We start from the raw sequence: 88,279 nt of genomic DNA, 5'->3' as shown, positions 1-88,279 counted from the left end.
ATAACAATAATGCGATCTTTAGTTAATTTTAGTAACTTTAGTAGTGGTAAAATTACCTCAATTGACAAGGTAATAGCTTGATTATCTATTGATTATCAAATACACTTGGCAATGTATTTGTTGTGTTAAACGTAAATTAAATTATGAAAACCATGCTATATAGAAATAGTGTTATAGAATCACTACAATTATTAGAGAACGTGAGAAATCAAGTTTTCACGCAAATTGTTAATATTGCAGCAAATGGGGAAATGAAAGAAGTGTTAGATGTTTTTGAAGAAGGAGATTATTACACTTTTGATATAGATCAATTTGAAGACAGTACAGATGTTAATATTCAAAAATTACTTCATCTATGTAAGAATATTGAAGGGATATACGATAGCCTTTTAAATGTTAATGCTGTAGGTGATGAAGAATTAATTCCTTGAAATAAATAAAGCCTCAATCACTTATCTAGAATAGAGGCTTTAATTTATATTAGCTGATAAACCCTTTTACATACTGTTGTGTGATCTCATTTTTAGGATTTAATAGTACATCCTCCGTTTTTCCAAACTCTACTATCTCGCCGTTGTATACAAATATGATGTAATCCGAAACCCGTCTTGCTTGACGCAAAATATGGGTTACGAGTACTATCGTATAATCTTTTTTTAGTTCTACCAATAGATTTTCTATTGTTTGTGTAGATATTGGGTCTAATGCTGATGTGCTCTCGTCGCCTAAGATAATTTCGGGCTGTACAGCCAGTCCTCGTGCGAGGCACAGTCGCTGCTGTTGCCCAATGGATAAACTTGTAGCTGAACTATCTAAACGATCTTTTACCTCTTCCCAAAGACCCACATTTTTCAATTGTTTTTCGACAATCTCTGTCAATACCTTTTTATTGCGTTGACCGTGGATACGTGGGCCATATGCTATATTGTCGTAGATAGACATTGGTAGTGGGAATGGTCGCTGGGACAATAGTCCCATTTTCTTGCGTATATGTGTTACTTCAGCATCCTTGGCATATATATCCTCTCCATTCACCAGTACAGAGCCGTTTATCTCTACACCTTTACTGTCATCCATCAGACGGTTGAGTGTTTTTAATAAAGTAGTTTTACCACAGCCAGACGGGCCTATTATTGACGTAATAGAATTGTTTGGGATAGATAAATTTATATTCTTTAATATATGTTTTCCATCGATATGAACATTCAGGTCCTTGATCTGAATATGTGGTGTAGAAGATGATGCTATATCTTGTGTTTCTTTTGTTTCGATGCTAGGATGTGCGTACATATAACTATAATTAAAATTATGAATGTTAAAACTAAAGCCGACGCATAGGCGCGACCTTGAACTTCAGGGATAGGGCTACTCAATTGGAAAAATATGGCCAAAGGCAAAGTCGCGGCAGGCTCATCAAGGTATTTTGGCAAATTATCGCTAAATCCTGTCGTTAGTAATACGCCTGCTACATCACCTATGGCTCTACCAAATGCGAGCAAGATCGCTGTAAATACTCCAGGTTTGATGTACTTCAATAATACTTGCGCTATTTCCCATCGTGTGGCTCCTAAGGCCTTAGTTACGTTTTTTAAATCTATAGGTATCGTTTTTACCAATTCATCAATTGTACGTACAACGATAGGGATAGTCAACAAAGTAATCGTAATGATCCCTCCAAGTAAGGATGCTCTTATGCCCAGCCAAACCATCATGCTAAAGGCTATAGCACCATATACGATAGAGGGGATACCATATAATACATCAAATAGTAGTTTGGATGCTTTTGCGATTAATGATCCAGATTTGATATATAGATTTAAATATATAGATATAGGTATACCTATTATAGTCGCTAGTATGGTCGCTGCTGTTGCTAGATAAAGCGATCCTAATATAGCGTTTAATATTCCACCTGATTTACCAATATAAAAGCCTCCCTGTGGCGTCTGACTGACCATCTCCCAAGAGAGATAGGGTAGTCCTTTGTATAGGATGATACCTATTATAAGGAACAATGATCCAGTAATACTAATACCTGATAGTTGCATTAGTATTTTAGCGATTTTCTCCTGTCGTAATCGTGATTTAATGCTAGACATTATGCTTCTTCCTCCAATCTGTTTAGTATAATTCTGGAAATTAAATTGAATCCAAAGATGATTACAAATAGCAATAGTGCCGCAAACATCAGGGCTGAATCATAAAGTGGTATAGACATCATTTCACCAAAATTGTTGGCTATTAGTGCAGGGATTGGGTAACCTGCATCAAAAATTGATTGGGGTACTCTGGGGATATTTCCACAAACCATCAGTACGGCGATAGTTTCTCCAAATGCACGTGATATTGCTAATACAACAGCTGCGATAATTCCTGGTTTTGCTTTTTTTAAGATAACTTTTTTTATTGTTTCCCATTTTGTTGCTCCCAAGGATAAGGATGCAGCTTTTAATTCTTGAGGGATTGTTTTCAATACTTCTACAATGATAGAAACCATGATCGGAAATATCATCACCGCTAATACGATACCTCCTGATAAAACCGAATATCCGGAAGCATTGACCCCAAAAATCGGTGCTATCCATTGCCCTACCATTGGTACCACAAATAATACCCCCCAAACACCATAAAGTACTGGTGGGATGGCCGCTAAAACATTCATCAGTGGTAATACGGAATTGCGTAATCTGTCTGTTGCATATTCAACGAGATAAACGGATGAAAGAATACACAGGGGAACAGCGATAATTAAGGAGATTAATGTCACCCATATTGTCCCCATTATAAAGGGAAGGAAACCAAAATTTCCTTTCAATGGCGACCATATGCTTTGTGTTAGTATTTCCCACAGATTTTGATTCTCTAAAAGTGGAATTGATTTAGCACTTAGTCCTATTATAATCAAAAGGACGACACATACTGATATCAATAATAGTGATGCGGATATTCTTTTAAATAATAAATCTTTAATTAATCTAATATTCATTGTTTTAGTTTTTAACCTTTTCTAATTCTTGCGTTTGTTGTTCCGTATTCAAAGGGACATATCCATTCTCTAATAAATAGCCTTGTTGTTCTTTTGCTAACACAAAGCGTATAAATTCGTTTAATAGTTTACTATTGTTACCTTTTTTGATGACAAACATCAATTCTCGAGCTGGTGGAGAGGGGTATTTATCTGTAGCCACCGCATCTGTTAAATCATTTAGCGTAGCATAAAATTTTTCCTCATCATCTATCTTCCCATTCTCATTGATGTCAATAGGGATGACAGCGAGTTTATCTGTAGTTTTTAGTGTTTTGAGGTCGTATACGTAGTTTATGTTATTAAAGCCAATAGCGTATCTGTTGTCTTTGATTGCTTGTGCTAAGCCAGGGTCTCCAAATATTCCCACTCCTTTGAGGTCTTCTTGTCTTTGGTCAAAATATTTGGCCCATGTCTCTGCAGCGCCTGCAGCATCCGAACGTACATATACACTGATTGGGTCGGCTGTAAATCTAGGGTCTATATCTTTCCATGTTTTGTATTTCTTCTCAACAAATAGGGCAGCTAATTCTTTTTGCGTTAATCCTCTTTCTTGTATAAGGTCAAAATTAGGATTCGTGGCATTAAATGTACCCAGTACAGCATCTTTGGCGACATAGATAGGAAATGCTCCTTTTTCTATTTCTTTGGGGTGTAGATCTCGAGAGACGAGACCTATATCTACCATATTCATCAGTACATCGGTTATGCCTTTGCCTGCTCCTCCAGCTGAGATGTTAAAGCGCACATTAGGATTTTCCTTTTTAAAATCTTCGGCCCATAATACCACTATCGGATAGAGTGCAAAAGCTCCTGATATCGATATATTGCCAATATATCCGTTCTCTTTATCGTAACCTTCTTTTACTTTTGGTGCGCAGCTATTAAATAAATTTGTTATTAATAAGCTTATAACAAGCGTTTTCTTCCAAGTCATTAATAAGTCTATTCTTAGTGTTTTTAGAAATATGCACAAATATATAGTAATTTGGTAGATTATATAGTTTTTATTAGGTTTTATTTTATACATTTGTATCGTTTTGTATTAGTTATTGAACTTTTCAGAATAATTTAGAGAGATAAGTAGAATATTAGTAATAAACCTTAAAGGAAGAAATGCAGAGTTTTCGTACTGAATTAGAAAATCCCGTTGTAGAACAAGAAATTATTGAGCTAGAGAGAAAGATAAAATCTTTTCAAGAAGGAAATATTCCTGATGAAAAGTTTAGATCGCTCCGTCTGGCACGCGGTATATATGGGCAACGTCAACCAGGTGTACAGATGATACGTATTAAGCTGCCATTTGGAAAAGTTACTTTTAAGCAGTTGCTAAAAATAGCAGATATATCAGATGAGTATGCGAGTAAAAACTTGCACCTAACAACTCGTCAGGATATACAGATTCATTACGTTAGTTTGGATAAAACACCTGAGTTGTGGGCCAAATTGGCAGAAGATGATATCACACTGCGTGAAGCTTGTGGTAATACTGTTCGTAATGTGACGGCATCGGCGACGGCAGGTATTGATAAGGATGAGCCATTTGATGTGTCTCCTTATGCACACAAGACCTTTGAATATTTCTTGCGCAATCCTATTTGTGCAGAGATGGGACGTAAAATAAAGATTTCTTTTTCTTCTTCAGATAGAGATACCGCATTCTCCTATATTCATGATTTTGGTTTTATCCCTAAGGTAAAACTTGTAGATGGCGTGGAGAAAAGAGGCTTTAAAGTATTATTAGGTGGTGGCCTCGGGGCTCAGCCGATTTTGGCCAATGAAATATTTGACTTCCTTCCAGAAGAAGAAATTATTCCTTATATGGAAGCTACATTGCGTGTATTCGATCGTCATGGCGAGCGTAATAATCGTAATAAAGCACGTTTTAAGTATTTAGTTCAAAAGCTAGGCTTAGAAGAGGTATTAAGCCTTATTGAACAAGAGAAAAAAGCTATTAAAAACCATGTTGTATGGGTTGATCGTGATGCCGTTGCGCAACCAGATGCTCCAACAGCAGTAGTTAGCGCAGTAACACCGGTGGATATCGCTGCATTTGATGTATGGAAACAAACTAATGTGTTTGAGCAAAAGCAAACAGGTTTTTTTGGGGTATTTGTGAAGGTGTTGACTGGGGATATTCCTACAGACAAAGCTCGTAGATTAGTAGCCGGTATTCGTGAACATATCGCCGATGATATACGTATTACGCAAAATCAAAATCTATTGTTCAAATACGTTCGTGAAGAATCATTGCCACATATATTTAATGTGTTGACAGCATTAGGCTATGCTAGACCAGGGTTTGATAGTACATCAGATATCACCACTTGTCCTGGTACGGATACCTGTAACTTGGGTATTTCCAATTCTACGGAAATGGCTCGTGTATTAGAGAATTATATCCACGAATTTCATGAAGATTTTATCTTCGAGCAGGATTTAAAGATAAAAATATCAGGTTGTATGAACTCTTGTGGTCAACATGGATTGGCACATATCGGTTTTCACGGCTCTTCTGTCAAAGCAGAAGGTAAAGTAGTGCCCGCTGCGCAGGTGATGTTAGGTGGTGGTACACTTGGTGATGGTAAAGGTCGTGTTGCTGAGCGAGTTATAAAAGTTCCTACAAAACGTGTTACGCATGTTGTTGATTTAACATTGGTAGATTTTAAAACCAATCGTTTGCCAGGGGAAAAATTTCATGACTACTACGAAAGACAAGGGAAAGATTATTTCTACCGCTTATATAAGCCTTTAGCGGACTTAACTACGTTGACGGCTGATGAATTTATCGATTGGGGACATCAGGAGACTTTTGCTACGGCTATCGGTGTAGGTGAATGTGCTGGTGTTGTTATAGATTTAGTAGCTACCTTATTGTTCGAAGCTGAAGAAAAAGTAGAATGGGCAAAAGAAGCGCTCGCAAAAGAGCAATATGCAGATGCGATCTATCATGCGTACTCCGCATTTGTATGGACAGCAAAAGCGCTGTTATTAGATAAAGGTGTCAATGTGAGTACACAAACTGCTGTAATCAATGAATTTGATGCACGTTATGTTGCTGAAGGTATTTTTACGTTCCCAACTACCTTTGCGGAGCGTGTATTACAAATAAATAAATACGAACCTTCGCGTGAATTTGCTGAAGCATACCTGACGCAATCTACAGCATTTTATATCGATGCTGCACAGCGCCGTGAAGAGTTACGTGCAGTTTAAGTTTTAATATCGGAGGGAGAAATGAAGAAAATTGAACCATTTGTTACATTAGTAGGTGCTGGACCTGGTGATCCTGACCTGATTACACTAAAAGGTATTAAAGCGATTAAGGATGCAGATGTAATATTATATGATGCTTTGGTAAATGAAGAGATCTTGAATTATGCCAAAGCAACATGTACCAAAATATATGTAGGTAAACGTGCAGAGCAATTATCTACCAGTCAAGATCAAATCAACCAATTGTTGGTAGACTATGCCTTGACACATGGGCATGTAGTACGTCTGAAAGGTGGGGATCCTTTTGTTTTTGGTCGTGGAGGTGAGGAGTTGGATCATGTTCGTCAATTTGATATTCCTACAGCTGTTATTCCGGGGATATCTTCATCGGTAGGCTTGACAGGACTACAGCAGATACCTTTGACTTATAGAGGGATTTCAGAAAGCTTTTGGGTGATCACAGGCTCTACTTCTGATGGCCGCTTGTCAGATGATTTGTACACAGCGGTAAAGACTAATGCTACGGTAGTGGTATTGATGGGTTATTCAAAGCTACAGCAGATTGTTGCCTTATACCAAGAATATGGTCGTGGTAATTTACCTATCGCTTTGATACAAAATGGATCTCTCGTGAATGAGCGTATCGCATTAGGTACTATAGATACCATCTTGCATGAAGTACAAAAGAATCTAGTTGGTGTGCCTGCTATTATTGTTTTAGGTGAAGTGGTAGCCAAGCATTTAGATTTTGAAAATATACGTCAAGAGATAAAGTCATTAGCAAACTAGATGAATACTTTATTTCCTATATATGTCAAAATGGACCAGATACATACCTTATTGGTAGGTGCTGGCCCCGTTGGATTGGAAAAATTGGAAGCTGTTTATCGCAATTCTCCCCAAGCTAAAGTATGTGTTGTAGCCGAAGAGATCAGTGAGGATGTAATTTCTTTTGTTTCTGAAAAGCCACAAATAGAATTGCATCATCGTTCTTTTGTCGAAAGCGATTTAGAAGGGAAGGAGCTTGTTATATTGGCGACCAACAATGCAGCTTTGAATGATAGGATCAGGATGCTCAGCAGACAGCGGAATATATTGCTAAATGTAGCTGATAAACCCGCATTGTGCGACTTCTACTTGGGATCGGTTGTTCAAAAAGGAAATTTAAAGATAGGTATTTCTACCAATGGTAAGTCGCCAACAATGGCAAAGCGATTGAAAGAATTCTTAAACGATTTGTTGCCAGAGGAAATTGATGACACCTTGGAGCTTATGCAGCAGATGAGGGATCAGCTAAAGGGGGACTTTCAAGAAAAAATACGCGTATTGAATGCGCATACAGAAGAGTTGATTACGAATAAAAAAATATGATAGAGCGTTTAAAAAAAGATTTGCAAGGATTTGATGCGCAACAGATTATTCAATATATAAGTAGTGAATATGGTCAAAAGGCTGTTTTCTCTACTTCCTTTGGGATTGAGGATCAGGTGATAACACATCTATTGGGAACCATTAATTCTGATGTATCTGTTTTTACCTTAGAAACAGGGCGTTTGTTCCCGGAAACATACTATGTATGGAATCGTACTTTAGAACGTTATAAATTACCTATAAAAGCTTATTTCCCGCTAGCGGAGGATGTACAGGCTTTAGTAACAGAAAAAGGGCCTTCAAGTTTTTATGAATCTGTAGAAAATCGCAAAGAGTGCTGTTTTGTTCGTAAGATCGAGCCTTTGAAAAGAGCCATAAAAGGTTATGATGTATGGATCACGGGCATTCGTGCTGATCAATCTGCCAATAGAGAAGATATGGATTTTATAGAATGGGATGACCTGAATAAAATCGTTAAAATACACCCTTTATTTCAGTGGTCATTAGCTGATGTAGAGCAGTTTTTGAAAGAATATAATGTGCCATACAATCCATTGCATGATAAAGGATTCCCTAGTATAGGTTGTCAACCTTGTACTCGTGCCATACAGCCAGGTGATTATTTTCGTGCCGGTCGTTGGTGGTGGGAAGATAAAAGTAAGAAAGAGTGTGGTTTACATGCTGTAAAATAAAGTTTAACATTAATCTTAGCTTTGGCTAAGGCTTTGATAATTATAATATTTAGATAGGGAAATGGATTATTTAGATCATTTAGAAGCAGAAGCCATATATATATTGCGTGAAGTGGCTGGCCAATTCGAAAATCCAGCATTACTTTTTTCTGGGGGAAAAGATAGTATTACTTTAGTTCATTTGGCTATGAAAGCCTTTAGACCGGGTAAATTTCCTTTTCCTTTAGTGCATATTGATACGGGACACAATTTTCCCGAAACAATAGCATACCGTGATTGGTTGGTCCAACAAACGGGTGAGAAACTGATCGTAGGCTTGGTTCAAGATAGTATAGACCAAGGTAAAGTAGTAGAGCAAAAAGGTAAAAATGCCAGTCGCAATGCCTTGCAAACGGTTACGTTATTAGATACCATAGAAAAGAATGGCTTTGACGCTTGTATAGGTGGTGCTCGTCGTGATGAGGAAAAAGCAAGAGCAAAAGAACGCATCTTCTCTGTGCGTGATGAATTTGGTCAATGGGACCCTAAACGTCAGCGTCCAGAGCTGTGGAATATTTTTAATGGCAAAATAAATAAAGGTGAAAATGTACGTGTTTTTCCTATTTCAAACTGGACAGAATTAGACGTTTGGAATTATATAAAGCGTGAAAATATCGCATTGCCATCTATCTATTTTAGTCATCAAAGAGATGTGGTGTGGCGCAATAATCAGTGGATGGCTGCTGCCCCTTGCCTCAATATTGATAAAGATGATGTCGTAGAGCATAAGTCTGTTCGTTTTAGGACAGTAGGTGATATGACCTGTACTGCAGCTGTAGGTTCTGTAGCTACAGAATTGGATGATATTATTGCGGAGATAAAAGCTTCGACGGTGAGTGAACGTGGTGCGCGTATGGATGATAAAGTATCTGAAGCAGCAATGGAGGAACGTAAGAAGCAGGGTTATTTTTAGTCATAGAGTGTAGCTGATAAGAAGGAGGTATGTATTACCTATTTGTTGTCGCTCATTTCGCAAATCTCAAAACAATGAACATACTTAAATTTATAACGGCGGGTTCGGTAGATGATGGTAAAAGTACCTTGATCGGACGTTTATTATATGATACAAATTCTATTTTGGATGACCAACTAGAGGCTATCCAAAAAGCAAACCGTAAAAATGATGATGGCACAGTAGATCTAGCCATCCTTACAGACGGTTTAAAAGCTGAGCGTGAGCAAGGTATTACCATAGATGTAGCTTACAAATATTTCCAAACCGAAAAACGTAAGTTTATTATCGCTGATGCACCAGGGCATATTCAATATACGCGTAATATGATCACCGGAGCTTCCAACTCTGATTTGATTATTATTCTTATTGATGCCCGCAAGGGAGTGATTGAACAAACGAAAAGACATTCTTTTATTGCTAAATTACTATCCTTAAAAAAGGTTTTAGTTTGTGTTAATAAAATGGATATGGTGGATTATGATCTAGCTGTATATGAAAATATAAAAACAGATTATTTAAAGCTTGCTGCTAATTTAAAATTAAATAATATTGACTTTTTACCTGTTTCGGCTTTAAAAGGTGATAATATCGTCAATCCTTCTGAACGTATCTCTTGGTACGATGGACCTACATTGTTGGAATATTTGGAGCAAGTAGAGTTTGAAGTAGATAATACCGATACCTGGCGTTTTCCTGTACAATGGGTTGTGAGGCCTCAATCGGACGATCTACCTGATTATAGAGGTTATGCTGGTCGAGTGATAGGCAATGGTTTGAAAGTAGGTGAGGAGATATTGGTGCTTCCTTCGGGCGTAAAAAGTACTGTGAAGGCGATAGAACTAGATCAAAAGCATTTGTCCCATGCTGAAGATGGACAATCGGTAATTGTACATTTGACAGATGATGTAGATATTTCTAGAGGTGACTTTATCGTTAGTGCTGTTAAGCCTGCTTCTGCGGAGCGTACATTTGAGGCTAATGTATCTTGGTTTGAAAACAAGCCTTTAGATACTAATCAAGTGTATTTATTGCAGAATCAAACCAAAACAACGAAGATAAAAATCCCTGAAGTGCACTATAAATTTGATGTAAATACGCAAGAGCGTATTTATGATGAAGAGATCCGTCTTAATGATATAGGGCGCATCACGATCAAGGCTGCTGAAGAGATTGTTTTTGATTTAAATAAAGACTTCTCACAAAATGCACGAGCAATTATTATTGACCCAAGAAATAATTTGACTGTCGGTGCATTGACAATTGAAGAGTTAGTATAGAATCTGTGTTTAGTTAGGAAAGACATGCTATAGCTATTATAGCTCTAGCTGTCTTTTTTTATTTATTTATCTTCCAAAAAAGCATTCATCTCTTTGTTGAAGGCGAGTACATTTTCTAAATTAGGTAGGTGACCAGCATTAGGAATTTCTACGTATCGCGATCCCTTGATTCCAGCATTTAATTCTAGCATTACTTCTTTAGAAGTAATCTTATCTTCTTCGCCCCTGATGAGTAATGTGGGTACTTCTATTTGTGCTAGTAAAGCAGTACTATCTGTGCGTGAAGCTAGAGCGAGCTGCGTTGCACATATTGCATTGATCGAATTGCGTCTGATACTACTTTTTATCAATTCTACCACTTTATGGTTTTTACTAATAGTTTTTGATGACAATACATTTTCAATAAAACCAAAGGCAAATGCACGCTTTCCATGGGTCAATAAAGCTTGTATGCTATCAAATCTCTTTTGCTTCCCTTTATTGTCGTCAGCGAGATGATGGGTATCTGATAATATCAAACCTACAATACGCTGCGGAAATAGCTCGTAGTAACGAAGGGAAATATATCCTCCCATAGATACGCCACACAGAACTACATTGTTTAAGTCTAGCTTTTCAATAAATTTATGAAGATCTTGCGCAAATACGTCGATACTGAAATAACCATGACCAGCAGCAGATAGGCCGTGTCCACGTACATCAATAGCGATAGCAGTGATGTTATCTTCAACAGAATCTACTTGTGGACGCCATGTATTCTTATTAAATGGAAAGCCATGAATAAAAATGATTACTTTTTCTTCTTTTTCCGTCGCCTTCTTGATGTAATAAGATATACTGATATCGTCTATCTTTATTTTACTAATCTTAATTATTTTTTTTGTCATAAAACATGAAAATATAATGCTATAATAATCAATAGTATAGCTTAATTGTTATTTTATTTGTTGCAAAATAGCTAAAATAACTTGCAATTAATCAAAAATGTTCTCATATTTGCATCACCAAAACGGAAGAGCAGTAGCTCTGAAAGTAACGGTAAATGCATTCCTAGCTCAATTGGATAGAGCGTCTGACTACGGATCAGAAGGTTAGGGGTTCGACTCCCTTGGAGTGCACAAGTTAAAGCTTCTCATACGAGAAGCTTTTTTTGTTTTAACGAAATAGGGGATCATGGGATCATGCACAAAAGTTGGATCATATGGATCATATTCAAAATCTGTGGACTAGGCAAATAATTTAGTTAATCTGAAAAGGAAAAAATTGATATCAGCTACCCCTCTAAACTGACTTCTGAATGCTTTTATTTTAGCATTGAAGGACGTATCATGCGCAAATGTTGTGGAGATGGGCATCCGGCATAATCAAGTAGAAACCGCTGGAGTCATCTTCATTTAGCGCCTAGCAATGTCTATTTTAGTAAATGATCCTATAATGCTACATCACGTCGATGAGGATCTTTCATAAAAAATAACAGCCTTCAGAAGTTTATTTGGTCGTGTTAGAGGATAATACTTTTTTCGTATACAGCGTGCTGAAATTGTATGCTTACTAATCTTTATCCTTCAAAATCTAAGTATGTTCCAATTTATCCTTACAATACATAATCATAACGGTAAGGAAGCAGAAAAATCCCCGTCATTTTTTTGATGACGGGGGTTCTTGTTTTTGGACTTTTTTAGAAAGCCCATTTGTATATATAAGGATATAAACTCAAATTATTCAAAAACCAATTCGCCAAAAAATTGAGGTAAGTGAAAGTTAGGTGAAGGGTGATCTATGTTATTCCATGCTATAAAATGAGGATTAGGCAAGCCGTCACCACATTTATAAAAATTGCCATGAAATACTTTCCCAGTGAAATCATTAACAGAAAATAAGCCTTTTGGAATAATTAAATAGATTTCCCATTCTTTTGTGCCATCACGCTTTACTACTTGTGTAATAGTATCAATAGTATCAATTTTTTCTGCTGACAATCTATTTCTTTCGGACTTCACCGATGATCCATAGCCAATCAAACCTGTACCTAATACATTAAATTCAAAATTGTAATACGTCTTCTTATTGTCAAAGGAGACAAAGAATTCAACACAACTATCTTCCCATACATTTTCATTAGAACGAATAGCCTGTGCTTTTACAAATTCTTCTGCGATAACATAATTTATCCCGATATACGTATCAGAATGAACTATTTTGAAAGTTGCATTTGGCGCATATGGAAATTTATCTTCCCAAGGACATTGATCGATGTTGTTGACATCGACATCCTTGAATGTATTTTTCAATACATCATATTCAAGAGATAAATCTTGATTAGCTACCTTTTGTATTACTAGTGTTTTGGCCATTAGTATTTAATTTTAAGCAACTAAAGCATTGTCTAATATTGATAATAACTCTTCTTCCGCATACTCTAGTTCCTGCACTAATTTGATCTGTGTCTTTGTTCTCACTAGATTATGATCAGGATAGTGTATTTTGTAATACAAATCACCATCAATATAATCTGTTAGAAAACGAACAGCCTGCATATAAGGCAATAATAAGACGCCACACCACAATGATTCAATTTCTTTTTCTGTTAAGAAATCTTTGGCTTCACTTAAATAACCTTCCGCATATGCTTTAAACAAAGGTGTATTTAACACTACTTTATCTAAATCTTTTTCATCTTCTGCAGCAGCATTTATGATTGTACGGATAGCGTCGCCAAAATCATATGCAATGAAGCCTGGCATCACTGTGTCCAAATCTATCACACATTGCACATTGTCTTCATGGTCCAACAATACATTGTTAAACTTCGTGTCATTATGTGTGATGCGCAAAGGAAGCTCGTTGCGTTGCGCCATTTTAATAATCCTGCGCATACGTTCTTCACGCTCAACGATAAAGTCTATTATATCTTGAACTTCAGCGATTCTATTTGCTTTATTTTCTGCTATAGCTTTTTTAAGATTGCTTAATCTAAAATCTATATTATGAAAATTTGGTAATATTTCAACTAGCTTATTAGCATCTAAACTCGCTAATTGCTTTTGAAATTTACCAAAAGCTTGACCGCCAGAATAAGACTGCTTTGGTGTCTCTACAATATCATAGCTTTTAGTGCCTTCTAATAAGGTGAAAACACGCCAATAATTACCTTTTTCATCCGTGCTATATAATGCACCGGATTTTGTTGGAATAATTGTTAAGGTGTGCTTATTAGCATCCAAACCTTCTTGTACAAAAATTGACTTTAGGTGAGTAGTTACCAAATCAATATTGTTCATTAATCCTTCAACATTAGGAAATATATTGTGATTTATCTTCTGTAACAAATATGAACCTTTTGCTTCATCATCCAAAACCAACTTAAATGTATCGTTAATGTGGCCTGACCCAAATCTACTGATATCTACTATATTCCCATTGATATTAAAAATATCCGCTACTCGCTTTACCTCTTCAAAAACTAAGGATGACATGAATTAGATTTATATTTAATTATGTAATTGACTTCTATAACTATCGCAATATCCGCAATAATTAAGATTATTTAAAAATTATTTTCACATCAAACGTTTGCACAGTTATATGGGTAATTAAATAGAGAATATCCTAAATAAAGTATATTTTAACAAAGTGATTTGCTATATTCGTGAAATATACATTTAAAATTTATGATTACTGAGATAATTGTCATATTGACATTAATAGTTCTCAATGGAATACTTTCCGCATCCGAAATAGCTATAGTTTCTAGTCGCAAAGGAAGATTGCAGGCGGAAGCACCTAAGAACAAAGGTGCAAAACAAGCGCTAAAGCTCAAAGAAAGTCCGAATCAATTTCTTTCTACTGTACAGATTGGTATTACGCTAATAGGTATTATGACTGGTTATTTCTCGGGAGGAAATATTTCACTTTATTTGCAAGAATTCTTGAAAAATTTCCCTGTTATAGCGCCCTATAGCAACTTTATATCTACAGGGTTAGTAGTATTGATTATCACATTTTTGTCCTTGGTTATAGGGGAACTAGTACCTAAAAGGATAGGTATGGCGATTCCTGAAAGATATGCATCACTCATAGCTATTCCTATGAGCTTCATTAGCACTCTTGTAAAGCCTTTTGTATGGATTCTTTCCAGCTCAACGGATTTTATAGTGAAGCTTTTAAATATCAAAGCATCTAAGAATACCGTCACCGAAGAAGAGATAAAAGCATTAGTAGATGAAGGTGTAGATAGTGGTGTGATAGAAGGGTTTGAACATGATATGGTAGATCGCTTACTTGAGGTTGGTGATAAGCGTGCTATTAATTTAATGGTTCATCGTTCTAATATTTTTTATTTAGACTTACAAGATTCTCCTGAAGAGATTATTGCAAATATTAGTAAATATAATCATAACGAATACCCTGTTTGTGATGGAAATTTTGACCAAATAAAAGGTATAATAAGTGCAAAGACATTGTTGAAAAATATGATTGACAATAAAGGATTTGATTTGTTATCATTGATTCAACCTATCCCATTCGTCAACGAAAATAGTAATGCATATACCGTATTAGAAATATTAAGAAATAGTAAGCATCTACAAGCTGTCGTCGTAGATGAGTATGGTAGTCCACAAGGTATAATAACAGCTAAAGAGATTATATCAGCTCTTATTGGTGGTTTTGAAGAAAGTGAAAGTTCCTCAAAATCTAAAACTTTCCGCCAACGTGAAGATGGTTCATTTATTCTTGAAGGTAGATATCAACTGGATGATTTCTTCGATAAATTTGAAATAGGATTAACCGAAGAAGATGAAGAGGAGCTTAGTAATGTGACCACTCTTGGAGGATTAGTATTTTTACTTTTAGATCATATTCCTAGTGAAGGAGAATTTGTAATCTATAAAGGCTTTCGGTTAGAAGTAATCGATATGGACGGCAATAGAATCGATAAAATTGCGCTAGAAGTAATCAACAGATAATAAACGAGGTCTGTATAAACTTGTTAGCGTTTCTATAGTACAAAAAGAGTTAAGTTATCTAATAGCTTAACTCTTTTTTGTGCTGTAAAAGTGGTCTTTCAATCAATATAAATGACTTTTAATAGAATCTATAATAAGTGAATAATGTCCAAACATAATTGGGGTATGATTCTGAAAAATTTTAAACTCAATTAAGCCTATAATTAGTGCTATTTATAGAGTTTTACAACGTACTGATTCAGTTTATATGGAGAGCGAGGGATTGGTTTAGCCACACAAACCCCAGCACATCCCTAAACCTTCATGAATCGAACCCACCCAACCCTTCTGGCTCGAATCTTATTGTGATTTCTAGAAAAAAGTATAGTGCTAAATAGGCAGGAAATGCATATAAAACAAAAAAGCTTAATCTTGCGATTAAGCTTTTTTAGCGGAGAGCGAGGGATTGGTTTAGCCACACAAACCCCCAGCACATCCCTAAACCTTCATGAATCGAACCCACCCAACCCTTCTGGCTCGAATCTTATTGTGATTTCTATAAAAAAGTATAGTGCTAAATAGGCAGGAAATGCATATAAAACAAAAAAGCTTAATCTTGCGATTAAGCTTTTTTTGGCGGAGAGCGAGGGATTCGAACCCCCGAACCTGTGACAGTTAACAGTTTTCAAGACTGCCGCATTCGACCACTCTGCCAGCTCTCCGCCACAAAAGTAGAAATTCAGACCTTATTTCCAAAATTTATTTGCCTTTTCTATTAAATAAAAGTACTCTATAGCATTTTAGCACACATTGACCCGCTCAATTCAGATTCGTCATAGACGTCGAATTACATGTAAAACTAAGACATACAGTTTGTTAGAATAAAAGGAAAGTCTACAAAGATATTTTATTATAAAATATTATTGTTCTAATAAAACACGCTAAATACTATAGTCTAAACTAAAATTTCAATTTTTTGGACGCCATACTATTTGTATTTACACAAATAAGAGGTTGCTCTGTTAGCTTTTATTTTGAATGATTGATTGGCACCTATTTCAAATTTTTCGCCCGCTTTAAAATGTAACCAATCCTCATTGCCAGGTAGTAAGGCGGATAACTCACCTTCTATAATAACCATTATCTCTGGAGTACCTGTTCCAAATTCGTATTCACCGGTTTCTATAACCCCTACAGTAGATTTACCCCCATTTTCATAAGCCAAGGATTTAACGGCTCCATCAAAGTATTCATTTAAGTTTATCATATCCCTAAAATAGTAAGATCGTCGGAATAATACTACAAATAGGATAAAAAAACTAGAAGTCAATAGCTATCTTTAAAAGGAATAGTGTTTAAGAGGGTGTAAATATCTGATTATCTTTAAATTGTGGCTTTCTATTTGATATAAATAGAATAAATATAGCTCCAATACGGGAATAATTATATTCTTTATAACCCTCGTTTTTATGTGTTAAATCTATAATGATTCAAATTAGTTATTATAAAAGGATAAATAATTTGAAACAAAAGACTACTAGTTCTGTAGAGATTAGCGAATAAGTGTTACATTTGCGATAAATTAAATAATTGAGATACGATAAATTACTACATTTTACTTCTTCGATGGTTAAGAATAGGCAACTAGGTTAGGCTATAGGCGTAACGAGATAGTTGTAGTTTTATCAATTTACGTATGTATTTCCCTTATTTAATAGTAGCAATTAATATATGATAACACTTAAAAACATATCTAAGACCTTTCGTCTGAAAAACAATAGCCTCAAGGCTCTTGATGATGTTAGTTTGGAAATAGAACGCGGCGATATCGTCGGTGTCATAGGTTTTTCGGGGGCGGGGAAGAGTACATTAATACGTACGGTTAATCTATTGGAAAAACCAGATACGGGTCAAGTTATCCTAAATGGTAAAGATCTTACAAGATTAGGTAGTAAAGAGTTAGCGCAAGAGCGTAAGAAGATAGGAATGATTTTTCAGCATTTCAACCTTCTATCTTCGAGGACAGTATTTGATAATGTAGCTTTACCTTTGGAGTTGGATCATGTCGGAAAACAGGAAATAGCTCGTAAAGTGAATGAGTTATTGAAGATCGTTGGTTTAGCGGAAAAAGCACTAGATTATCCCAAAAACTTATCTGGAGGGCAAAAGCAACGTGTGGCGATTGCGCGTGCATTGGCCAATGATCCTTATTTGTTGTTGTGCGACGAGGCCACTAGTGCGTTAGATCCAGCAACAACACAATCTATTTTGGAGCTCCTACAGGATATAAATACACGACTAGGCATCACTATTCTATTGATAACGCATGAAATGGATGTTATTAAAGCTATTTGTAATCATGTTGCTGTGATCGATAAAGGTAAACTAATTGCCAAAGGAACTTTAAAAGATATTATCTCGGACAAAGTACATCCTATAATCAAGCAGTTTACAACTACGCGCAAGATGCGTATTCCACAGTCTTTGAGCCATATTCTACAGCAGGATCCTGGAGAGGGATTATTTCCACTCATTGAGGTAGAAATGAAGGGAGAGATGGCTCTTGATAGTTTATTATCTACTATTTCCACCAAATTAGGAACACCATACAAGGTGTTGACAGCTGATATAGAATATGTTGATACCGCAAATTTTGGGAAATTGCTCCTTCATTTACAAGGTACAGCTGAAGAGAACGCTACTGTTCTCGCGTACTTAAATATCATAAACATTCAAAATACAGTAAAAGGATATGCTTAACGATACGACCATCACTCTATTGTGGAATGGACTTTTAGAAACTATTTTCATGACTTTGGCCTCTGGTCTTTTTGGCTTTATAATTGGTTTACCTGTCGGAATTGTTTTATTCTTAACACGAGAAAATCAATTATTGGAAAATGCTTTATACAACCGAATTTTATCCCTTATCGTTAATATATTTCGTTCTATTCCATTTATCATTCTTATCGTTTGGTTGATCCCTTTTACGAGAGCTTTAATAGGGACTTCTATTGGGGTATATGCGGCACTTGTACCTTTGAGCATAGGTGCAGCACCTTTTATCGCACGCCTGGTAGAAAATAGTTTGTTGGAAGTGCCTAGTGGATTGATTGAAACAGCGCGTGCGCTAGGCGCTAGTCCAATGCAAATAATTTGTAAGGTATTGCTTCCTGAAGCGTTACCGTCGCTAATAAATAATGCTACAATCACACTCATCACATTAGTCGGTTATTCGGCCATGGGTGGGGCCGTAGGGGCTGGTGGATTAGGGCAGATAGGTTATCAATATGGGTATGTTGGTTATAATCTTATGATTATGAATATAGTACTCGTGTTATTGATTGCCTTAGTATTTGGCATCCAATTCGTTGGAGATAGGTTTTCAAAATTCTTTAATCACAGATAATTCATAACATCATGAGAAAAATAAAATTACTAAGTTCAGTTTTTGCAGCTATTATTCTGCTTAACGCATGTGGAAATGCTAAGAAAAGTGACCCTAATTATATCAAGGTGGGTATTGCAGCAGGGTTGGAGCAGGATATTGCGGAAGCAGCAAAGAAGGAAGCTAAAGAAAAATATAACCTGGAGGTAGAATTGGTGGCTTTTAACGATTATGTTATCCCCAATGAAGCACTCAATAATGGTGAAATCGATGCCAATGCTTTTCAGCATGTGCCTTATCTTGAGGAACAATCCAAGCAAAGGGGCTATAAATTGGCGGTCGTTGGTAAAACATTTGTATACCCGATTGTCGCATACTCCAAAAAAATTAAAGATATTGCGCAGCTCGAAAATGGTAGTACGATCGCTATTCCCAATGATCCTACAAATGGAGGACGTGCATTGCTATTATTACAGAAAAATGGTCTTTTAAAATTGAAAGATGGAACTGGTTTGTTACCCAAAGTAACGGATATAGCAGAGAATCCTAGGGCTTTGAAAATATTTGAATTGGAAGCCCCGCAGTTGGTTGGTGTTTTGGATGATAAACAAGTGGTAATCGCTATTATCAACAATAATTTTGCTGCACAGGGTGGATTGACCTTTGAAGAGCAAGGTCTTTTTAGAGAGGACTCAGATTCTCCATATATGAATGTTATTGCTTCACGTGAAGACAATAAAGAGGCTCAAAATGTAAAAAATTTTGTAAAAGCTTATCAATCGGAAGCTGTAGCAAAGGCTGCAGAAAAAGCATTTAAAGACGGCGCGATTAAAGGCTGGTAAAAAAGATATATTATGTTAAAAAAAATATTGAATAATATGATTTTCCGCCTTCTAGTAGGTATTCTACTGGGGCTTGCAATTGGTAGTCATTTGAAAGAGGATGGCATTCAGATTGTTATTTCACTAAAACATATTGTAGGACAAGTTATTTATTTTCTTATTCCGTTGATTGTTGTCGGTTTTGTGGCTGCATCAATCACCAAATTGTCTGAAAACTCTTCTAAGGTTTTCAGTTTTTCTTTGTTATTAGCATATTTTGCAAGCTTAGCGGCGGAATTTTTCTCTTTATTTTTGGGATATCAAATTATTCCTCGTTTAAGTATATCCAATGAGATAGAAAATTTGAAAGAGCTACCTGTACAGATTTTTAAACTAGATATTCCAGCGGTTTTTTCAGTGATGACAGCCTTATTTTTAGCATTTCTGCTCGGCTTAGGTATATTATGGTCGAAATCTCACAAATTGGAGCATGCATTAGATGAATTTAAAAATGTGGTCACTGTCCTTATTAAAAAGATTTTAATCCCAGTTATTCCCTTATTTGTAGCACTTAATTTCACAGTTTTGAGTTATGAAGGATCTATTCAGAAACACTTACCCATATTTCTGAAGGTTGTACTTATTGTTATTATAGCGCATATTGTTTGGCTGGTAATTTTATATACGATTGCAGCTATTGTCAGCAAAAGAAATCCTTGGCCATTGATAAAGAATTATATTCCTGCTTATTTTACAGCAATGGGAACGATGTCCTCCATGGCTTCTTTGGGAGTAGCAATAGAGGGCGTACGAAAAAGCAATATGCTCAAGCCTGAGTTAAGTAATTTTAGTATTCCTTTTTTTGCGAGTATTCACTTGTGCGGTTCGGTGATCACCATTGTATTTTTTACAATGAGTGTATCGCAAGTTTTATACGGTTTTATTCCAGATCTTGGAACTATGGTTTTATTCTTATTTTTATTGGCAATATTTGCCGTATCGGCGCCAGGTGTACCAGGGGGAACGGTGATAGCTTCATTAGGTTTAATTACTTCTGTATTGGGTTTTGACGAAGCAGGAATTGCTTTATTACTTTCTATCTTCGCCTTGCAAGATAGCTTTGGAACGGCAGCGAATATTACAAGTGATGGTGCATTAGCACTAATAACAGAAAAATATTACGATACCAGAAATGCAAAGATAGAATCATCAGTTGAAGCATAAGTTTTTTACTGATTTAGCCTATAAAATGATAGGGGGTGAGTCGGAATGTCTTATTTCCTAATTTAAAATTTTAGGCCCCGTGTTTTTAAAGGTAATAAATAAATAGATAGCTCTAGTGTAATTGAGCTATCTATTTCGTTTTAAGGATGTAATGTAAATTATTTTCTTTTTACCAAAGGGTGATTTAGAGCGCCCACTTCGTTCCTAATAACGTCGTATTCCTCTAATTTTTCAAATAGTTTAGATAAGGAAGGGATACTGTACGTTCGGGTGTCAAAGCTCGGGTCTATCTTTCTAATATTCGCACCTACTGTAGAAATATAGGCGATTTCATTTTCATCCATAGAGATATCAAATGCCCTTGATATGGTATCACTATCTTTATTGTTTAATAAGCTATTCTTTTTTGGGGTGACTTTTTTAACGTTCTTTTCTACTTTATTTTGTGTCGCTTTAGGCTTATTACTTGCCTTTTGCTCTGCTTCTTTTATTTCTGTTACTTTTGGTGTAATATTCTCAGTATAGGTAAATATATCGCAAGATTGCACAAATGATTCGGGTGTTTTTTTTTCACCAATCCCCATTACAAATAGTCCTTCTTCACGAATACGTTTGGCTAATCCAGTATAATCACTATCACTAGAAACAATACAGAATCCTTCGACATTTTTACCGTGTAGGATGTCCATAGCATCTATAATGAGGGCTCCGTCGGTTGAATTTTTACCCGATGTATAGGAAAATTTTTGAATGGGATTTATAGAATGTTGGTTGATTAGATTTTTCCACGAATTCATAGCTTGAGAAGTCCAATCGCCATAAATTCTACGGATGGTAGCTTTACCATATTTTGAAACTTCTTCAATTGTTTCCTTCAATAATTTTGGCTGGGCATTATCACCGTCTATTAAGATGGCAATATTGAATTTTTTTTCACTCATTATATTTTGATTGACTTTGCTATAGCTAATATTTTTGGACTTGTTGGCCGTAATGCTATATTATTACAGCGATTATTTTATTAAATCCAATTATTGATTAAATCTAATAAAAATATAATGCTATTTATATGCTAAATGGCATTCAATAGCTTTTTTATTTATTTGACAGAATTAATGTAGTCTTCTATTTATTTCCTTTACCAATATGTATTGGGGGAGTTATTCATATTATTTGTGAATTCCTTGAAAGGTATCTTATCAATATCCTTAAGAAAAGAATTCTACCGCTCAAATTCATATAGTCATGTATAATCGTCGTTTTCATAATGGCACAAGTTTACGTTAACGACACAGATAAATATAATTAATTATTAAGTACTATGAAGAATAAATGAGCTAAATTATCAATATAACAACCTCGGCCAATCTTTTATTAAATTGCCGCGGTTGTTATATTAGTTATCAGGTAAATCATGTGGAGCTGATTTGCACTGATTTAATTTAACCTTATCATTACGTATAGCTACGTCAGATGGATAATGTAAACATTAGTATTATTAAAAGGCGTAGGAGATATGCGTCATGACTTTACTATTCAATTCAACGCGATTTGAAGCTATATTTTGTGCTATAGGATGTTGCATATTTATACCTATTGCGATTTTATTAAATGAAGCTTCAATACCATAACTCCCTTGTACTATATTTCCTCCAGTTTGATCAACACGGTATCCAATAGTTGTATTCTGCTGTTGATGCTCATACAGAAGACCTATATTAGGCATGATTCTCCCTTTGGTACCGATATCAAATTTGCGGTAAATAGCCATATTTGCCGTTAGTTTGTTCCCGTATTTATAGTCATCCTTATTATTAGTATTTATTTTATAGTTTACTGTTGTATTCATGCCCCAAGCATCGATGTTGATATCATATATAACCTGTGTCATGAAATCGGTACTTCCTGTTCCAAGTTGGAAAATGTTGGATGTATTATTTACCATCTCAGGATTGTTGTATTCTCCTGATGGTAATTTTACCCCTGCACCGACCCATATAGATTGGTTTACATTATTTTGAGAAGATTGAAATAGGTTGTAGTATCCTGTTAAAGTAATATCACTTATACCTTGTTTTTTGCTGGTTTGATCAGTTCCAAGAGTATATTTTTCGATAAAACTATAAGGAACAACTGCCATGACACGCCATTTGGTGCCTATATTCCAAGCCCCCCAAAGATCTATAGTTTGGTATTTTTCCTTGTTACTCAATGGCGTCTTGTTTCCTTGTACATCAAGATTGGTATATAGCTGATTGTACTGATAGCGGAGACCGATTAATTTTTTGTTAAATTGAGGGAGTAGCCCGACATAATAAGACCCTGCTCCACCGCCACATATATCACAGGAAAAAGCGATTGTTGTGCTTAGTAGCATTATAACTGTAGATAATATTATTTTCTTCATTTTATTGTTCTTGGAAATGTTTATCATTTACAAATGATTCATCGTTTAGTGTATTTAGAAAGGCTGTCAATGATGCAACATCTTCTTCAGACAAATCAATTCTTCCCTTTTCTTTCAGAATAGGGTCTAGGTTTTGGGTATCTCTTATTTGGAACCTATAATGATTGATCACAGATTCTAGCGTATAGAATTTACCGTCATGCATATATGGTGCTGTATATTTTAGATTACGTAAGCTCGGAACCTTAAATTTCAATTTGTCTTCTTCTAGATTTGTGATATCATACCTTCCATAATCGTTGAATACATTGAGTGCTTGTCCATTATTTCTATAACTATAATCGGTAAATAGGGGCTCCTTATGACAGGTATTACATTGCGTTTTAAATATGTTATATCCAGTTAATTCTTGTGTTGTAAAGGTGGCCTTACCTGCTATGACTTGATCGTATTTTGAATTTGCGGATACCAACATAGCCATAAACTGTCCTAATGATTTTAATAAAGTGATGCTAGTAACTACACTAGAGCCATATGCTTTTTTAAATAAAGCAGGATAATCTTTGTTGGCGTTGAGCTTCGCAATGACGTTGCTGAGTTTTTCGTCCATCTCTACAGGATTTTCAATAGGAGCAGCAGGTGTGAGGTCTAAGTGTAGAACTCCACCATCCCAGAAAAAGCTATTTCCCCAAGCTAAATTCATAATGGGCATCGTATTGCGTGTACCCAATTGATCATCTATACCGTGGCTCAGATCATGTCCGTGATGTGTAAATGCATTCTGACTGATATGACAGCTTCCACAAGAGATTGTATTATTGCGTGATAATATAGGGTCATAAAATAATTTACGCCCCAAATCAAACTGCGCTTTTGAAATACTGTTGTATGCTAATTTATAGATGGGTTCAGGAAAATGTGCCGGTTTTATGAAGGTCATTTCATAGTCTATATCTTCCAAATTGTCCGCTTTATTACAAGCGACTATTAAAAAAATAATAGTCGCTAATACATTCCATTTACTTATTTTCATTCATCCAATTTTTGATAATTGTGCGTATGATCATGTGTAAACATAGTTGCATAGTTGTTTGCAATTTCTTGGTTTGGACCTGTTACCATCACCGTAGGGTTTGCAGCAAGGCTAATCTTGGTAGTACCATTGAATAAAGTCCCTACATCTGTAATTAAATGGATATCGGCACTTAGATTTTGCTGTACCTTTGCCGTACCTGCTGCATTGAGGTCTAGTTTGATAATTTTGTTATTATTTACCGTAGGGCTATTCATGCCGCCAAATAAGCCGATATGATATCTGAATTTTTTATCTTGACTGCTAGATGCTTCGGATGAACCTTCCATCTTAAAGAAAATATAACCACTATTCCAAGACCAGTACATATCGTTGTTGGCAATATCTAATACGCCAAGGCGGCCTTCCAATGGTTGTACATTGGTATTGCTATCGATCCCTAGATTAAACTCTAATGCGATGTATTCCCCTTCTGGCGCATCAAAGGTAGGTTGTAAAGATTCAATCTTGGATTCGTCAACCAAAAAGTAGCTATCATTTTGGGGTACTTCATATATGTCACCATTGGTCTTTGTTAGTTTTATATTACTGATATAATACTTAAGCATAGATATGCTGTATGTTTCATTTGAATTGTTGGTGTACAATTCGGTATCTAATACTAGGTTTTTACCGTGTGCAATATGGTCAAACTTGATTTTAACTTTACCCGTAGTGGCTGTATCGAAAGTAGTTTCTTTGCTACAGGACGCCAATAACGTTGCAAAAGCAGCCGCTATGAAAATAATTTTTTTCATTTGTAATTTTAAATTATAAGCAAATAGAATATTGACACTACTTTACAAAGTAGTGCAATGGTTGTTTTCTTGATTTTTGGTGAATCAACCTACAAGGGGCGGTCTGAAAACTGCTTGATTATAATCTGTGGGTGTCATATCCGATCGATATAATGGATATGCTGCTTTATCATAATAGAAAGTCGCAATAGCAGGAATCTCCATGCTATTGACAGCTACAAAATTTGCCTCGTAAAGATAAATTTTGAAATTCTTTTGTTCATTTTCCTGTTTGTCCTTTATCTTTTTCATCAAATAACATTGTCCATGACACGTGTTGTTTACCATATCACGTTGGATACAAAGGTATTTCTCGATATAGTTTTGATTGTAGTAGAAAGAGGTAGCAATGACGATGGTCATGTTACTTTGCAGTAACATGATAGGTATCATAAGATATAATAGCCATTTAGTCATGGGCACAAATGTAATAAGTACTTTCTTAATAATGAAGTAATGCCTGTAAATTATAATCTACATGTAAGGAATTACACTCAGTATTTTCGAATGTTCACATTAACGAGTATCTTTATGGCATGGAATTAAAATTGATTAGACCACTCGCTTTTTTCGATTTAGAGACGACAGGTGTAAATATAGCGGCAGATAAAATTGTAGAGATTGCAATTTTAAAAGTAATGCCTAATGGAGAAGAGCAGGTTTATCAGAAACGCGTTAATCCAGGTATGCCCATACCTTTGGCTTCATCGATGTTTCACGGCATCTACGATGATGATGTTAAAGACTTACCTATCTTTAAAGAATTGGCACCTGAAATAGCTGCTTTTATTGGTGATGCTGATTTAGCAGGATATAATTCTAATAAATTTGACATCCCAATGTTGATGGAAGAGTTTCTTGCCGCTGGCGTGGATTTTTCATTGGAAGGGCGTTCATTTGTGGATGTACAAAATATATTCCATCAAATGGAGCAACGTACATTAAAGGCTGCTTACAGATTCTATTGTAATGAAAATCTTGATAATGCACATACTGCTGAAGCTGATGTTAGAGCTACCTATGAAGTATTGAAAGCACAATTGTCGAAATATGAAAATGTAGCTTTCGAGAGTAAACATGGAGATGTTTCTTATCCAGTGGTAAATGATGTTACAGCATTGCATAATTTTACTAACCTTAGTAAGCCTGTAGATTTTGCAGGTCGATTGGTATATGATGAGGATGGAAATGTACTTATAAACTTTGGCAAGCATAAAGGAAAGAAAGTAACAGAAGTCTTTGATATCGAGCCTTCTTATTATGCTTGGATGCAAAATGGTGATTTCCCTTTATATACAAAGAAGGTGCTAGAAAATTTGTGGAATAAATATAAGGAAGAGCGTAAAGCACAGAAAGCAACCGCTCCTCAAGCAGTACCAGCAACTAGCAAAGCTAATACTACAGTTAAGAAGGAACCCGCAAAACCTATTACAACGGATATGCTTGCGGATTTGAAAGGTAAATTTGGAAAATAATAACTCAATATAAAAGGCTAAATAAATATGCAACAAGAAATAGAACACATACACTGTTTAATTATTGGTTCTGGTCCTGCAGGATATACTGCAGCGATATATGCCGCTCGTGCTGATATGAAACCTGTTGTGTATACAGGAATTGTTCCTGGTGGTCAGTTGACGCAAACAACGGAGGTTGATAACTTCCCCGGATATCCTCAAGGGATTACAGGACCTGTGATGATGGAAGATCTGCGTGTACAAGCGGAGAGATTCGGTACGCAAGTACGTTTTGGATATGCTACAAAAGTAGACTTCTCTACAGATGGTGGTATTCATACCGTAGAAATTGATGGTAATAAAACAGTTACTGCAGATACGGTAATTATTGCCACTGGTGCAACTGCCAAATGGTTAGGATTACCTTCTGAGGAGAAATATAATGGTTTTGGTGTTTCGGCATGTGCGGTATGTGACGGTTTCTTTTTCAAAGGCCAAGATGTCGCTATCGTCGGTGCTGGAGATACAGCAGCTGAAGAAGCTACTTACTTAGCTAAATTATGTAATAAGGTACATATGTTGGTACGTCGTGATGAATTTAGAGCCTCAAAAGCAATGGTTCACCGCGTATTAAATACCCCAAATATTGAAGTACATTACAACTCAGAGACCGAAGAGATTGTGGGTGATGGCCAAGTAGTGACTGGAGTGAAGGTTAAAAATAATGAAACTAATGAATCCAAAGTATTGGATGTAACAGGTTTCTTTGTTGCAATTGGTCATAAGCCTAATACGGAATTATTCAATGGGATATTGGATATGGATGAAACAGGTTATTTGATTACTAAACCTAATGCTACTGCAACGAATATACCAGGTGTATTTGCATGTGGTGATGTACAAGATAATATATACCGCCAAGCGATTACGGCAGCAGGTACAGGCTGTATGGCCGCATTGGAAGCGGAGCGTTACTTAGCTTCAAAAATTTAATAATTGGTTGATAGTTAGTTAACTATAAAATAGTGCTTGACGTAAAAGTTTAGCACTATTTTTTCTTAACAGAAATTCTATAGACATTCATTGATTATATTGATTATAATAGGGCATGCTGTTAGATTTATAATCGCCTATAGATTTTGACGCTACTTAAAAGCTCATATATTCTATTGTATAGCCTTAAAAAGCTGATACGATAGAAAGATATTTCAAGAAAATGCATATTCTTAACAAGCTATAACCGCATAGTTAAAGCCTTACAATTCCCCTAAATCCACGCGCTGCATAATAGGATTCCGCTCCATTGTGATAAACAAAAATATGATCATAGCGACGGTCGCCAAATATAGCTCCTTTTTTTGCACGTATAGCCTCGGGCGTCAGCAGCCAAGAAGATGTTTTGAGGTCAAACTCTTCTATGCTTTGTAGTTTACGGTATATTTCTTCATTTAGCAGTTCTATACCCATTTCTTTAGTCATATCTACGACATTGCCAATAGGTTTATTTTCTTTACGGCTATCCCAAGCCGCTTTATCATAGCATAGCGAACGTCTTCCTATTGGGGACTCTCTACTACAGTCACAATACGCTAAATGGTCGTGGTCGAGGATAATAACATCTGGTTCTCCGCCCGTATTTTCCATTTTGTAGATGGACAATATCTTTTGTGCTGATGCTAATAGGATAGAAGAGACGACAGACCAATCCACTGAAGGATGACGATGCATATGCTGATCAAATCTATTCTTTAAAACCTCCAACAGGTGGTTTTGTTCTATTTGGGTTAAGAGGGTGTTAGACATTGTATTATAATGTTAAATGAGGACTAACACCTAAGTTAATACTAATATCTATTATTTGAAAATAGCTAAAATCTCTTCCAAGGATACTTTACCAAAATAGTCCGTGATATTGTTGTCTTGTAAAATGGTACGTATCGCGTTCTCTTCGTGTTTGGCACCGATCAGTTTTTGCTCCAATTCTTCAATAGGTTTGGAGGCGAAGAAGTCGCCGAAGATTTTGATATGTGCTATATGACCTTTATGTACATCGAGATGGATTTCAATAAATCCTGCAGGTACTTTATTTGCTTTTTTGAAGTTGTATGCCGGTGAGAAGCCAAAATTCCAATCCCAGGTTTCGTATTTCTCTTCCACCAATTTGTTGATTTCGGCGATATCTTGATCACTCAAATTATACACTTTAGCCTCATCATTTTGGGTTTTTATTTCCGCTATAAATAACTTCTTAAATGTATCGGTAGTGGTATTTTTAGGTAAATAGTTTATTAATTTCGTGACACGTGATCTATTGGATTTTACAGCTTTATCGATAAATTTTAAAGGATTAACCTTCAAAGCATCGGCTAATATTTCCATTTCAGAATTGATTAAGATAGTACCATGCTGAATCATCTTGCCGGACTTTACTAATTTAGCATTTCCACTGAATTTTTTACCTTCTACCAATAGGTCATTTCTTCCTTCCAGCTTGGCGGGGACATCGAGCTTATTTAGCAAACTAACAACAGGTTCTGTAAATGTAGCAAAGTCTGTGAAATCTTTGTCGCCAAGTAAAGTATGAAAAGAGAAATTCAAATTGCCTAGGTCATGGTATACGGCACCACCGCCAGACATTCTGCGTACTACTTTAATACCTTTAGTATTGACATAGTCTAAATTGATTTCTGCTAAGGTATTTTGGAATTTACCGATGATAATAGAAGGAGCATTCACATAGAATAACAATATATCTTCTTGGGGAAATTTAGTCAATAAAAATTCTTCCGTAGCAATATTGAAGTACGCGTTATTTGATGGAGAGTCGATGATGATCATAATGCTTTTATTTACTACAAAAATACGTAGATTTTAAACGATTATTTAATTAATGCTTAAATATTTATAGGCTCTTTGTCATCATATTTATATTTAAAGATTTCAATTTTGTGCATTATTTTATCTCGCGAAAGTACTAGTTTGAATAAAATATAAGCATAAAAAAAAGGGACTTCTCATATACCTGAAAAGTCCCTTTAATATAATAGAAAGGCTTATTACTATAAAGCAGCAATAGCGCTATTTAATGTCGCCGAAGGACGTAATGCTTGAGTTGCTAACTCATCATTAGGGAAGTAGTATCCACCAATATTTTGAGCAGCACCTTGTGCAGCGATCAATTCTTCGTTGATCTTAGCTTCGTTAGCCGTTAATGTTTCTGCTAGAGTAGCAAAAGCAGCAGCTAATTCAGCATCTTTCGTTTGTTTAGCCAACTCTTGTGCCCAGTATAATGTTAAGTAGAAGTGAGAACCGCGGTTGTCAATTTGACCTACTTTACGTGCTGGAGACTTATCATTTGCTAAGAATAAAGCGTTAGCCTCATCCAATGCATCCGCCAATACTTGTGCTTTAGCGTTATTTTGTGTTTGTGCTAAGTGCTCGAAAGAAGCTTGTAAAGCCAAGAACTCACCTAATGAATCCCAACGTAAGTAACCTTCTTCTAAGAATTGCTCTACGTGCTTAGGAGCAGAACCACCAGCACCTGTTTCGAACAAGCCACCACCGTTCATTAATGGAACGATAGATAACATTTTCGCTGAAGTACCTACTTCTAAGATAGGGAACAAATCTGTTAAGTAGTCACGCAATACGTTACCTGTAACAGAGATTGTATCTTCACCTTCACGGATACGGTCTAAAGAGAATTTTGTAGCTTCGATTGGTGACATCACGAAGATATCTAAACCATTCGTATCGTAGTCAGCTAAATATTTCTCTACTTTCTTGATGATCTCTCTATCGTGAGCACGAGCTTCATCCAACCAGAATACTGCAGGTGTAGCAGACAAACGAGCGCGGTTTACAGCCAACTTAACCCAGTCTTGGATAGGCGCATCTTTTGTTTGACACATACGGAAGATATCACCAGCTTCAACAGCTTGATCCATCAATATTGTACCATTAGCATCTACTACTTGAATACTACCTTTTGCGGTAGCTTGGAATGTTTTGTCGTGAGAACCGTATTCCTCTGCTTTTTGTGCCATCAAACCTACGTTTGGAACAGAACCCATCGTTTGTGGATCCAAAGCACCATTTTCTTTACAGTCTTCGATTACAGCTTCATATACACCAGCGTAAGAACGGTCAGGGATCATAGCGATAGTATCACGCTCAGCACCTGTTTTGTCCCACATCTTTCCGCCAATACGAATCATAGCAGGCATAGAAGCATCTACGATGACGTCTGAAGGTACGTGTAAGTTAGTGATACCTTTGTCTGAGTTAACCATTGCTAAATCAGGACCATTAGCGATAGCAGCCTCAATTGCAGCTTTAACTTCAGCTTCTTTTTCGTTACCCGCTATTTTAGCGAATATCTCACCTAAGCCGTTGTTTTTGTTGATATCTAAAGAATCGAATAATTCGCCGTATTTTGCAAATACATCTTTGAAATATACTTCTACGATAGCACCGAAGATGATAGGGTCAGATACTTTCATCATCGTAGCTTTTAAGTGAGCAGACAATAAAATACCTTCAGCCTTAGCTTCAGCGATAGTAGCAGCAACAAATTCTTTTAATTTAGCTACGTTTAATACCGAAGAATCGATTACTTCACCTGCTTTTAAAGCAGCTAAGCCTTTCAATTCTTTTACAGAACCATCTTCAGCAACGAAATTGATTTTATATTGAGAGTCGTTCTCTATAGTTACTGATTGCTCTGTAGCGTAGAAATCACCTTCAGTCATGGAAGCTACTTTAGTTTTGCTGTCTGCAGCCCAAGCGCCCATACGGTGAGGGTTAGCTTTAGCGTAGTTTTTAACCGCTTTTGGCGCACGACGATCAGAGTTACCTTCACGTAATACTGGGTTTACTGCAGAGCCTAAAATTTTAGCATATGTAGCTTTTATTTTCTCTTCTTCAGGAGTTGTTGCAGGATCTGGATAAGTAGGAACTGCGTAACCTGCTTTTTGTAATTCAGCAATTGCTCCTTTCAATTGAGGGATAGAAGCCGAAATGTTTGGTAATTTGATGATGTTAGCATCTGGAGTAGTTGCTAATTGACCTAATTCAGCTAAAGCATCCGCCGTCTGTTGCTCAGGCGTCAAATATTCGTTGAAATTAGCAAGGATACGTCCTGCTAATGAAATATCTCTTAATTCTACATCGATATCCGCTGTCTTCGCGAAAGCTTGTACAATTGGTAAAAACGAATAAGTCGCCAATAATGGCGCTTCGTCCGTTTTAGTGTAAATGATTTTAGATGACATAGTTTCTATTGAAATTATATTAATTTTTTTTACTAGAAATTTAAAGAATGACATCGGAAATGCCTGATTCTCTAATTTCGCTTAAAGATAAGAAAATGAAAATTAAATAACTACATCGACTTTAAATATGACTGAAATAGGAAGTTGAGTGGCATGAATTGATTATTTCTGCCTAATTATGATCGCCCCATACCTTGCATTTGTACCATATATGGCCGTTGCTGCAGCAGGGTGTAATGTCGTAACCTCAAATGTATCCTTATCAAGTGCCAGCGCATGATATTGTCTAGGGGTGATACGCTTATCTTTTAATAGTATCATTGGATGATAGCTTAGGTCTTTTATCATATTATTTTGTTTCCAATAGAAGTTGTTATTGTAACAATATTCTCCATCAGGAAGATTTTTCATAAATACCTTATGGAGGTCATGAGGTACCACTGGATTCCAGCGTGCATAGAAAGCATCTATCAGTTCTCGTTGGGCAGTATCGGTAGTCAAGAGGATAGTTTTTATTTTTTTACTGCTTCCATTTTTTGTGCGGTAACTGATCTCAAATGGCCTGCAATCTATACAATAGTTGGTATTGGGTTGTATAGATAATATCTTAGATTGTAAAACTGCCGCTATGAATGATGTAGCCATAGCGGTAGGCATCTCAAAAATAGAATCTATTCTTTTAGTTTTGTAGGAATTGTCTTCGTACACGACTTGGTCAATATAATCAGCTACATATAGATTTCCATCTTTGTACGTGTAAGCCCCAAAATATAGCTCCGATATAGAATCATTTGTTATAACAAGCGAAGCTGAGGCTACACTTATTTTCATCAGTACTAGAAACACGAACAATAGTACTTTGGACATAATTATATTCTTGAAAAATACGTAATCTTATTGATTTAAATCTATTGGTAGCATTAATACTCAATATAGAAAGTAGTAATCGTAGTTAGGTGTGGCTACAATATTTTATCAATTCTTAGATTGCTAATATAAAATTTGGCCGTAGTATCATCGGAATTAACAGCTACATAAAAATATTTCTTCGTCATGGGGTCAACCATTTCGGTATCTAATATTTTATAATCATTGATATAGGTGCACATCTTTTCTCCAGTCACCATAATCTTTACTTTCATTATATCATTCACAAAATAGGACATATTAGCCTTTACTTCACTCCGTTTCGCGGGCTGCACCTCTTTACTCGCAAATTCGAATACGTTAAATCGGTAGGAAGCTTTTATATTAATTGGATTTTGATAAGCTAAGTAATGATGTTTGGAAACACCTTTTTCATAATCAAAACCAAAATTAACTTCAAATTCATGCTTCGTATCTGAGGTACTCAATAGGTCAAATTCTAAGGTGAAATTCTCAGGTATGCGTACCAATTCCTTTATCTTATAGGTGTTTGCATTAAATAGCTCTAACCAATGGCCATCGGCAATATCAACCGTATTTACAGCACCTCTGCCATTACTTGTCCATCTTTTGGCCATTTCACCTGTATTATCCTGAGCGAAGTCATCAATAAAGATAGTTTCGCTACCACGTGTATAATCATATTCCATCTTGTTCAGTTCTTTGAAAGGACTTCTTTGAGAACTATTGCTGGTGGAAGTAGGTGTGCTGCGTTGTTTTTGTGTTGTAGAGCTTGTTGTGGTTTCAACGGTTTTATCTAGAATTGTTTCGGCTTTTTGTTCTATTTTTTTGCCTATATTTTTTAAAATTTGAGCTTGCGAATTAGATGATATTGCTATTAATATCGGAATAGCAAGGAAAGTCAAACAGGTTCTTTTCATAGCGATAATAGTAGTGGTGTTATTGGTATTGTATAACAATAATACGAAGAAATGATTATAATCGCTACAGCATATTTTTGGAAAATGAGTAATATCTTGACGGATGATTGAAGTTATTACTAAAAAATGCCGACTATATAGTGTGATTTATAGTCGGCATTTGTCTTTATTATTTAACGATCAGTTAGTCTTCTTCTTCTTCATAAGACCATGTTTTAAGTCTTTCTTGCAGTACGCGTGATATTTTATTGAAGTACCGCTTTTGTTTGTAACCCATTACCCATTGAATACCTTGTATAGCATTAGTACAGAATATTTCATCTGCTTTTTTCATGATCGCTGGGTTTATTTGTGCTTCGACAACAGGGATGCCTTCGGCTTCAGCGATATCCATCACTACACGACGCATTACGCCATTGATACATCCTTGATTTAGTGCGGGAGTATATAGTGTTTTCTCATAATAAACGAAAACATTAGAACTTAATCCTTCACAAAGGTAGCCTTCTTGATTGATGATTAGTACGTCATCAAAATCAAACTTTTGCTTGTACAGTCCTGCCATCACATAGATCAATGCATTGTTTGATTTTATATCTGAAAGGTCACTATATGATTTTTTGTACTCTTCATATAATCCAACGATTAACCCTATTTTCTTGTCCTTAAGAGAGGTGATAATTCGATCCACTTGTATTATGAAACCTGCTTTGTTAGAAATAGGAGCATATAAACCCCCACCATCTCTATAGACAATAAGACGTACGCGAACACGTTGACCGATCATGTTATTTTTGCGGATTAATTCGTCTGTTGCTATTTTAATGAAATATTCATCAAATTTTTGCGGATTATCAAAATGTAACCTTTCCATACTCGATTGCAACCGCTCGACATGAAAAGGAAGGAAACGTATCTCGCCATTTTGATACAACATCGTTTCAAACAAACCGTCCCCATAACGAAATGCACGACTGTCTGCTGTTATAATATTTGTTTCTTGAGGTACTAGCGTACCGTTGTGATTAATATAATGAACCGGCATAAATAAATTAAGGATTGACTAATTTTTCGGCTACATAGGCACGCCATTTATCTAGTGCTAACGTAAAATCTTTTGGTAAAGGCATTTCAAATTCTACTCTTTCTTTAGAAATAGGATGGATGAAGCCTAAGTTTTTGGCATGTAGCGCTTGTCTAGGTAATAACTGAAAGCAATTGTCTACAAATTGTTTATACTTACTGAATACCGTTCCTTTGACAATTCTGTCACCACCATAGGAGGCATCGTTAAATAAAGGATGGCCAATAGATTTCATATGCGTACGAATCTGATGTGTTCTTCCAGTCTCCAATTCACACTCTATCAAAGTTACAAATCCCAAACGTTCCAATACTTTGTAATGTGTAACGGACCATTTTCCTTTGGTATCGTCTTCGTGCATACTCATCACACGTCTATCTTTAGGGTCACGTCCGATAAAGCCTGTGACTGTACCATCTTCTTGCAAATCTCCCCATACTAGCGCTACGTATTTACGGGTGATGCTGTGTTCAAAGAATTGCTTTGCTAGGAATGTCATTGCCCATTCACTTTTGGCAATAACTAATAGGCCTGAAGTATCTTTGTCGATACGGTGAACTAATCCCGGTCTTCCTGTATTACCAGGTAAGGTAGGTAATTGATTAAGGTGAAAAGTCAAAGCATTGACTAATGTTCCCGTAAAATTATTAAACCCTGGGTGAACAACCATTCCTGGCATTTTGTTGACGATAAGTAAATCATCATCTTCATAAATAATATCTAATGGTATATCTTCAGGGTAGACTTCAGTATCTCTAGGAGGGTCAGGTAACACAATCGTAACGACATCCAAAGGCTTTACTTTATAGCTTGCCTTAACTATATTGTCGTTAACACGAACGTTACCTGCATCGATAGCATTTTGAATACGATTACGCGATGTATTCTCTACTCTATTCATTAAGAATTTATCCAAACGAATCATCGTAAGGCCTTTTTCAACCTCTATGCGTAGGTGCTCAAATAATTCTTTCTCTTCTTGTTCTTGTAAATCTATATCTTGATGCATATTACAAAAATAAGGGAATTCATGTAAAAACTGTTAACTTTGAAGGAATAGAATGAAATATATCTTTCAGATAACTATTTATAAGGTATTAAATGCAAATTAACAGCCCTGAACTCGTCTTAAATCATCCGTTATATTCTCAAAAGCAAGTAACTGTTCATATTAAAAGAGATGATATGATTCACCCGTTTATATCGGGTAATAAATGGCGAAAATTGAAATATAACCTTGTTGAAGCCGAAAATCAAGGTAAAAAGAAATTGTTAACTTTTGGTGGCGCTTGGTCTAATCATTTATTGGCTACCGCTTGTACAGGAGCTATATACGGCTATAAAACCAAAGCATTTGTTCGTGGCGAAGAAGTTGTCAACCCTGTACTTACCATGTGTCAAATGTTTGGAATGATTATTCAATTTGTTGATCGAGATAGTTATCGTGATAAAAAGGCCTTGTTTGAAAGCCTTGAAAGTAATGAAGATTATTATTTTATAGATGAAGGGGGATCCGGAATCGAAGCTACCCGTGGATGCGCTGAGTTAATCGAAGAGCTAACTAATGAGTATGAAGCTATATTTTGTGCCGCAGGAACGGGCGCGACGGCTGCAGGCTTAGCCATTGGCATTGACAAAATTGGCTTAAATACGAACTTACATGTGGTTCCTGTTTTGAAAGGAGGTACCTTTATATATGATGAAATGAAAGCATTGGGGGCATCTTTAGATAAAACAATATTACATACAGATTACCACTTTGGTGGCTACGCCAAAACGAAACCTGAGCTCATCCAGTTTGTTAAAGAATTTGTTGCACAGACAGGAGTAATGATAGAACCTACTTATACGGGAAAAGCGCTATTTGCTTTGCATGATTTAATTGCTAAGGATCATTTTGAAATAGATAGTAAAATTCTATTTGTACATACAGGTGGCCTAACGGGATTGTTAGGAATGCTAGATAAATTTAGTTTTTAGGTTAATAGCTTTACAGAAAAAGGGAAAACGTTGTCGTTTTCCCTTTTTTTACACCTCTTAATTTTGATGTTTTATAAATTTAATCCTGCAGCTTCAGCTATTTTTTTAGGAATATCTGTATTGTCCATTTTGTGGTTAAATGACTCAGCGCCAGCTCCGATAGCATAAACGGGGATATAGGCTGCCGAATGGCTTCCTGAAGCCCACGATACACTCGATAGCTTATTCAAAATACCGACAGCCAAGGAAGCTATTTTATCATCATTGGCATATAAGCTTTTACTCGTTTCATTTTGATGATCTATAAAGCTTTTTTTGTACGCATCTTTTAATAAAGATTCCTCTTTTTCATTAATTTTTATTGCCGTCCAAAGACCCAGATTTTCAGCCAATAGTCCTTTTACATCGTCCCAAGAAGCATTTGGTTTATCTGTTCTCAATTTGCCTATTTTTTTGGATAGGATTTCTTGTGATGATTTTTGACTACTTAGGTTACGTGTTTTTAAGGTTGAGCTACCATTGCCTAATATCAAACCGCCCGTTTCGTGGTCTGCTGTTACTACGATTAGTGTTTCTTTAGGGTGTTTTTTATAGAAATCGTACGCTAGCTGCACCGATTTATTGAAATCTAATACTTCTTTTACTGTTGTGGCAGCATCATTTGCATGGGATGACCAGTCTATTTTACCGCCTTCCACCATTAAGAAAAAACCTGCTTTAGAGCTGCTTAATGATTCAATAGCAGATTGGGTGATGTCAGCAAGATTCATGTCATTAGGCTCTTGGTCAATAGCATATTTTAAGGAGCCTGAATTCGTAACATCATCATTAATAAGAATTATTTTTTTGTTTTTATCTTTTTCATTATTGTAGCCTTTACGTCCTTTTACGATGGTATACCCTGCATTTGTTAATACACCTTCAATAGCTGGCGCATCCTTTTTGTCATAGGTTTTAGTAGGATTTATAAATCCTGAGCCCCCAAAGAAATCAAAGTTTGATTTAGTGATGTCATTCGCTATTTCGTAATATTTATTACGATTAGATTGGTTTGAATAGAAGGAAGCAGGAGTAGCGTGGTCGATACTTACTGAGGTAGTAACACCGACTTTCATTCCTTTTTCTTTCGCTGCATAAGCAATACTTTTGTAAGGGATTGTACCAGTGCTATCCATACTGATGACACCATTTTTAGTTTTTTTACCTACTGCAAGGGCACTTCCGCCAGCAGCTGAATCCGTAACGCCGTTGGATTGAGAGTGCGAAGTAGCAAATGTCGCAAAGGGGAATTGTGAAAATATTAATGCTGTATTTCCAATTTCATTTTTAAGATCTGATTGATATACTTCAGATAGGTTTACATGATTTAATCCCATACCATCACCAATAAAATAAAATATGTATTTAGGTTGTTGGGCGAATGATGGCAGTGCAAATAGTACCGCCAATGATAAGGATAGAAAAGTTTTTTTATTCATGAGTAATTTTCAAATTTGAGTAAAAATAGGAGATGTAGTTTAAGTATATGTTAAGTTACGGTAAAACATTATAAAAAAAGGTATATGTATCAATTTTTTTATAATTGTAATGCTGGTTTATAGTGTTGGATACATGTTTTATTGTTAAAAATAATAAACTCCTGAGTTTGGGGATCTCAGGAGTTTTACTAAACCAATTATTAACCTAAATTATGAAATTATAGTACTATAACGGTCTAATACAATGTTCAGTATTTGTTTTTGGATGATTTAACATTTATTTAACAAAAAAAGGAATAGATTCTATTCATATCTATTCCTTTTTCTGTGGTGATAACTAATTTTATTATTGTAATTTATCTTGCTTTTTACTTAATGCTGATAAATATAAATACCCCAATAATCCTGCTAATAAAGAAGCCACTAGAACTGATAATTTAGCCTCTTCAATATGTAATGGATCACTAAAGGAAAGCATAGCGACAAATATCGACATGGTAAATCCGATTCCACCTAACATACCTACACCCAGCATGTGTTTCCAACTAGCGCCTTCTGGTAAGTTGGCAATTTTACTTTTAACACATACCCAACACGTAAATAGAATACCTAACGATTTTCCTACAACAAGACCTAGAATAATTCCTAGTCCCATTGATGACGTTAATCCTCCGATCATCTCACTATGCAAGATGATAGCGGTATTGACGAAAGCAAATATCGGAATGATGATAAAGTTTACGGGCTTTACTAATAAATGTTCTAATTTTTCTAATGGTGACTCTTTGTCATCCACAGTAGTCGGTAACGTCATGGCTGTTAATACACCCGCTATCGTTGCGTGGATACCCGAATGGTGAATAAAGTACCACATAAATATTCCTGGAATAAGGTAATATAGTAGGTTTTTGAAGCCTAATCTATTAAAAGCGATTTGTAGTAGAAATAAACCAAAAGCATACAATAGATAAGTATATTGTAGTTCTCCGGAATAAAATATGGCTATTACTAATATAGCGAGCAAATCATCTACAATAGCTAATGCTGCCAGAAATATTTTTAGACTAGCAGGAACTTTAGAGCCTAGCATAGATATAACCGCCAAGGCAAAAGCGATGTCTGTAGCCATTGGAATACCCCAGCCGTGGTGAGTATCTTGATTGTGGTTGAATATGACGTAGATTAAAGCAGGAACAATTGCGCCACCAACTGCAGCAAAAATCGGTAAGGCTGCTTTTTTGGGAGAAGCTAATTCACCTTCTACGAGCTCTCTTTTTATTTCTAATCCTACAAGAAGGAAAAAGATAGCCATTAGACCATCATCTATCCATTGTTTAATGGAATAATTAAGGTGTATATTGTTATTTTCAAAGCCAACTTTACTATCTAAAAATGATAGAAGAGAGGGCCCTAAAGGAGAGTTTGCTATTATTAAAGCTAATATTACACATATGAATAATAAAATACCTCCCCCCGTACTCGAAGCAAAAAATTCTTTAAAGGATTTTAAATTGATAAGTTTTGTCATTGTTATTATTTTGTAAGCATCTATATTAATAAGGAAGTCAAATATACATTAACTTTTATAATTAAACCATTTAATCAGCTCTTTCAAGGTGGCTTTCTTGCCATACATGAGTATGCCAACTCTATATATACGTGCCGCTACCCATGTTGTTAAAATAAAACCAACAACTAGTAAACTAGCTGACACTACAATCTGCCAGGTCGGCACTCCAAATGGTATCCGGACAAGCATGGCGATAGGTGAGGTCAATGGGATAAAACTTAGCCAGGTCGCCACAGCACCATGTGGGTCGTTGATAAGCACGCCAAAGGAAAGTGCGTATGTCAATAGTAATGGCATAGTGATAGGCATGGTAAATTGGGAAGCTTCAGTTTCGCTATCAATAGCAGAGCCAACAGCTGCAAATAGAGCACTATAAATCAAATAACCTCCTAAGAAAAATATAAAAAAGCAAACTATAATTTCAGTAATATTTACGGTTTGTAAAATATTAAGAATCTCAGATTGTGGTAATTCCATGGTAGAGTCGGCGGAAGCCGCGTCGGTTAATACTGTATTTTGAGCAGAACCATTTAATAGTTGATTGCTTAATTCATCTTTACTAACCAAAAATGTGGAGGCTACTCCTGCGAGGACTAAAGTGAGTAAAAACCACAAGAAAAATTGTGTTAATCCCACTAAACCTATACCTATTATTTTACCCATCATCAATTGAAAAGGTTTTACAGAAGAGATTATAACTTCTATTATGCGTGAGCTTTTCTCTTCTACTATGCCACGCATTACTTGTGAACCATACAAGAATAAAGATAGGTAGATTAGCACGGATAATGCGATAGCGATAAGCATAGCCACCTCGGTATTACTCTCTTTTGTATCGCCATCGATACCAATTTCCTTTGCTGAAATAGCAACTTCCGAATTTATAGCATCAATATGACTAATATTTATTCCTAAAGCTTCCAATTGATGATTTCTTAAGATGTCTGAAAGGTCATTTTGAATTTCTTTTTGGGTAGAGATATTCAATTTGCCGGAAGACAGGAATTCTGCTTTTTTTGTATCATAGAAATTTTTCGGTATCAATAGGATACTTGTGTTTTTGTCCTCACTATCCAACCGTGCTAGTTGTGTTTGTAAGTCTTTATTTTCTTGTATATAGGTGATATTTTTATTCGATTTTAATTGTGTAGCAACAGATCCTTCATCATCGATGATATATACCAAACCATGTGTATCATCAAAGCTTTTTTTAGTTAGATATATGATACCTACGTACAATCCTATGAAGAATAGAGGTACTAGAAATGTAGTTAATAAAAAGGATCTTTTGCGAACTCGAGTTAGATATTCACGTTGTATGATAAGTAATATTTTATTCATGTTCGCTTAGATTAGTAGTGACTTTTTCGATAAAAATATCATGTATTGAAGGGATTATTTCTTGAATTTGTAATATATCTAGTTTATCTAGCATATAACTAATCGCTTGGTTTAGGGTAACTCCATCGTTAAGTTTGATTTTTAATTGAGACTCTGCATCTACACCTTGTTTGTTGTCTAGAATATGAAATAAATTATTGTCCGCTATACTGGAGTAGGTTTTGTAATCCACGGTATACGTATGTGTCGTATATTGCTTTTTAATGTCTTTGACCGAACCGTCTAATATTTTTTTGGACTTATTAATTAAAGCTATATTATCACACAATTCTTCCACAGTTTCCATGCGATGGGTTGAATATATAATAGTAGCCCCATTTTTATTAAGTTCAAGAATTTCATCTTGGATGATTTGGGCATTGACAGGGTCAAATCCGGAAAATGGCTCGTCTAGAATAATAAGCTTGGGGTCATGAAGAACGGTAGCTACAAATTGTACTTTCTGTTGCATGCCCTTGCTTAAATCTTCAACTTTTTTGTCCCACCAATTTGTTATATCTAGTTTTTCAAACCAATAGCTCAATCGTTTTTTAGATTCTTGTTTACTTAATCCTTTTAATTGGGCTAAGTATATCATTTGTTCGCCAACTTTCATTTTTTTATAAAGACCACGTTCCTCGGGCAAATAACCAATTTGTTCTATGTGTTGAGGAGTTAAAATTTCATTATTGAAATAAATGACGCCAGAATCTGGTGCTGTGATTTGATTGATAATACGTATAAGTGAAGTTTTGCCAGCGCCATTGGGCCCTAATAGTCCAAATATTTTACCTTCGGGGATAAGTAATGACACATCATCTAAGGCGCGATGTAAGGCGTATTGTTTAACTATATTTTTAATTTCTAGCATGCGAGATAAAATTGAAGACCCTAAAATACTAAAAACAATGGAGCTTTACGGGATAAGATTGCCATGATACGTTATTCTAAAAAAAATAATTCTACCTTTGTCTATGCTTGTAAAAACCGCAGAATTTGTATGTAGCAATACTCAGGTCGACAAATTGCCAGACCCAAATTTGCCAGAATATGCTTTTATTGGAAGATCTAACGTAGGTAAGTCTTCTTTAATCAATGCTTTGACTAATCGTAAAGGGTTAGCTAAAACTTCGCAAAAACCAGGGAAAACACAATTAATAAATCATTTTATTATTAATGATACGTGGTATTTGGTGGATTTGCCAGGATATGGCTATGCACAGACGTCAAAGAAAAATCGTGCCGAATGGGGAAAATTTATTCGCCGTTACCTTACAGATAGAGAAAATCTTCAATGTATTTTTGTTTTAGTGGATAGTCGTTTGGAACCACAGAAAATAGATTTGGAATTTTGTTGTTGGTTAGGGGAGCATGGCTTGCCTTTTATGCTTGTATTTACCAAAGCTGATAAGCAATCTGGCGTGAAGTCTGATCAAAATGTCGCTAAATTTAAACGTGCTTTATTAAATTGGTTTGAAGAAGTGCCCGCGCGTATAATCACATCTTCGGAAACACGTTTAGGTGTGGAGGAGATATTAGTTAAAATCGATGAGATAAACGAGAGGTTCGAAAAACCTTCAGCTTCGGATTATATATAATGAAAAAATACATGTCATTGGTGCTTTTTGCACACAGCATATTTGCGTTACCTTTTGCTATAATAGGATTTTTTTTAGCATTAACGATTACAGATTATCATTTTGAATGGAAATTATTTCTTTTGATGCTTGTTTGTATGGTTACAGCACGTAATGCAGCAATGGCATTTAATAGATACTTGGATAGGGATATTGATGCGCTGAATCCACGGACAGCAGTTCGTGATATTCCCGCAGGAAAAATTAGTCCACGTCAAGCGTTGATCTTTACTATTATTAACTGTTTTGTATTTGTAGTGGCTACTTACTTCATTAATCCAATGTGCTTAATACTATCTCCAGTTGCTTTATTTGTGGTTTTATTTTATTCTTACATGAAGCGAATTTCTCCACTTTGTCATTTAGTATTGGGTTTGGGATTAGGATTAGCTCCTGTAGGCGCTTATTTGGCAGTGACTGGGACATTTAGTATTGTCTCTGTATTCTATGGATTGGCAGTATTGACTTGGGTTGCTGGCTTTGATATTATTTATGCTTTGCAAGATGAGGAATTTGATCGTGCTAACGGTTTGAATTCTATTCCTGCCAATTTAGGTGGTGCAAAAGCCTTAATAATATCTACAGTATTGCATGTGATGTCCTTTGTATTTGTTTTATTGCCAGTATTTTACATGAATGCAGGGCTATTTTATTATATTGGTGTACTGATTTACGGTGGTTTGTTAATATATCAGCACCGAATAGTATCACCGACAGATTTGTCTAAAGTAGACAGAGCGTTTATGACGACCAATGGTATTGCGTCAGTTATATTTGCCTGTTTTTACTTATTAGATGTATTATTTTTAATTAAGTTATAGTTTTTTATGAGATAAATGACATTATTTATTGTCATTCCATTTTGAATTATTAATATTTGCAGAAATCTTAACACGTAAATGGCTAAAAATTTATTAATAGTGGAGTCGCCTGCGAAGGCAAAAACGATAGAGGGGTATCTAGGGAAAGATTTTCTGGTGAAGTCCAGTTATGGTCATATTCGAGATTTGGTCAAGGGTGATGATGCTATTGATACAGCCAATAAATTTCAACAAAAGTATGAAGTTCCCTCAGATAAAAAGGCTGTAGTCAGTGAGTTAAAGAAGTTAGCTAAAGCTGCTGAAACAGTGTGGTTAGCGTCCGACGAGGACCGTGAGGGGGAAGCTATTTCTTGGCATTTATTCGAAACATTAGGCCTGAAGGAAGATGCTACCAAACGTATTGTTTTTCACGAGATTACGAAGCCAGCTATTTTAAAAGCTATTGAAAGTCCGCGTAAGATAGATTATAATTTGGTGCACGCTCAACAAGCACGTCGTGTATTGGATCGTTTGGTAGGTTTTGAACTTTCTCCCGTATTGTGGCGAAAAGTAAAGCCATCACTTTCTGCTGGACGTGTTCAATCTGTTGCTGTTCGTCTTATTGTGGATCGTGAGCGTGAAGTGAATAAATTTAATGCTGATGCAGCTTATAAGATTGTTGCTGTATTTCAAACGGGTAAAGGTAAAGAATCTTTTAAGGCTGAACTACCGCAACGTTTTGAATCTAAAGATGAGGCAAAGAAATTCTTACAGGATTGTATTGATGCATCTTTTTCTATTACTAGTTTAGAAAAAAAACCAGCTAAACGATCTCCTTCAGCACCATTTACAACATCTACATTGCAACAAGAAGCAAGTAGAAAGTTGGGTTTTTCGGTAGCACGCACAATGCAGGTGGCACAGCGCTTATATGAAGCTGGACGTATTACTTATATGCGTACGGATTCCGTTAATTTGTCTGATACTGCAATCCAAGCTGCACAAGAAGAAATTACGAATGCTTATGGTGAAAAATACCATAAGATGAGAAAATATAAAACGAAAGCAGCAGGTGCTCAAGAAGCGCATGAGGCTATTCGTCCGACGTATTTTTCGGAGCATACCTTAGTTGGTGATCCCTCTGAAAAACGTCTTTACGAATTGATTTGGAAGCGTGCGATCGCTTCACAAATGAGTGAAGCAGAATTTGAGAAAACTATCGCTAAAGTATCGGTTTCTACGCGTTCTGAGCTTATGACGGCATCGGGAGAAATCATGAAATTTGATGGTTTCTTAAAAGTATATATGGAATCTACTGATGATGATTTGGATAGTGGTATAGATGATGATGCGGACAATTCTTTATTGCCTCCATTAGAGAAAGGGCAAGATTTGTTTTTGAAAGATCTTACTGCTACCGAGCGTTTCTCGAGACCCCCAGCAAGATATACCGAAGCTTCACTTGTTAAAAAATTAGAAGAATTAGGAATTGGTAGACCATCTACATATGCACCTACTATTTCTACTATTCAAAATCGTGGTTATGTAGTTAAAGAAGATCGTGATGGTAAACCGCGTAACTTTAATGTACTTACATTAGCCAATTCGGAAGTAACAGAACTCGTAAAAACAGAAATGACAGGTGTGGAACGTTCTAAAATGTTCCCTACAGATATTGGTGTTCTCGTAAATGACTTTCTAGTTGAGCATTTTAAAGATATCGTTGATTTTAATTTTACGGCTAAAGTAGAAAAAGAGTTTGACGAAATTGCCCAAGGCAATAAAGAATGGTCTGTCATGCTGGAGAATTTTTACCGACCTTTTCATGAGGAAGTTCAAGACACATTGGAAAATGCAGATAGAGCAACTCATGAGCGTGAGCTTGGTGTAGATCCTGAATCGGGTAAACCGGTAAGTGTACGCGTAGGACGTTTTGGACCGTTGGTACAGATCGGGAGCGCAGATGATGAGGAAAAACCACGTTTTGCTTCTCTTCGTAAAGGGCAGATGATTGAAACGATTACTTTTGAAGAGGCAATGGATTTATTCAATCTTCCGAAAAAAGTAGGTGTTTTTGAAGATAATGATATGACCGTGGCTATCGGGCGATTTGGACCTTATATACGTCATAATTCTGCTTTTTATTCTTTACCTAAGGGCTTAGATCCTTTGGATGTATTAGAAGAACAAGCTATTGAAATCATTAAAGAAAAACGCCAAAAAGATATCGATAAAGTAATTCGTGTATTTGATGAAAATCCAGATGCAAAAATTGAAAACGGTAGATGGGGACCATTTGTACGTTTTGGTAAACAGAATTTAAAAATCCCCAAAGGAACTGATGTTAGTGCCATCACGTATGAAGAGGTACTACAATGGGCTGCAGCTGATCCAAAAGCACCAAAAGCTACTAAAGGAGGTAAAACTGCTGCTACAAAAACAACAAAAGCGAAGGCTACTACAACAAAAAAGACAACAACAAAGAAGACAGCGACTAAAAAGAAATAGGAAAGATGAAGAAGGATTTACCTCTTAATATTGTTGAAAATGTTTCTATAGCAGTAGTGTTGGAAAGTGAAACACCGGAAACAAAAAATTGGTCTGTTTATTTAATAAATGAAAAAAATATCGACCTCAAGAATGTACTGGTTACTTCCAAAGGATATGGTATGATAAATGATCGTGAAGTTAAAACAAGTACTTTAAGACATTTTATAGGCGATGTGAATGCGAATTCATCTGTCAAGATTGAACTTATTGACCCACAGGTTTTTGGGTTAACCAATGAATATTGGTTAAGTTATTATATAGATAATACGATTTTTGACAAAAAATATATTTTCTTACCGGAGAGCATCGTGGATGAAAACCTCTCTAAAATTCCATTAGTCAATAAAGCTGGTGTGATGATAGGAGGATACAATTAATGGCAAGAAATAATTTTATTGTCGCTATTGATGGCTTTTCTTCTTGTGGGAAAAGTACCGTAGCAAAAGCCTTAGCTAAGGAATTAAATTTTGTTTTTGTTGATTCAGGAGCGATGTATAGAGCGGTTACGCTTTATTTTTTACGCAATAGAATAGATCTTAAGAATAAATTTGATATTTTGAATGCTTTGGCGGAGATTCATATCGATTTAATTCCTAGTACTACACATACGCAGATATTATTGAATAATGAGGATGTGTCTGATGAGATACGTCAAATGGAAGTATCTTCTAATGTCAGTGAAGTGAGTACGATAAAAGAAGTACGTCAAGCTATGGTAGCACAGCAACAACGTCTAGGAAGCCACCGCAATATAGTGATGGACGGTCGAGATATTGGTACTACAGTATTTCCTGATGCAGATCTGAAAATATTTATGACAGCAAGTCCTAGTGTGCGTGCCGAAAGAAGATTTGCAGAGCTTACTGCTAAAGGTGAGGAAGTGACAATGGAGGAAATTCAACAGAATCTATCGCATCGTGATCATATCGATTCTACACGCGAAGAGAGTCCATTACGTCAAGCTGATGATGCTATTGTTTTAGATAATTCTGAGTTATCACAAGAAGAACAATTAAAATTTGTGTTAGCACAAATTGAAAAAATAAAAAGTAAATAGCTCTATTTACTTTACAATATCTTAATATTTAAGTTACATTTAGTTCTTTGTTCAAATTTATCTTTGAGCAAAGAACTATTATGGCATTCAAAAAATAATATACTGTTTGTATTATTATAACTATTTGAATATAAGTATTTAATAAAAATTCGTATATTTCAGATTCAATAATAAGTTCTATTTTTTTTATCAACATTATTAATCTAATTATCATGGGTTTTGTCATTATTACCCATAAACGATTTACTATGAAATTAAAATTTTTATTTACAATTGGCTTACTTTCTATAGGTATAGCTCAAGCACAAGAATTCGCTAAAGGTGTTGTTTTTCATGATACTAACAAAAATGGAAAAAAAGATAAATCTGAGGTAGGTTTAAAATCTGTTTCTGTGAGTAATGGTAAGGATGTTGTACAAACAAATGAAAAAGGGGAATACCGCCTTCCCGTAGGTAGTGATAACATAATTTTTGTTATAAAGCCATCGGATTATTCATTTCCATTAAATGAAAATAACCTTCCTCAATATTATTATATATACAAACCGAATGGATCACCCGTATTGAAGTATTCTGTTTCTTTGCCTACCGGTAAATTACCGGCACGGTTAGATTTTCCGATGTACAGACAGGATGAAAGTAAGCAATTTCAAGCGTTAGTATTCGGAGATCCACAAGTTTATAATCTTGAAGAGTTGGCATTCTTTAAAAAAGGAATAATTAATGATTTAAACAATGGTGATAGTATTGCATTTGGTATTTCACTGGGTGACTTAGTAGGTGACAATTTGGATCTACATGCGCCATATAAAGATGTAATTAAGCAAATAGGGAAGCCTTGGTACAATGTAATGGGGAATCATGATATGAATTATGATGTATTATCAGATTCATTATCTGACGAAAGTTTTGAGAAAAATTTTGGTCCCAATAATTATTCCTTTAATTATGGTGATGCCCACTTTATTGTATTAGACAACATTATTTATCCTAACCCTAGAACTGGAAAAGGTTATTTGGGTGGATTTCGTAAGGATCAATTAGATTTTATTGAAAATGATTTAAAATTTGTTCCAAAAGATAAATTAATAGTTCTTTGCTTTCATATCCCTTTAAAGCATAATAATTCTGATGTATTTCGTAATGAAGATAGACAACGTCTATTTGATCTATTAGCAGAATTTAATCATACGGTTTCTATGTCTGCACACACACACTATCAGCAACAATTGTTTTATGATAAAAGTGAAGGGTGGCGTCAGGAGAAACCACATCACGAGTATAATGTAGGTACTACGTCAGGTGATTGGTATTCAGGATTGGACAATAATCAAGGAGTGCCTCAATCTATGATGCGAGATGGTACACCAAAGGGTTATGCAATTTTAAATGTAAAAGGGAACCAATATTCTTTTGACTATAAAGTAGCTGGTGAAAACCAAGATTATCAAATTAATATTATAGCGCCAAAGGCTGTGAGCAAAAAACATCTAGGCAGGTATAAGCTTTATGCTAATTTTTTTATGGGTACCGCAAATGATAAAGTTAAATTTCGCATCGATGGCGGCAAATGGAATGATATGAAGCACGTCGAAATAGTAGATTTAGCGTATCAATATGAGGTTTTAAAATTTGATAATGCCATAGAATTTATGGATGGTAGACGTCCTTCTAATCCAGTTAAATCATCCCATATTTGGGAAATTAAATTCCCTAATAACCTTTCTCAAGGTGTACATAATATAGAAGTAGAAGCGACGGATATGTTTGGAAAGACACATAAGCAAAATACGACAATCAATGTGATGTAATAAATATTATGTTTTAAAGTTTGTAATTCAAAAAGATTAGGCTTAGATTATTTATAATCTGAGCCTTTTTTCAAATTAAGACTTGCCATAGATTTACTTTCACTTAATTCACGATATGATTATCCGGTTTCATAACTATTTCACCCTTCGGAAATGGAATTTTATTATTTGTATTTTCTCGTTTTCCATTTAAATGGTTGTATCTATGCTTACAAATTTTTAATAGAACTTTAAGATGATAGTTGATTTATCTTCTTTGTTTATACGTGATTAGATAGTATAAATATATTTTGCTATGCTACTTTTTGAACTTATTTAATATTTTTTGCTGTGGTTTCAATTTGCTCGGATAAGTTAGCAATCCAGCTCAGTTGCTTCAGCATCAATTGGGATTCCTCAAGCTTTCTTCTTTCCTCATTTGAGGAGGAATCCAGTAGATTTATTTTTTTCGATTGTTCTATTTGTAAAGTTGAAATTACTGTTTCTGGACAGATATCATTTTTGTCAACATGTGTAGATTTATCGCCAAAATAACTCAAACTAACATCTAAATTATAGATCACTGTATTTACAATAGTATCATAAGATTGAAAATTCTCATTTTCTTGATGCGATCTTATAAAGCTTCCTAAACTCGCTACAGCGCCCACTAATGTTTGATTTAAAATAGCTATTTTATATAACTCGGCTCTATTTTGTTGCTTATTTTTAGGTTCCTGAATTAAGCGTTGGTAGGATTCCATTAAGTTTCCTATTGCTATAAAAGCATTCTTGCGTGTAGTTTCTACTTCAAAATTTTCTCTAAGCTTTTGGATATATATAATTTTAAACTGATTGATATATTCAATCGTACTATTGATAGAAGCTATTAAATTTTTCTTTACAGAATCTGTCTCCCAAGAAGGCCATAAGAATGTCGTTGCTACGAAGGCAATGGTAGCGCCTGTCAATGTATCTACGATTCTATACAGTACGCTGATATCTGCTCCTGTTTTAAGTATGCCATAGATTAGAATAATGAATAAGGTTGTGAATGTAACCCCAATTCTGTAGTCTTTACTCGAAAACCAGTAACTAAAAAGCATAGCTGACGCTGTTAATATACCGAGTATAAGGGTATCTTTAATGAAGTATAAGATTACTATACCTAATAATCCGCCAATAACAGTACCTAATACACGACTGTGCATTCTACTCTTTGTAAGCCCATATCCTGGGCGTATGATGACGATAATTGTTAGTAATACCCAATATTCTTTCTGGAGTGCTATGAAATCTCCAAAAGTCAATCCTATCAACAAAGCTATGGTTGTACGCATAGCGTATCTGAAATAGATAGATTTGAAATTGAAGTTTTCGATGAGTGTTTTAAATCGATATTGATTTGGAGTAAAGTATTTAGCTGCATCTTCATAATTTAGTGTAATATCAGAGGTATCTATCTTCTCTGTACACACGCGTTCTAGGGCTTTTATTTTTTTGATTTGTTTACTTAAATAATCATATATATTGTCTATATAGAATTTGTTTTCTATGGATATATCGTTTATATTTTTAAGTTCATCTTGAATATCTGCCAATTTATCTGTCAATATATTGGTCGGTTGATAGGTAGAACGAAGTCTTATACTATCGGAAAGATCTTTAAGATTGGTAGCAAAATTTTGTGTTATTTCTGCTATTGATTTCTTTATGTTTGTTTGCTTATCGAGTTCTTCTATTGTTTCCTTATTATGGAATGTTGTTGATATTGCGAATTCCATTATTTCATTTAAAAAGGAAGTAGCTAATATTATTTTCCTGTTATTTTTTGAGTTTACTAATCTAAAATTGTTGTAGTCAAGGTATTGGTTGATTTGATTAAATGAGTCATTTATAACAACCTGTAATGCTAATTGTTTTTCTTTAATAGTATCAATATCGGGGTTATCTCCCCAATATTGTGAACGTAACTGCAGATAGGAAGCGACATTATTGATACAAACAGCTAGTTTTATACTAATATATTTTGAAGGTCTGATAAGGTAAAAAATAATAGAAATTGTTAAATACATCATACCGCCACAAAACATATACAAACCATTGGAGAGTGCATCTGATGTATTTGTAATATGTATAAATGATAAACAGATACCTAATAATAACGTAAATGACATCTGGTTAGCACGTTGCCCATATAAGGATATAAGGGCACTAAAAAAAACAAAAATTGCAAATACCACGTAAAATATAAAAGTGTAAGAATAAAGTAGCGTTAGTGCTATAGAAAATGTAGGTACCAAAATTGCAGCAAGGCCAACGCCTATTATTTTTTCTTTGAGGCTATTGCTACTATCAATAGGTGAGCAAAGTGTTGCTCCTAGCGTCAACCCAAAGGCTACAGCTACGCCATCTCTGTCATAAAATATTAGAAAGGATAAAACTGCACAAAGTGTTATTTTTACGGCATTATAAAAATGGTCATCACTAATTTTATATAAGAGTTCATCGATAAATTTTCTTTTCTTTTCCTGCATGGTTTATAAGGTATAATAGGTATTTGTATTGCAGAAGCAAATAACTTGCCAATAAGTAAATGGCATTATACTAAATTGCTTGGCTCTCCTCATAATATTATGTAGAGAAATAATATTATTAACTATTTAAAATAATGATTTCTTGCTTTGGTTATTTAAATATTATGTAATTTTCATGTTTATCCAAAAGAAACCTATCTATTGCTTGAATTATCTTACTAAATACCTGTACTTACTACATTTACCTAAATATTTTCCTTATTCTGAATTCATAAAATGATAAATAATAGGAATTATGTCAGATAAAAATTTCTTTTTTTAGTGTAATAAAGTGTTTTTTTAGTCAATGTAATTACACTTATGGTGCTGTATTTAAGGTTTTTGTGATTTTTATTGCTATGCTTATTATTGGCTAAGGGCTTGTTTTTTCAGGATAGTGCAGGATGCCTATTTTTTTATGGTTTACTATATTCGAATATCAACGATTCAAAATCGTTTCCAATTATAAGCAAAAAGATTCCCTTGTATCAATATATGGTAATAATGGAAGATACATTTATGGTATTAGTTAAAAAAGGAGGTTAAAGGTCGTTAGGTACAATTAATCAATCGTCAATAAATACTTAAAAAAGTTTACCGATAGTGTTAGTCCACTATCGGTAATATTTTAACAGTAAAACATAATAAATAAGAGGTTCACGTCTCCTATATGTTCAACCATTAAACTTTTGCTAAATTATGCAAACAAATCAATTAAACAAAGCTAAAAACTTTAGTTATTCTGCTCGAGAGCAATTTCATAGCCAATCGAGGATGTTTACAAAGGGCTTATTTACAAAACAGTACTTATTAAGTTTCGGATTTATTGTTCCCGCAGTGTTAATGAGTCACTTTTCTTTTGGTAATATAATTACTGAGGGCAAAAATAATAAATTAAATAAATCAATAGCAGTGATTTCTAATAACCACTTATTAGCGCAACAAAAGATCAATGTATATGGTATTGTGAAAGATGCTAATAATACACCATTAATGGGTGTTTCTGTCCAAGTTAAAGGAAAAACAGCTGCTACTTCAACGGATGTTAATGGACGTTATGAAATTGAAGTAGATAAGGGAAGTACCTTAGTTTTTAAAAATATAGGGTTTAAGGAACAAGAAATTACCGTCAATTCATCAGGAGCAAGTAATGTTGTTTTAGAATCTTCTCAACAAGATATTGATGAAGTCGTTGTTGTGGGGTACGGTAGTCAACAGAAAAAAGATGTTACGGGCTCCATAGCAACCGTGTCCATGAATAATGTCAAAGGACAAGCTATTGCAAGTCCAGACCAAGCTTTGACAGGACAGATTGCGGGTGTACAGGTAAGCGCATCTAATGGTACTCCAGGTGGCGGACCAAAGATTCAAGTACGTGGTATCGGAGCTATTGGTGCTGGTAGCCAGCCTTTGTATGTTATTGATGGTTTCCCTATTCCGTCTTCTTCCAGTGAGCGTAATAATCCATTAGCGACAATTAATCCTGCGGATATAGAATCAATGACTGTCTTGAAAGATGCGTCAGCAACTGCAATTTATGGCTCCAGAGGTTCTAATGGTGTTATTTTGATCAACACAAAAAAAGGTGCTATTGGAGCAATGAAAATTAATGTTGCTGCGAGTACAGGATTACAGCAAATTCCAAAAAAAGGTAGACCTAATTTAATGAATGCACAAGAATTTGCGCAATTCCGTAAAGAGGCTATTGAGGACAAAATTCGTTATGAAGAAGGAAGAGAACCAACTATTAATGATATTCCCGAAGAGTACAGAAATCCAGCAGCACTAGGCGAAGGAGTAGATTGGTATGATGCAGTATTACGTGTGGCACCCATGACAGATGTCAATTTAAACTTAAGTGGTGGTAGTGAGAGTATGCGTTCATATGTTTCATTAGGTTATCTCAATCAAGAAGGTACAGTTATAAATACCGGTTTAGACCGTTTTTCTGTACGTGCAAATGTCGATGGTACGATTTTTAATAAACTTAAAGTAGGCGTCAACTTAGCACCTACATTATCTTATTTAAGAGGTGGCGTTAATGGGCAGGGGCGTGATGAATTTTTCCAAATCACAACTCCTGTTGGGAAAATATATAATGATGATGGTAGCTATGTCCCTTATATTCAGTCTCCAGGTTCTTTTGGTAACCCAAATCCTGTAATGTATTTCAACGAAAGGGTGGATAAAAGTAGTGGTATGAAAATGCTATTTAGTACTTATTTAGAATACAGCATTTTAAAAAATCTGAAATTTAAGACTACCTTCAATGCCGATTATTTTGATGAAAGTAGAGAAACATTTCGTCCTTCCACTATCCCTAACCAAAATGCTCCCGGAGCATCTATTCCTAGCGGTGGTTATTACAGACAGCAGTATTTAAATTGGGCGAATGAGAATACATTGTCTTATGATGTCGTATTAAATGATGATCATTCTTTTAATGCTTTAGCAGGGTATTCGGTACAGGTACAAAAGAATAAAGGAGCCAATTTTAATGGCTCACAATTTCCAGATGATGATATTCAAACATTGAATGCAGCCGCGCGTATTACGGGAAATACCGGGATAGAGGATTGGGCCTTAATTTCCTATTTAGCACGTTTAAATTATTCTTATAAAGATAAATATATAGTCACAGGATCATTCCGCTCAGATGGCTCTTCTCGCTTTGGTAAAGACAATGTCTGGGGATCCTTTCCTTCTGTAGCTGTAGGTTGGCGTTTGTCGGAGGAGAATTTCTTAAAAGATACACCATGGTTAGATGAATTAAAACTTAGGGCATCTTACGGACGTAGTGGAAACTTTAATATTTCTAATTATGCTTCGTTAAGTAGTATCGGTACAAGTAACTATATTTTTGGAGGCAGTTTAGCACCCGGTAGAACAATGAATAATCTAGGTAATAGAATATTGGGATGGGAGCGCATGAAGGAGTTAAATATTGGGGTAGATTTAGCCGTATTTAATAATCGCTTATCATTTACAATGAACTATTACAAACGTAATACCCTAGATTTATTATTAAATACGCCAGTACCTCAATCATCAGGTTTTGGTAATGTTACTGAAAATAGAGGTAATGTAGAGAATAAAGGTTTTGAGTTCTCAGTGAATTCACTAAATATCAAAAGAGATAACTTTAGCTGGAATACAGATTTCAATATATCATTTAACCGCAATAAAGTAATTACTTTAGGTAGAAGTACAGATCCTATTTATTCTGGACAAAGTTCTGAAGGGAACTTCACAAATATAACCCGTATCGGTCAACCCGTTGGTATGATTATCGGATATGTCGTGGAAGGGATCTATCAAAATCAGGCCGATTTGGATAGATATCCAAGTTTCCCCGGAGCAATACCAGGTAACCTACGTATGAAGGATGTGGATGGTGATGGTGAGATTACTCCGAATGACGATTTTGATGTAATTGGTAATCCTTATCCTGATTTTACTTGGGGTATGACCAATAGTTTCAATTATAAAAGCTTTGATTTCCGTTTCATGATGGTGGGTGCTATGGGACAAGAAATGTTACAGGCTAGGCGTTTCTATACGGATAATATTGACGGTGTATTTAATGTAAGGAAAGAGGTCGCAGACCGTTGGCGCTCGGAAAGTAATCCAGGATCGGGTTTGGTACCTACTACCAATGGTACTGGTCGTGGTCGCGTAATGTATCGTGATACACACTCGCTGTTTATTCAAAAAACCGATTATTTATGGATTCGTAATATCAGTTTAGGCTATACATTACCTAAGCCTGTGGGTAAAGTAATTAATAATCTACGCATTTATGCAAATCTGCAAAATCCATTCCTATTTACAGGATATGATGGCAATCCTGAGGGAACTAATCTTAACAGAGCTGATACTAGTCCATTAGCGATGGGTATTGATTATGGCTCTTATCCGGTACCAAGGATTTATACATTAGGGTTGAATTTCAATTTTTAGCATTAGATTATGAAAATTAAAAATATAATATTGGGTTTAGGATTGCTAGGTTTTTCTTCCTGTAACCATTTATTAGAGGTGACACCGTATACTTTTTCAAGTGGTGATAATTATTATTCAAATGAAGGTCAGGTTTTACGTGCCGTGAATGGCGTTTATGCCCGTTTACAAGGTATATATACATCAGACTTTTGGGCCTTGACAGAGATGCGCGCAGATAATACAAATTATCAATATGACGAATCAGATCGCGGTACTCAGCAACGTGAAGAAATTGATGAGTTTTTGATCACTGCTTCTAATAATTATATTAACACAGCATGGGCAAATTTATATGGTATTGTTTCCCAGGCTAATGTGTTATTGTCTCGCATTGACGATGTTACTTTTGCAGATGACAATTTAAAGCAAAGATATATAGGTGAAGTAAAATTTTTACGCGCTTTTTCTCACTTTCATTTAGTACGTTTATTTGGGGAGATTCCGCTGCATACTGTGGAAGTCACAACACCACAAGAAGCTTTTACAGATGGTAAAAAAGCAACTTTAGAAGAGGTTTATGCTGTTATAGTACAAGATTTGAAAGATGCCTCTCAAGTACTACCTAATTCATATGATAGTTCTAATAAGGGGCGTGTTACCAAAGGTGCTGCATTGACTATGTTGGGGGATGTTTATTTAACAAGAAAACAATATGCTGAAGCCGTTACAACCTTAGAGCAAGTTACTCTACTAGGGTACTCTTTGATGGATAATTATGGTGATTGTTTTAACCCAAATTCGAAGAACAATGCCGAATCTGTTTTTGAGGTACAATACGATCAGTCAATAGAAGGAGAGAACAGTAATTTTATTTATATGTTCGGCCCAAGAAATGCTAAAGTTCAATTATTAGGCTTTACAGGTAATCTTGGCGGGGGCAATATTCCAACACCTAGTATATATAATGCTTATGAGGTGGGGGACTTACGTAAAAATGAATCTATTCAATTATTTGATGACGCTTCTAATGCCTCCTTTCAAGAGGCTGTAGCTTTCGGAGGGAAGATGCCTTTTATAAAGAAATTTTATCATGCACCCTATCCAGAGGATGGTCGTTCTAATGAGAATTGGCCTGTTTATAGGTATGGTCATGTATTATTATTGTTGGCGGAAGCGCAAAATGAAGCTGGTACTGGCGACCCGTATTTACATTTGAATAAGGTTAGAAATCGTGCCGGATTAGCGCCTATATCAGGCCTTTCAAAAGAAGATCTTCGCGAAGCTATTGCAAAGGAGCAACGCGTTGAGGTAGCTTTTGAAAACCATAGATGGTACCAGTTGCTGCGTACAGATAAGGCAGTCCAAATCATGAATGATCATGGTGTAGAAGAGAAAGCTCGTTTGTCACGTCTGAGTAATGCTTCTTATCAAGTGCAAGATTTTATGTTATTGTACCCTATTCCGAGTAGAGAAATTCAAGTTAATGGTATTGAACAAAATTTAGGATACTAATATATTATAAACTATAATCAACCAAAATGATGAAAATCAAGAGCGTACAATTATGTTTTTCTGTAATGCTACTTTTAGTAACGGTAGCAGCCTGCAGTACCAAGAAAGAAAAGGATAAAAGTACAAATCCAAAAACAGAGAAAATAACCTTACCCGAGGGATTTGCTATTGAGCATATATATAGTCCCTCAGACAGTGGTAATGGGTCCTGGGTATCAATGGCCTTTGATGACAAAGGTCGTATGATTACCTCTGATCAATTCGGTGGCCTTTTTAGGATAGAATTGCCGCCTATAGGTGCTGATTCTACGGTGAAAGCTAAGATTGAAGCGTTAGATTTTCCGATTGAAGGTAGAGATCCATCTGATACGAGTACCAATAAAGTAGGGATGGGTTTTGCGCAGGGATTGTTGTGGGCTAATAACAGTTTGTACGTGATGGTAAATCATAGAGGTAATGAAAAGTTTGCTAAAAGTTCAGGTTTGTACCGCTTGCAAGATACAAATGGTGATGATCAATTTGATAAAATATCACAAATGCTAGCCTTGGAAGGTGATGGTGAACATGGGCCACATTCTGTTATATTAGGTCCTGATTCTTCGATTTATGTTGTTGCGGGTAATTTTACCAAAGTACCACAAATGGATGCTTATCGTACTACTCCTGCGACTAGTATAGACAATCTATTCCCTTATATTTTGGATACACATGGGCATGATTCTGATTCCCACAATCATGGTGGTTGGGTTGCTAAAACTGATGCAGATGGTACTTCATGGGAACTGATCGCTTCAGGATTTCGTAACGGGTTTGACATAGCATTTAATAATGATGGTGAATTATTTGCTTATGATTCAGATATGGAATGGGATTTTGGAATGCCATGGTATCGTCCTACAAGAATACTGCACGTACCAAGTGGTGGTGAGTTTGGTTGGAGAAAAGGAACGGCTAAATGGGATGCTAATTATATAGATAACCTACCTGCTGCATTAAATGTGGGGCAAGGGTCGCCAACAAATTTAATCAATGCACATAATGCCAAATTTCCAGAGAAATACAGAAATAGCTTATTTGCCTTTGATTGGAGCTTTGGAATTATCTATGCTGTACAATTAGTACCTGATGGAGCTACTTACAAAGCTACAGCAGAAGAGTTTGTGTCAGGATCCCCCTTAGCATTGACGGATGGGTTAATAGGTCCTGATGGGGCGCTTTACTTTTTGACAGGTGGTCGGAGGTTGGAATCTGATCTTTACCGTATTTATCATGAAGATCATGATAATATGAAAGTTCAAATGGCTAAACGGGAAGTACCTGAAGGCGTGAAATTGCGTCGTGAAATTGAAAAATATCATAGTACATCAGCACCTGAAGATGTAGCCGATAAAATATGGCCTTATTTAGGGTATAATGATCGTCATATTCGTTTTGCAGCGCGTGTAGCTTTAGAGCACCAGCCTATTGATTCATGGATAAATTTGGCCTTTAAAGAAACGAATGTATTACGTATCACCGAAGCAATGCTTGCATTAGCACATGTGGGCGATCCTTCTTTAGAGCCTAAGATATTAGCCAAGCTAGCAACTATTCCTATTGATCAACTCAACCCTACGATGTTAGGTAATTTGACGCGAGTATACGAAGTTGTAATTGCTAGAATGGGAAAACCTGAAGGTGAAGTTCGTGAAGCATTGGTGAAAAGGCTAGAACCTTTGTATCCTGCTAATAGTAATTTCCTCAATAGACAATTGTCTAAGTTGTTAATAGCGTTGGGTAGTGAGTCTGTCGTTCCAAAGACATTGGCCTTATTAAAGGTGGCAGAAGATGACAAAGATGAAACTGTTTTTATGAGTTCTTCAGATCTGATATTACGTAATCCGCAGTATGGTTTGGATATAGCGGATATGTTAGCCAATATGCCTCCTGCACAACAGATTTTCTTCGCTACAAATTTGAGCGAAGCGAAGGAAGGATGGACACCTGAATTACAAGAAGAATATTTTAAATGGTTTAATAATGCATTTGGTTATAAAGGTGGAAACAGCTATATAGGATTCATTGATAATGCTCGAAAATTAGCGTTGAAAAATGTACCTCAAGACAAACAAGCATATTATGGTAAAATATCTGGTGATTCTCTACTAAATCAAAATGGAACTCGATTAGCAGAAAATGTCGTATATCCAAAAGGTCCTGGTAGAAATTGGGAAGTGGATACGGCGTTAAAAATATTAGATCAGGGTACTGAACCGAGAAGCTTTAAACGGGGTAAAGAATTGTTTATTGCGGTAAAATGTGCCTCTTGTCATGCCATGAAAGGTGAGGGTGGTTCTGTTGGGCCTGACTTAACACAATTAGGTACGCGTTTTTCGAAACGTGACATGTTGGAATCTATTATAAAGCCTAGTAAAGTAATATCCGATCAATATGAATCTAAAGTTTTCAATATGAAAGACGGCTCATCGGTATTAGGACGTTTGATGAGTGAGGATGATAACAATTATATTATTTCGCAGAATCCTTATGCACCTCAATTGACGAAAAATGTTCCTAAGAAGGATGTTAAAGATATCAAACGTTCCGAGGTATCGATCATGCCTCCAGGCACACTAAATACGATGAGCCCAGAGGAAGTGCGTGATATCATGGCATACCTCATGTCTGGTGGTAATGAAAACAACGAGATTTATAACAAAAAATAATATATCTGATCGTGGATTACTTGAATAAAGACTGGCTAACCAAGGTCTCCAATACGGCTCAAGTAGGTGGCATAGAAACATCTATTTTGGACAATGGCTTGGGTAGAGGCTCGCGAATAGCTTGGGTCAATACCGGAGCTGGCTTTCGATTCAAAGTCTTGTTGGATAGAGCGATGGATATTTCAGATGCGGCTTATAATCAGTATAATTTGAGTTGGATTAGTCGATTGGGCGTGACAGCACCTCAACCCTTAGCAAATCAAGGAACTAATTGGCTACACACATTTGGTGGTGGCCTATTAGTTACCTGTGGATTAACACACGTTGGTGGACCTGAAGAGGATGCATATGGTACGCGAGGATTGCATGATCAGATTAGCAACTGTGCTGCCGAAATTATCCAGATCAAACAACCGGATTTAATGACAGGTGATAGGGAGATGTTTATTTCGGGGATCATAAAGCAAGGGCATCCGTTAGGTGTAAACCTTGAACTGAGGCGTACTATTCGCTGTATTTTAGGTGAGCCTACATTGTATTTGACAGATGAGGTGGTCAATGTGGGTAATATAGATGCACCACATATGCTTTTGTATCATTTCAATTTCGGTTATCCATTGATTGATAAGGGCACTGAATTGCTGTGGGAAGGGGATTGGTCAGCACGAGAAAAAGGTGAAAATAACAAAATATTTAAAGAAGGTAATTCGTTTAAAATTTGTCAATCGCCCTTAGCTGCGCATAATGGTGCAGGTGAGGAGGCTGCTTTTATAGATATTGCCTATGATACAGATTATGTTAGTCTCTGCGGTATTCAGAATAAAAATCTGGGTATCGCATTAGCGCTAACTTTTGATAAACGCCAATTACCGTGGCTTACCAATTGGCAACATTGGGGTGTTGGTGAATATGTGACTGGTTTAGAGCCGGGTACTAATCCGCCAATAGGACAACGTAAGGTGCGGGAGACAAATGATCTTATCATACTGAAACCCTATGAACGTAAGAAATATGAGTTACGTATTGACCTTTCAAATAGTATTGAAAAAATAACCAAATAATAAATCAAATATAAATTCAATGGGAAATATTGAAAAAGCTTTTAAACAAGGAAATGGTGTATTGAGGTTGGCTCCAAATTGGGTGCCAAGGTCATTTTGTGTGCCTGGACGTCGTATTAAACTACATCCTGATGATTATTATATTTTGGGTGGCGAGCGTGGAGGTATTGATGAACGTTGGTTTTCATCAACTACAGCAGCAAAGAATGGCCCTTTGACAGGCGAGCATGAAGGCTTAAGTTTTGTGGTATATGAAGAGGATGGAAAGGTAGAGCAAATTCTTCTTGCTGACTGTGTCAATGAATTAAAAGGTAGATTAATAGGTGATAAACTGTGGGATGAATATAAAGCTTGGCCTATGTATTCTAAGTTTTTTGATAATATGGGGCCTTTACCGCATCATATTCATCACAATGATGAAAAAGCAGCTCTTATAGGACAAGTAGGTAAACCTGAAGCTTATTATTTTCCACCACAGCTAAATAATCATGGCGGTGATTTTCCATATACCTTTATCGGTATCGCGCCGGGTACATCGAAAGAAACCATTAAAAATTGCCTGCAAAATTTTACTAAAGGTGATAATAAAATTACAAATTATTCTCAAGCTTACCGTTTAGAACCAGGTACGGGCTGGGATGTTCCTCCGGGATTGCTACATGCTCCTGGTAGTTTGTGTACTTACGAGCCTCAAAAAGCTTCTGATGTATTTGCGATGTATCAATCTTTAGTCAATGAAGCAATCATCGATGAGGAATTATTGTGGAAAGGGGTTCCTGAGGATAAAAAGGGTGATTTTGATGCTTTGATGGATATCATTGATTGGGATCTTAACGTAGATCCAAATATGATGCAAAATCGCTTTATGCCTCCTGTTCCTGTCAAAGAGGAAGCTGAAATGGAAAGGGAAGGTTATAATGAAAAATGGATTTGTTATAAGTCAGCTGATTTTTCAGCGAAAGAGCTCACTGTATTTCCGGGGCAAAAGGTATTGATAAAAGATGCTGCAGCATATGGCTTGATTATGATGCAAGGTCATGGTAAACTCAATGAATGGCCATTGGAGACACCATCATTGATACGCTATGGACAATTGACTTACGATGAGTATTTTGTTTCTGAGGAGGCTGCTAAAAATGGCGTTTGGATAGAGAATCATTCTAAAGCTGATCCTATCGTAATGCTTAAGCATTTTGGCCCTAATAACCCAGATTTAAAACTAAATAGTTAACCGCTAAATATTATTATTATGAGCAACAATTTTCCAAAATTACACAATGCAACATGGCCCGGTATCGTAGGAAAAGGGGATCATGAACCTATTATATCATTAGATGAACTATTAACAAAAACAGCCGCGGCAAATGTCAATGGGGTTAAATTCGACGGTGTTGATCTTGGGTTATTTGATCCTCATGTAAAATTAGATACTTCGGACGACCATATCAGTTGGGTAGTGGATAAAATCGGGGGCTACGGATTGGATATTGGTACTTTGGTAGCACCTATTTGGCCTCCCGATGGTGGCGCTGCAATGGGCTCTCAGGCAGATCGTGATCGCTTTGTCGATGTGGTAGCTAAAGCTGCAGAGATGGGATATAAGCTCCGTAAACAAGGCATCAGAACCAATAATGTGATACGTATAGATTCGGCATCTAGCGTGGAGGATTGGGCTACCAATCCATTAGAAAATACCAAGCTGATAGCGGATACCTTTCGTAGAGCATGTGATGTAGCTGCAGGCTTTGGTGAACGATTAGCTGCTGAAGGTGAAATTTGCTGGGGTGGAATGCAGAGCTGGCGCAAAATGCTCGATACATTGGAGTTAGTAGATCGCGATAATATCGGGTTTCAAGCGGATATGTCGCATACATTTTTGTATTTACTAGGTTATAATAGTCCTGAAGATAGAATATTGAAAGAAGATTTTCAATGGGATGATCGCGAAGAATTAGAACGTGGTTTGAAGTTTCTGACGGCACAATTGCGCCCTTGGACCATTGATTTTCATGTCGCTCAAAATGATGGAACAGTATTTGGATCGGGCTCACACGATAAAACGGGACGTCACTGCTTACCAACTGATCCTAATGGTAAGTTGGATATTATCAATGATGCAGGCTATTGGTTGAGAGATGATAATGGGCAATTAACTAAAGCATTTGATCATATATGCTGGGATGGTTGTATGTTTCCCAACGAGGTGATGCATAAGCAAGAAACTTGGGATTCTATTTTAGAAACCTTAATTAAAGTACGTGATCAACATGGTTGGTCTAAACATTAAATCGTTATAATTATGCTTAAAAAAGAATTAAGAATAGGGTTGATTGGTTGTGGGTTTATGGGGAGAACTCACTCCAATGGTTATGCTAGAGTACCAAATTTTTTTCCTGATCTCGAATATAAACCTATATTAAAAGCGGTGTGTTCACGTAGTGAAGATAAAGTGAAAGCCTTTGCTGAGCAATGGGGTTATGAATCGTATGAAACAGACTGGCGCAAGCTGATCCAAAGAGATGATATCGATGCTATCGATATTTGTACGCCTAATAATATGCACTTTGAAATTGCTATCGCTGCGGCTAAAGCAGGAAAGATGATTCTGTGTGAAAAACCTTTGTCTAGAACGCTAGAAGAAGGAATGCAAATGGTTCTAGCCGTGGAAGAAAATAAGGTTAGAAATACGGTGTGGTACAATTATCGTAGACTGCCCGCTGTCACATTAGCCAAGCAAATTGTTGACTCTGGCAAGCTGGGTAAGATATTTCATTATAGAACAAATTTTCTTCAAGATTGGACCATCAATGAAAATTTACCGCAAGGGGGACGTGCATTTTGGCGCATGGATGCTGAAGCTGCTGGTTCGGGGGTAACAGGAGATCTGCTCGCTCATTGTATAGATTTAGCAATGTGGTTGAATGGTGGCATTAAGGATGTTTCTGCGATGACCGAAATATTTGTAAAGCAACGTATGCATGAAGAGACGGGCCAATTAGAAGATGTAAAAATTGATGACGCTTGTTTATTTCATTGCCACTTTGATAATGGATCTTTAGGATTATTCGAATCTACTAGATATGCACGAGGCCATAAAGCTTTATTCACTTTTGAAATCAATGGTGAGCATGGCTCATTGCGCTGGGATTTGCACGACTTGAATCGTTTGGAGTTTTTTGATAATGCGGACGATTCCATCGTTAAGGGATGGCGTTCTATTCATGTGACTGATGGGGACCAACCTTATATGAATAAGTGGTGGGTTCCAGGTTTATCTGTTGGCTATGAGCATTCTTTTATTCATCAGGTGGCAGATTTCTTAGTCAGCTTAGAAAAGAATCAACCTTGTCACCCTACATTTAGGGATGCCCTAGAGACGCAAAAAGTTTGTGATGCGGTGATCTCATCTGCGAAAAATAGACGCTGGGAGGAAACTGATGTCGAATGGATAGATAAATAATATATATATTAATCGATTATGAAAATAGTAAAAAAACTAACTTATAGTAGTTTGTGTATTGCTGTGTTATTTGCTTCTCAGGCTTGTAATGGTACTGCTGCTGATAAAAATAATAGCGCTACAGAAGAGGTACCTGACAATGTTGAATTTGTACAGATGCTTGATCAAAATTCCTTAAAAGGATGGAATGGTGATTCTACAATTTGGAAAATGGAAAATGGCATTTTAATCGGTGAGATTATTGAAGGTAGTGAACCCTTAAAGAATAATACTTTTCTAATATGGGAAGGTGGCGAACCGGCTGATTTTGTGCTGAAAGGTAAGTTCAAGATATCCGAATCCGGCAATAGTGGTGTCAATTACCGAAGTGAGCGTGTGACCGAAGTGCCTTATGCATTAAAAGGATATCAAGCTGATATTGATGGGCGTAATAATTATACAGGCCAAAATTACGAAGAACGTAAAAGAACTACACTCGCTTATCGAGGTCAACGTACCCAAATTGCTGATGATAATGACGGCGTAATGGGTGAATCTAAGAATAATGCTTGGACTAATTTGAAAGTAATTGATACCCTAGGTAAAGCTGATTCTTTGAAGGATTTAATTCTATTTAATGATTGGAATGAGATTGAAATTATTGCGGATGGAAATAAACTTTCGCATTATATAAATGGGGTATTGATGAGTGAAACAATTGATGATGACACGAAAAATAGAACTGACAAAGGTTTGATCGGATTGCAAGTGCATGTCGGTCCTCCAATGAAGGTGGAATACAAAGATCTACAGATAAAAATGTTGAAGTAGTCGACATAAAGAAATAGGCATATATATAATGTTATGGGTAATGCGTCATCATAGCCTACACACATAATTATAATCCATAAAAAAAAGGCAAGACCATATAATATGTCTTGCCTTTTTTATGTACTTAAGCGAATATTATAATTCTACTGCAGCAGTAGTTTTTAATACGTTTCTGTAGGTATATTTAGGAAAGATATGTCTTTTTGCAAAACGCATAGGTGAATCTGCATTTACAAATTTCACATACTCATTGCGTGGTACTGCAAAGTATTCATATTGGCTTCCATCAAGGAATGTAATTGTCAAAATACTACCTTTCCAATCGAAATCATTAATAGCAGACGTTTCAATTGTATTTTTGTATATTGGCAATTGTTTTTCTAAAGTTTCGGGACAGATACTAACCAAGAAATGGTAAGCTTCGATCATTTTAACGCTTTTTTCTTCTGCTGCTTTAAGTCCTTCATCGTCATTTACAAATTTGTCAGGATGACATTCTTTCATAATTTGACGGTAACAAGCTTTTAAAGCACTTAAATCAGCTGTTCTATCTACATTTAATAACGTTCTGTAATCTGCTATTTTTTTCATAGGCGCAAAGGTACGTATAATTAATGAATTTATAAGGTAATCTTTAGGATACAATAGGTTGTGAAATTCTAGGTATAGTATAACCTGCTTTATGTCGCCATAAAAGCTTGACCATAGATGGCTTTAACGTAATTTTGTCAATTTCTAGGCTGAATTAGCAGCCTACATTTTTGTCCCAAAGAAACCTTCAGTAAATTATAAAATAGTGAAAACTAAGCAACTCTACGCATACTAATAATCGAAATAAGGTTTAAAAATTTCATACTGTGTATATATGTAAATCGTTATAAAAATAAAGCAGTTATAAATAATACGTTTTAACGGTGAGGTATTGATTAATTATTCGTTTATTATATTAGATTTAGAGTATACTTCATAATAAACCTCAAATGCACATAAACAGCATTAGATAATCCTCTACATTTTTCTTTTAAAAAAAAACAAATATAATAGCGAAATAATTTTTCGTATAATAGTCGTATCACACTTCGTTTCATGAAAAAAACAAACATTATATATTTAATATTGATCGCTGTAATTATAATTACTATAATTTCCTTGCCCTTTATTAAGATTCCTATATCTGTATCTGCTCCAGGAGTTATTAGACCTCAAAAAGAAAATAGTAAACTTATTTCACTTGTAAGTGGTCGTGTGATAGAAAGTAAAATTAATCGAAATAATCAGAAGGTACAGAAAGGTGATACTCTTTTGGTGATCTTTTCCAATGATTTACAAAATAAATTAGAACTTAATCAAAATATGGAAGCTGAGTATAATCAACATATTTCAGACCTAAAATCCCTCTTAGCTAGGAAGTATATAAATATAAAGAGTGTTTTATATAAACTAGAACTTGCCTCCATGCAACAGCGCATATCTGAGGTTAAGTCACAAGCGACATTAGCAAAGCTTGATTTAGAGAGAAACAAAATATTAGTTAAACAAGGAATAATATCACAAGCAGAATTTGATAAAGGTAAATACACTTATGAACAATTACAGAATCAAATATCATCTATTGAAAAGCAACAAGTCGCGCAATGGAGTTCTAAACTAATAGAACTACAACAGAAACATAAATCTATTGAATCTGATCTACAGTCTTTGCATATAGATAATGAAAACTATGTCATAAAAGCACCTCAAAGTGGTACTGTAACTAACTTTACAGGTGTTCAGCAAGGAAGCCAAGTTATTCAAGGGCAGGAAATATTAGATATATCGCCAGAGGAAAACTTGATTGCAGAATGTATGATCCCGCCAAACGCAATTGGTTATATTAGGAAAAATCAAAATGTACGCTTTCAAATAGACACCTATAACTATAATCAATGGGGATTCTTAAATGGAACAGTACAAGATATTGACTACAACTTGATTTCTAATCAACAAACAGGAACTTACTTTAAAATTCGTTGCAATATAACAGCAAATTTCTTAAGCCTACCAAATGGTGATAAAGTTTTTGTAGGCAAAGGAAATACATTTACTGCTCGTTTTTATTTGGTAGATCGTACACTTTGGCAATTATTATTCGACCGAGCAGATGAAATTTTTAACCCTAACTTAAGTCTGTAAAAACCTTAACCTATTTTAAATGAAAAAATCACCAGTACTTATCAAACAACATGATATTCGTGACTGTGGAGCTGCGTGTCTTGCTTCGATTTCGAGTTATTATGGGTTAGATCTTCCAATAGCTAAAATAAGACAGTATTGTCACACCGATACACGAGGAACAAACGTACTCGGTATGATTCAAGGGTTACAAGAATTAGGCTTCACTGCCAAAGGTGTAAAAGGAGGAATTGATGCGTTACCAAACATCCCTTTACCAGCAATAGCACACGTTGTTATGGATGGACATCTTCATCATTATGTTGTAATATATCGGGTTTATAAAGATCAAATCACAGTAATGGATCCTGGTCTAGGAAAACTACTAAAGTATACTATAGAAGAGTTTCAAAAGATCTGGTCTGGGGTTTTAATTTTATTAGAACCTAATGAATATTTTACACAACGAAATGAAAAAACAAGCTCATTCAAAAGGTTTTGGAATCTAATAAAACCACACAAATCTATCATTATACAAGCTCTTGTTGGTGCAGCTGTATATACTTTACTTGGTTTGTCTACATCTATATATATACAAAAAATAACCGATTATGTCCTTGTAGATGGCAATGTACGTTTACTAAATCTATTATCTGTTATTATGATAGTCATTTTATTCGTGCAATTACTAATAGGTACGATAAAAAGCGTTATGGTATTACAAACTGGTCAGCGTATAGACAAATACTTAATATTAGGCTATTACAAACATCTATTGAGCCTACCTCAACGTTTTTTCGACACGATGAAAGTAGGGGAAATCATTTCTAGGGTTAATGATGCTGTTAAGATTAGGGCTTTTATCAATGATGTTGCTATTCAAGCGGTAGTAAATATTTTAATCGTCCTTTTTTCTTTTGCTTTGATGTTTTCTTACTACTGGAAGCTCGCATTAATTATGCTTTTGGTTATTCCTTTTTATGTTTTTGTGTATTGGTTATCCAATAAACTGAATAAAAAAGTAGAACGTAAACTAATGGAAGAAGGAGCTGATCTTGAATCTCATTTAGTAGAATCTCTCAACTCGGTTAAAACCATTAAACAATTTGGTATTGAAACTTATTTTAATAGTGGAACGGATCAAAAATTTAGTCAGTTATTAAAAAGCATATATAAATCCGTATTAAATAGCCTATTTTCAGGAACATCTAGTGAGTTTCTTTCGCGACTATTTACTATTATTTTACTTTGGACAGGGTCTTATTACGTAATTGATAGAACAATTACACCTGGAGAACTATTATCATTTTATGCTTTAATCGGTTATCTAACAGGACCTATTAGTCAATTAATAGGTATGAACAAAACATTACAAAATGCTTTAATCGCAGCAGATCGTTTGTTTGAAATAATGGATTTAGAGCGAGAGGAAAATAAAGAAAAAACAGATATTATTAGTGATCAAATAGGCGATATTACTTTTGAAAATATCCATTTTTCCTATGGATCTAGAGTGAAGGTTTTCGCTAATTTTAGCTGCCGATTCGAAAAAGGTAAGATGACAGCAATCGTTGGCGAAAGTGGAAGCGGTAAAACAACATTAGGTTTATTACTGCAAAGCCTATACCCTGTTCAATCGGGAAAAATTTCTATTGGAAATTATGATATTAAATATATTTCTAATCATTCACTTCGAGAACGAATTGCTGTTGTTCCTCAACAAATAGAACTTTTCTCCAGTAATATCATTGAAAATATAGCAATAGGAGATCAAACACCTAACTTTCAACAGGTCATAGATATTATCAAAGAACTTGATATGGTGAATTTTATTGAAAAGCTACCATCGGGATTAGAGACATACATAGGTGAAAATGGAACAATGCTTTCAGGCGGACAAAGGCAACGAATTGCTATCGCTAGAGCATTATATAGAAATCCAGATATATTAATCTTAGACGAAGCTACATCCGCTCTTGATTCTGAAACAGAATTAGTAACACAACGAGCTTTTGACAAATTACGAGCAACGGGAAAAACATTACTTGTTATTGCACATCGACTTAGCACTATTTCTAGTTCAGATCATATTATTGTTATGAAAGATGGTCAAATTGTAGAACAAGGAACACATAATTATTTACTATCCATCGAATCTGTGTATAAAGAAATGTGGAAGAAACAGTCTATTGTATTAAACTAATGAAGTATTTCTTATTTATCATACTATTCTCTTTGCTAAAATTAGATGTTTTTGTACAAAAAAGATGGTCTTTAGAGGAATATTATGCTGTACAGCATAATATTCCTCTAAAACGTCAAGATATTTTAATCGCTATAAAAAACCTTGACCATGATATGGCATTACGAGAGCGATTACCTTCTGTAGGAGGTTATCTAAATGGATATAGTACTTTTGGACATTCACAAGATGTTTTTGGAACTATTCAACGTAATGATAACTTTAATAGTAACCTAGGGATCAATTCCGAAATAGTACTATACCAATATAACTACTTTAGAAATCAAGCTAAAAAAGCAACCATACAGGCGGATCAAGAGCGTATAGAAAAAGATATATTAATAAGAGATTTAACATTAAAGGTATTACAAGGATATTTAGAAGTATTATTGGCTCAATCCTTAGTCAATTCACAAGACTCTGCAATATATTTTTCAATTCAATTATTAGATAAAACAGAAAAAAGTGCTAAAGTAGGTGCTACTGCTCCTGCAGTGGTTTCTGAAGTTAAAGCAACATTAGCTAGAGAAAAACAACAATACCAACAATACCATAAAGAGCTGCAGTTAAAAAAAATGGCATTAGCTCAACAGATGAATTACCCTGATTACAATCAATTAAACATATATGATCCACAATTGGGAAAAGATGTATTTAATAAAAAAATAGAAATTCATAAAGATTACGAGGTGCAATCTGCTCTTGCTAAAAATCCAATATTTCTAAAATACAAGAGCCAACTGCTTGAATTAGATATAGAAGATAAAATTATAAAATCAGGAAATTATCCCTTGATAAAAGGATCAGCAAGTCTAGGAACAACATACTTTAATGCTTTTAAAGCTAATAATACAAGCCCTCTATTCACGCAAACAAAAGACAACTTTGCTCAACAAGTAGCTGTAGCTGTTACTATACCAATATTCAATAAAGGAAAATCAAAAAGGTTACTACAACAAAACTCCTTACGCAAAAACGAGATAGATTTATTGACTCAATATGAAGAAAATCAACAAATACAAATGCTTCAAAAGGTTGTTATAGATTATCAAGAAAATATTAAACAATATGAAATATCAAAAGAAGCTTTCTTAGCTACAAAAGAATCTTTAGAATATTCAAATCTGAGTTTTATTGCAGGGAAAGTATCTATATACGATGTCAATAACATTAAAAACAATCTGATCAAGACAGAAGCCGAAATGATTCGAGCTAAATACAATACATTATTTAGTCTATTGACACATAAATACTTTATTACAGGATACATTAACTAATTGCAACCATTTAAAAATTTGCGCTATGAAATTGTACTTATATATAGATAGAATAAACCTTATTAATAAGCTAATCAGTCAATCTAAAACAGGAAATCAGAGCGAACTCGCAAAACGTTTAAATATTTCCATCTCTAGATTGGCACGTATAATTGAATATATGAAGGATCAAGGTGCTCCAATAAAATTTAATAGAGCTAGAAATACATATTATTACGAAAGTAGATATTCAATCAAAATTGATGTTAAAATTGAAAAAATAAGTGAACAGGAATTAAAAGACATAAATGCTGGAATTAACTTTTATTCAAACAATTACATAAATGCTTTTTTTGTGCATTGATCTAAAATATCTTAGTGTTATACTATTAAATATAGTATAGCAGGATTCCGAAAAGGCTAAAAATAGAGTAGGTATAACTATTTATAAATAAAAAATATGAAAAATTTAGAAAAAATTCAAGTCGTAGAATTAAGCAATGATGATTTAAATAAAATTGAAGGCGGTTCTTGGGGCCCGTTTAATTTTGGTTTTAGAATTTTCATGAGACCAGGCTTTATTATCTGGGAAGCACAGCAAATGTCTTAATTAATAATTTTATTATGATATTATTACATGTTATTTACGGAATCATTACCTTAATAAATATTATTCAACTGATTTACCTAGTTAAAACTGGAAAATTCCGATATTGGTTGAGAAAGTATTAGAAAGTAAATACCACCCTTAATGAATATGTTTTTTTTGTAGAGAGTGTAAACTGAACTGTCGTGTATCATTTAGCCTATCTTACTCCTTTGGTAGGAGTAGCATAAAGAAACTAAAAGAAAAGGAATTAGGAAATGAAGATCTAATACAAAGAGTAAAATAACAGTAGACTTACCTATCTTTTAAAGAGATTTATGGCTACATCGTCATTGCCGGCATATTCGTTTTTATACTCTTGCTATTTTACAAAAATCCACTTCGAGGTTATTCTAAGCCTACAATAGATATCGTTGCTGATGCCGTAGAACAGGATGGTGCAATAGATTGATAATTTAGTTTTGTTTAATGTGATTAAGCCTGATAGCGGATATAGCTATTAGGCTTTTCTTGTTAAAATAGGTATCTTAGTGCTAACGCGAATATGCATATATGATAGATAACAAGCTTATATTTGACAATCAAAAACAGTATTTCAATTCTCAAGCGACCAAATCGACAGATTTTCGCCTTCGTGCATTGAAAGCTTTGAAGTCTGCTATCCTTGATAAGGAACCGCAAATAGTTGATGCCTTACGCAAGGATCTTAATAAATCGGAGTTTGATACTTTCTCTACGGAGATAGGGATTTTGCTGGAAGAAATATCATATGTTACCAAGCGGCTACAGAAATGGGCTAGACCACGAAAAGTCACAACAGCACTTACTCATTTTGGGACTAAGGGCTTGCAGTATCCGGAGCCTTATGGTGTTGTCTTGATTGTAGCGCCATGGAATTATCCTTTTCAGTTGGCTATATCGCCGCTAATAGGGGCTATAGCTGCAGGCAACTGTGCTGTTATTAAGCCATCGGAGCTTACGCCCAATACGTCTGCAGTTATTGCGTCTCTTATATCATCTATATATGATGAAGAATATGTAGCAGTGGTCGAAGGTGCTGTGGAGACGAGCACGTCTTTATTAACACTGCCCTTTGATTATATATTTTTTACCGGTAGTGTAGGTGTTGGCAAAGTAGTGATGGAAGCTGCAGCGAAGCATTTGACTCCTTTAACATTAGAGTTGGGGGGTAAGAGCCCATGTATAGTACATCATGATGCGGACTTACGACTGGCAGCAAAGCGCATTGCTTGGGGCAAATTTTTGAATGCTGGCCAAACGTGTATAGCTCCTGATTATATATATGTGCAGCAGACAGTGCATGATACTTTTATAAGTTATCTAAAAGAAGCTATTCATACCTTGTATAGTGACAATGCCCTTGCCAATGAAGACTATGTACGTATAGTTGCTAAGCGTCATTTTGAACGTCTCCTAGATTTTCTGCAGGATGGTGATATTATAGAAGGTGGTCGCTATGATGCTACGACCTTGAAGATACAACCCACGCTATTGACAAATATAACATGGCATGACAAGGTGATGCAGGAGGAGATATTTGGCCCAATATTGCCTATACTTAGTTATTCGTCTCTAGAGGAGGTAATACATACCGTTCAAAGTAAGCCACATCCTTTAGCATTATACCTCTTTTCGACAGATAATAAAGCGGTAAACAAAGTGATCCATCAAGTGGAGTTTGGTGGTGGCTGCATCAATGATGTTATTTATCATATCGCAACGCCTTATTTGCCCTTTGGTGGCAAGGGGAGTAGTGGGATGGGAGCATATCACGGGAAAGCTAGCTTTGATACTTTTACGCATTATAAATCTGTACTAAAGCAAACAAATTACTTCGATATCCCTTTTAGATATCCCAATAACAAATTTGGCTTACGTATACTCAAGATGCTTTTTAAATAGGGGTAGGTCTATTTTTTGTAATCATGATATAGCGGTCTTTAGCTGTTGTGTAGGATGCTTATTTTTTAGATTGTTACATGCCAATTTTTGTCCTTAGCAGAAAGTGTTTATACGTATTGTGTGCAGCTAGTTGAAATTGTTTTTAGTAAAATATATTCTTAGAAATACAGAATATTTGTATACTTGTTGTTGATTGTCATTGCTATCTAGCGTTGCTGTCATTGTGCCAATTTTACCTTTTTACATCTCCTACAATCAATAGTATTATGAGAATATTTATAGCATTGGTTTTACTTTTTATTCAATATTCGTCCTTTGGACAAAATACAGTATATCGTACCATAAATGATGTACCATATACCACGCGCGAAGATGCCTATAGCAAAGAAAAAAATAAGCTCGATTTTTGTTTTCCCCAAGGGAAAAAGGATTTTGTAACGCTCGTATGGTTTCATGGTGGTGGCTTGACAGGGGGTGATAAGGAGTTGCCACAATATCTATTGGATAAAGGAATCGCTGTAATAGGAGTAGGATACAGGTTGTCACCGAATGTTAAGGTGGCTGAAATAATAGACGATGCTGCAGATGCTGTAAAGTGGGCTTTTGATCATGTAGAAAAATACGGTGGCAGCAAGCATAAAATTATCATCGGAGGGCATTCGGCAGGAGCTTATTTGGCACTGATGGTAGGTTTAAATGCCTCTTATTTAGATAAAAGAAATGTAAAAGCCAATGATTTGATGGGAATAGCGGCTCTAAGCGGACAGGCTATCACCCATTATACTGCACGTAGTGAAGTAGGTATTGCTGGATTACAGCCTACTATCAATGAGCTAGCGCCATTATTTTGGGTACGTAAGGATGCACCAAAAATCTTGTTAATAACCGGTGATCGTGAATTGGAATTAATGGGTAGATACGAAGAGAACGCCTATCTGATGCGTATGTTGCAACTTAATGGACATCAGGATGTCGAGCTTTATGAATTGGCTGGTTATGGTCATGACATGACCTATCCTGCATTTCCGATAGTCATAAATACCCTCAATAAATGGTCAAAATAGATAAATAGCCCTATGCTGTATATCTGAATAATTAAATAACCAAATCGTCTTTTATAATCTTTATATATTAACAGCAAAGGAAATATGTTTTGCTATTTCCTTTGCTGCTGTTCAGCACCTTAATTATAATTAACTTGACTGCCTTTTTCCAAGTCTTTGGTAACGGTCACTGAGCGTGGCATTCGCTCTTTCAATTCTTCGACGTGCGAGATGATTCCCACGACACGATTTTCTTGATGAAGGTATTGCAAGGTATCGAATACGGTATTTATACTTTCATTGTCCTGTGTACCAAAGCCTTCGTCTATAAAGAAGAAATTGCGATCAGCTTTATTCAAGGCTTGTATATTTTCAGCTAATGCTAATGCCAGGCATAAGGAGGCTTGAAAACTTTGTCCACCTGATAATGTCTTGACAGAGCGTTGGTAACCATTGTTTAGGTAATCTTTAACTTCAAATTCATTCGCTTCATTTACACACAATGACAATTGATTTTTTGTCAATCGATGGAAGCGGTTATTTGCAATTTCGCATAAGCGTTCTAAGTGTATGCTAGATACGTAATTTACAAAACCATTGCCCTTAAACATATTGTCTAATATCTTCAAATTATCTTTGCGCGCATTAAGCTGGCTGTATTCTTGAAGTAAATTGGATTTTTTGTCAAGCTCAACAATAAGATTTTGAAGTTCTTTTTCTATAGCCCCAGTTTTACTGATTTGTTTTTCTAATTCAGCCTTATACCATTGCATCTGCTCATTTGTGTGTACAAATAATTCTTCTGAATAGTTGTCCTCTTTTGTGATTTCTTGAAGCTCATAGATGCGCTCTGCAATGCTATTTATACGCAAGTAAAACTGCTGGATGGTTTGTCGTAGTGATGATGTATCTATTGATTTACCCAATATTGCTTTTACCTGTGTGATGTCCGCAAAATTGAACTTATTTAATAAGCTATTGATAGTCGATTGCAACAGTTGTAATTGTGCATTATACGCTTTATACTGCTCTTGTGATTCGCTCAATTGTCCTACTACGGTCGCAAAAAGCCCTTTGTCTTCTTGGATTATAGTGGTCCATTCTTTATACTGCTGATCTACAGATTTTATCTTCTCTTCCAATTGATTGAACTGTATGATTAGCTCCATCTTTGTCAGCTGCGCAGAGCTAAGATGTTTCAACACGGTTATCTGGCCGAGGTTTTGCGTAATCTTAGCATCAAGTATTAACACTTGATTTTTGAAGTCTTCTAATGATTTCTCATATTTATTTACTTTCTCTTTTGTAGCCTGAATTTCTATTCTCAAGTTTTTAATAGTAAGCTCTTTTACTTCTATCAGCTCTTCTAATTGTTTAATAGCTGATTTCTGTTTCTCGAAAAGATTCCTATCAGTTTTATCAAATTCCGGCCAATGGAATTGTTGGTGATGATTAGCCAAATTTGAAGATACTTGAGCTTGTTCGCTGAGTAAAGTTTTTTCTTGCTCTTGCTTATCTACTAGGTATTGTGCAGCTGTAGTAAGCTCATTTTGCAGGCGACGATATTGCTGCTCTTTATCTGCCCATGTTTTTTTGATAGCTTTAAGTTCTTCTAGCTCGTCTGTCACGTCCGCGGCATGCATGATGCTGGGGTGTTCTGCAGAACCACACAAAGGACATGGTTCGCCATCGTTAAGATTCAGAATATAATGAGAAAGCTCTTGTTTCAGGCGCAGCGCTGTCTCCCTATCTTGTATAGATTTTTGCTCCTCCTGAAGGCTATTCCACTGCATTTGTAGACTATCTTGCCAAGTACCTAGTTCCAAGTTGTTAGCAGCAAAAGTTTCTTCAAGTTGTGCTATATCTTGTTTGTGATTTACCAATCGCTTCAAAAGTGTATCTTCTTGACGGAGGATCTCATCTAATGTTTGGTACCAGGATTCAATAGCCAACAGCTCAGATGTGTTAATGCGCTTTTTCTTTAGCTGCTCTAGACTGCTTTCTTCTTCTGATAGTTGAATCAATAATTGTTGCTCTTTGGCTTTGGTCTCTATTACGATAGGTGTACCCTTATCAATACGTGTGAGCACCTCATCTTTATTGTGAATTAGATCAACATTGGAAACCAACAATTGGTACTCATTGAGCTGTCTTTTGTAATTATCCAAATTGTTGTAATCATTCTGTATATTGGATATTTGCTGCTGTGTGCTGTCAATCTTTGTACGCAACAGCTCCTTGTTATCTTGTAGTCGTTCTATTTTTACTAATAATTGCCTCTTTATGGAAGTGATGTGATGCAAGTTGTTGATGTGTTCACGAAAGTGCAATGACACAGACTCATATTCGTTTACATCATTTTCATATTGTTTGATTTGAGATTGTTTAGCGTTAAGTGTATTCCACTCTTGTTGCCTAATGTATAGGTCTTGGCGATTCTCTTTCGCAATAGCTAGCTTTTTAAATGTCTCTGACCATTGCTCATAGGCTAACTTGATGTTTGCCAAATCTATTCTTGCTTCTTCAAGCTCTTTAATCTTTAATTCTTTTGTTTCCTCCGAAACCTCTTCAAATCCCGTTAGTGCTCCCTTCAGATTTTCTACCTTCTTGTTGTTTTCGGCTTGCAGATAGCCCACTTTAGGGCCTAAATCATACTGATTTAAGAAAAATATCTCTTTCATCATATCTGATCGTTCTTTACCTTTTAGCTCCAAAAATTCCTTAAATTGTCCTTGAGGAATGATAATGGTTCGTCTAAAATTGGGGTAGGAAAGGTTTGTTACCAAAGCACCATCAGCAGATTCCATAGGAATCCATGTGTCATTTATCCATTCATAAGCAAGTCGATCTATTGTGGTGGTATCTTCAAAGCGCTTGCGACGTTTCCATTGTACTATAAATCTAAATTTCCTGTTTTCAAAATTTAAAAACTGAAAATCTATTACTGCTTGATCTGATTTTAGGTTTAACATGTTATAGGCACGTTTCTCCTGCTTATTGAGACGTTCGGTTTCGCCATATAAAGCATAGCTGATAGCCTCCAAAATAGAAGATTTCCCTGAACCTACATTGCCGAAGATCCCAAATAGACCTGCTTCGGTCAGTTTAGTAAAATCGATCTCCTGCTTTTCTTGATATGAATATAATCCTTCTATGCTTAAATATAAGGGTAACATCGCTTAATCCTCCGTTTCTTTTTGTTGTGCCAACACCTCCCTAAATAAAGCATATATCTCTTCATTGGGTTCTTGGCCATGTTTAGACTTAAAGAAGTCTTTAAATAAACTATTAATATCTTGATCCAATTTGACGATGGCTTTTTCTGCTGTAGATTGTTCTTGCTTCGTCACGATAGGTATGATATGTATGATGCCATCGTGTGCCTCATGCAGGCTTTTGAGCTCCTGCGAAGTCAAAAATGTATCTGTCACTATCGTCAATTCTACTAGTGTATTTGGATTATTGCGTAACCATTGAACGGCAGTATCGATATCTGTGAAGCGCTTGCGATGTAATTGCTTTCCTTTGGTCAATGGAATTGCAGTCACTTGTGCTGCTTTATTGGGCTCTACTTCTATGATAACGACTTTTTTTGATTGCCCAGCTTCTGCGAATGAATAGCATAGCGGTGAGCTTGAGTATAATACAGGATTTTGATGGCCCTTTATAAATTGATAACGATGCAAATGACCGAGTGCCGTATATTGTATCTGTGCTGGGATAGCGTCGGAATAAATGATATCTGCATTGCCAATTTTTATTGGTTTTTCACCTTCGGGTTCTTCCAATATCTCCCCCTCACGCTCCAACATATAGAGATGTGCTGTCAATATATTGACGCCATTGTTGTCACAATATGTGTCGGCCAACTTAGCCCAATTCTCTTTGAGTACTTCGTTTAACAATTCAGCTTTATTCTCAATACCCAAAAATTGCTTCAATCGCAATTCATTGGCATATGCTGTCGTAAGGATACGTACTGGATAAGGGGTGTGATTCATTTGTATCTCTACAAATCCTTTGTCCGACTTGCTGATCCTGTAATTTTGATCCATGATGAATGGTTTAACCACAGCATGAGGGTAGCCAATAAATAATATACCACATGCGCGAGCCAATGGGTCGGGTGAATCAATACGATCGGGTGAATCGTGATTGCCAGCTATTGCAATAACGGGGCGCTTACCATTATTAGTAAGTCTTTTTAGTGTTTGATATAATAATTCTGTCGCTTCGACAGGAGGATTGAATGCGTCAAATAAATCGCCTGCTACCAGCACAAGGTCAACTTGCTGCTGATCTGCAATTTGGCATATTTCTTCTAAAACTTCCTTTTGCTCTTCCAATCTTGATATGTAATCAAGACGTTTGCCTAAGTGCCAGTCAGCGGTATGGAGTATTTTCATCTTTGCAGAACTGTATTTTGATATGGTTTAAAAATACAGAATTTTTAGACAGTTTACCTCTTCTATGCTGAGGAAAATTCAGGTTATTAAGATAAAAATATGCATCAAGCGCGTAACTCATTTATTAGCATTTAATTACCCTTGGATCTTAAAAACTATATTATTTTTTTGTTTAAGTTATTTATGTCAATTCCTTTGCTTTCATTGCTATACTATTTTTTAAACTTATGTAGTGGAAGTGTTAAAGCTGACTTCTTTTGTCATGCATGCAGTATTTCTATTTTCTATTTTTGGTAAATTAGATCATGTGTACTCATAGCGGACTTTGTTTAGTGTATAATGTAGTATCTTTCAGATACTTTAGCGATTCTTACCTCAGGTAGTTTTAAAGTAGGTAATGAGTTTCTGCTTTTCGCTGATTTTCCTTCAGCATAAAAATGTCACCTAAATATTGTAGGTGACGTTTTTGTATCTTATATGCTAGTGTATTTTACTTCAGAGCGATAGTTTTGGGTGTGTCTTTACCATTATGACAGATATTATAAGAAATATTATGAATAACACCGTTATGTTTTTCGTAAAAGTATTTTTTGTTGATTTTATTTGTCATTTTCATCATCGCACGTGCTACATCTTTGTTTGGATTTGTATCACTAGGTTTCTATTAATGTCGCTATAACGCCCATTATTACCGTTTTATTTTTCATCATTTTTTTTAGTAATAAAATCGATTAGATGCTATATGATTGCATGAGCAATATTTGTAATTCTACAAACTCATCTCTTTAATATGTTTCAGGATGTAATCAATTTATTTCTTTAGGTTTTCATTTTTTTATAAATAAACTATAGCTAAAGTATTATTTATGGTTTCGTAATTCTGATTGTTGTATCCATATGTCGCACTGCTGAGGCCTTCTAATTGCATGTGTCCACCATTTGTCCACCCTAAAATATGGCTTGAATACTAAAAAGAAGCTACTTTTGATCTTTCTACCTAATAAAAATACAAGTATAAGTAATGCTAAAAATAAAAGTTACTTTTTTAATGCTGTTATGCATATTGACAAGTCGTGGTCAAGATGATAGTCTATTACAAGCAAATCATTTTTCTGCAGGAAGTATTAGTATTCAAACTAATATTTCGACATGGTTGTTAGGTGTACCTAGTTTAGGTATTTCTTATAAGCCCAGCGACAGATTGGAGGTTATGTTAGATGGAGCATTCTCACATTGGAAGTATACTAAGAATGGCTTACCATATTATTGGAGGAATTGGAATATCTCTCCTCAAGTACGTACTTATATCAATGCGGACAAAAGCACCTACTTAGGATTACAGTATTCTATGGGACAATCTATCCTTTCGAGACAATTGAGCAAGTATAAAGGAGGAGGAATAACAATAGGTAAGCAATATTATGCAGGTAAAAAATTATTAATTGATCTTGGTATTAGCTTTGGCTACTTGAAACTTACGGATCGCTTTAGTTATACTTATAGTAACAACGTGTATTATAAAAATCGATCAAAAGAAGATCTGAACTATTGGGGCCCTACAGCATTATCTATTCGTTTATCAAGAAAAGTAAATTAATTATGACTGCATATAAAAACATAATTCAATCATTTAGCACTTTAAGTAAGTCTTTTATAGCCCTTTTTTTATTGGGATTAATGTATTCATGCTTTGATATAGAATTAGTTGATCGCGCCCAATTAAATATAGTGACGCAATGGGAAAAATTGGATGCTGATGTAACTGTGCCTAGTAGTTATACCGTTGAAATTGGGCAGGAGAAGCTAAAATTTTCAGGTGCAAGTAACCCATTACCTGATTTATTACCTGGTGATTATAAAGTGGTAGTTTACAATGATGCATCCCATCTTTCTGTTAATAATAATATAGCAACAGTAACACAATCGAATGGTCTAGTAAATTCGATGCCGGGATGGTTTTTTTCCGCTGTAACGAATGTTACCTACAATGATAATGTGGTAGACACTATAATAGTTCCTATGAAGCAACAAATCCGTGAATTGCGTATTCGCTTACATGCTGAAGGTGGCTCCAAAGAAAATATAAAAGAAATTCAGACCAAATTAACAGGTGTTGCGGGGTCATGGGATTTAATGACAAATACAGCAACAGGCAATGCTAGGGAAATTGCTCTTCCTTTTGTAAAACAAGCAGATGGTACTTGGTTAGCAGTTGTACGTTTGTTAGGAATAGTTGGAAATCGGCAAACTATTGTTGGAGAAATTATCTTTGATAATGCAGTACCGAAAGATTTACATATAGATACAGATATTAGTTCAAGTTTGATAGATTTTAATGTAAATAAATATCTACCATTAGGATTTACAGGAAATATTGAGACGCCAACGCAAGCTGGTTTTACAGGGAGTATTACCGACTGGAAGCAAATAAGTCAGAATGGCATAGCTTGGTAAAATCCAAGTATAGTAGTTTTATATGCGTCTTTTTACTGCTGAGGTGTAAAAGTAAATTTTGATGTTGTGAGGGACAACTTCATGGAGATAAGGAAATATACGAATTAATAAATGGGGTAGAAGCACGTTTTTAATGTGCAAATACACGGATAGATTACAGAATTATGGAAGATAATGGATATGTCTAAACGAAATCATTAGGACATATCGATACGCCGAAATTCATATATACATATATTATTATTTTAAATAAATTACGATGAAAAGACAATTTGTTGGAGCAATTACAATATGCTTAATGTTATTAGCGTCTTGTGCCAAAGAGACGGTGGTGGATACAAATGATTCAATCAGTTTTACAGGAAAAATCACTAACCTACAAGCGGTTGCTGGTCCTCTGACTACTAGCCCATGGAATACTAATGATAATATAGGTGTATTTATGGTAGATAATGGCAGTAATAATGTCACAGAAAATACTATAAATCGTCAATATACATTTTCAGGAAATCAATTTATACCTTCATTGGGCAATGAGATTTATTTTCCTGTCTCTAATACAAAAGTTGATTTCATAGCGTATTACCCTTATAATCCAACGTACCAATTGGGATTACCAGTTGTTTTGAGTTTTAATGACCAGTCTAATATTTCTAGATTAGATGTGTTATATGCCAAGTCAACTAATGCTGGTGCGGGGTATAACAAAACTGGAGCTACGAATGTACCCTTAACATTTGAACATGTATTGAGTAAGATTATTATACGTCCAATAGCCGGAGAGGGATTAAGTTCAACGGAAGCTTCTTGGGGAAATATGTTAGTAGAAATTAATGGCCTGCATACAAGGTGTAATTTTGATTTAATAACAGGTTTAGTTTCTTCCCCACATTTACAAATACCATTTTTGCCCTATACGCGCACGCCAGGGGTAGCATATGAGGCTATTGCAATTCCTAATGAATATACTCAAGCTGGGTCATTTAGTTTTAAGTTTCAAGTTGGGGGCAATACATACGTGTTTAATAGTCCTGCAAATGAAAGGTTTGAGCCGGGTAAAGAATATACTTATACAATTACGGTAAATAAAACAGGTTTGGTGGTAGGTAATGTAACTGTAAATAATTGGACAAGTGTGTCTAGAACAGGTACGGCTAATTAATAGCAAGATTAAGTGTATTTGTTTCATTAAATATAGGTACTCTTTTATTTATGCATCATGTTTGATGGATTTAATGCGGATAGGAGAGATACATATTATGTTTTAAATTCAAAAAGTAAGCTATAACCATTATTAATACTAAATAGGGTCAATTTAATCTATAGAATTGGCCTTATTATTTTATTTTGATTTTTAAGTGAAGTTATTCTAATGATCTACATTGCTATATTAACTCTTATTTGCAATAAAGCTTGCTTTTATATAGATGAAAAATCAATATTTACGGGAAACCGTAAGGGATATTCCTCTTGCTAATGTATTTTTGAGTAGTATAGTGATTAGTCCAAAAGTGCTAATAAGTGCTTTTCTACCTAAAGAATATATAAAGAGTCTTTTTATAATAGTCAGCTCCTAATCCACATATGTAGCGCTAAAATTTTTAGTATTTAAAAGTAGTATAATAGATTACCTAATCCTAAAAAGTCCTTAAATGGATGTTAAATGAATTATTCAGCCCATTTTTAACTTATGAAAATTAAATTTTATTTATTATTTTTTTATTGTTTAGTTATCAATTTAGTCAATGCTAACGATGCAATTATTGCCGTCAATGATAGTATTTCAAAAGTAAATACAGAAAGTAATTCGTCTTCTGCAAATAACATTAATATAGTAAAAGAAGATTTCAGCGATAACGTTGGTTTAAAGATTAGTGTTCAACAAAACAGACAAGAGGTGCCAATTTATTGGTATTCTAAATTAGGGTTTCTTTTTTCTTTGTTATTACTTATTATAGGATTTGTTATTTATAGGATTTTTTATAAAAATAGACCTAATCCAGAAGAATTGATATTTGCAGAGCTGCGGACTGAGGTAGAGGAGGACAGTATTAACGATCAAATGGCAATAAATGAACCAAAGTTAGCCTCTTCATCTAATAATTGTGAAGAAGTATATCCTAATAGAGAAAATAAATTTGATTTAGTTATCAATGATTATGAAACTAAATCGATTAAAGCTGCTCTTGATCCAACTGTAAATTGTGCATCAGTTTCTACTGGTGCGTCAGATAATAATTTAGATAATAGGCCTTGTATAGTTAGTAACTTTGCTACTTGTATGCATGATGGGAATTTATTTTTTTTAACATTAAGCAAAGCAAAAAACCAATATACACCTTATATTATAACAGAAAAGAATAATAACTACTACTTTACTATTGACGATACTAATGAGGCAGCTAAAACTAATGCTATTACTTTTTATGAGACTTATTTAGCTAGTTTCTGTGAATTTGTTAATGATTTATCAGCACATCATGCTTCCTTTGAGCTCGTAGATGGTTCCAAAGGTGTATTAGCAAAAATAGGTGATAGATTTACTGTAGTTACGAAATTGAAAATCAAGTTTATTGAATAAAAAAAACAGCTATTCGTAGGGTTGAATATTTGCAATTGCTTGATAATAATATAATTATTTAATATTAAATAGGTTAGGGCTAATGCTCGAAAGCGTAATTTTACCAAGGTATATCTTGCAATTCATCTTCAGTCTCATCCCACTGTTCTACGATATTATTTGGTCTCGTGGTATTGGAGCCAGCACTAATTGAATTTTCCATCTCAATAAAAAGTATGTTAATAGTAGGTTTAATATATTTTCTTTTCATAAGTTATAATATTCACTATAAATTGAATAATTACGAATGTATCTTTTTACTATAGGTTAGTCGTTATTAATTAATTAATAACAATTTATTGTGCTTATAGTATTTACTAAGATTAGAACACGAGATACGGTATAAATACGTTTTGCTATTAAGTTTTTTTGGTAGATATTTTACTTACTTTTTAGCGTTATTATAACTAGGTAAAATAAAGAGTATGTCTTTATTTTACCTAGTTATAGTACCATAGATCAAAGGGAATGTCTAATTTCCTTGAATACAACGGACAGGTCTAGCACCTACATATGATGATCGATTAGCTGTAGTCCTACTCATTGCACTCGAACTAGCAGTAGCCGTGTAAAATGAACGTACATTATTTGAAGCGTAAGAGGTGCTTACGCTGGCAGCTGTTCCTCTATTTGCGATCCCAGCGTTAGAATAAGGAGTGCTATTGCCTGTCACAGATATTCTTCCTTGTGCTGGAAACATAATACGTACGCTAGAATTTCTTTTACTCACTAACCGAATGCCTGTATTGTAACTATTGTCGGCAAAAGTACTGTTCTGAATATTCGTATTATCTAATAGCCTTTGAAGTTCACTCTCTGAAGGTATTCTAAAACCGGTAGGGCAGGGATCATCAGTTCCTCTAAGTGGTGCTAAATCTCTTATCTCTATAGCTGCAGGGTTGCCATTCCAAAAGGCAACTCCAGTTCTACCAGTGCCATTAAATGCTCTTTGGCCAGCAGTCATTGTTCCTGTATAGATATACTGATTATATCCATACTGATAATACCCGCCAAAAGTGGATTGACCATAGTTTTCGGGTGTCGCAGAATTAGCGCCAATGTTGAGTCTCTGCCATACCTGCCCGCCGATACGTACGGCATTGGCATTTAGTATAGCATCTTCTGGTACAACCGTCAATTTCAATGTATAACTGGTACCAGGTACTACGCGCAATCCGCTAACTACAATAGGGTTACTATTGCTTATTTCTCCTATCTTCAGGGTTGAAATAGTTAAAGTACTGTTTGTATTGTTTGCTGCATTTATGATAAATGGAGAGCTTACTAGTGTTGATTGATTCGTGGAGGGGTAATTTATATTTGGCGTAACTGCGGTTGTACGTGATAGTATTGAAGCATCAGACAGTTTAAGTACGGCATTATTGTAGTTTTGGCTAAAACTACTTGAAGGTCTTTCGAGGGTATACCCTGTTGCTGTAGCATCAATTGATACCGTCAATCGGCTAAATACATGCTTTAAAGTTGCATTAATTTCGTATTGTGGCACATCAATTATCGGTGAATCCCATTTATAATACATTAAATCTATATTAGAAGTGGCGACATTAGTTACTGCAACGGTCGCTGTTTCTAGGGTTCTGTTTGCAGGGTTAGCAAATGTAATATCTGGGAGTACTGTTTCGCTACCTACTGAATAGACAATAAATGTGTACCGATTGCCACGGTCTAAAAGTATTTCCGCTGTCGTTCCTTCAGATCCTACGATATAATTTCTCTCTGTATTATACGTTCCATCGGCATTGAATACAGTCATTTTATAGCGTACCTCATTGGGAACTGGTCTGTTTACTAAGACGGCAAAGTTCCCATCTTTTCTAATAATACTATTATTTGTTAATTTATCTGTATTATCTTCTTGTAATTCAATGTCCATATAGTATTCATTGTTTATGGACATGGAACTTTTATTGGGGCTATAATCTGCTCCTCCAACAGCGCTAATATTAGCTGTTTTTTTTGAGTTAATATTTTGCTCTTCAAAAGTAGAGCCTCTTAAGTTTAATTTTAAGGCAACCGACTTGCCATTATTAACTTCTTTTTTGCTACATGCTGTTAGGATTATACTCAAAAGTATAAATAGAATAAGTAATTTTTTCATTAGTAATGTGTTTTAATGAAGTTATTTTGGTATTACCAAGGTATATCTCGCGATTCATCTTCAGTCTCATCCCACTCTTCTACGATATTATTTGGTCTCGTGGTATTGGAGCCAGCACTTATTGAATTTTCCATCTCAATAAAAAGTATGCTAACAGTAGGTTTAATGTATTTTATTTTTCGTTTCATAAGTTATAATATTCACTATAAATTGAATAATTATGAATGTGTTTTTTTTACTATAGATTAGCTGTTTTTAATTATTAATTAATAATAATTTATTATGTTTATAGTGTTTACTAAGGTTAGAACACGAGATACGGCATAAATACGTTTTGCTATTAAGTTTTTTTGGCAGATATTTTACTTAATTTTTAGCGTAATTATACCTAGGTAAAATAAAGAGTACTTATTTTACTTAGTTAGAGTACCATATATTAAAAGGATCGTCTAATTTCCTTGTATACAACGGACTTGAAGCGCACGTACAACCCAAGATCTATTGTCTTCGTTTTCAACCATTCGGTGTGATGTGTTAGTTGCAAAATAGTTTGCACTTCTATTATTCGTATTTATATAAGAGGACCAAATCATAACTTGTGCTCCAAGTAGTTGTCTGCTCGTTAAGGCATATGGTGGAGCTGTACCTCCTGCAGCATTAAAAAGTCCTCCAGCAGGGAATAATATTCTGACGGCAGTGTTCCGTTTACTTACTAAGCGTATACCTGTATTATAGCTGTTTGCTGTAAAACTACGGTCAAATACGACGGTGTTGGCCAATAGTATATTATATTCATTAAGCGTGGGTACTCTAAATCCAACAGGACAGGGGTCGTTAGTTCCTCTACTAGGGTTAGCCTCTCTCGTTGCCGCATTAGTTGACGTGTTGCCATTCCAGTTGATGGGAGCGGTTCTACCGTTGGGATCAAATTCTCTTTGCCCCGCTCCCCCCGTTGGACTACGCACACTTGAACCAAATCCATGCTGATAATACGCTCCAAATGTAGCTTGACCATAGTTTTCGGGTGTTGCTGAGGTTGCTCCGACATTAAGCCTACGCCAAACTTGACCTCCAATTCTTACCGTATTGTTATTTAGTATAGCATCTTCTGGTACAACCGTCAATTTCAATGTATAACTGGTACCAGGTACTACGCGCAATCCGCTAACTACAATAGGGTTACTATTGCTTATTTCTCCTATCTTCAGGCTTGAAATAGTTAAAGTACTGTTTGTATTGTTTGCTGCATTTATGATAAATGGAGAGCTTACTAGTGTTGATTGATTCGTGGAGGGGTAATTTATATTTGGCGTAACTGCGGTTGTACGTGATAGTATTGAAGCATCAGACAGTTTAAGTACGGCATTATTGTAGTTTTGGCTAAAACTACTTGAAGGTCTTTCGAGGGTATACCCTGTTGCTGTAGCATCAATTGATACCGTCAATCGGCTAAATACATGCTTTAAAGTTGCATTAATTTCGTATTGTGGCACATCAATTATCGGTGAATCCCATTTATAATACATTAAATCTATATTAGAAGTGGCGACATTAGTTACTGCAACGGTCGCTGTTTCTAGGGTTCTGTTTGCAGGGTTAGCAAATGTAATATCTGGGAGTACTGTTTCGCTACCTACTGAATAGACAATAAATGTGTACCGATTGCCACGGTCTAAAAGTATTTCCGCTGTCGTTCCTTCAGATCCTACGATATAATTTCTCTCTGTATTATACGTTCCATCGGCATTGAATACAGTCATTTTATAGCGTACCTCATTGGGAACTGGTCTGTTTACTAAGACGGCAAAGTTCCCATCTTTTCTAATAATACTATTATTTGTTAATTTATCTGTATTATCTTCTTGTAATTCAATGTCCATATAGTATTCATTGTTTATGGACATGGAACTTTTATTGGGGCTATAATCTGCTCCTCCAACAGCGCTAATATTAGCTGTTTTTTTTGAGTTAATATTTTGCTCTTCAAAAGTAGAGCCTCTTAAGTTTAATTTTAAGGCAACCGACTTGCCATTATTAACTTCTTTTTTGCTACATGCTGTTAGGATTATACTCAAAAGTATAAATAGAATAAGTAATTTTTTCATTAGTAATGTGTTTTAATGAAGTTATTTTGGTATTACCAAGGTATATCTCGCGATTCATCTTCAGTCTCATCCCACTCTTCTACGATATTATTTGGTCTCGTGGTATTGGAGCCAGCACTTATTGAATTTTCCATCTCAATAAAAAGTATGCTAACAGTAGGTTTAATGTATTTTATTTTTCGTTTCATAAGTT

Annotated in this window: 72 protein-coding genes and 2 tRNA genes; 41 read left to right on the top strand and 33 right to left on the bottom strand. The window is 35.4% G+C overall.

Going from position 1 to position 88,279, the window contains the following annotated elements:
• Positions 1 to 143: 143 nt before the first annotated feature.
• Positions 144 to 431: a hypothetical protein gene (locus IP023_RS12370; protein WP_241790679.1), complete on the top strand. Its 288-nt coding sequence runs from the start codon at positions 144 to 146 to the stop codon at positions 429 to 431.
• Positions 432 to 480: 49 nt separating this feature from the next.
• Here the strand turns inward: IP023_RS12370 and IP023_RS12365 are convergent, their stop codons facing one another.
• Genes IP023_RS12365 through IP023_RS12350 form a run of 4 tightly spaced genes read right to left on the bottom strand, consistent with a single transcriptional unit; the run spans position 481 to position 3,962 of the window.
• Complete coding sequence (locus IP023_RS12365; protein ID WP_241790678.1) at positions 481 to 1,290, bottom strand: phosphate ABC transporter ATP-binding protein; 810 nt, start codon at positions 1,288 to 1,290, stop codon at positions 481 to 483.
• Complete coding sequence (locus tag IP023_RS12360) at positions 1,245 to 2,099, bottom strand: PstA family ABC transporter permease (RefSeq protein WP_241790677.1); 855 nt, start codon at positions 2,097 to 2,099, stop codon at positions 1,245 to 1,247. The genes IP023_RS12365 and IP023_RS12360 overlap by 46 nt, the downstream gene beginning before the upstream one ends.
• Complete coding sequence (pstC, locus tag IP023_RS12355) at positions 2,099 to 2,986, bottom strand: phosphate ABC transporter permease subunit PstC (RefSeq protein ID WP_241790676.1); 888 nt, start codon at positions 2,984 to 2,986, stop codon at positions 2,099 to 2,101. Before pstC ends, IP023_RS12360 begins: the two co-directional genes overlap by 1 nt.
• Before the next feature lie 4 nt (positions 2,987 to 2,990).
• Positions 2,991 to 3,962, bottom strand: coding sequence for a PstS family phosphate ABC transporter substrate-binding protein (locus IP023_RS12350; protein WP_241790675.1), 972 nt, complete (start codon positions 3,960 to 3,962; stop codon positions 2,991 to 2,993).
• A 179-nt stretch (positions 3,963 to 4,141) separates the two neighbouring features.
• Between IP023_RS12350 and IP023_RS12345 the strand changes: the two genes are divergently transcribed.
• The 6 genes from IP023_RS12345 to IP023_RS12320 all read left to right on the top strand — a co-directional run bounded on the left by IP023_RS12345 (position 4,142) and on the right by IP023_RS12320 (position 10,575).
• The gene (locus IP023_RS12345; protein ID WP_241790674.1) at positions 4,142 to 6,241 is read left to right on the top strand and encodes a HEPN domain-containing protein; all 2,100 of its coding nucleotides are present in this window, start codon (positions 4,142 to 4,144) and stop codon (positions 6,239 to 6,241) included.
• 21 nt (positions 6,242 to 6,262) lie between these two features.
• Positions 6,263 to 7,030 carry a uroporphyrinogen-III C-methyltransferase gene (gene cobA / locus IP023_RS12340; protein ID WP_241790673.1) on the top strand — a complete coding sequence of 256 codons (768 nt, stop codon included), beginning with the start codon at positions 6,263 to 6,265 and terminating at the stop codon, positions 7,028 to 7,030.
• A complete protein-coding gene (locus tag IP023_RS12335; RefSeq protein ID WP_241790672.1) occupies positions 7,031 to 7,612 on the top strand; it encodes a precorrin-2 dehydrogenase/sirohydrochlorin ferrochelatase family protein in 582 nt (193 codons plus the stop codon). It begins immediately after the preceding gene.
• Positions 7,609 to 8,304 (top strand): phosphoadenylyl-sulfate reductase, encoded by a 696-nt coding sequence (locus IP023_RS12330; RefSeq protein WP_241790671.1) that lies wholly within the window; start codon positions 7,609 to 7,611, stop codon positions 8,302 to 8,304. Before IP023_RS12335 ends, IP023_RS12330 begins: the two co-directional genes overlap by 4 nt.
• Positions 8,305 to 8,365: 61 nt before the next feature.
• Positions 8,366 to 9,256 carry a sulfate adenylyltransferase subunit CysD gene (gene cysD, locus IP023_RS12325; protein WP_241790670.1) on the top strand — a complete coding sequence of 297 codons (891 nt, stop codon included), beginning with the start codon at positions 8,366 to 8,368 and terminating at the stop codon, positions 9,254 to 9,256.
• A 74-nt stretch (positions 9,257 to 9,330) separates the two neighbouring features.
• The gene (locus IP023_RS12320; protein ID WP_241790669.1) at positions 9,331 to 10,575 is read left to right on the top strand and encodes a sulfate adenylyltransferase subunit 1; all 1,245 of its coding nucleotides are present in this window, start codon (positions 9,331 to 9,333) and stop codon (positions 10,573 to 10,575) included.
• A 62-nt stretch (positions 10,576 to 10,637) separates the two neighbouring features.
• On the opposite strand, the gene IP023_RS12315 is transcribed toward IP023_RS12320, so the two are convergent.
• Entirely contained in the window at positions 10,638 to 11,462 is an 825-nt protein-coding gene (locus tag IP023_RS12315) for an alpha/beta fold hydrolase (RefSeq protein WP_241790668.1), read from the bottom strand.
• A gap of 157 nt (positions 11,463 to 11,619) precedes the next feature.
• Between IP023_RS12315 and IP023_RS12310 the strand changes: the two genes are divergently transcribed.
• Positions 11,620 to 11,693 (top strand) — tRNA-Arg (locus IP023_RS12310).
• 600 nt (positions 11,694 to 12,293) lie between these two features.
• Here the strand turns inward: IP023_RS12310 and IP023_RS12305 are convergent.
• Both IP023_RS12305 and IP023_RS12300 read right to left on the bottom strand, forming a co-directional pair.
• Positions 12,294 to 12,929 (bottom strand): carbohydrate-binding family 9-like protein, encoded by a 636-nt coding sequence (locus IP023_RS12305; RefSeq protein WP_241790667.1) that lies wholly within the window; start codon positions 12,927 to 12,929, stop codon positions 12,294 to 12,296.
• A 12-nt stretch (positions 12,930 to 12,941) separates the two neighbouring features.
• Positions 12,942 to 14,051 (bottom strand): phosphotransferase enzyme family protein, encoded by a 1,110-nt coding sequence (locus IP023_RS12300; RefSeq protein WP_241790666.1) that lies wholly within the window; start codon positions 14,049 to 14,051, stop codon positions 12,942 to 12,944.
• Positions 14,052 to 14,246: 195 nt separating this feature from the next.
• Between IP023_RS12300 and IP023_RS12295 the strand changes: the two genes are divergently transcribed.
• Positions 14,247 to 15,542, top strand: a complete 1,296-nt coding sequence (locus IP023_RS12295; protein WP_241790665.1) for a hemolysin family protein — start codon at positions 14,247 to 14,249, stop codon at positions 15,540 to 15,542.
• 613 nt (positions 15,543 to 16,155) lie between these two features.
• Here the strand turns inward: IP023_RS12295 and IP023_RS12290 are convergent.
• Both IP023_RS12290 and ppnP read right to left on the bottom strand, forming a co-directional pair.
• A tRNA-Ser gene (locus tag IP023_RS12290) sits at positions 16,156 to 16,243 on the bottom strand.
• A 266-nt stretch (positions 16,244 to 16,509) separates the two neighbouring features.
• Positions 16,510 to 16,788, bottom strand: coding sequence for a pyrimidine/purine nucleoside phosphorylase (ppnP, locus tag IP023_RS12285; protein WP_241790664.1), 279 nt, complete (start codon positions 16,786 to 16,788; stop codon positions 16,510 to 16,512).
• A 464-nt stretch (positions 16,789 to 17,252) separates the two neighbouring features.
• Here ppnP and IP023_RS12280 point away from each other — a divergent pair, with 464 nt between their 5' ends.
• Genes IP023_RS12280 through IP023_RS12265 form a run of 4 tightly spaced genes read left to right on the top strand, consistent with a single transcriptional unit; the run spans position 17,253 to position 20,954 of the window.
• On the top strand, positions 17,253 to 18,281 hold the full coding sequence (locus IP023_RS12280) for a methionine ABC transporter ATP-binding protein (protein WP_241790663.1): 1,029 nt from the start codon (positions 17,253 to 17,255) through the stop codon (positions 18,279 to 18,281).
• A complete protein-coding gene (gene metI / locus IP023_RS12275) occupies positions 18,274 to 18,930 on the top strand; it encodes a methionine ABC transporter permease MetI (protein ID WP_241790662.1) in 657 nt (218 codons plus the stop codon). Before IP023_RS12280 ends, metI begins: the two co-directional genes overlap by 8 nt.
• A gap of 11 nt (positions 18,931 to 18,941) precedes the next feature.
• Positions 18,942 to 19,751 (top strand): methionine ABC transporter substrate-binding lipoprotein MetQ, encoded by an 810-nt coding sequence (gene metQ, locus IP023_RS12270; RefSeq protein ID WP_241790661.1) that lies wholly within the window; start codon positions 18,942 to 18,944, stop codon positions 19,749 to 19,751.
• Between the two features lie 12 nt (positions 19,752 to 19,763).
• Positions 19,764 to 20,954, top strand: a complete 1,191-nt coding sequence (locus IP023_RS12265) for a cation:dicarboxylate symporter family transporter (protein WP_241790660.1) — start codon at positions 19,764 to 19,766, stop codon at positions 20,952 to 20,954.
• Positions 20,955 to 21,112: 158 nt separating this feature from the next.
• Here the strand turns inward: IP023_RS12265 and IP023_RS12260 are convergent, their stop codons facing one another.
• The 5 genes from IP023_RS12260 to IP023_RS12240 form a co-directional block, all read right to left on the bottom strand.
• Positions 21,113 to 21,895, bottom strand: coding sequence for an NYN domain-containing protein (locus IP023_RS12260; RefSeq protein WP_241790659.1), 783 nt, complete (start codon positions 21,893 to 21,895; stop codon positions 21,113 to 21,115).
• A 557-nt stretch (positions 21,896 to 22,452) separates the two neighbouring features.
• Complete coding sequence (locus tag IP023_RS12255; RefSeq protein ID WP_241790658.1) at positions 22,453 to 23,361, bottom strand: transporter; 909 nt, start codon at positions 23,359 to 23,361, stop codon at positions 22,453 to 22,455.
• Between the two features lies 1 nt (position 23,362).
• Positions 23,363 to 24,394 (bottom strand): cytochrome-c peroxidase, encoded by a 1,032-nt coding sequence (locus IP023_RS12250; RefSeq protein ID WP_241790657.1) that lies wholly within the window; start codon positions 24,392 to 24,394, stop codon positions 23,363 to 23,365.
• Complete coding sequence (locus IP023_RS12245; protein ID WP_241790656.1) at positions 24,391 to 25,191, bottom strand: MbnP family protein; 801 nt, start codon at positions 25,189 to 25,191, stop codon at positions 24,391 to 24,393. The genes IP023_RS12250 and IP023_RS12245 overlap by 4 nt, the downstream gene beginning before the upstream one ends.
• Before the next feature lie 84 nt (positions 25,192 to 25,275).
• Positions 25,276 to 25,611 (bottom strand): hypothetical protein, encoded by a 336-nt coding sequence (locus IP023_RS12240; RefSeq protein ID WP_241790655.1) that lies wholly within the window; start codon positions 25,609 to 25,611, stop codon positions 25,276 to 25,278.
• Positions 25,612 to 25,766: 155 nt separating this feature from the next.
• On the opposite strand from IP023_RS12240, the gene IP023_RS12235 reads away from it, so the two are divergent.
• Together IP023_RS12235 and trxB are read left to right on the top strand one after the other, a co-directional pair.
• Positions 25,767 to 26,705: a 3'-5' exonuclease gene (locus tag IP023_RS12235; protein WP_241790654.1), complete on the top strand. Its 939-nt coding sequence runs from the start codon at positions 25,767 to 25,769 to the stop codon at positions 26,703 to 26,705.
• Between the two features lie 27 nt (positions 26,706 to 26,732).
• Positions 26,733 to 27,680, top strand: coding sequence for a thioredoxin-disulfide reductase (trxB, locus tag IP023_RS12230; protein WP_241790653.1), 948 nt, complete (start codon positions 26,733 to 26,735; stop codon positions 27,678 to 27,680).
• A 255-nt stretch (positions 27,681 to 27,935) separates the two neighbouring features.
• Here the strand turns inward: trxB and IP023_RS12225 are convergent, their stop codons facing one another.
• From IP023_RS12225 to IP023_RS12195, 7 genes are all read right to left on the bottom strand, one after another.
• On the bottom strand, positions 27,936 to 28,490 hold the full coding sequence (locus tag IP023_RS12225) for a DUF4256 domain-containing protein (RefSeq protein WP_241790652.1): 555 nt from the start codon (positions 28,488 to 28,490) through the stop codon (positions 27,936 to 27,938).
• A 51-nt stretch (positions 28,491 to 28,541) separates the two neighbouring features.
• Positions 28,542 to 29,525 (bottom strand): lipoate--protein ligase, encoded by a 984-nt coding sequence (locus IP023_RS12220; RefSeq protein WP_241790651.1) that lies wholly within the window; start codon positions 29,523 to 29,525, stop codon positions 28,542 to 28,544.
• Between the two features lie 221 nt (positions 29,526 to 29,746).
• Positions 29,747 to 31,960, bottom strand: a complete 2,214-nt coding sequence (locus IP023_RS12215; RefSeq protein ID WP_241790650.1) for an NADP-dependent isocitrate dehydrogenase — start codon at positions 31,958 to 31,960, stop codon at positions 29,747 to 29,749.
• Between the two features lie 162 nt (positions 31,961 to 32,122).
• Complete coding sequence (locus IP023_RS12210; protein WP_241790649.1) at positions 32,123 to 32,827, bottom strand: hypothetical protein; 705 nt, start codon at positions 32,825 to 32,827, stop codon at positions 32,123 to 32,125.
• A gap of 95 nt (positions 32,828 to 32,922) precedes the next feature.
• Positions 32,923 to 33,768 (bottom strand): hypothetical protein, encoded by an 846-nt coding sequence (locus IP023_RS12205; protein WP_241790648.1) that lies wholly within the window; start codon positions 33,766 to 33,768, stop codon positions 32,923 to 32,925.
• 184 nt (positions 33,769 to 33,952) lie between these two features.
• Positions 33,953 to 34,813, bottom strand: coding sequence for an aminotransferase class IV (locus tag IP023_RS12200; protein WP_241790647.1), 861 nt, complete (start codon positions 34,811 to 34,813; stop codon positions 33,953 to 33,955).
• Between the two features lie 7 nt (positions 34,814 to 34,820).
• Positions 34,821 to 35,861, bottom strand: coding sequence for an RluA family pseudouridine synthase (locus IP023_RS12195; protein ID WP_241790646.1), 1,041 nt, complete (start codon positions 35,859 to 35,861; stop codon positions 34,821 to 34,823).
• Between the two features lie 92 nt (positions 35,862 to 35,953).
• Between IP023_RS12195 and IP023_RS12190 the strand changes: the two genes are divergently transcribed.
• Complete coding sequence (locus IP023_RS12190) at positions 35,954 to 36,832, top strand: 1-aminocyclopropane-1-carboxylate deaminase/D-cysteine desulfhydrase (RefSeq protein ID WP_241790645.1); 879 nt, start codon at positions 35,954 to 35,956, stop codon at positions 36,830 to 36,832.
• 71 nt (positions 36,833 to 36,903) lie between these two features.
• Here IP023_RS12190 and IP023_RS12185 read toward each other — a convergent pair whose 3' ends face one another.
• From IP023_RS12185 to IP023_RS12170, 4 genes are all read right to left on the bottom strand, one after another.
• Positions 36,904 to 38,310 carry an alkaline phosphatase gene (locus tag IP023_RS12185; RefSeq protein ID WP_241790644.1) on the bottom strand — a complete coding sequence of 469 codons (1,407 nt, stop codon included), beginning with the start codon at positions 38,308 to 38,310 and terminating at the stop codon, positions 36,904 to 36,906.
• A 346-nt stretch (positions 38,311 to 38,656) separates the two neighbouring features.
• Positions 38,657 to 39,838, bottom strand: a complete 1,182-nt coding sequence (nhaA, locus tag IP023_RS12180; RefSeq protein ID WP_241790643.1) for a Na+/H+ antiporter NhaA — start codon at positions 39,836 to 39,838, stop codon at positions 38,657 to 38,659.
• A 48-nt stretch (positions 39,839 to 39,886) separates the two neighbouring features.
• Positions 39,887 to 41,221 carry an ABC transporter permease gene (locus IP023_RS12175; RefSeq protein ID WP_241790642.1) on the bottom strand — a complete coding sequence of 445 codons (1,335 nt, stop codon included), beginning with the start codon at positions 41,219 to 41,221 and terminating at the stop codon, positions 39,887 to 39,889.
• Entirely contained in the window at positions 41,214 to 42,131 is a 918-nt protein-coding gene (locus IP023_RS12170) for an ABC transporter ATP-binding protein (protein ID WP_241790641.1), read from the bottom strand. Before IP023_RS12170 ends, IP023_RS12175 begins: the two co-directional genes overlap by 8 nt.
• A 103-nt stretch (positions 42,132 to 42,234) precedes the next feature.
• On the opposite strand from IP023_RS12170, the gene yihA reads away from it, so the two are divergent.
• The 6 genes from yihA (at position 42,235) to IP023_RS12140 (ending at position 49,115) form a co-directional block, all read left to right on the top strand.
• A complete protein-coding gene (gene yihA, locus IP023_RS12165; RefSeq protein ID WP_241790640.1) occupies positions 42,235 to 42,858 on the top strand; it encodes a ribosome biogenesis GTP-binding protein YihA/YsxC in 624 nt (207 codons plus the stop codon).
• The gene (locus IP023_RS12160) at positions 42,858 to 43,718 is read left to right on the top strand and encodes a UbiA-like polyprenyltransferase (protein ID WP_241790639.1); all 861 of its coding nucleotides are present in this window, start codon (positions 42,858 to 42,860) and stop codon (positions 43,716 to 43,718) included. Before yihA ends, IP023_RS12160 begins: the two co-directional genes overlap by 1 nt.
• Before the next feature lie 78 nt (positions 43,719 to 43,796).
• Positions 43,797 to 46,205: a type I DNA topoisomerase gene (gene topA, locus IP023_RS12155; RefSeq protein ID WP_241790638.1), complete on the top strand. Its 2,409-nt coding sequence runs from the start codon at positions 43,797 to 43,799 to the stop codon at positions 46,203 to 46,205.
• 5 nt (positions 46,206 to 46,210) lie between these two features.
• Positions 46,211 to 46,624 carry a hypothetical protein gene (locus IP023_RS12150; RefSeq protein ID WP_241790637.1) on the top strand — a complete coding sequence of 138 codons (414 nt, stop codon included), beginning with the start codon at positions 46,211 to 46,213 and terminating at the stop codon, positions 46,622 to 46,624.
• A complete protein-coding gene (gene cmk / locus IP023_RS12145; RefSeq protein WP_241790636.1) occupies positions 46,624 to 47,304 on the top strand; it encodes a (d)CMP kinase in 681 nt (226 codons plus the stop codon). The genes IP023_RS12150 and cmk overlap by 1 nt, the downstream gene beginning before the upstream one ends.
• Positions 47,305 to 47,552: 248 nt before the next feature.
• A complete protein-coding gene (locus tag IP023_RS12140) occupies positions 47,553 to 49,115 on the top strand; it encodes a calcineurin-like phosphoesterase C-terminal domain-containing protein (RefSeq protein WP_241790635.1) in 1,563 nt (520 codons plus the stop codon).
• A 311-nt stretch (positions 49,116 to 49,426) separates the two neighbouring features.
• Here the strand turns inward: IP023_RS12140 and IP023_RS12135 are convergent, their stop codons facing one another.
• Entirely contained in the window at positions 49,427 to 51,631 is a 2,205-nt protein-coding gene (locus IP023_RS12135; protein WP_241790634.1) for an FUSC family protein, read from the bottom strand.
• Between the two features lie 738 nt (positions 51,632 to 52,369).
• On the opposite strand from IP023_RS12135, the gene IP023_RS12130 reads away from it, so the two are divergent.
• From IP023_RS12130 to IP023_RS12095, 8 genes are read left to right on the top strand one after another with little or no spacing between them, the layout of a single operon-like run.
• Entirely contained in the window at positions 52,370 to 55,630 is a 3,261-nt protein-coding gene (locus IP023_RS12130; RefSeq protein ID WP_241790633.1) for a SusC/RagA family TonB-linked outer membrane protein, read from the top strand.
• Between the two features lie 9 nt (positions 55,631 to 55,639).
• Entirely contained in the window at positions 55,640 to 57,124 is a 1,485-nt protein-coding gene (locus IP023_RS12125) for a RagB/SusD family nutrient uptake outer membrane protein (RefSeq protein WP_241790632.1), read from the top strand.
• Between the two features lie 26 nt (positions 57,125 to 57,150).
• Entirely contained in the window at positions 57,151 to 59,829 is a 2,679-nt protein-coding gene (locus IP023_RS12120) for a c-type cytochrome (RefSeq protein WP_241790631.1), read from the top strand.
• An 11-nt stretch (positions 59,830 to 59,840) separates the two neighbouring features.
• Positions 59,841 to 60,890: an aldose 1-epimerase family protein gene (locus IP023_RS12115; RefSeq protein ID WP_241790630.1), complete on the top strand. Its 1,050-nt coding sequence runs from the start codon at positions 59,841 to 59,843 to the stop codon at positions 60,888 to 60,890.
• A gap of 19 nt (positions 60,891 to 60,909) precedes the next feature.
• Positions 60,910 to 62,121, top strand: coding sequence for a cupin domain-containing protein (locus IP023_RS12110; protein ID WP_241790629.1), 1,212 nt, complete (start codon positions 60,910 to 60,912; stop codon positions 62,119 to 62,121).
• A gap of 18 nt (positions 62,122 to 62,139) precedes the next feature.
• The gene (locus IP023_RS12105; protein WP_241790628.1) at positions 62,140 to 63,177 is read left to right on the top strand and encodes a sugar phosphate isomerase/epimerase family protein; all 1,038 of its coding nucleotides are present in this window, start codon (positions 62,140 to 62,142) and stop codon (positions 63,175 to 63,177) included.
• A 12-nt stretch (positions 63,178 to 63,189) separates the two neighbouring features.
• Positions 63,190 to 64,350: a Gfo/Idh/MocA family protein gene (locus IP023_RS12100; protein ID WP_241790627.1), complete on the top strand. Its 1,161-nt coding sequence runs from the start codon at positions 63,190 to 63,192 to the stop codon at positions 64,348 to 64,350.
• Positions 64,351 to 64,368: 18 nt separating this feature from the next.
• A complete protein-coding gene (locus tag IP023_RS12095; RefSeq protein ID WP_241790626.1) occupies positions 64,369 to 65,160 on the top strand; it encodes a 3-keto-disaccharide hydrolase in 792 nt (263 codons plus the stop codon).
• A gap of 135 nt (positions 65,161 to 65,295) precedes the next feature.
• Here IP023_RS12095 and IP023_RS12090 read toward each other — a convergent pair whose 3' ends face one another.
• Complete coding sequence (locus IP023_RS12090; RefSeq protein WP_241790625.1) at positions 65,296 to 65,751, bottom strand: KTSC domain-containing protein; 456 nt, start codon at positions 65,749 to 65,751, stop codon at positions 65,296 to 65,298.
• A 495-nt stretch (positions 65,752 to 66,246) separates the two neighbouring features.
• Here IP023_RS12090 and IP023_RS12085 point away from each other — a divergent pair, with 495 nt between their 5' ends.
• The 7 genes from IP023_RS12085 (at position 66,247) to IP023_RS12055 (ending at position 74,403) form a co-directional block, all read left to right on the top strand.
• A complete protein-coding gene (locus IP023_RS12085) occupies positions 66,247 to 67,332 on the top strand; it encodes an HlyD family secretion protein (protein WP_241790624.1) in 1,086 nt (361 codons plus the stop codon).
• Between the two features lie 19 nt (positions 67,333 to 67,351).
• On the top strand, positions 67,352 to 69,514 hold the full coding sequence (locus IP023_RS12080) for a peptidase domain-containing ABC transporter (protein ID WP_241790623.1): 2,163 nt from the start codon (positions 67,352 to 67,354) through the stop codon (positions 69,512 to 69,514).
• Positions 69,514 to 70,830: a TolC family protein gene (locus tag IP023_RS12075; protein ID WP_241790622.1), complete on the top strand. Its 1,317-nt coding sequence runs from the start codon at positions 69,514 to 69,516 to the stop codon at positions 70,828 to 70,830. The genes IP023_RS12080 and IP023_RS12075 overlap by 1 nt, the downstream gene beginning before the upstream one ends.
• A gap of 25 nt (positions 70,831 to 70,855) precedes the next feature.
• Positions 70,856 to 71,173 (top strand): hypothetical protein, encoded by a 318-nt coding sequence (locus IP023_RS12070; protein ID WP_241790621.1) that lies wholly within the window; start codon positions 70,856 to 70,858, stop codon positions 71,171 to 71,173.
• Positions 71,174 to 71,269: 96 nt separating this feature from the next.
• The gene (locus IP023_RS12065; protein WP_241790620.1) at positions 71,270 to 71,419 is read left to right on the top strand and encodes a ComC/BlpC family leader-containing pheromone/bacteriocin; all 150 of its coding nucleotides are present in this window, start codon (positions 71,270 to 71,272) and stop codon (positions 71,417 to 71,419) included.
• A gap of 549 nt (positions 71,420 to 71,968) precedes the next feature.
• Complete coding sequence (locus tag IP023_RS12060; protein WP_241790619.1) at positions 71,969 to 73,339, top strand: aldehyde dehydrogenase; 1,371 nt, start codon at positions 71,969 to 71,971, stop codon at positions 73,337 to 73,339.
• A 266-nt stretch (positions 73,340 to 73,605) separates the two neighbouring features.
• Positions 73,606 to 74,403 carry an alpha/beta hydrolase gene (locus IP023_RS12055; protein ID WP_241790618.1) on the top strand — a complete coding sequence of 266 codons (798 nt, stop codon included), beginning with the start codon at positions 73,606 to 73,608 and terminating at the stop codon, positions 74,401 to 74,403.
• A 119-nt stretch (positions 74,404 to 74,522) separates the two neighbouring features.
• Here IP023_RS12055 and IP023_RS12050 read toward each other — a convergent pair whose 3' ends face one another.
• Positions 74,523 to 77,558, bottom strand: coding sequence for an AAA family ATPase (locus tag IP023_RS12050; RefSeq protein WP_241790617.1), 3,036 nt, complete (start codon positions 77,556 to 77,558; stop codon positions 74,523 to 74,525).
• A 3-nt stretch (positions 77,559 to 77,561) separates the two neighbouring features.
• Positions 77,562 to 78,788, bottom strand: coding sequence for a metallophosphoesterase family protein (locus IP023_RS12045; protein ID WP_241790616.1), 1,227 nt, complete (start codon positions 78,786 to 78,788; stop codon positions 77,562 to 77,564).
• 1,021 nt (positions 78,789 to 79,809) lie between these two features.
• On the opposite strand from IP023_RS12045, the gene IP023_RS12035 reads away from it, so the two are divergent.
• The 4 genes from IP023_RS12035 (at position 79,810) to IP023_RS12020 (ending at position 83,823) form a co-directional block, all read left to right on the top strand.
• Positions 79,810 to 80,385: a DUF3575 domain-containing protein gene (locus tag IP023_RS12035; RefSeq protein WP_241790615.1), complete on the top strand. Its 576-nt coding sequence runs from the start codon at positions 79,810 to 79,812 to the stop codon at positions 80,383 to 80,385.
• Between the two features lie 2 nt (positions 80,386 to 80,387).
• Positions 80,388 to 81,242 (top strand): FimB/Mfa2 family fimbrial subunit, encoded by an 855-nt coding sequence (locus IP023_RS12030; RefSeq protein ID WP_241790614.1) that lies wholly within the window; start codon positions 80,388 to 80,390, stop codon positions 81,240 to 81,242.
• Positions 81,243 to 81,501: 259 nt separating this feature from the next.
• Positions 81,502 to 82,404: a fimbrillin family protein gene (locus tag IP023_RS12025; protein WP_241790613.1), complete on the top strand. Its 903-nt coding sequence runs from the start codon at positions 81,502 to 81,504 to the stop codon at positions 82,402 to 82,404.
• A 528-nt stretch (positions 82,405 to 82,932) separates the two neighbouring features.
• On the top strand, positions 82,933 to 83,823 hold the full coding sequence (locus tag IP023_RS12020) for a hypothetical protein (RefSeq protein ID WP_241790612.1): 891 nt from the start codon (positions 82,933 to 82,935) through the stop codon (positions 83,821 to 83,823).
• 100 nt (positions 83,824 to 83,923) lie between these two features.
• On the opposite strand, the gene IP023_RS12015 is transcribed toward IP023_RS12020, so the two are convergent.
• The 4 genes from IP023_RS12015 to IP023_RS12000 form a co-directional block, all read right to left on the bottom strand.
• Positions 83,924 to 84,073, bottom strand: a complete 150-nt coding sequence (locus IP023_RS12015) for a hypothetical protein (RefSeq protein ID WP_241790611.1) — start codon at positions 84,071 to 84,073, stop codon at positions 83,924 to 83,926.
• A gap of 261 nt (positions 84,074 to 84,334) precedes the next feature.
• On the bottom strand, positions 84,335 to 85,981 hold the full coding sequence (locus IP023_RS12010; protein WP_241790610.1) for an FISUMP domain-containing protein: 1,647 nt from the start codon (positions 85,979 to 85,981) through the stop codon (positions 84,335 to 84,337).
• Between the two features lie 32 nt (positions 85,982 to 86,013).
• Positions 86,014 to 86,169, bottom strand: a complete 156-nt coding sequence (locus IP023_RS12005) for a hypothetical protein (RefSeq protein ID WP_241790609.1) — start codon at positions 86,167 to 86,169, stop codon at positions 86,014 to 86,016.
• A 261-nt stretch (positions 86,170 to 86,430) separates the two neighbouring features.
• Entirely contained in the window at positions 86,431 to 88,086 is a 1,656-nt protein-coding gene (locus IP023_RS12000; RefSeq protein WP_241790608.1) for a hypothetical protein, read from the bottom strand.
• Between the last annotated feature and the right edge of the window lie 193 nt (positions 88,087 to 88,279).

This window comes from Sphingobacterium rhinopitheci, from assembly GCF_022627575.1.
In the GTDB taxonomy this organism is placed as follows: Bacteria; Bacteroidota; Bacteroidia; order Sphingobacteriales; family Sphingobacteriaceae; genus Sphingobacterium; species Sphingobacterium rhinopitheci.
Note: the sequence above shows the minus strand (reverse complement) of the source record. Positions and strands in the feature narration are given on the sequence as shown.

Bases quoted from the DNA above. Each gene is read 5' to 3' on its own strand.
- IP023_RS12370 (WP_241790679.1), top strand. From the start codon at position 144: ATGAAAACCATGCTATATAGAAATAGTGTTATAGAATCACTACAATTA.
- IP023_RS12365 (WP_241790678.1), bottom strand. From the start codon at position 1,290: ATGTACGCACATCCTAGCATCGAAACAAAAGAAACACAAGATATAGCA.
- IP023_RS12360 (WP_241790677.1), bottom strand. From the start codon at position 2,099: ATGTCTAGCATTAAATCACGATTACGACAGGAGAAAATCGCTAAAATA.
- pstC (WP_241790676.1), bottom strand. From the start codon at position 2,986: ATGAATATTAGATTAATTAAAGATTTATTATTTAAAAGAATATCCGCA.
- IP023_RS12350 (WP_241790675.1), bottom strand. From the start codon at position 3,962: ATGACTTGGAAGAAAACGCTTGTTATAAGCTTATTAATAACAAATTTA.
- IP023_RS12345 (WP_241790674.1), top strand. From the start codon at position 4,142: ATGCAGAGTTTTCGTACTGAATTAGAAAATCCCGTTGTAGAACAAGAA.
- cobA (WP_241790673.1), top strand. From the start codon at position 6,263: ATGAAGAAAATTGAACCATTTGTTACATTAGTAGGTGCTGGACCTGGT.
- IP023_RS12335 (WP_241790672.1), top strand. From the start codon at position 7,031: ATGAATACTTTATTTCCTATATATGTCAAAATGGACCAGATACATACC.
- IP023_RS12330 (WP_241790671.1), top strand. From the start codon at position 7,609: ATGATAGAGCGTTTAAAAAAAGATTTGCAAGGATTTGATGCGCAACAG.
- cysD (WP_241790670.1), top strand. From the start codon at position 8,366: ATGGATTATTTAGATCATTTAGAAGCAGAAGCCATATATATATTGCGT.
- IP023_RS12320 (WP_241790669.1), top strand. From the start codon at position 9,331: ATGAACATACTTAAATTTATAACGGCGGGTTCGGTAGATGATGGTAAA.
- IP023_RS12315 (WP_241790668.1), bottom strand. From the start codon at position 11,462: ATGACAAAAAAAATAATTAAGATTAGTAAAATAAAGATAGACGATATC.
- IP023_RS12305 (WP_241790667.1), bottom strand. From the start codon at position 12,929: ATGGCCAAAACACTAGTAATACAAAAGGTAGCTAATCAAGATTTATCT.
- IP023_RS12300 (WP_241790666.1), bottom strand. From the start codon at position 14,051: ATGTCATCCTTAGTTTTTGAAGAGGTAAAGCGAGTAGCGGATATTTTT.
- IP023_RS12295 (WP_241790665.1), top strand. From the start codon at position 14,247: ATGATTACTGAGATAATTGTCATATTGACATTAATAGTTCTCAATGGA.
- ppnP (WP_241790664.1), bottom strand. From the start codon at position 16,788: ATGATAAACTTAAATGAATACTTTGATGGAGCCGTTAAATCCTTGGCT.
- IP023_RS12280 (WP_241790663.1), top strand. From the start codon at position 17,253: ATGATAACACTTAAAAACATATCTAAGACCTTTCGTCTGAAAAACAAT.
- metI (WP_241790662.1), top strand. From the start codon at position 18,274: ATGCTTAACGATACGACCATCACTCTATTGTGGAATGGACTTTTAGAA.
- metQ (WP_241790661.1), top strand. From the start codon at position 18,942: ATGAGAAAAATAAAATTACTAAGTTCAGTTTTTGCAGCTATTATTCTG.
- IP023_RS12265 (WP_241790660.1), top strand. From the start codon at position 19,764: ATGTTAAAAAAAATATTGAATAATATGATTTTCCGCCTTCTAGTAGGT.
- IP023_RS12260 (WP_241790659.1), bottom strand. From the start codon at position 21,895: ATGAGTGAAAAAAAATTCAATATTGCCATCTTAATAGACGGTGATAAT.
- IP023_RS12255 (WP_241790658.1), bottom strand. From the start codon at position 23,361: ATGAAGAAAATAATATTATCTACAGTTATAATGCTACTAAGCACAACA.
- IP023_RS12250 (WP_241790657.1), bottom strand. From the start codon at position 24,394: ATGAAAATAAGTAAATGGAATGTATTAGCGACTATTATTTTTTTAATA.
- IP023_RS12245 (WP_241790656.1), bottom strand. From the start codon at position 25,191: ATGAAAAAAATTATTTTCATAGCGGCTGCTTTTGCAACGTTATTGGCG.
- IP023_RS12240 (WP_241790655.1), bottom strand. From the start codon at position 25,611: ATGTTACTGCAAAGTAACATGACCATCGTCATTGCTACCTCTTTCTAC.
- IP023_RS12235 (WP_241790654.1), top strand. From the start codon at position 25,767: ATGGAATTAAAATTGATTAGACCACTCGCTTTTTTCGATTTAGAGACG.
- trxB (WP_241790653.1), top strand. From the start codon at position 26,733: ATGCAACAAGAAATAGAACACATACACTGTTTAATTATTGGTTCTGGT.
- IP023_RS12225 (WP_241790652.1), bottom strand. From the start codon at position 28,490: ATGTCTAACACCCTCTTAACCCAAATAGAACAAAACCACCTGTTGGAG.
- IP023_RS12220 (WP_241790651.1), bottom strand. From the start codon at position 29,525: ATGATCATCATCGACTCTCCATCAAATAACGCGTACTTCAATATTGCT.
- IP023_RS12215 (WP_241790650.1), bottom strand. From the start codon at position 31,960: ATGTCATCTAAAATCATTTACACTAAAACGGACGAAGCGCCATTATTG.
- IP023_RS12210 (WP_241790649.1), bottom strand. From the start codon at position 32,827: ATGTCCAAAGTACTATTGTTCGTGTTTCTAGTACTGATGAAAATAAGT.
- IP023_RS12205 (WP_241790648.1), bottom strand. From the start codon at position 33,768: ATGAAAAGAACCTGTTTGACTTTCCTTGCTATTCCGATATTAATAGCA.
- IP023_RS12200 (WP_241790647.1), bottom strand. From the start codon at position 34,813: ATGCCGGTTCATTATATTAATCACAACGGTACGCTAGTACCTCAAGAA.
- IP023_RS12195 (WP_241790646.1), bottom strand. From the start codon at position 35,861: ATGCATCAAGATATAGATTTACAAGAACAAGAAGAGAAAGAATTATTT.
- IP023_RS12190 (WP_241790645.1), top strand. From the start codon at position 35,954: ATGCAAATTAACAGCCCTGAACTCGTCTTAAATCATCCGTTATATTCT.
- IP023_RS12185 (WP_241790644.1), bottom strand. From the start codon at position 38,310: ATGAATAAAAAAACTTTTCTATCCTTATCATTGGCGGTACTATTTGCA.
- nhaA (WP_241790643.1), bottom strand. From the start codon at position 39,838: ATGACAAAACTTATCAATTTAAAATCCTTTAAAGAATTTTTTGCTTCG.
- IP023_RS12175 (WP_241790642.1), bottom strand. From the start codon at position 41,221: ATGAATAAAATATTACTTATCATACAACGTGAATATCTAACTCGAGTT.
- IP023_RS12170 (WP_241790641.1), bottom strand. From the start codon at position 42,131: ATGCTAGAAATTAAAAATATAGTTAAACAATACGCCTTACATCGCGCC.
- yihA (WP_241790640.1), top strand. From the start codon at position 42,235: ATGCTTGTAAAAACCGCAGAATTTGTATGTAGCAATACTCAGGTCGAC.
- IP023_RS12160 (WP_241790639.1), top strand. From the start codon at position 42,858: ATGAAAAAATACATGTCATTGGTGCTTTTTGCACACAGCATATTTGCG.
- topA (WP_241790638.1), top strand. From the start codon at position 43,797: ATGGCTAAAAATTTATTAATAGTGGAGTCGCCTGCGAAGGCAAAAACG.
- IP023_RS12150 (WP_241790637.1), top strand. From the start codon at position 46,211: ATGAAGAAGGATTTACCTCTTAATATTGTTGAAAATGTTTCTATAGCA.
- cmk (WP_241790636.1), top strand. From the start codon at position 46,624: ATGGCAAGAAATAATTTTATTGTCGCTATTGATGGCTTTTCTTCTTGT.
- IP023_RS12140 (WP_241790635.1), top strand. From the start codon at position 47,553: ATGAAATTAAAATTTTTATTTACAATTGGCTTACTTTCTATAGGTATA.
- IP023_RS12135 (WP_241790634.1), bottom strand. From the start codon at position 51,631: ATGCAGGAAAAGAAAAGAAAATTTATCGATGAACTCTTATATAAAATT.
- IP023_RS12130 (WP_241790633.1), top strand. From the start codon at position 52,370: ATGCAAACAAATCAATTAAACAAAGCTAAAAACTTTAGTTATTCTGCT.
- IP023_RS12125 (WP_241790632.1), top strand. From the start codon at position 55,640: ATGAAAATTAAAAATATAATATTGGGTTTAGGATTGCTAGGTTTTTCT.
- IP023_RS12120 (WP_241790631.1), top strand. From the start codon at position 57,151: ATGATGAAAATCAAGAGCGTACAATTATGTTTTTCTGTAATGCTACTT.
- IP023_RS12110 (WP_241790629.1), top strand. From the start codon at position 60,910: ATGGGAAATATTGAAAAAGCTTTTAAACAAGGAAATGGTGTATTGAGG.
- IP023_RS12105 (WP_241790628.1), top strand. From the start codon at position 62,140: ATGAGCAACAATTTTCCAAAATTACACAATGCAACATGGCCCGGTATC.
- IP023_RS12100 (WP_241790627.1), top strand. From the start codon at position 63,190: ATGCTTAAAAAAGAATTAAGAATAGGGTTGATTGGTTGTGGGTTTATG.
- IP023_RS12095 (WP_241790626.1), top strand. From the start codon at position 64,369: ATGAAAATAGTAAAAAAACTAACTTATAGTAGTTTGTGTATTGCTGTG.
- IP023_RS12090 (WP_241790625.1), bottom strand. From the start codon at position 65,751: ATGAAAAAAATAGCAGATTACAGAACGTTATTAAATGTAGATAGAACA.
- IP023_RS12085 (WP_241790624.1), top strand. From the start codon at position 66,247: ATGAAAAAAACAAACATTATATATTTAATATTGATCGCTGTAATTATA.
- IP023_RS12080 (WP_241790623.1), top strand. From the start codon at position 67,352: ATGAAAAAATCACCAGTACTTATCAAACAACATGATATTCGTGACTGT.
- IP023_RS12075 (WP_241790622.1), top strand. From the start codon at position 69,514: ATGAAGTATTTCTTATTTATCATACTATTCTCTTTGCTAAAATTAGAT.
- IP023_RS12070 (WP_241790621.1), top strand. From the start codon at position 70,856: ATGAAATTGTACTTATATATAGATAGAATAAACCTTATTAATAAGCTA.
- IP023_RS12065 (WP_241790620.1), top strand. From the start codon at position 71,270: ATGAAAAATTTAGAAAAAATTCAAGTCGTAGAATTAAGCAATGATGAT.
- IP023_RS12060 (WP_241790619.1), top strand. From the start codon at position 71,969: ATGATAGATAACAAGCTTATATTTGACAATCAAAAACAGTATTTCAAT.
- IP023_RS12055 (WP_241790618.1), top strand. From the start codon at position 73,606: ATGAGAATATTTATAGCATTGGTTTTACTTTTTATTCAATATTCGTCC.
- IP023_RS12050 (WP_241790617.1), bottom strand. From the start codon at position 77,558: ATGTTACCCTTATATTTAAGCATAGAAGGATTATATTCATATCAAGAA.
- IP023_RS12045 (WP_241790616.1), bottom strand. From the start codon at position 78,788: ATGAAAATACTCCATACCGCTGACTGGCACTTAGGCAAACGTCTTGAT.
- IP023_RS12035 (WP_241790615.1), top strand. From the start codon at position 79,810: ATGCTAAAAATAAAAGTTACTTTTTTAATGCTGTTATGCATATTGACA.
- IP023_RS12030 (WP_241790614.1), top strand. From the start codon at position 80,388: ATGACTGCATATAAAAACATAATTCAATCATTTAGCACTTTAAGTAAG.
- IP023_RS12025 (WP_241790613.1), top strand. From the start codon at position 81,502: ATGAAAAGACAATTTGTTGGAGCAATTACAATATGCTTAATGTTATTA.
- IP023_RS12020 (WP_241790612.1), top strand. From the start codon at position 82,933: ATGAAAATTAAATTTTATTTATTATTTTTTTATTGTTTAGTTATCAAT.
- IP023_RS12015 (WP_241790611.1), bottom strand. From the start codon at position 84,073: ATGAAAAGAAAATATATTAAACCTACTATTAACATACTTTTTATTGAG.
- IP023_RS12010 (WP_241790610.1), bottom strand. From the start codon at position 85,981: ATGAAAAAATTACTTATTCTATTTATACTTTTGAGTATAATCCTAACA.
- IP023_RS12005 (WP_241790609.1), bottom strand. From the start codon at position 86,169: ATGAAACGAAAAATAAAATACATTAAACCTACTGTTAGCATACTTTTT.
- IP023_RS12000 (WP_241790608.1), bottom strand. From the start codon at position 88,086: ATGAAAAAATTACTTATTCTATTTATACTTTTGAGTATAATCCTAACA.